This is a genomic window from Coriobacteriia bacterium, assembly GCA_003149935.1.
GTDB lineage: Bacteria > Actinomycetota > Coriobacteriia > Coriobacteriales > QAMH01 > QAMH01.
In genome coordinates this window covers 1-115,343 of the sequence record QAMH01000007.1, presented here as the reverse complement: position 1 = coordinate 115,343, position 115,343 = coordinate 1, and the positions used below count along the sequence as shown (strand labels likewise).

102 protein-coding genes, 4 tRNA genes and 4 pseudogenes (1 of these 110 running past the window's edge) are annotated in these 115,343 nt (G+C 59.7%); 23 read left to right on the top strand and 87 right to left on the bottom strand.

Annotation, left to right across the window (positions count from 1 at the left end; genetic code table 11):
• Window positions 1-568, bottom strand: the 5' portion of a protein-coding gene (locus DBY20_06445) for a hypothetical protein (GenBank protein ID PWL78494.1). 395 nt of this gene lie to the left of the window's left edge; 568 of the gene's 963 nt are visible here — the first part of the coding sequence; it begins with the start codon at window positions 566-568; the stop codon falls past the left edge of the window.
• Between the two features lie 23 nt (window positions 569-591).
• Window positions 592-1,539 (bottom strand): hypothetical protein, encoded by a 948-nt coding sequence (locus DBY20_06440; GenBank protein ID PWL78493.1) that lies wholly within the window; start codon window positions 1,537-1,539, stop codon window positions 592-594.
• Window positions 1,540-1,684: 145 nt separating this feature from the next.
• Between DBY20_06440 and DBY20_06435 the strand changes: the two genes are divergently transcribed.
• Complete coding sequence (locus DBY20_06435; protein ID PWL78492.1) at window positions 1,685-2,347, top strand: TetR/AcrR family transcriptional regulator; 663 nt, start codon at window positions 1,685-1,687, stop codon at window positions 2,345-2,347.
• Window positions 2,348-2,360: 13 nt separating this feature from the next.
• Here DBY20_06435 and DBY20_06430 read toward each other — a convergent pair whose 3' ends face one another.
• A complete protein-coding gene (locus DBY20_06430; GenBank protein PWL78594.1) occupies window positions 2,361-3,185 on the bottom strand; it encodes a hypothetical protein in 825 nt (274 codons plus the stop codon).
• Here DBY20_06430 and DBY20_06425 point away from each other — a divergent pair.
• Entirely contained in the window at window positions 3,059-3,526 is a 468-nt protein-coding gene (locus DBY20_06425; GenBank protein ID PWL78491.1) for a flavin-nucleotide-binding protein, read from the top strand. The genes DBY20_06430 and DBY20_06425 overlap by 127 nt on opposite strands.
• A 20-nt stretch (window positions 3,527-3,546) precedes the next feature.
• On the opposite strand, the gene DBY20_06420 is transcribed toward DBY20_06425, so the two are convergent.
• Window positions 3,547-4,161, bottom strand: a complete 615-nt coding sequence (locus DBY20_06420) for a transcriptional regulator (GenBank protein PWL78490.1) — start codon at window positions 4,159-4,161, stop codon at window positions 3,547-3,549.
• A 263-nt stretch (window positions 4,162-4,424) separates the two neighbouring features.
• Between DBY20_06420 and DBY20_06415 the strand changes: the two genes are divergently transcribed.
• The 5 genes from DBY20_06415 to DBY20_06395 all read left to right on the top strand — a co-directional run bounded on the left by DBY20_06415 (window position 4,425) and on the right by DBY20_06395 (window position 6,982).
• On the top strand, window positions 4,425-4,628 hold the full coding sequence (locus DBY20_06415) for a xylan 1,4-beta-xylosidase (GenBank protein PWL78489.1): 204 nt from the start codon (window positions 4,425-4,427) through the stop codon (window positions 4,626-4,628).
• Window positions 4,629-4,667: 39 nt separating this feature from the next.
• Window positions 4,668-5,126 carry a hypothetical protein gene (locus tag DBY20_06410; protein ID PWL78488.1) on the top strand — a complete coding sequence of 153 codons (459 nt, stop codon included), beginning with the start codon at window positions 4,668-4,670 and terminating at the stop codon, window positions 5,124-5,126.
• A 289-nt stretch (window positions 5,127-5,415) separates the two neighbouring features.
• Window positions 5,416-6,111, top strand: a complete 696-nt coding sequence (locus tag DBY20_06405; protein PWL78487.1) for a pentapeptide repeat-containing protein — start codon at window positions 5,416-5,418, stop codon at window positions 6,109-6,111.
• 50 nt (window positions 6,112-6,161) lie between these two features.
• Window positions 6,162-6,236 (top strand) — tRNA-Gly (locus tag DBY20_06400).
• A gap of 2 nt (window positions 6,237-6,238) precedes the next feature.
• On the top strand, window positions 6,239-6,982 hold the full coding sequence (locus tag DBY20_06395; GenBank protein ID PWL78486.1) for a hypothetical protein: 744 nt from the start codon (window positions 6,239-6,241) through the stop codon (window positions 6,980-6,982).
• Window positions 6,983-7,094: 112 nt separating this feature from the next.
• Here the strand turns inward: DBY20_06395 and DBY20_06390 are convergent, their stop codons facing one another.
• The 6 genes from DBY20_06390 to DBY20_06365 form a co-directional block, all read right to left on the bottom strand.
• Window positions 7,095-7,604, bottom strand: a complete 510-nt coding sequence (locus DBY20_06390; protein PWL78593.1) for a dimethylsulfoxide reductase — start codon at window positions 7,602-7,604, stop codon at window positions 7,095-7,097.
• Between the two features lie 2 nt (window positions 7,605-7,606).
• Window positions 7,607-9,772: a hypothetical protein gene (locus DBY20_06385; protein ID PWL78485.1), complete on the bottom strand. Its 2,166-nt coding sequence runs from the start codon at window positions 9,770-9,772 to the stop codon at window positions 7,607-7,609.
• Window positions 9,773-9,799: 27 nt separating this feature from the next.
• Complete coding sequence (locus DBY20_06380) at window positions 9,800-11,089, bottom strand: hypothetical protein (protein ID PWL78484.1); 1,290 nt, start codon at window positions 11,087-11,089, stop codon at window positions 9,800-9,802.
• A gap of 221 nt (window positions 11,090-11,310) precedes the next feature.
• Complete coding sequence (locus tag DBY20_06375; GenBank protein PWL78483.1) at window positions 11,311-12,090, bottom strand: short-chain dehydrogenase; 780 nt, start codon at window positions 12,088-12,090, stop codon at window positions 11,311-11,313.
• 12 nt (window positions 12,091-12,102) lie between these two features.
• A complete protein-coding gene (locus DBY20_06370) occupies window positions 12,103-13,098 on the bottom strand; it encodes a hypothetical protein (GenBank protein ID PWL78482.1) in 996 nt (331 codons plus the stop codon).
• Window positions 13,099-13,110: 12 nt separating this feature from the next.
• The gene (locus DBY20_06365) at window positions 13,111-14,310 is read right to left on the bottom strand and encodes a hypothetical protein (GenBank protein PWL78481.1); all 1,200 of its coding nucleotides are present in this window, start codon (window positions 14,308-14,310) and stop codon (window positions 13,111-13,113) included.
• A 254-nt stretch (window positions 14,311-14,564) separates the two neighbouring features.
• Between DBY20_06365 and DBY20_06360 the strand changes: the two genes are divergently transcribed.
• Entirely contained in the window at window positions 14,565-16,064 is a 1,500-nt protein-coding gene (locus DBY20_06360; protein PWL78480.1) for a hypothetical protein, read from the top strand.
• A gap of 59 nt (window positions 16,065-16,123) precedes the next feature.
• On the opposite strand, the gene DBY20_06355 is transcribed toward DBY20_06360, so the two are convergent.
• Window positions 16,124-16,339 (bottom strand): hypothetical protein, encoded by a 216-nt coding sequence (locus DBY20_06355; protein ID PWL78479.1) that lies wholly within the window; start codon window positions 16,337-16,339, stop codon window positions 16,124-16,126.
• A gap of 195 nt (window positions 16,340-16,534) precedes the next feature.
• Window positions 16,535-17,299: a MerR family transcriptional regulator gene (locus tag DBY20_06350; GenBank protein ID PWL78478.1), complete on the bottom strand. Its 765-nt coding sequence runs from the start codon at window positions 17,297-17,299 to the stop codon at window positions 16,535-16,537.
• A gap of 206 nt (window positions 17,300-17,505) precedes the next feature.
• Between DBY20_06350 and DBY20_06345 the strand changes: the two genes are divergently transcribed.
• Complete coding sequence (locus tag DBY20_06345; protein ID PWL78592.1) at window positions 17,506-20,031, top strand: excinuclease ABC subunit A; 2,526 nt, start codon at window positions 17,506-17,508, stop codon at window positions 20,029-20,031.
• A 17-nt stretch (window positions 20,032-20,048) separates the two neighbouring features.
• On the opposite strand, the gene DBY20_06340 is transcribed toward DBY20_06345, so the two are convergent.
• From DBY20_06340 to DBY20_06330, 3 genes are all read right to left on the bottom strand, one after another.
• Window positions 20,049-21,104 (bottom strand): C-terminal binding protein, encoded by a 1,056-nt coding sequence (locus tag DBY20_06340; protein PWL78477.1) that lies wholly within the window; start codon window positions 21,102-21,104, stop codon window positions 20,049-20,051.
• 119 nt (window positions 21,105-21,223) lie between these two features.
• Window positions 21,224-21,559, bottom strand: coding sequence for a hypothetical protein (locus DBY20_06335; GenBank protein PWL78476.1), 336 nt, complete (start codon window positions 21,557-21,559; stop codon window positions 21,224-21,226).
• Window positions 21,559-23,739 carry a dehydrogenase gene (locus DBY20_06330; GenBank protein PWL78475.1) on the bottom strand — a complete coding sequence of 727 codons (2,181 nt, stop codon included), beginning with the start codon at window positions 23,737-23,739 and terminating at the stop codon, window positions 21,559-21,561. The genes DBY20_06335 and DBY20_06330 overlap by 1 nt, the downstream gene beginning before the upstream one ends.
• Window positions 23,740-23,949: 210 nt before the next feature.
• Between DBY20_06330 and DBY20_06325 the strand changes: the two genes are divergently transcribed.
• The gene (locus DBY20_06325) at window positions 23,950-24,909 is read left to right on the top strand and encodes a hypothetical protein (protein ID PWL78474.1); all 960 of its coding nucleotides are present in this window, start codon (window positions 23,950-23,952) and stop codon (window positions 24,907-24,909) included.
• Window positions 24,910-25,076: 167 nt separating this feature from the next.
• Window positions 25,077-25,475 carry a hypothetical protein gene (locus DBY20_06320; GenBank protein ID PWL78473.1) on the top strand — a complete coding sequence of 133 codons (399 nt, stop codon included), beginning with the start codon at window positions 25,077-25,079 and terminating at the stop codon, window positions 25,473-25,475.
• A 23-nt stretch (window positions 25,476-25,498) separates the two neighbouring features.
• Here the strand turns inward: DBY20_06320 and DBY20_06315 are convergent, their stop codons facing one another.
• Both DBY20_06315 and DBY20_06310 read right to left on the bottom strand, forming a co-directional pair.
• Window positions 25,499-26,611 carry a Fe-S oxidoreductase gene (locus DBY20_06315; GenBank protein PWL78472.1) on the bottom strand — a complete coding sequence of 371 codons (1,113 nt, stop codon included), beginning with the start codon at window positions 26,609-26,611 and terminating at the stop codon, window positions 25,499-25,501.
• Window positions 26,598-27,497: an NAD(P)H-hydrate epimerase gene (locus DBY20_06310; protein ID PWL78471.1), complete on the bottom strand. Its 900-nt coding sequence runs from the start codon at window positions 27,495-27,497 to the stop codon at window positions 26,598-26,600. Before DBY20_06310 ends, DBY20_06315 begins: the two co-directional genes overlap by 14 nt.
• On the opposite strand from DBY20_06310, the gene DBY20_06305 reads away from it, so the two are divergent.
• Genes DBY20_06305 through DBY20_06285 form a run of 5 tightly spaced genes read left to right on the top strand, consistent with a single transcriptional unit; the run spans window position 27,460 to window position 30,088 of the window.
• Window positions 27,460-27,729 (top strand): type II toxin-antitoxin system antitoxin, RelB/DinJ family, encoded by a 270-nt coding sequence (locus tag DBY20_06305; GenBank protein ID PWL78470.1) that lies wholly within the window; start codon window positions 27,460-27,462, stop codon window positions 27,727-27,729. The two genes, DBY20_06310 and DBY20_06305, sit on opposite strands and share 38 nt — an antisense overlap.
• A 3-nt stretch (window positions 27,730-27,732) precedes the next feature.
• Window positions 27,733-28,023: a type II toxin-antitoxin system YafQ family toxin gene (locus DBY20_06300; GenBank protein ID PWL78469.1), complete on the top strand. Its 291-nt coding sequence runs from the start codon at window positions 27,733-27,735 to the stop codon at window positions 28,021-28,023.
• 9 nt (window positions 28,024-28,032) lie between these two features.
• The gene (gene msrA / locus DBY20_06295; GenBank protein PWL78468.1) at window positions 28,033-28,557 is read left to right on the top strand and encodes a peptide-methionine (S)-S-oxide reductase; all 525 of its coding nucleotides are present in this window, start codon (window positions 28,033-28,035) and stop codon (window positions 28,555-28,557) included.
• A 13-nt stretch (window positions 28,558-28,570) separates the two neighbouring features.
• Window positions 28,571-28,918: a hypothetical protein gene (locus tag DBY20_06290; GenBank protein PWL78467.1), complete on the top strand. Its 348-nt coding sequence runs from the start codon at window positions 28,571-28,573 to the stop codon at window positions 28,916-28,918.
• A 12-nt stretch (window positions 28,919-28,930) separates the two neighbouring features.
• Entirely contained in the window at window positions 28,931-30,088 is a 1,158-nt protein-coding gene (locus DBY20_06285) for a Fe-S oxidoreductase (GenBank protein ID PWL78466.1), read from the top strand.
• 109 nt (window positions 30,089-30,197) lie between these two features.
• Here the strand turns inward: DBY20_06285 and DBY20_06280 are convergent, their stop codons facing one another.
• From DBY20_06280 to DBY20_06270, 3 genes are all read right to left on the bottom strand, one after another.
• Entirely contained in the window at window positions 30,198-31,691 is a 1,494-nt protein-coding gene (locus DBY20_06280) for an ABC transporter ATP-binding protein (GenBank protein PWL78591.1), read from the bottom strand.
• 235 nt (window positions 31,692-31,926) lie between these two features.
• Window positions 31,927-32,424, bottom strand: a complete 498-nt coding sequence (locus DBY20_06275; GenBank protein ID PWL78465.1) for a hypothetical protein — start codon at window positions 32,422-32,424, stop codon at window positions 31,927-31,929.
• On the bottom strand, window positions 32,330-32,905 hold the full coding sequence (locus DBY20_06270; GenBank protein PWL78464.1) for an N-acetyltransferase: 576 nt from the start codon (window positions 32,903-32,905) through the stop codon (window positions 32,330-32,332). Before DBY20_06270 ends, DBY20_06275 begins: the two co-directional genes overlap by 95 nt.
• A 95-nt stretch (window positions 32,906-33,000) precedes the next feature.
• On the opposite strand from DBY20_06270, the gene DBY20_06265 reads away from it, so the two are divergent.
• On the top strand, window positions 33,001-34,050 hold the full coding sequence (locus tag DBY20_06265) for a hypothetical protein (GenBank protein ID PWL78463.1): 1,050 nt from the start codon (window positions 33,001-33,003) through the stop codon (window positions 34,048-34,050).
• Window positions 34,051-34,271: 221 nt separating this feature from the next.
• Window positions 34,272-35,492: an acetate kinase gene (locus DBY20_06260; GenBank protein ID PWL78462.1), complete on the top strand. Its 1,221-nt coding sequence runs from the start codon at window positions 34,272-34,274 to the stop codon at window positions 35,490-35,492.
• 107 nt (window positions 35,493-35,599) lie between these two features.
• Here DBY20_06260 and DBY20_06255 read toward each other — a convergent pair whose 3' ends face one another.
• Entirely contained in the window at window positions 35,600-36,190 is a 591-nt protein-coding gene (locus tag DBY20_06255) for a pyruvate ferredoxin oxidoreductase (protein PWL78461.1), read from the bottom strand.
• Window positions 36,187-38,136, bottom strand: coding sequence for an indolepyruvate ferredoxin oxidoreductase subunit alpha (iorA, locus tag DBY20_06250; protein PWL78460.1), 1,950 nt, complete (start codon window positions 38,134-38,136; stop codon window positions 36,187-36,189). The genes DBY20_06255 and iorA overlap by 4 nt, the downstream gene beginning before the upstream one ends.
• Before the next feature lie 127 nt (window positions 38,137-38,263).
• Between iorA and DBY20_06245 the strand changes: the two genes are divergently transcribed.
• Entirely contained in the window at window positions 38,264-39,802 is a 1,539-nt protein-coding gene (locus DBY20_06245) for a threonine synthase (GenBank protein PWL78459.1), read from the top strand.
• A 166-nt stretch (window positions 39,803-39,968) separates the two neighbouring features.
• Complete coding sequence (locus tag DBY20_06240; GenBank protein PWL78458.1) at window positions 39,969-40,319, top strand: ModE family transcriptional regulator; 351 nt, start codon at window positions 39,969-39,971, stop codon at window positions 40,317-40,319.
• 295 nt (window positions 40,320-40,614) lie between these two features.
• Here DBY20_06240 and DBY20_06235 read toward each other — a convergent pair.
• The 9 genes and pseudogenes from DBY20_06235 to DBY20_06195 all read right to left on the bottom strand — a co-directional run bounded on the left by DBY20_06235 (window position 40,615) and on the right by DBY20_06195 (window position 51,627).
• A pseudogene (locus tag DBY20_06235) lies at window positions 40,615-41,595 on the bottom strand (hypothetical protein).
• A 16-nt stretch (window positions 41,596-41,611) separates the two neighbouring features.
• Window positions 41,612-42,214, bottom strand: coding sequence for a TetR/AcrR family transcriptional regulator (locus tag DBY20_06230; protein ID PWL78457.1), 603 nt, complete (start codon window positions 42,212-42,214; stop codon window positions 41,612-41,614).
• A 169-nt stretch (window positions 42,215-42,383) separates the two neighbouring features.
• The gene (gene pknB, locus DBY20_06225) at window positions 42,384-44,192 is read right to left on the bottom strand and encodes a Stk1 family PASTA domain-containing Ser/Thr kinase (GenBank protein ID PWL78456.1); all 1,809 of its coding nucleotides are present in this window, start codon (window positions 44,190-44,192) and stop codon (window positions 42,384-42,386) included.
• Between the two features lie 118 nt (window positions 44,193-44,310).
• Window positions 44,311-47,010: a peptidoglycan glycosyltransferase gene (locus tag DBY20_06220; GenBank protein ID PWL78590.1), complete on the bottom strand. Its 2,700-nt coding sequence runs from the start codon at window positions 47,008-47,010 to the stop codon at window positions 44,311-44,313.
• A gap of 74 nt (window positions 47,011-47,084) precedes the next feature.
• On the bottom strand, window positions 47,085-48,338 hold the full coding sequence (locus DBY20_06215) for a Stp1/IreP family PP2C-type Ser/Thr phosphatase (GenBank protein PWL78455.1): 1,254 nt from the start codon (window positions 48,336-48,338) through the stop codon (window positions 47,085-47,087).
• The gene (locus DBY20_06210) at window positions 48,335-48,748 is read right to left on the bottom strand and encodes an FHA domain-containing protein (GenBank protein PWL78454.1); all 414 of its coding nucleotides are present in this window, start codon (window positions 48,746-48,748) and stop codon (window positions 48,335-48,337) included. The genes DBY20_06215 and DBY20_06210 overlap by 4 nt, the downstream gene beginning before the upstream one ends.
• A 7-nt stretch (window positions 48,749-48,755) precedes the next feature.
• Entirely contained in the window at window positions 48,756-49,751 is a 996-nt protein-coding gene (locus DBY20_06205) for a hypothetical protein (GenBank protein ID PWL78453.1), read from the bottom strand.
• Window positions 49,752-49,753: 2 nt separating this feature from the next.
• Complete coding sequence (locus tag DBY20_06200; protein PWL78452.1) at window positions 49,754-51,415, bottom strand: hypothetical protein; 1,662 nt, start codon at window positions 51,413-51,415, stop codon at window positions 49,754-49,756.
• 126 nt (window positions 51,416-51,541) lie between these two features.
• Window positions 51,542-51,627 (bottom strand) — tRNA-Leu (locus DBY20_06195).
• A gap of 424 nt (window positions 51,628-52,051) precedes the next feature.
• On the opposite strand from DBY20_06195, the gene DBY20_06190 reads away from it, so the two are divergent.
• Complete coding sequence (locus tag DBY20_06190) at window positions 52,052-52,249, top strand: hypothetical protein (GenBank protein PWL78451.1); 198 nt, start codon at window positions 52,052-52,054, stop codon at window positions 52,247-52,249.
• A 138-nt stretch (window positions 52,250-52,387) separates the two neighbouring features.
• Here the strand turns inward: DBY20_06190 and DBY20_06185 are convergent, their stop codons facing one another.
• Together DBY20_06185 and DBY20_06180 are read right to left on the bottom strand one after the other, a co-directional pair.
• On the bottom strand, window positions 52,388-53,812 hold the full coding sequence (locus DBY20_06185) for an aldehyde dehydrogenase (GenBank protein ID PWL78450.1): 1,425 nt from the start codon (window positions 53,810-53,812) through the stop codon (window positions 52,388-52,390).
• 22 nt (window positions 53,813-53,834) lie between these two features.
• Window positions 53,835-54,632, bottom strand: coding sequence for a short-chain dehydrogenase (locus tag DBY20_06180; GenBank protein ID PWL78449.1), 798 nt, complete (start codon window positions 54,630-54,632; stop codon window positions 53,835-53,837).
• Between the two features lie 118 nt (window positions 54,633-54,750).
• Between DBY20_06180 and DBY20_06175 the strand changes: the two genes are divergently transcribed.
• Window positions 54,751-55,149 (top strand): hypothetical protein, encoded by a 399-nt coding sequence (locus tag DBY20_06175; protein ID PWL78448.1) that lies wholly within the window; start codon window positions 54,751-54,753, stop codon window positions 55,147-55,149.
• 135 nt (window positions 55,150-55,284) lie between these two features.
• Here the strand turns inward: DBY20_06175 and DBY20_06170 are convergent, their stop codons facing one another.
• From DBY20_06170 to DBY20_06065, 22 genes are all read right to left on the bottom strand, one after another.
• Complete coding sequence (locus DBY20_06170; GenBank protein PWL78447.1) at window positions 55,285-55,830, bottom strand: hypothetical protein; 546 nt, start codon at window positions 55,828-55,830, stop codon at window positions 55,285-55,287.
• 96 nt (window positions 55,831-55,926) lie between these two features.
• Window positions 55,927-56,289, bottom strand: coding sequence for an oxidoreductase (locus tag DBY20_06165; protein PWL78446.1), 363 nt, complete (start codon window positions 56,287-56,289; stop codon window positions 55,927-55,929).
• Window positions 56,289-58,757: a dehydrogenase gene (locus tag DBY20_06160; GenBank protein ID PWL78445.1), complete on the bottom strand. Its 2,469-nt coding sequence runs from the start codon at window positions 58,755-58,757 to the stop codon at window positions 56,289-56,291. Before DBY20_06160 ends, DBY20_06165 begins: the two co-directional genes overlap by 1 nt.
• 264 nt (window positions 58,758-59,021) lie before the next feature.
• Window positions 59,022-60,557 carry a hypothetical protein gene (locus DBY20_06155; protein ID PWL78444.1) on the bottom strand — a complete coding sequence of 512 codons (1,536 nt, stop codon included), beginning with the start codon at window positions 60,555-60,557 and terminating at the stop codon, window positions 59,022-59,024.
• A gap of 122 nt (window positions 60,558-60,679) precedes the next feature.
• The gene (locus tag DBY20_06150; GenBank protein ID PWL78443.1) at window positions 60,680-62,272 is read right to left on the bottom strand and encodes a hypothetical protein; all 1,593 of its coding nucleotides are present in this window, start codon (window positions 62,270-62,272) and stop codon (window positions 60,680-60,682) included.
• A 218-nt stretch (window positions 62,273-62,490) separates the two neighbouring features.
• The gene (locus tag DBY20_06145; GenBank protein ID PWL78442.1) at window positions 62,491-62,790 is read right to left on the bottom strand and encodes a hypothetical protein; all 300 of its coding nucleotides are present in this window, start codon (window positions 62,788-62,790) and stop codon (window positions 62,491-62,493) included.
• A 254-nt stretch (window positions 62,791-63,044) separates the two neighbouring features.
• Window positions 63,045-63,899: a hypothetical protein gene (locus tag DBY20_06140; GenBank protein ID PWL78441.1), complete on the bottom strand. Its 855-nt coding sequence runs from the start codon at window positions 63,897-63,899 to the stop codon at window positions 63,045-63,047.
• Between the two features lie 96 nt (window positions 63,900-63,995).
• A complete protein-coding gene (locus DBY20_06135) occupies window positions 63,996-64,589 on the bottom strand; it encodes a hypothetical protein (GenBank protein PWL78440.1) in 594 nt (197 codons plus the stop codon).
• 111 nt (window positions 64,590-64,700) lie between these two features.
• Window positions 64,701-65,132: a hypothetical protein gene (locus tag DBY20_06130; GenBank protein PWL78439.1), complete on the bottom strand. Its 432-nt coding sequence runs from the start codon at window positions 65,130-65,132 to the stop codon at window positions 64,701-64,703.
• A gap of 107 nt (window positions 65,133-65,239) precedes the next feature.
• Window positions 65,240-66,577 (bottom strand): hypothetical protein, encoded by a 1,338-nt coding sequence (locus DBY20_06125; GenBank protein ID PWL78438.1) that lies wholly within the window; start codon window positions 66,575-66,577, stop codon window positions 65,240-65,242.
• A 34-nt stretch (window positions 66,578-66,611) separates the two neighbouring features.
• Complete coding sequence (locus DBY20_06120) at window positions 66,612-67,670, bottom strand: hydrolase (GenBank protein PWL78437.1); 1,059 nt, start codon at window positions 67,668-67,670, stop codon at window positions 66,612-66,614.
• A 52-nt stretch (window positions 67,671-67,722) separates the two neighbouring features.
• A complete protein-coding gene (locus DBY20_06115; protein PWL78436.1) occupies window positions 67,723-67,902 on the bottom strand; it encodes a hypothetical protein in 180 nt (59 codons plus the stop codon).
• Window positions 67,903-68,038: 136 nt separating this feature from the next.
• Window positions 68,039-68,377, bottom strand: coding sequence for an oxidoreductase (locus tag DBY20_06110; protein PWL78435.1), 339 nt, complete (start codon window positions 68,375-68,377; stop codon window positions 68,039-68,041).
• A gap of 16 nt (window positions 68,378-68,393) precedes the next feature.
• The gene (locus DBY20_06105; GenBank protein PWL78434.1) at window positions 68,394-70,895 is read right to left on the bottom strand and encodes a dehydrogenase; all 2,502 of its coding nucleotides are present in this window, start codon (window positions 70,893-70,895) and stop codon (window positions 68,394-68,396) included.
• A 489-nt stretch (window positions 70,896-71,384) separates the two neighbouring features.
• Window positions 71,385-71,684 (bottom strand): hypothetical protein, encoded by a 300-nt coding sequence (locus tag DBY20_06100; GenBank protein PWL78433.1) that lies wholly within the window; start codon window positions 71,682-71,684, stop codon window positions 71,385-71,387.
• Between the two features lie 90 nt (window positions 71,685-71,774).
• Window positions 71,775-73,073, bottom strand: coding sequence for a hypothetical protein (locus tag DBY20_06095; protein ID PWL78432.1), 1,299 nt, complete (start codon window positions 73,071-73,073; stop codon window positions 71,775-71,777).
• Between the two features lie 256 nt (window positions 73,074-73,329).
• Window positions 73,330-73,527, bottom strand: a complete 198-nt coding sequence (locus DBY20_06090) for a hypothetical protein (protein ID PWL78431.1) — start codon at window positions 73,525-73,527, stop codon at window positions 73,330-73,332.
• Between the two features lie 44 nt (window positions 73,528-73,571).
• Window positions 73,572-74,738, bottom strand: a complete 1,167-nt coding sequence (locus DBY20_06085; protein PWL78589.1) for an Mn transporter — start codon at window positions 74,736-74,738, stop codon at window positions 73,572-73,574.
• Window positions 74,739-74,866: 128 nt separating this feature from the next.
• Window positions 74,867-76,204 (bottom strand): magnesium transporter MgtE, encoded by a 1,338-nt coding sequence (locus DBY20_06080; GenBank protein PWL78430.1) that lies wholly within the window; start codon window positions 76,202-76,204, stop codon window positions 74,867-74,869.
• 188 nt (window positions 76,205-76,392) lie between these two features.
• Window positions 76,393-76,487 (bottom strand) — tRNA-Ser (locus tag DBY20_06075).
• A gap of 66 nt (window positions 76,488-76,553) precedes the next feature.
• Window positions 76,554-76,946: a hypothetical protein gene (locus DBY20_06070; protein PWL78429.1), complete on the bottom strand. Its 393-nt coding sequence runs from the start codon at window positions 76,944-76,946 to the stop codon at window positions 76,554-76,556.
• Between the two features lie 7 nt (window positions 76,947-76,953).
• Entirely contained in the window at window positions 76,954-77,205 is a 252-nt protein-coding gene (locus tag DBY20_06065) for a dynein gamma chain protein (protein PWL78428.1), read from the bottom strand.
• A gap of 344 nt (window positions 77,206-77,549) precedes the next feature.
• On the opposite strand from DBY20_06065, the gene DBY20_06060 reads away from it, so the two are divergent.
• Window positions 77,550-77,626 (top strand) — tRNA-Arg (locus tag DBY20_06060).
• A gap of 96 nt (window positions 77,627-77,722) precedes the next feature.
• On the opposite strand, the gene DBY20_06055 is transcribed toward DBY20_06060, so the two are convergent.
• From DBY20_06055 to DBY20_05900, 32 genes and pseudogenes are all read right to left on the bottom strand, one after another.
• Complete coding sequence (locus DBY20_06055; protein ID PWL78588.1) at window positions 77,723-78,439, bottom strand: peptidylprolyl isomerase; 717 nt, start codon at window positions 78,437-78,439, stop codon at window positions 77,723-77,725.
• Between the two features lie 370 nt (window positions 78,440-78,809).
• Window positions 78,810-80,408, bottom strand: coding sequence for a hypothetical protein (locus DBY20_06050; protein PWL78427.1), 1,599 nt, complete (start codon window positions 80,406-80,408; stop codon window positions 78,810-78,812).
• A gap of 24 nt (window positions 80,409-80,432) precedes the next feature.
• Window positions 80,433-82,175, bottom strand: a complete 1,743-nt coding sequence (locus DBY20_06045; GenBank protein PWL78426.1) for a hypothetical protein — start codon at window positions 82,173-82,175, stop codon at window positions 80,433-80,435.
• 270 nt (window positions 82,176-82,445) lie between these two features.
• Window positions 82,446-82,859 (bottom strand): hypothetical protein, encoded by a 414-nt coding sequence (locus tag DBY20_06040; protein PWL78587.1) that lies wholly within the window; start codon window positions 82,857-82,859, stop codon window positions 82,446-82,448.
• A gap of 837 nt (window positions 82,860-83,696) precedes the next feature.
• A pseudogene (locus DBY20_06035) lies at window positions 83,697-83,837 on the bottom strand (hypothetical protein).
• Window positions 83,838-83,903: 66 nt separating this feature from the next.
• Window positions 83,904-84,083 (bottom strand): annotated as a pseudogene (locus tag DBY20_06030) (hypothetical protein).
• A 171-nt stretch (window positions 84,084-84,254) separates the two neighbouring features.
• Window positions 84,255-84,644 (bottom strand): annotated as a pseudogene (locus tag DBY20_06025) (hypothetical protein).
• Between the two features lie 164 nt (window positions 84,645-84,808).
• Window positions 84,809-86,863, bottom strand: coding sequence for a hypothetical protein (locus tag DBY20_06020; GenBank protein PWL78425.1), 2,055 nt, complete (start codon window positions 86,861-86,863; stop codon window positions 84,809-84,811).
• A 337-nt stretch (window positions 86,864-87,200) separates the two neighbouring features.
• On the bottom strand, window positions 87,201-88,673 hold the full coding sequence (locus DBY20_06015) for a hypothetical protein (protein PWL78424.1): 1,473 nt from the start codon (window positions 88,671-88,673) through the stop codon (window positions 87,201-87,203).
• Between the two features lie 69 nt (window positions 88,674-88,742).
• Window positions 88,743-90,122, bottom strand: a complete 1,380-nt coding sequence (locus DBY20_06010; protein PWL78423.1) for a hypothetical protein — start codon at window positions 90,120-90,122, stop codon at window positions 88,743-88,745.
• Window positions 90,013-91,983 (bottom strand): hypothetical protein, encoded by a 1,971-nt coding sequence (locus DBY20_06005; protein PWL78422.1) that lies wholly within the window; start codon window positions 91,981-91,983, stop codon window positions 90,013-90,015. Before DBY20_06005 ends, DBY20_06010 begins: the two co-directional genes overlap by 110 nt.
• Before the next feature lie 226 nt (window positions 91,984-92,209).
• The gene (locus DBY20_06000) at window positions 92,210-93,280 is read right to left on the bottom strand and encodes a hypothetical protein (protein PWL78421.1); all 1,071 of its coding nucleotides are present in this window, start codon (window positions 93,278-93,280) and stop codon (window positions 92,210-92,212) included.
• Window positions 93,281-93,431: 151 nt separating this feature from the next.
• Window positions 93,432-93,647, bottom strand: a complete 216-nt coding sequence (locus tag DBY20_05995; GenBank protein ID PWL78420.1) for a hypothetical protein — start codon at window positions 93,645-93,647, stop codon at window positions 93,432-93,434.
• Window positions 93,634-95,193, bottom strand: a complete 1,560-nt coding sequence (locus DBY20_05990; GenBank protein PWL78419.1) for a hypothetical protein — start codon at window positions 95,191-95,193, stop codon at window positions 93,634-93,636. Before DBY20_05990 ends, DBY20_05995 begins: the two co-directional genes overlap by 14 nt.
• 207 nt (window positions 95,194-95,400) lie before the next feature.
• Complete coding sequence (locus DBY20_05985; GenBank protein PWL78418.1) at window positions 95,401-97,146, bottom strand: hypothetical protein; 1,746 nt, start codon at window positions 97,144-97,146, stop codon at window positions 95,401-95,403.
• 272 nt (window positions 97,147-97,418) lie between these two features.
• Window positions 97,419-100,118, bottom strand: a complete 2,700-nt coding sequence (locus tag DBY20_05980) for a hypothetical protein (GenBank protein PWL78417.1) — start codon at window positions 100,116-100,118, stop codon at window positions 97,419-97,421.
• A 687-nt stretch (window positions 100,119-100,805) separates the two neighbouring features.
• On the bottom strand, window positions 100,806-101,321 hold the full coding sequence (locus DBY20_05975; GenBank protein PWL78416.1) for a ferritin: 516 nt from the start codon (window positions 101,319-101,321) through the stop codon (window positions 100,806-100,808).
• Window positions 101,322-101,379: 58 nt separating this feature from the next.
• A complete protein-coding gene (locus DBY20_05970; protein ID PWL78415.1) occupies window positions 101,380-102,588 on the bottom strand; it encodes a glycosyl hydrolase in 1,209 nt (402 codons plus the stop codon).
• Window positions 102,589-102,608: 20 nt separating this feature from the next.
• Window positions 102,609-102,914, bottom strand: a complete 306-nt coding sequence (locus DBY20_05965) for a transcriptional regulator (protein ID PWL78414.1) — start codon at window positions 102,912-102,914, stop codon at window positions 102,609-102,611.
• Between the two features lie 221 nt (window positions 102,915-103,135).
• Window positions 103,136-105,166, bottom strand: coding sequence for a heavy metal translocating P-type ATPase (locus tag DBY20_05960; protein ID PWL78413.1), 2,031 nt, complete (start codon window positions 105,164-105,166; stop codon window positions 103,136-103,138).
• Window positions 105,167-105,289: 123 nt separating this feature from the next.
• Window positions 105,290-106,006, bottom strand: a complete 717-nt coding sequence (locus DBY20_05955) for a hypothetical protein (protein ID PWL78412.1) — start codon at window positions 106,004-106,006, stop codon at window positions 105,290-105,292.
• Window positions 106,007-106,027: 21 nt separating this feature from the next.
• The gene (locus DBY20_05950; protein ID PWL78411.1) at window positions 106,028-106,720 is read right to left on the bottom strand and encodes an HAD family phosphatase; all 693 of its coding nucleotides are present in this window, start codon (window positions 106,718-106,720) and stop codon (window positions 106,028-106,030) included.
• An 87-nt stretch (window positions 106,721-106,807) separates the two neighbouring features.
• On the bottom strand, window positions 106,808-107,380 hold the full coding sequence (locus DBY20_05945) for a 50S ribosomal protein L9 (GenBank protein ID PWL78410.1): 573 nt from the start codon (window positions 107,378-107,380) through the stop codon (window positions 106,808-106,810).
• A gap of 128 nt (window positions 107,381-107,508) precedes the next feature.
• Window positions 107,509-107,769, bottom strand: coding sequence for a 30S ribosomal protein S18 (gene rpsR, locus DBY20_05940; GenBank protein PWL78409.1), 261 nt, complete (start codon window positions 107,767-107,769; stop codon window positions 107,509-107,511).
• 35 nt (window positions 107,770-107,804) lie between these two features.
• Window positions 107,805-108,311 carry a single-stranded DNA-binding protein gene (locus DBY20_05935; protein PWL78408.1) on the bottom strand — a complete coding sequence of 169 codons (507 nt, stop codon included), beginning with the start codon at window positions 108,309-108,311 and terminating at the stop codon, window positions 107,805-107,807.
• A 39-nt stretch (window positions 108,312-108,350) separates the two neighbouring features.
• The gene (rpsF, locus tag DBY20_05930; protein ID PWL78407.1) at window positions 108,351-108,662 is read right to left on the bottom strand and encodes a 30S ribosomal protein S6; all 312 of its coding nucleotides are present in this window, start codon (window positions 108,660-108,662) and stop codon (window positions 108,351-108,353) included.
• A 4-nt stretch (window positions 108,663-108,666) separates the two neighbouring features.
• Window positions 108,667-109,827, bottom strand: coding sequence for a hypothetical protein (locus tag DBY20_05925; GenBank protein PWL78406.1), 1,161 nt, complete (start codon window positions 109,825-109,827; stop codon window positions 108,667-108,669).
• Window positions 109,828-109,968: 141 nt separating this feature from the next.
• Complete coding sequence (purN, locus tag DBY20_05920; GenBank protein PWL78405.1) at window positions 109,969-110,577, bottom strand: phosphoribosylglycinamide formyltransferase; 609 nt, start codon at window positions 110,575-110,577, stop codon at window positions 109,969-109,971.
• Window positions 110,552-111,601, bottom strand: a complete 1,050-nt coding sequence (locus tag DBY20_05915; GenBank protein PWL78404.1) for a phosphoribosylformylglycinamidine cyclo-ligase — start codon at window positions 111,599-111,601, stop codon at window positions 110,552-110,554. Before DBY20_05915 ends, purN begins: the two co-directional genes overlap by 26 nt.
• A 107-nt stretch (window positions 111,602-111,708) precedes the next feature.
• Window positions 111,709-112,422 (bottom strand): DNA-binding response regulator, encoded by a 714-nt coding sequence (locus DBY20_05910; GenBank protein PWL78403.1) that lies wholly within the window; start codon window positions 112,420-112,422, stop codon window positions 111,709-111,711.
• A 72-nt stretch (window positions 112,423-112,494) separates the two neighbouring features.
• Window positions 112,495-113,886 carry a sensor histidine kinase gene (locus DBY20_05905; protein PWL78402.1) on the bottom strand — a complete coding sequence of 464 codons (1,392 nt, stop codon included), beginning with the start codon at window positions 113,884-113,886 and terminating at the stop codon, window positions 112,495-112,497.
• A gap of 27 nt (window positions 113,887-113,913) precedes the next feature.
• Complete coding sequence (locus tag DBY20_05900) at window positions 113,914-115,167, bottom strand: hypothetical protein (GenBank protein ID PWL78401.1); 1,254 nt, start codon at window positions 115,165-115,167, stop codon at window positions 113,914-113,916.
• Between the last annotated feature and the right edge of the window lie 176 nt (window positions 115,168-115,343).

Genomic DNA, 115,343 nt, shown 5'->3' with positions numbered 1-115,343 from the left:
GCCAGATCATATCGGGCCAGATCATGTCCTTGGAGGAATCCTTCGAGATGAAGATTCCGAACCAGCCGCAAATCGTGACGATGTTCAAGATGCCCGCAATGCCGTTCATGATGTTCCACGGGCCGGATATGGTCCAGAGGTTCTCCACGACGCCGCCGCTCCACAGGGCAAAGCCAAACACCTGGAAGTCGCGAATGACGGCCTCGGCGATGTTGATGGCGAGGATGAGCGGCGGGAAGCACAGCGCCCACTTCTTCTCGTAGAGATAGTGGACCTTGCCGTCCTTGCCGTTCCACTTGACGAAGCGCAAGGCGATGAAGCCAAGGCAGCCCGCAAGTGCCGAATAGGTCTTCACCCAATTGAACCAGGTGCCGGTTCCGTACTCGTTACCGGGCGCTGCGGTCTCGGGCCAGACGAAGATGGTCAGCGCGATGGGAACGATGGCGAAAAGCGCCAGGCCGGCCCACAGCTTCACGCGTCCCAGTTCGTTGAAAGCCATGAGCGCGAACAGGACGAACAGCCAGATGGCCCAGTAGATGGGATCGGCGGCTTGATACAGAATCCCCATGGTGGTTCCCCTTCCCTCGATGCCTACTTGGAGACTTCGGGCTTGTCGCCCACCTGCTCGTCGACGACGATGGCAGCCTCGGTGCTCACCGGGTCTCCGTACTCATCTATCAGGCCTTCTTCTCGGCCAATGAGGTATTCCTCCCGGGCCTTGCGCCGGCGGAAGGTGACATCGGCCTTTCCGCTGCTCAGCTGGTAGCAGTACCAGAAGACGAACGGGATGCCGATGATGCCGTTGATCATGCCCCACCAGTACATCACGTCGGGATTGAACCAGGCCGCGCTGTTCATGATGGTGGGGAACAGCAACGGGAAACAGCTGCGCAACAGCAGGTGTATGCCCAGGGTGTAGATTCGGCCGGTGATATAGAGCTCCGGCTGCCGCTTGATGATGGGATAGAGCTCGGCCGCCGCCAGGATGCAGCACGTGCTGGCAAAGAACGCGTGGCCCTCGGCATAGACGAAGCACGCGTTCCACGTGGTGTAGAGGAAGTTCCACATGGGCACCGTGTAGGCGATGATCTCGCCGTAATGCGCGGTGTCGTACTTCCAGTACTTGTCGCCGAAGGGCATCGTGACACACAGGATGAATCCGGCCAGGGCGTTCATGTAGTTACCCATCTCGACGTCGCGCAAGGTCGCCTCGGCGATGTTGCAGAACACGATGCCGTAGAGCACCCAGCGCACCCAGCGCTGGCGCATGAGACGCCAAAACGGGGTGTCCTTTTGCTGCACGGCGGCGATGCGCCCGATTCCGGCATAGATGAGCGGCAGTATGACCGACAGGTTCTTGGCCCAGCGGAACCAGTCATCGGCCGGTATGTTCATGATCCAGAACGGGATAGTGGCAAGAGAGACCACCCAGAACCACATGGAGGTGCGGTAGTGACGACGCATGAACTCCGTGAACAACATCAGGAGTATGGTGTATATCACCATCGAAATCGGAGTGACCCAAACAGGAACCGTCATGGCGTGTCTCCTCACCTCGGTGTTTTCCCAGCTAGATGTGGGAAACCAGCCGCAGTGTATCATCTCGGAGTATAATAAGATTTCACATATTTGCCTAATATGTGAAAGACATGACGAAGTCTGCCAACTTAGGTCAGGTGAGAACATGACGACAATCCTCGAATATGGGGAGCGCTCACCGCGCGAAGCTGCCTCGCATGTTCGCCCCCATAGACAGGACCTGAATGAGACACGCCGGCTCACGGGAACGCGCGGCAACATCGCCACGGCCGCCCGCAAGCTCTTCGAGCGTGACGGAGTACGAGCTACCACGGTCAGGGCCATCGCGCAGGAGGCCAACGTGACCCGCGAGCTCGTCTACTATCATTTTGGAAACAAGAACGGCATCATCGAGGCGGTCATCGACGATTATGTCGAGGACCTGGTGGAAAGCGTCATCGCATGGAACGAAGAGCGAGTCTTCGGAGACACCCGGGGCTCGCTCAGGAAGTGCGTGCGCATCTTCCGCTACGCGCTCTACGATGCCGAGGGCACCCCGCGTCCGATGATTCGCGTGCTCGAGGAACTCGGCGTGCGTGACGCGTTTGACGTAAGGGCAACTCGGGAAACGGCGGAACTTCTCTACGATCACATCGCCACCGAATACGCCGCATACCATCAGATAGAGATCGAGCTCGTCTACGAAATGTTCTGCGTCGCAATCTTTGGCCTGGTGGGACTCGTGAAGGTCAAGCCCGACATCAGCGACGATGACCTGATGAAGGTCGTCGAGCAGACCCTGCGCCTCGACATGATCCCCCTCTCGTGAGGGGAAAGAGTCGCTATAGGCTTACGATAGAGCTCGACCAGGCGAGAAGCGCGTGGGCAAGTTCCTCGGTTCCGAAGGCATCGGGGTTGTCGTAGGCATCAAGGAACATCGCCTCTTGCTCCGTTGCGAGCTCTCTCATGGCAGTGCGGCTCGGCGGATACTCGCCGGTCTTGGCATAGTGCAATGCACGCATGACGAAGAAGGCCGATTTTACGCAGACGGCAACGATGGCGTCGAGCGAGCCTTCGGCGAAGACGAGCTCATGGCTCATCGCATGGTAGATTTCCGAAGCCCCTACCTTGGCAGATAGCATCGCATCATCGGCGGTGAATTCCGTATCCATGAAGTCGAAGGAGCCGAACGCGACGCGCGTATCCTGGATCAAGTTGAATACGTCGTGGCGCGGCCATGCGGCGAGCAGCTCCGGCGACCCCGTGAACCCGCAGGCAAGATCGCCGTGGGGCATGGTAGCCAGCAAGGCGCGATAGGCCGCGAGGTCATCGTCATCCAACCCCTCCACGATCAGCACGACGTCGATGTCGCTGTCAGGCCGGGCCTCGCCTCGGGCACGGCTGCCCTGGATACCGACGAGCTTCAGACGAGGACCAAAGGTGCCGAGCACCTTGCCGACGAGGCTATCAGTCCAGCTTTCGATATCGATTTCCTCGTTCATGGGAATCCCCTCTGCCGCGCTACGAAACAAGGAGGGACATGATAGCCGAGGGCGTATACTATTCGCAACGAAAGCTTGCGAGAAAGGAAGCCACCATGGCAGCCATGGCCCAAGACGTGAGGGAACTATTCGAAACGGCCGAGAACATGGTCCTGTGCACGGCATCTGCCGACGGGACGCCCAACGGAGCCGCCATCGGCATGAAGACCGTCATCGACGAGGAAACGGTCTACATCTCCGACCAGTTCTTCAAGAAGACGTTGGCCAACCTGAAGGAGAACCAGAAGGTCGCCGTCGCGTTCTGGACGGGACACGACGCCTATCAGATTCATGGCACGGCACGCTACGTCAACGAAGGTGACGAGTTCGCCGTCCAGAAGGAGATGGTGGACGCCAAGTTCGCCTCCATGGGGCTTCCCATCAAGGCGAAGGGCGGCTGCTTCATCCATGTGGACGCGGTGTACCAGATGGCTGCGGGTCCCACGGCCGGCGAGCAACTGGCATAGGGAGTAAATCGACAGCGGGATTAGCACCCCTCAAGCACGAGGAGCAACCCCGCTAGCATCAATCCAATAACGGCGCCGCCGAGGAGCTTCACCATCACGCCGAGGGCCGGGTGCCTGCGCGCGAAGCCCTGCGAGTCGGGCTCGCCGTCAAACTCCCCCTTGAGGAACCGGTCAATTTCGCGGTAGGTAACGATGTCGTGCTTCTTCTTCAAGCGATCGATGGCGATGGCCATCCCGAATCCGATGGCATAGAGCACGACGAACGTGGCCGCTCCCGCGATGTTGCCCTTGCTCATGCGGGCAAAGCCCGACGGTTCTTGCCAGACTAGCGAGAACACGAGGAGGAAGAGGAAGGCCAGTCCCGAAAAGGCGAGCATGCCAATCGACAGCAGCCTCATCTTGCGCGAGTCCTCCTCGATGGCCTGCTGCATTGCAGCAGCATCCCCTTTGATGAGCTCGTCTATGGAAACGCCGAACAGCTGGCTCAGCAAGAGCAGGCTCTGCACATCCGGATAGGTCTTGTCGGTCTCCCAGTTCGAGACGGTCTGACGCGACACGAATATCGCCTTCGCGACCTCATCTTGGGAAAGGCCATGCTCCTCCCGCTTTGCTTTCAGTTGCCGAGCAAGTTCCATTGCCCTCTTCCTTCCGCTTGCCCATCGGCGTATCCCGATGCCATGTAGACCGAAATGATAGGTCACGCGCCTGACAAAGGGATGCGGATGCCACGAATGCTCTTGTCAAAATCCTTTGACAACTCATCTGAACAGGCATTTTGCGGTAATTATTCGCTTGCAGGCATAGGGACGAATGAGAAGAATGATGTTTGCAAAGGCCGCTTTTCATCAACTCCAAGCGGCACATACACCCTGCGGGTTCACACGAAAGGAATTCCCCGATGAAAGAAAATGGCGATCGTTTCGTCCAGGCATACATGCAACGACATGGCCTGGCGAATCGCACATACGTTCTCGTCGACCGCCAGACTGGAGTGAATTATCTCCTGGCAGGCTTTCTAGCATCTTCTGGTGTCAGCTGCACCGGCATGACCGCGCTTGTTGGTGCAGACGGCAAGCCCATCGTCACTCCCATCGAAGAATAGAACAGGTAAATCATCGATAGCGAAAGGGGCAGAATAACCATGGCTCGCGAGGAAAAGGTATGGGAATACGCAATCGAGGCAGGATATACGCCTCTGGAAGGTAGATGCATCATCGTCAAAGGCGCGGCGGGAGATCTGAGCGAGAAGATCGTCCGATTCTTCAGTGCGTGCGATGTCGCTGTCCTCCAGATGTGCGAAAACGAGATGATCCTGCTTCCCTTCGACCCTTGTTGGTCGACTCTCGAACGGGACGTCTCCCTCGTCGTCCCCTATTCGGAGATCGAATCGGTGAAGCTCGTCGATGACTTGCTCAACGTGATCATCGATATTGAGACGAACAGTGGCGGCGTACGTCTCACCACTCAGCAGAAGGAGCTGAGCGACGTCCGACTCTCGGGCATATACGCCTCGCAATACACCGGTGGATACAAGAACTGGCACGCCGAGAACGTGGATGCGACTCTCACGGCGCTCAGCGAGCTCGGGTGCGCTGCATAAGTATGCCGCGCTTGAATCGCCGCGTTAACGACTCATTATTCTTGCTCCGAACTTGACCAGAGCCGGAAGGCCGGGAACCTGGAGGCGTCGCTTTCCAAAGCGCTGCCTGTGAGGAGGCGGGCTATCTGATCCCGTCCTACGAGAGTCGTTGCATGACTTCCTGACCGTCCAACTCGTGGCTATGGAACGCTAAAGGGAAAGCAGAGGTTGCGTGCGATATCATAGCTAGATAGTAGCAAACATATAAGACGCCCTCTACATTGCATTGGCGCTGAAGAGAAGGAGGGGCATGCACGTTTTTCCTAGTTCAGCACAAGCTGCCTACGACAAGGCGTCATCGTCTTACAAGCTGGCTGCGCCTCGCATAGTCACTTCCCTCGACGAACTGCCTTTGAACGTTCTTTGCGATCCCGACCGTGGAACGCTCGAAGCCGTTGAATTGCGTGGGCTCCATGCTGCGGAAGCGGAATTCGTCGAACTTGAGGTTTCCGGTGGCCGCATCTCCAACTGCCAGTTCCTTGATTGCGACTTCACCGGTGCGCTTTTCACCGATATCGCCTTCGATGGTTGTGACTTCTCCAACAGCGTATTCGACAACGCCGCGTTCACGCGCTGCACGTTCAGCGACAGCAAGTTCGCCGGCGCGTCCTTTGCCGAGGCACTCTGGAAGCATGTCGCCGCAGACGGGTGCACATTTGCCTACGGCGCATTCAACCGATGCCTCTGGAAGACTGTCCATATTCGCACCTGCGATTTCTTGTCAGCGGACATGTCTGAAATGGAACTGCGCGGCATCTCGCTCGATGACGACCGCTTCGTTGGAACGAGTTTCTTTCGCACGAAGCTCGTCGGCCTCGATTTCACGTCATGTCAGCTCGAGGGCATTGCCATATCGGACGCCATGGACGAGGTGTACGGCGCGAAGCTCGGGCTCTATCAGGCCGCTGCGCTGGCCCGGCGCCTTGGTGTCATTATTGAGGAGTAGCCAAAATGACCAGAGTAAAGGATGAGGTAGCGGTATAATGCTCACTCAATGCGGGCGTCGCCAAGTGGTAAGGCCCCAGCTTCCCAAGCTGGTATCCGCGGGTTCGAGTCCCGTCGCCCGCTCCATCATGACCCCACGGCCCCGTTCCTTCGAGCGGGGTCGTATGATATTGGTCGTCATATCTGCGACCCGCGAGATCCAATCGGGAGGGACCATGGAATCAAAGCTCAATTGCATGAGCTGCGGAACCACCGCATGCGAATACACCGATCGCGAAGGACCGGGGTTTTGCGCGCAGGGCGCGGTCTCGTCTGCGCTACATGACGAGGCGCAACGTCTATACGCGCTTCCCGAAAACCACGTCATCATGCAAGCCGCCGCGATGGTCAGCGAGGAGACGGTGAATTCCACACGCGTGCAGGACACCATCAAGTTTGCGAACCTCATCGGCGCCATCCACATCGGCATCGCGTCGTGCACCATCATGCTACGCGAGACGCGCATTCTGGCCAAGCTGCTTGAACAAGCGGGCTTTTGTGTCGAGACGGTTGGCTGCAAGCTCGAGAGCAACCGGAGGGCCGACCTCGACCTCGAGCCCCCGACAAGGGGCGGCGAAGGAGGCGTCGTCTGCAATCCCATCATGCAGGCGCTTCTCCTCAACGAAGCGAAGACGGACCTGAACATCCTCATGGGCATATGCGTGGGACACGACGCCCTCTTCTGCAAGTACTCCGATGCACCCGTCACGACCTTTGCCACGAAGGACTTCCTCGCCGGTAACAACCCGTGCGCGGTGCTGTACACGGCACACTCCTGCTACGAGAAGAAGCTCGCGCGGACCGTGGAGAAATACGGCATCGCCAATGAATGAGGTTTCCATCTGAGCAGAAATCCCGCAGGATTTGCCCCGTCATTTTCCATTGCATCGGAAAAGCCCCGTCGCTCACTCCACCTAACATGACGCGGCGTTCCGGCGTCCGCAACTACACGAGCTTTCGGGCTGCGCTGGCCGCCTTCTCGTCCATCGAGGCATTAACCGGTTCGTAGACGAGCGCGTGGGTCGGGCAGTTCCTGACGCACGCTGGTTCCAGCCCGAACTGCGTTCTGGCATAGCACCCGTCGCATTTCTGCATCTTCCCGCTACTCCCAAAACGAGGGGCCCCAAACGGGCAGGCCATCGCGCAGGCATGACAGCCGATGCACAGGCCATCGTCCACCAGCACGGATCCCGTTGCGGCATCTCGCGTTATCGCCCCTGCAGGGCACGCGGCTATGCACACCGCATCTTCGCAATGCATGCAGGCGATCGAGACGCTGGCGTTGCCACGCTGCCTGCCCGCCAGCTTCCCGGGAACGTGTTCGACGATTCGCCAAGACAAGCCATCCTTCGCGACATCGAGGTCGTTCTGATCCATGCATGACACGACGCACGAATAGCATCCTATGCAGCGGTCGGACTTGAAGACGATGCTCTTGGTATCTTTGGAAGTCATGCCTAAGCCTCCTTCGCATTGACGCTCGTGCGGGCGGGGACCACCTTGCAGAGCAGGGACCTGTATCCCGGGAAGCCCGAAATGGGATCGAGGTAATCGCCCGACATGAGGTCGTTTCCATTGGCCTCGGGCCAGTCATGATAGAGGTGCACGTCACCTTCGCGAATCATCTCGTCCAGATGCGCCTTCACAAAAACGCTTCCCTCCGGCGTCATGAGCTCGACTTCCTCGCCCTCGGCGATGCCGACACGCTTGGCGTCGGCCGGATTCATGTCGCAGACAGGATCTGGCGCGAACTGGCGAATCCAGGGAATGCGGAAGGTGCGACTGTGCTGGAACATGGGCTTGCGAGCACCGACGGACAGGACGAACGGGTACTCCTTGGCAATCTCCGGCTGCGAGACGGGGCTTATAGCCGGCTCCCGGAAAGAGGGAAGCGCCTCGAATCCCTCGCCGTCCATTTCGGAGAGCACGCTGGAGGCAAATTCGAACTTGCCCGACGGGGTCTTGAATCCCTGATCGACGTACTTCCTCTCGGCGGGCTTCTTGAAATCGGGGACGAACATCCCGGCCGGATGCTTCTTGAGCTCTGCAACGGACAGGGCGCTGGGCTCGAGCATCCAATCCAGGCACGCATCGAATCCCGACTCGAGCAGGTCATCGCCCAGACCCAGCTCACGGCTCAGCTGCGCGATGATATCGACATCGGAGCGGGACTGCCCCACCGGATCTATCGCGGGCTGCGAGAGCATCACGTAGCCCATGGGCCAGCACCGCGCTTCGCTGCGCTCCACCGAGGTGCATACCGGCAAGACGATGTCGGCATACTTGGCGCTGTCGGTCAGGAAGGGATCTGCCACCGCTATGAAGTCGAGTTTGCTGAAGGCGTCGATGAAGCCTTGCGAATCGGGGAACATCCTATGGTTGAAGCCCATGCAAAACGCGGCCTTGAGCGGGTAGGGATCCTCGGTCAGAATCTGCCTTGGGATATCGCACGCCTGCGCTTGCGTAGTCAACCGATCCCATACCGGGAAACGGCGGGAGCCAATCCTTTCCGGCAAATCCTTCAGACGGGACGCCAAGGTGAACTCGCCCTCGCGCGTGGGGAAACCTCCCGGTATGTGCACCAGCGAGGGCCTGTTCATGAGGTTCCCACCATGGATGTCGAAGTTGCCGGTCAATCCGATGAGGCAGAACACCGCACGGTAGTTCTGCACGCCATTCGTGTGATGGACCACAGGTGCCGCGCTGGTCATGATACTCGCGGGCTTCGTGGTCGCGTACATCCGGGCCGCCTCGCGAATCAAGCTCGCGTCAACGCCCGTGATGTCCTGCGCCCTTTCCGGAGTCATCTCGGCGGCAAGCTTGGCGTATTCCTCGAAACCGACCGTCCAATTGGCGACGAAGTTGGCATCGTAGAGGTTCTCTTCGATGATGACATTGGCCATCGCAAGCGCCAGCGCGCCGTCGGTGCCGGGGCGCAGCTGCAAGTGAATGTCTGCACGAGCCGCGAAAGGGGTGACGCGAGGGTCGACCACTATCAGCTTCGTCCCCTTGTCCAAACGATTGAACAATCCTTCACATATGAGCGTCCTTGACGCTGCCGGGTTGTTGGACCACATCATTATGCAAGCCGACTCACCGTTGTCCGGGGCTGCAGGCGCACCATAGGTGAGCTGCTGGGCCATGATGGTTGCCGTCGAGCACGTGCTCGATTCGGTGCAGTAATTCGGCGAACCAAAGCTCATGGCAAGACGCTGCAAGAACGGCCTGTGGTGCTTGGGGTAGCCCGCGAAGAAGATGACCGATTCCGGGCCATACTCCGCCTTTGCGGCATTGAGGTTTTTGGCGATTTCGTCCAGGGCCTCATCCCAGCTGATTGGCTCGAACTTGCCCTCGCCACGCTCGCCCACACGCCGCAGCGGGGTCTTCAGCCGGTCGGGACTATAGACATATTGCCGCGTGGCCGCACCCTTCGAGCACAGGCTGCCGTGAGAATGCGGGGCCTCCTTCGAACCCTCGACTCGAATGATCTTGCCATCCTTCACGAACAGGTCAAGCCCGCATTGCGTGGTCGGGTCGCAAATCGTGCAGATGGACTTCTTGATTTCGATGCCCGTCTCCGGACCGGGGACCTTGCCCTTTTCCCTCAGCTCGCGCTCGTTCATCTCTCCTCCGTCTCGCTCATGAAACCGTCAAACATTGGTGAATGCGCCTTGAAGCGCATTGCGGGCTATTTCCGCCTGCATACGCCCGATCGAATCCGTCAGCTTGCCAAAGAGTCCGGCCATGTCGGCTTTTGCCACGAGATTGAAACCGCATAGCAAGGCCCGGCCGTCCTGCAGGATGAGATAGGACTTCATCAGATACTCGTTCTCGGTCTCGATCTCCTCGATCGCGAATGGATCTTCGGCCGACGGAATCATTCCCGCAGCGGCGAACAGCGCGTCTCCGACCTTGATGATGTTCGCGGGAAGAAATCCGTGATATTCCATGCTGCCGGCAAAAGCGGAGGCATCGGATGCGTATGCCCTTCCCTCGTCGCGAAGCTCCCTTGCCATGTTCGCCCCCGCTACCTTACCCTGCTGACGTGCCGCGAGCCAGAGCCCGGCCACCTTGCTTCCTCCAAACAAGCAGGGCGCTTTTGCCACATCTCCCGCCGCATAGACATGAGGGACGCTCGTGCGCATGAAGGCATCGACGACGATTCCCCTATCGGCATGTATGTTGGCATTTTCGATGAAGTCGATGTTGGGGCTCATGCCATGGGCTACGAGAACCGCATCGAAAATTTTCGGTTCTTCCTGGTGGGAAAAGGAAACGCTTGTGGAGCCATCTTCGAGAACGTGGGCTTTTTCGGCAGTCTCGCCGAGCAGGAGCTCTATTCCCTGGTCTTCGAGCAGGGCCTCCATCCTGGAAGCCGCACGGGGATGCGCCGACCCTTTGAGGATATGAGGGCTGCGACCCAGAACGGTCGGCTGCCCGCCCCTGCGGATGCACGCCTCCGCCGCCTTGAGGGCGACCATGGAGGTCCCGGAGATGAGGATGCTGACATGGGGACGTGCGGCAAGCACCGTGCTCAGGCGTTCGGCGTCTTCGAAGGTCCTGAGCGTAAGCGGATCGCATTCGAAAAGCGGGCTTTCGCCCGAAAGCACGGGCGATGCACCTGTGGCTATCAGGCAAACGGAATAGAGCCACTCGCGACCGCTTGCGGCTTTGACGGTCTGGCCTTCCGTATCTAAGGACGTGATCTCCTCGTTCGGGAAGATGTGCGTATTGGCATCGTCGAGCACCGAAGTGAAGATGCTTCCCTGCTCGCGGGCTACGATTCCGGCTGCGTTATACGAAGTCAGGACCGGGCTTTCGCAAAAAGCGGGACCTGCGGTGACGATGTCCACGTTCGCGTCGCATCCTTGCGAGCGCAACGCCTCCACGGCGCTGGCGGCGGCAGGGCCGAACCCAAGAATGACGACATCGTTTGCCATGAATCCCTCTCTGGAAATCTCTGGCCAATAGTAATGCTTGCCGCCAGGGGATTGCAATCGAGGAGCCGCGAGTGCCGAGGAAATTGGCCACCTGGAATGAGGCGGTTGCGCAGAGATGTTGTCTCATTGATGAAAGACCGGCACCCCGGCCGAGCGAGGGACCAGGGCACCGATTGGCTGGATGCGCCGCTGCTCTCCCAGATTGCAGCGGCGCGCGGTTTTTAGAACGTCGTCCAGGCTCCATCAACGGTGATGACGGCTCCGTTCACGAAGTGCGATTCGTCCTGGGCGAGAAAGAGCGCGGCGTTCGCGATGTCCTCGGGCATGCCGAGCAGCGACGAATGGACAAGCAGCTCGCTTGTGCGGCCAAAACCGAAGGGATCCGACGGTGGCATGGTGATGGGAATCTCGGTGACGATGCCGCCCGGCGCGATTGCGTTGCAGCGGATGCCCTTGTGGATGTACATGAAGGCGGTGTTCTTCGTTGCCGAGAGCAGCGCGCCCTTCGATGCGCAGTATGCCGCACCGGCCGTTTGATGCACGGCGCCCACCGAAGTCAGGTTGATGATGCTGCCGATGGTGTCTTCGTCTTCCTCGGCATCCGGGTTGAGCTCGATGAAGGTCTGCACGGCCTTGCGCATAGCACGCATGGGCCCCATCGCGTTCACCGCGAAGCACTCGTCCATCATCGCATCGCTCATATCGCCGATGGCGGTATTGTCGTCCATGACACCGGCGTTGTTCACGAGGACGTCGAAGCACCCGAACTCGCGTACCGCCGCATCGATCATGCCATCCGTCGTCTCCTGGAATGACACGTCTCCCGGAAACGGCACGACCTTGCCCGGCGCGTCCACGGATGCGCAATAGTCGAGCAATCGCTTCTCCTGCTTGTCGACGGCGATGATGTTCGCGCCCTCGTTGGCGAACAGCTCGGTGATGGCATTGCCGATGCCGGCGACCGCGCCGGTGACGACTATGGATTTACCCTCGAGTTTCATTGCGTCCTCCCCCTACACGAATACCTTGTCGCAGATGATGGCGGGTGACTCGTTCTCGCCAACTGTGACTTCCTCGCCGTTAATCGCCTTGGCAGCCTCGATGACCGCAAAGCCGATGTTCTTGTCCACGGTGTAGCCGTAGATTGCCGCACGCACGAACCCGCAGGGCACGCCTTTGCGATACACGATCTCGCGTTGGGCGATGTCCTCATAGGAGTCATTGAGAAACTCGAGGCCCACGAGCCTATAGTCGTTGCCCGCCTCGACCGCGACTTGCAGCGCATCCTTGCCGACGAAGTCCGTATCCATGGCAACCGACCAACCCAGGTCGCATTCATAGGGCGTGAGGCCATACATGTCCTGTCGCAGGGCAAAACCCTTCTCGACCGGAATGCTGCGCACGTACACCTCGAGAATCTGGAGCTCGGGAACGCCCATCTTCTCGCCGGTCTCGGCAAGTGCCGCCTCGATGGCCGGCGATTGCTCCATCGGCACGTAAATCTCGTAGCCGAGCTCGCCCGTGAAACCCGCGCGATGGATCTTCACGTCCACGCCCGCGATGATGTCGTCCATGATCGCGAAGCGCTTGAGGTCGTCAACCGGCTCGCTGGCCAGAGCGTTGATCATGGCAAGTGAGTTGGGCCCCTGCACGGCGTACATGTCCACGCTCTTGGTAATGTCCGTGCACGTCACGTCGAAGCCCTCGTCATGCGCACTGGCCCACTCGAGGAACTGGGGCGCATACAACGTCGAGATCCAGTAGACGTCATCGTCTACGTGCATGACGATGGTGTCGTCGATGATCTTGCCGTCCTCATTGAGCATGGTCGTGTACTTGGAGCGCCCGACCGGCGCCTTTGTCATATCGCTCACGAACAGGTGCTGGACGAACCGATCCGCATCCGGACCCTTCACCTCCACGAGGTCGTGGGTCCAGCGATACCATGCGGCGTTCTCGCGTACGGCGCGTGCCTCGGCGCGCGCAGCCTCGTCTTCCTTGAATAGCATCTCCGCAACCTCCTAAATCATGTGCTTGTCGATCTTGCGGGCGACGACGATGGTCATGTCCTCGTCGTCCATGCCCTCGAACCAGCACGACCACTCGGCGCTCACCAGCGTCTTTACGGCGTTGTGCCACAAGGCCTCGTAACCGATTGCGAGCTCGTCCATCGGCGCCATCTCGAAACGCCCGTTGAAGTCGTCGGTCTTGACCTTGATGCGGACCTCGTCCTTGGTGAAGGCATCGAACTCGCTGGGCACGAGCTGGCAATCCATGAGCGTCTTGATGTAGGCGCCCATGATGCGCGGGTCGTTCTCGCCGATGGAATCCGGGACACCGAGCCAGTCGCGCACGGCGCGCTTGGTGAACGGCTCCATGAACAGGTTCTTGCCCGCCGTCGAGAAGACGATGCGGAAGATGCGGAGGAACTCCTCCTCGTCATCGGGAAGGTCGCGGATGACGGCGAGCGGGAAGGCGACGCACCACGCCCAGCCAAACTCGCACAACCATCGGTAGTCGTATTCCAGGCTGTGTTCCTCGCCAAAGGCGTTGGAGTACTGTCCATTGCGCAGGATCTGGCCATCCTTGACCGTGCGCTCCTCGGGCGTGTCATGAACCGGCATGACCGGCGTGCCCATGTGATCGAGGAATCCCTGCTTGGGCAGTCCGAAGGCGGAGCGACGCTCGGCGACGACGCGGCAATGGCGGTCACCGCAGCCGCGGGCCTCGCACATGTTGAGCGACACGTCGTTCTCGCCCCCGTTGGCGAGGTCGAAGTTCGCGGTGAACATCGCCGTCGTCATGTTGCACAGCTCGGCACCGACGATATCCCACGGGCAGGTATCGAGCTCCTTCTCGACCCTGTCCTTCGTGAACTGGATGACGCGACCGGCCATGTTCTCGGCCTCGTCGCCGTAGTCACCGAAGATGGCCCCGAGCCAGGCGCTCTTCTCGCAAAACTCGGGGATGTTCCAGTCGTCGTAGAACGTGTTGAGGTACTCCTCGCCGGACACGCCCATGTTCAGGTTGTAGGACATCTCGCAGATCGCCTCGGTGCACGTATCGAAGTCTGGTTCGAGAATGCGCATGACCTGGAAGATGTTCGAGCAGAATGCCGCGATTTCGCGGACGGCGTACCGATACGCGTCCTTCTCGGGGATGAGCTTGCCCCATACCGTCTCGACTGCCTTGTGGGAGTCGAGCTTGTCGTGCAATGCCATAGTATCCTCCTTCTCTCGGGATGGAAAACCGCGCTTGGAACAGATACTACGGAGCAAAGTGGCCGCGCTGTATTCTACAAAGCGGAGGTTTGGCACCCATCAGGCAAGGCGTTTCAATGGCACGGAGCATCACATAGAGCACCTACAATCTGTAGGTGTTATCACCTATTTTATGAACGGCTTTTAGGGTTGAATCGCGCATCCACGCGGGGCAAGATACGTATGGTACGGGGCGCCTTTCTAGGGACGGCAGCATGAAGCTCAACGCCGATATCGTTTTCGACAACCTGAATGATCACATCTCCGTCGAGATGCTCGGTCGCAAGGAGAGCGGGCTGCATCTCAGTCGCCCACGCTTCTACACCGGCAACGGCCAGATCTTCGAGAAGGACACGCTCTACATCATCCGCGCCGACAAGCTACCGATGCGCTCGTCGGTGCGCCCCGGTGCGGTGCTGGTCGTCGTGGGCGACACCATGCAGCTCTCGTTCTACAAGAACCGATGCTGCATCATCCACGTCACCGACGACACGGACATCTTCAACGTGTTCAACCTCGTGCAAGACATCTACAATCGCTACGAGACGCTCGATGCCGAGATAGCAAACATCATCAACACCACGGCCGGCATCCAGCGAATCGTAGATGTCGCGGCGCCCGTGCTCGGAACCGACATCCTCGTCCTCGACGAGTACTTCGGGGTCCTGGCGGCGACCGAAAACCAGGCGGGCACCTACCTCGACCTCGCGAACCTCAGCACCTTCTTGGCAAGCGAAGACCTTGCAATGCAGAGGCACGACCCGATCTCCATGACCATTCTCGATGGCAGCTACCTGTGCCAGAACATCTTCGTCGGCGAGGAATACGCCGGAAGCGTGACCTTTGACTACGCGGGGCGCCGGCGCCTGCCAAGCGATGGCGTCATGATCTCCTACATCGCTGACGCGATAAGCCTCGCGATGCGCCAGCTGCCTCCGTCGGAAAGCGGAGACTTCGGAGCCTTCCGCAACGTCATAGCCGACCTCGTGGATTGCGTGACGATTGACCAGGCCCAACGCTCGCGGCTCGAAAAGCTTGGCGGGAAGCGCCGCTACGTCTGCGTGAAGATGGTTCTGTCGAAGGATCTCGCCTCGCTTCCGTACGGCTACATCTGCTCCGAGATGGAAAGCGTCTTTCCCCACAGCATTGCCTTTGCGCACGGCGCGTCCATCGTCGGCCTCATCTGCGTCGATGACCTGTGCGATGAGGATGGGGGCTATCTCGAGCGCCTGAAGGCCGACCTGGAGGAGTTCGTCGAGGCAGTGGGCGTAACCGTCGGCATCAGCGACGCGTTCACGGACCTGCTCAAGGTACGCCTGTACTACGACCAGGCATTTGCCGCGCTCGTGGGGTCGGAGTTCAAGACGCAGGACTCGCGCTGCTACGTCTTCCAGGACTACGCGTTCATGAAGCTCGTGCTCAACGCCATCGGCGACCTCCCGCTCGAGATGTACTTCACCGATGGCATGAAGCGCCTCGTCGAGCACGACCGCGAGGCGAACGTGAGCTACATCGAGACGCTTCGCTGCTACCTGGCAAATAGCATGAGCATAGCCAAGACCGCAAAGGCCCTGTTCATCCACCGCAGCACGCTGCTCGACCGCATCGGGCGCATCGAGCGCGAGCTGGGATGCGACCTCAAGAATCCCGACGAGCGCCTGCGCATCGAGATCCTGCTCAAGGCCCAGCAGATTTACGATGCCATGGGCAGCTAGCCAAAACGAAGGGGACCGCCTCGTGGCAGCCCCCTCGCACCGGCTTGTTCTTGCCTGCTCTATTCCTCGATAGCCTTCAGCTTCTCGTCAATCTCGGCAACCTGCTCCTCGGTCAGACCGGCCTGCGGGAACGAGGCGAGCTTGCGGAAGGTCAGACCGCCGACGAGCTTCATCTGCGGATCCGTCTCGAATCCGGGCGAATACTCGGTGATGACCGCGCAAGCAGCCGGAGACTTCTTCAGCACCTTGACCTTATCGTCAATCGAATAACCCATGGGAACCTCCCTCGAATCGGATGATGAGAAGATTCTAGGGTGCGCCCGAAGCATGCTGATAGCCGTCACACCACAGGGATTCTGCGGGTACGACCCCGCATTTTTGAGGGGCGAATGAGACAAATGCCCAGAGGCGCTGTCTCATCCCACGACGGAAGCCGACCAGGCGAGCAATGCGTTGGCCCTCGTCCACCTCTATCTCCTCGAGGCGCGTACCGCCTTCACCAGAAACTCGGTAGCACCCTCGCCCGCGGCGGAATCGTAGTACTTCACGAAGCGCGGATCGGCCAGGTAGCCCTCTGCGAGCGCGAAGTATTGCTCCGGGTCATAGCCCTCGCCCCAGTGCAGGTCGATCCAGCGCTTGTGCATGCGCACGAGCTCCTGGGCCGCGTCGCTCGCGGGATCGTCGGTTGCCATGGCGATGCGCAACTGCACCTTGATGCTCTCTTCCAGCAGCTCCTTCGCATCCCACTCGTCCTTGGTGAGTGCCATCATGCGCACGTTGCTCGCATCGATGGCCTCATCACCGTACAGGCTACGCGCTTCCTCGCCAAACTCTTGCTCGAAATCACGCAGACCCTGCTCCTTCATCATCTCGAAGGCGTCTTTCGTCGACATGTCTTCCATCCTCTCTACGGTTGCCAACGCGGCTCTCGTCCTCGCGATTGCCGCATCCAATGAGGTTCCCTGCTCCTCGAGGGAACGAAGATGCGCGCGGAGGGCGCTGGCGAGGTCCTCATCTGGGGCATTGATGAGGCGGCGGATGGTGGGAAGCGGCACATTGCATGCGCGCAAGGCGAGCACCCACGCGAGCTGCCGGGCATCCGCATCGCCATAGACGCGATAACCCGCATCGGTACGCTGCGGAGCGAGCAGCCCTTGCTCCTCGTAATGCCGCAGCGTTCGCGTGCTCACCCCGGCTTCCCGTGCCATCTGGCCGATGGTCATGTGCATGGACATTTCCTTCCTCTATCGCGGTCCAAACGCATCTTCGAGAGGCATCCTGCGCTTTGACGTTGCGTGAAGGTCAAGAGGAAATGTAGCGTTGGCGGTAAAATAAAACAAATACCCCGTGTATTTGACTTATCCGAGGGACCACTATGACGAACACAAACGAAGAGGCGAGGTGCAAGGTTGGCGGGCTCGTCTTTCGCGAGCCGGCGGATATCGAGGTGCGCGGCGCACGCGTCCACAACCTGAAGGACATCAACGTCGACATCCCACTGCATCAGATGGTCGGCATCGCCGGCGTTTCCGGGTCCGGCAAGAGCTCGCTTGCGTTGGGCGTGCTGTATGCGGAGGGAAGCCGCCGCTACCTGGAAGCGCTCTCCACCTACACACGCCGCCGCATCGGCCAGACGACACGCGCCCAAGTTGACGAGGTGCTGCACGTACCGGCTGCCATCGCGCTGCGCCAGCGCCCGGCCGTGCCTGGCGTGCATTCCACCTTCGGCACCTCCACCGAGCTGCTGAACTACCTACGTCTCATGTTCTCACGCCTGGGTAGCCATGAGTGCCCGAACGGCCATCACGTGCCGCCCAGCCTCAACGTCGCCGCCGAGAAGCCCATCGAGTGTCCCGTCTGCCATGTGAAGTTCTACGGTCCCAGCGCCGAGGACCTCGCCTTCAACAGCGCGGGCGCCTGCCCCACCTGCGGCGGCACGGGCGTCGTGCGCGAAATCGACGAGTCCACGCTCATCTCGGATGACTCGCTCACGCTCGAGGAGGGGGCGGTCGCACCGTGGCGTCAGCTCATGTGGTCGCTCATGCCGCAAGTCGCCAAGGAGATGGGCGTGCGCATCGACGTGCCATACCGTGACCTCACCGATCACGAGAAGGACATCGTGCTGCATGGCCCCATGGAAAAGCGCCACATCCTCTACGTGCCCAAGAACAAGGACCACGCCACCGAGCTCGACTTCACGTACTACAGTGCCGTCAACACCGTGAAAAACGCGCTTGCCAAGGTGAAGGACGAGAAGGGGCTTGCCCGCGTGTCGCGCTTCCTCAAGCAGGGCACCTGCCCCGATTGCCACGGCACGCGTCTGTCAGCCAAGGCACGCTCGAGCCTTCTGGACGGCATGAACCTGGCGCAGGCGACCGCGCAGACGCTCGACGAGCTCGCGGATTGGGTGCCGGCCCTGCCAGGCAAGCTGCCCGAGGAGATGCGTCCCATGGCCACGTCCATCATCTCCGAGCTGCGCGAGCCCATGCAGCGCCTGCGGCAACTGGGGCTTGGCTACCTGAGTCTCGACCGCGCCGGCTCCACGCTCTCCAACGGCGAGCTGCAGCGCGTCCAGCTCGCGCGTGCCGTGCGCACGCGTACCACCGGCGTGCTCTACGTGCTCGATGAGCCCTCCATCGGCCTGCACCCATCGAATGTCGAGGGCTTGCTCGGCGTCATCGACGACCTCATGGGTGATGGCAACTCGGTCGTGGTCGTCGACCATGACCTGCGCGTGCTCAGAAATGCCGATTACCTCGTGGAGATCGGCCCCGGCTCCGGCTCTGATGGCGGCCGCGTCATCGCCCAGGGCACGGTCAAGCACGTCGAGAATGATCCCGCATCACGCATCGGCCCGTATCTTTCAGGCGCGAAAAGCGTACATGTGCGCAAGCGTGCAAATGACGAGGACATGTTCGATAACGGGGCCATCGAGCTGGAGACCGGCCCGCTGCATACCGTGAAGTCACTCAGCGTGCGCATTCCCGTTGGGCGCATGACGGCCATCACCGGCGTCTCGGGATCGGGCAAGACTACGCTCATCCTCGAGAGCCTGATTCCGGCTTTGCGGGCCATGCTTGACGGCAACAAGTTACCCGCTCACGTGCACGAGGTCGATGCAGGCGACATCAAGCGCGTGCATCTTATCGACGCAACGCCCATCGGCGCAAACGTTCGCTCGACGGTGGCGACCTACTCCGGCATCATGGACGACCTGCGCCGCGCCTTCGCATCCGCGCCTGCGGCCAAGGAGCGCAAGCTCAAAGCCGGCGCCTTCTCGTACAACACGGGCAGCTTGCGTTGCCCCACCTGCGATGGCACGGGACAGATATCGCTTGACGTGCAGTTCCTCCCCGACGTGGACATCCCCTGCCCCGATTGCCATGGCTCGCGCTATGGCGAGGAAGCATACGCGGTACGCCTGCCACTGGAAAACGTCGACGCATGCATCGATGGCACGGATGAGAAAACGTCGTCGGATACCAAGGAGCTCGCGCTTCCCGATGTGCTCGCGCTCACGGTAGACGAGCTGCTGTGCATGGCGACGGGCAGCATCGCCAAAGCCAAGACCAAGCTCCAGACGCTCTCCGACCTGGGGCTGGGATACCTCACGCTGGGCGAGGCCACGCCCGCGCTCTCGGGTGGCGAGGCGCAGCGCCTCAAGCTCGCCGGCGAGATGCACAAGAAGCAGGCAGACGCGCTCTTCGTCTTCGACGAGCCCACCATCGGATTGCATCCGGCAGACGTCGAGGTGCTGCTACGCGTCTTGCAGAGACTCGTCGAGAAGGGCGCGACGGTCATCGTCATCGAGCATGACCTCGACCTCATCGCGAACTCCGATTGCGTGATCGACATGGGACCAGGCGGCGGTGAGGCGGGTGGCGAAATCGTCTGCGCCGGCACGCCCGAACATGTCGTCACATGTGCGGACAGCGTGACGGGAAAGTACCTCAAGCCGCTACTGTGACGCGACAAACCACTCCGTTAGCCCGCGAGCACCTCGGCATTCACGCAGCTTTCGGGCTTCTTGCCGAGCACCACGTCGATGGCGTTTTGCGTGCAGCGTGTGCGTAGCTGGACGGCCGATTCCTCCGACCAATAGGCGGCATGCGGCGTGAGCACCGTGTGCGGTGCCTTGCAGATGGGCGCATCGGGCGAGACGGGCTCCTCCTCGAACACGTCGATACCCGCCCCCCAGAGATTGCCGGCAACAAGTGCGTCGGCCAGCGCGTCGGTATCCACCACCGCGCCGCGCGAGGTGTTTATCACGATGGCGTCGGGCTTCATGGTGGCGATGCGCTTCGCATCGAGCAGATGATGCGTCTCGGGCGTAAGCGCCGTGTGAAAGCTCACGATATCGGCCCGTGCAAAAAGGTCATCCAGACTCACGTACGGGAAGTCCTCCGGCGTGAAACGCCCCGGCACGCCCTTGCGGTCCCAGACCATGACATCAAAGCCAAGTCCGCGGGCCTTGCGCGCCGTCGCCCGTCCGATATGCCCGTAACCGACAATGCCGAAGCTGCGCCCCTGCACCTGCCCGAGCGGGCGGCGTTTGTGAAAGTCCCACACGCCCTGTCGCATATCGACATCCATCTCGTTAATGCGACGCAACACGCACATCGCGAGCGCAATGGCGTGATCGGAGACGACCTCCGTACCGTAGCCGGGAACATTGCAAACCGCAGTACCGTTCTTGGTGGCCGCAGCCACGTCGATGTTGTCGACACCCGTGCCCGTCTTGCTCACGACCTTGAGCTTGGGCAGCGCCTGGAACACCGCGGCGGTATAGTCACCATATGAAGTGATGGCGCCATCGGCATCCTGCAGGTGCTCGATGAGCGCCTCGGGAGCACGGTCATCCTCGTTTCCAAATGCGGCGAACTCGATGCCAGCAGCCTCGACCATTTGCCTCTCGAGCGCAGTATCCCCGAGATCGAAATCTGACACGACGATTTTCGACATGGCATGTTCCTTCGAACGATGAGCGACATAACGAGTATAACCCGTCTGCTTCCATCTTAGAGCTTTCGCGTGCCGCATGCAGGCTTTTATTCGCGTCACACGATAGACACGCGTGCGAAGGCGGGATCACCGGGCCTATGGCAAACCCGATGGTCCCGCCTCCTCATCTGCCCCAGCGGGCATACGCGAAGTTCCCCCTAGGCAGTGTAGATGGCACAATGGCGCCCCGCTGCCTCCTTCACAATCTCGACGAACGGACCAATCTTGAGGCACTGCGCGGCACATCCCGTCACGCACAGCGGATTCGGATCGGCTTCATAACACACCTTGCACTTGTCCAGCACAGGCGCGACCTCGTGATACTGTCGCAGCTCCCCGCCCACCAGGAACGGCTCGCGACGAATGACCTTCAGCCAGTCCTCATGATAGGGATAGCGATGGGTCTCCCTGCACGCCGCCTCGCAGCCGTAGCAGCCGATGCAATCGTCCAGGTCCAAAAGCATGGCGATTCCGCCACCATCAACACGACTCATTACAGCTCACCCCTTCCGGGCTCGATCTTGCAGAGGAAAGAACGCATGGCCGTAGCACCGTAGCCAGGCTCGGCAGGCTCAGACGGAACGAGCACGTTACCGTTGGCCTTGTCCCAACCGTAGCCGGGCAGCCCCAGCGCCTCGCATTCGTCACGCCAGGCGGGACGCGGAATGAACACGACACCCTTTTTGGCCTCGCGCGACACGAGCGCCTTGGAGATGATCGAGCCGCGCGGCGAGGAGATGGTCACCCACTCGCCATCGGTCACCTTGTAGGTGGCGGCATCGTCCGGATGGATGACGACGAACGGCTCGGGGTAGAAGTAGCGCTGGGCGGGCACGTTTGTCCACGCGGAATGGAAGAAGCTGTAGACGCGATGCCCCGTCGAGCCGATGAGCGGGTATTCCTCGGCCAGCTCGGGCGTGGAATAGGGGCTCTCGGCCGGCTCGGTGTAATCTGGCAGCGGGTCGTATCCGAACAGCTGCATGGTCGGCGAGGAAAACTCGATCTTGCCCGTGACAGTCGGGAATCCCGGCTGACCGTCGGGGCGCAGCATACCCTTCTCGTACTTCTTGTACACCGGCTCGGCGGTGAGGTCGGCGTTACCGACGACGCGCACCGGCACCCCCTGGAATTCCTCCCAGGTGAGGTCGAAGTCGTAGAACTCCTTGAGGCGCCAGAGGACCATTTCCTTCTCGTCCTTCCAGGGCCATTGCTCGGGATTCATGCGCTTGCCCCATTGCAACCAGAACCACCAGTCATCCTTGCACTCACCGGGCGCGGGCACGGCCTGGTCAAAAGCGAGGATGAAGGGGCCGTCCAGTTCTTCATCGTACGTGCAGCGTTCCGACCAATCGGCCGTGGGTAGCACGATGTCAGCCAGCTGGGCCGTGGGCGAAAGGTAGAAGTCCTTCACCACGACGAGGTCGAGATTGGGACTGGTCATGGCCTGATAGGTCAGGTTGGCGTCCTCATAGCACAGCAGCGGGTCATCGGCGACGGCGACGAACATCTTCACGGGGCGCGGCTCGCCGGTGATCATGGCCTTGAAGACGGAGTTGGGATCGTTGGAGCGACCGAAGGACTTGTACAGCGGATGCTTTTCTCCGCCGAAGGTGAAAAGGTCCGGGCGGCCCGGGTCCTTCGTCGAATCCCACAGCGTGATCTTGTCATCCAGCATAACCGAGAAGGCCACGGGCACGTTCACGCCGCCGGGCACGTCGATGTGGCCCAGAAGGCCCTGGAGGCATGCGATGGCGCGACCGTTCTGGATGGCGTTCGTATGCATGCAGCCCGGCCCGAGACCGACCATCATGCCTACGGGACCATCCTGGCCCATCATGCGGGCGGCGGTCACGACCTGCTCGGGCTCGATCCAGCAGACATCGGCCACCTTCTCGGGTGTCCACTCCTCGACGCGCTGCTTGAGCTCGTCGAAGCCGAAGGTCCAATCGGCGATCCACTGCTCGTCGTGCCAGCCGTTCGCGATGATCTCGCGCATGATGCCGAGCGCAAGTGCTCCGTCCGTGCCGGGACGCGGCTGAATGGCCAGGTCGGCATGCTTGGACATGTCCTGGAAGCGCGAGTCGATGACGATGAGGTTGGCACCGGACTTCTGGTTGTCCAGGATGCGCTTCATGATGCCGCGCTCCATGGCGGGGTTCTGGCCCCATAGCACCATGGTGCCGGAATTCGCCAAGTCACCATCAGCCGGAGAGAAAATGCCGAGCGAGATGGCGTTGGGCAGGATGTGCGGCATGAGGCACACGTGCGTGGGCACGAGACTCCAGCCTTCCAGGCCCAAAGTGGAGTTGAGACGGCAGTGCCAGTGGTTCGTGGTGCGGCCAGTGCCCTGGCCAGTCACGATGGCTTCCGGCCCGTACTCCTCGATGATGCGGCGGGACTCGCTCGCAATGGTATCGAGCGCCTCGTCCCAGGTGATGCGCTCCCACTCCCCGCTTCCGCGCGGTCCGACGCGCTTCATCGGATAGAGCAGGCGGCCTTCGGTGTTGTTGTGGATCTCGCGCTCGGACATGCCGGCACCGCAGATAACACCAAAGGACTTGGGATTGTCAGAATCGCCCTCAATCTTGACGATCTCATCGCCATCGGAGTAGACGATCACTCCGCATCTGGCGTGACAGGTGGTGCAAACGGTTCGGGTCTTCTTGATGGGCATGGTACCACTCCCTTCGACGCCGCATGGCGGCAGACGTTTGCCTTGCGCTCATTATCCGCGGGCAAGATAGGAGAACGCAAACAGAAAGAAGTTACGAGCCCACAACCACAGGTTGTAACGCCCCGTTGCTGGCATAGCCCATGCGGAAGCGGTATCATCGTATGCGCGTGCTGTCGCGTCATCATTGGCGAGCTTCAGCAAGGGAGTCCCATGCGGTCGGAGTCCTTGGCATACTTTCTCGAGATTGCCGAGAGCGGCTCGTTTACCCATGCGGCAAAGAAGCTCTACGTCTCCCAGCAAGGTCTGAGCAAATCCATCAAGGCGCTTGAGCGCGATCTTGGCTGCCGGCTGTTTCGCCGCACGGGATCGCGGCTCGAGCTCACGAACGCCGGTCTCGCGCTCATTCCCCATGCACGGCAATGCATCCACGACATCGAGCTGCTGCGTGCGGCGATGGATCCCTTCGGACGCATGGCATCCCCGCGTCGCAAGCAGACCAGGGGCGATGAAGCCACCTTGCACGCCACGGCGTTCGTGTCCGATTCGCTCCTCTCGCTTCTCCAAGACGAACTTAGACAGGCGGAGCTTGACGACGTGCAGGTCATCGAGCATTCGTATGCGGAGATCATCAGCGAGCTCAAAGCCGGAACGACACAAGAGCTCTTCGCGCTGTGCCTTCCCGAAAACGACGTTCCCGAGCTGACGGCCATTCCGCACGTGGCGTTTCGTCCGATGTTCGTGACGGAGATTATGCTGATCGGATCATCACAGTTCATCCACCCCGACAAGGGAGCCTTCAGCCTCAGGCGCGTGGCGAAGCTACCCGTCGTCTACTACAACGACCCGCTGCTCAACAAGATCATCCGCGATATGTTTCGCGACCAGCCACTCGAGGACATCCGCATGCACTCGTCGTCGCTGGGCCGCATAGCGCAGGCAATTCAGCGGGGCAAAGCCGTCACGTTCAGCGATTCGCTGAGCGTCTATCTGCGCGATCCCGATGAGGACCTTGCCACGGCGCATATCGAGGACGCGGCGCGTTTCGTCATGGGGTTCGCGTATCTCGACAACACGGACGTCTCGCCAAGGGCACTCGAATATCTTGAGGACTTCGCAGCGTGCTTCCGCACCCGCTGCGCACCCTATCTGGAACGCTATCCGCTCGGTTGAGACCGGGCAAGGCGATGGAGAAGCAGCTGCGGGCGTGATCGTTATTATCTTTTGGCAAAATATATCTGGAGAAGTCGTATTGACGACATCATCGGTGCTGGCTGGTGCTACCATGGAAGTTAGCAGGCGCAGACAAGCGCCGCATCATCGGAAAGAGGCGATTCGCCATGCAAGATGTATTCGATAGCGATGTAATCATGGAGATAAAAGACGAGGAGACCTGGGAGCAAAAGGTCAACAATGCTCCCGGCCGCGTTATGGTCGAGTTCTTCGTAACCTGGTGCCCCCACTGCCAGCGCGAAGCTCCGCTGCTTGACGAGATGGCACCTGCCATCAGGGAGCACGGCGTCGAGGTCTATCACGCAAATGCCGAGGTCATGTGGACAAAGGGCGATGTCTACGGCATCTCCGAGACCCCCTCGTTCGTTCTCGTCGATAACGGAGAGCTCATTGCCAAGCACGAGGGCTTCCTCACAAAGGACGAAATCCTGGCATTTGCTGAGGGCAAGGTTGACGAGCTCACGCCAAGCGTGGAGCAATCACTCAGCAGCATCGCGTTCCAGTAAGGCGGGCGAAAGCGCCTCGTCATCTACAAACCAAGTAGCTCGACTGCGCGTTTGAGATCGGCCACGATGGGGATTTGCTGCGGGCACACCTTCTCGCAGGCACCACATTGCAGGCATTCGCTCGGCTTGCGCTTGTTCTTGCGCTCGCCACCGACGATCCATTCGTTCTTGTAGCTGCCGAACATCGTGTACGCGTTGAGCGCGAGCAACGCGCCCGAGATGCCGATGTTGGCCGGGCATGTCTTCGCACAGTAATCGCATCCGGTGCAGGGTATGAGGTCGAACTTCGCGAACTCGTCCTGCGCACGTGCAATTACCGCTGCCTCATCGGCGCCCATGCACTCGAAATCCCGCATGGTGCGGATGTTGGCTTCCATCTGCGCAAGGTCGCTCATGCCCGAAAGCACGACAGCCACATCGGGCTGACTGGCGGCAAAGCGCAGAGCCCACGACGCGCACGAACTCGATGGATCGGTCTGCTCGAAGACGCGACGTACGGATTCGGGCGGATTGGCCAGCAACCCACCGCGCAGCGGTTCCATGACCACGACGGGCTTACCGTACTTGCGCGCGACCTCGAGGCATGCGCGGCTCTGGTGCACCGGGTTGTCCCAGTCGAGGTAATTCACCTGAAGCTGCACGAACTCGACTTCGGGATGCTCGCTCAACACGGTGTCGAGCGCATCGGCGCTGTCGTGAATGGAAAGCCCGAGATGGCGAATGACGCCCTCCTCGCGCTTGCGCCGCGCGAACTCCCACATGTCAAAGCGGTCGAACGCTTCCGTGCGCACGCTTCCCAGGTTGTGCATGAGATAGTAGTCGATGTAGCCAGCGCCCGTGCGCTCGAGCGAGGTCTCGAGCTGGACGTACGCTTCCTGGGCGTTCTTGCATTTGAACCAGGGGGCGGCTTTGGTGGCGAGCAGGAACGCATCGCGCGGATAGCGCTCGACCAGAGCCTTGCGCGTGGCCTCCTCGCTTCCCGGATAGGCCCAGGCCGTGTCGAAGTAGTTGAAGCCGGCACCGAGGAAGGCATCGACCATGTCGCCGAATTGCGGGATGTCGATCTCGCCATCGATTTTCGGCAGGCGCATGAGGCCAAAGCCCAGTTTGCCGTGGACGTCATCAAAGCAGGTCATCGAAATACTCCTCAATCGAGATGAGCGGGGCGAGCAGGAGCGTGCCCACGTATGGACGCGCTTGCGACTCCAGAAGCCCGGTCTTGGGCACAATCATCGTAACGGTCTCGTCGGCCATGACGCAGTCGCTGGCGGTTGCGCCGGTCTGCGCATTCAGACCACTGGGACAATCGGCTGCGACGATGCGCGTACCGTGCTTGCGATGCGCCTCGTTTGCCAGGCGAATCCACGTGGCATAGGGCTCACGCACCTGGTCGTGGGCAAAACCCGTGCCGAGAATAGCGTCGACGATGACGTCGGCGTTGTCGAGCAGCCATGCCAGCTCCGCGTCCGACGGGGCAATGGCAAGGTCAAAGCTGCCGGTAGATGCAGACTCGAGCGCAGCCGTACGGGCCGGCTCCGCCGTTAGCTCTTCGGGAACGGTCTTGCTAACGAGCGTCACGTTGCGGCCTGCCGCGGCAAGCGCACGGGCGGCCACCCACCCATCGCCGCCGTTGTTGCCCGAACCCACAAGGACGACAACCGCAGCGTCGGGCACAGCGTGCGCTTCGACCGCGCGAGCAAGAGAGGTTCCCGCGCATGTCATGAGCTCCAAAAGCGAGGTGCCATCTTGCGCGATACGCTGCTCAAGCGCGACGACATCCGCCACATCGAGCACCGGGGCCTGCGCCGTGCCACCGTCCACACACTGCAAGTCGATGAGTTGTGTCATGAAATGCCCTTCAGCGACGGGTTGATCCTTGCAGCGCATTATCTCACGACCCGCCTTTGGACGTTCGCGTGATTGTTTCGGATGTTTGCAAATGTTATTATATGTATAACAAATGTAAACATGAAGTGAGGACATCATGAGTACGACATATGCGATACGCGTAGACGAAAACATCAAGAACGAGGCGGCGGAGGTTGCCAAGTTCTACGGCCTCGATCTGGCAAGTGTCACTCGTGCCCTTTGGGCGCAGATTGCGCGCACGAGGCGCATTCCGCTTGACCTTTGCGAGGAAGAGCCTAACGAGGAGAGCCTCGAGGCCATCCGCGAGACGAACGAGATGATTGCAAGCGGCAAGGGCGGTCGCTTCAAGACAGCTGAAGAGCTATTCGAGGCATTGGGGATATAGCCTATGCTGGATTCTGATTTTGCGCCTGCCATGCTGCGAGATATCAAGAGGCTGCAAAAGAAGCACGTCGATACGAGCGTCCTGCGGCCGGTTATCAAGCTCATCCTCGAAAACACGGTCGAGTCACGCGAAGAGCTCATTCGTCGACATGACATGCACACGCTCGGCGGTGCATGGGATGGTTCCAACGAATGCCATGTCTGCAATGCAGGCGATTGGCTGCTCGTGTGGGCGGTTCGCGATGATGTCGCGTATTTTCAACGTACGGGGAATCACGACGAGATATTTCGCTAGTGAGGCATCATGGACACACGTGAAATATACCTTGCCGGCGGGTGCTTCTGGGGCACCGAGGCGTATCTGAAGAAGCTCCCCGGAATCATCGATACCGAGGTCGGCTACGTAAACGCGAACATCAAGAATCCGAGCTACGAGGACGTGTGCACGGGCGCGACAAACGCGGCCGAAGCCGTGAAGGTCACCTATGACCCTGATGTAATCTCGCCGCCGCTGCTCTTGCAGGCCTACTTGCGCACCATCAATCCATTTTCACTCAACCGCCAGGGCAATGACGTGGGCACGCAATACCGCACCGGCATCTATTGGACGGATCCGGATGACGGGCGTGCAGCGGAATCATTGCTCACAGAGCTTGCGCGCAACACCGGCAAGCAACCACGCGTGGAGGCAGCACCGCTCCTGAACTTCTATCCAGCCGAGGGATATCACCAGGATTACCTCGGCAAGAACCCTTTTGGCTACTGCCATGTGAACCTTGCGGATGCCAACGCATTCATCGCCGAGCACGCGGCGGATTTCGGAACCTGAAAGAGGAGCAGCGATGTCATTTGCAGAAGTGTGCATATATCAGGTGAAGCCACAGAAAGTCGAGGAATTCGAAACACTCATGTTGGAAGCAAAGGAGCTTCTCGAACAACAGCCGGGCCTTTTGTCGTTGCGCCTCATCAAACGTGGATATCGTGTCGACATGGAGCAGATTCGCGATGGCCTGCCACCCATCGAACTCACGCGTGTCGTGAAGAGCGTGAAGTATATGCTCGTCTGGGAGTTTGACTCGAAGGAAAACTACGGGCTAGCTCAGAAAGCCCTGTACGAAAGCTTCTGGAAGCCCATTGAGCGCTGTCTCATAATGCCCCATGACAAGTACATTGGCGAGAGCCTGTTTTAGTAAGGAGACATCATGGCCTTTGATACCAGCAAGATCAGCAAGCTCGGCTTTGGATGCATGCGCTTCGAGGGACGCGAAACCGATACTATCGACATCGAGCTGACCTCACAACTTGTTGACGTGTACATGGAGCATGGTGGCAACTACTTTGACACCGCCTGGGCCTATCCCAATAGCGAAGCGGCATTGCGCAAGGCGCTCGTGGAGCGTCATCCGCGGGACTCGTTTTTCATCGCTGACAAATGTGTTGCATGGACGCATTGCAACAGCGCTGATGATCTCGAAAAGCAACTGCAGGAATCACTCGCGAATCTCGGTGTCGATTATTTCGATGTCTATCTCATGCACAATCTTGGTGGCAACAGGACGGCGGCTTTTGAGAAATATGATGCGTGGGAGTTCGTGAAGAGCGTCAAAGAGCGCGGTCTCGCCAAGCACATCGGCTTCTCTGCCCACTGCACCCCGGAGGAGCTCGAGCAGTTCATTCAGGCGTATCCCGAGGCAGAGCTCGTGCAGCTTCAGATTAATTATCTCGATTGGAATAATCCATCCTTCCGCGAGCAGGAGTGCGTCGAGGTGGCAAACAAGCACGGGCTTCCTATAGTCGCTATGGAGCCGGTGAAGGGCGGACTGTTGGCAGATCCTCCCGTGCCTGTGCGCGAAATTCTAGACGAGGCGATGCCCGGGAGCTCCTATGCCGTCGATGCGCTGCGATTTGCAGCAAATCAGGAGGGCGTCTTCACCGTTCTTTCGGGAATGAACACGATCGCGCAGGTTGAAGACAACGCCCGTGCATTCGCTGATTTTAAGCCGCTCTCACCCGTGGAATGCGCAGCTATCGAACGGGCGCAAACAGCGATGGCAGAAAGCGGTATCGTCCCATGCACGGGATGCGATTACTGTGCGAAAGTCTGCCCGATGGATATCGGCATATCCGGCGCCATGACCGCCCTCAACTATTTCATTAACTTCAGCGACGCCTGCGAAGCCAACTATCAGCTAGGGTTCATCGTGCGATTCAACGGCGGGAAGAAGATGCCGAGTGAGTGTATCGAATGTCGTGCCTGCATGGAGGCCTGCCCGCAAAACATCGACATCATGAATTGCTTCAAGCGCATCGAGGAGGAGATTGTCCCGCATGGACGCCCTCGGGTGCTCATGCGACCGTAGGTGCATACGTGAGCATATGGCGGAATCGTCATGAAGGAGCCTCTTGGGGCTCCTTTCCTTTTAGATTCGCCTCGCGCACCTCTCCGTCTACGACGCGTAAGATCAAACCTTACGTCGTGCGCAGCACAAAAAAGTTCCCATCGCCCTTCTCCAAACGCCAGCGAATGCCCGTCGTCCTTTCGAGCAGGCGCTCGTCATGGCTCACGAGCACAAGCGCTCCCGAATAGGCAACGAGCACGCGCTCCAGGGCCTCGATTGAGCCGATATCCAGATGGTTGGTTGGCTCGTCCATTGCGATCAGCGCGGGGCGACGCAAAATGCCCTGCGCGAGCATGAGTTTGCGCAACTCGCCAGGGCTAAGCTCGTCGCCATCCAGAATGCGGTCGGGATCGGAGTTGAGTTGCGCGACGATGGAAAGAATGCGTCCGCGCTCACTGGGCGATGCGTCGCGCAGCCCCGCCATGACATCAGCCGCCTGTTCGCTCTCGATTTCCTGCGGAATGAATAGCGTGCTCAGATCGTCCGGCACCATTCGCATGAGCGCCGTGAGCAGCGTGGTCTTGCCGCTGCCATTGACTCCCGCGATGCCGATGTGCTCGATGTTGCCGACCGCAAGATCCGGTATGCGCAGATGGTGCTCCCCCTGTATCAGCTCGCCTGCCTCCATGCGCACGAGCACCTTGCGTGGGTTTGCCTCAGCATCCATCCATATATCGCCCGCGTACTGCTTGTCCACATGCACGTCTTCAAGCGTTTGCCGCACCTTCTCCAGACGTGCATCCATGCGCGAGGAGAGCTTGCCGGCAACGCCGTCTTTGCTGGTGTAGACCGCCAGCTTGATGCGCCCCTTGCCATCATGGTCTTTCGCGTCAAGGTGACGCGCGCTTCGCTTCGTGGCCGGCTTGCTCGCCTCGTTGCGGCGCCGCGCGGCTTCGGCCTGGATGCGCGCCGCCTCGCGCTTGGCGTCCCGCCGCTGCCGCTGCGCGCTCTTCGTATCGCATGCGGTCTGCTCCCTTGCCTGCGTATAGCCGCCCGGTCGCATCACGACACGTGCGCCCTCGAAGCACAGACACTGTCCCACGAGAGCGTCAAGAAGCTCGCGATCGTGGGAAATGAGCAGTCCGACACCCCGGTAGTCTGCAAGCGCCTTGAGGACGGCGTGGCGCGTCAAGGCATCCACATGGTTGGTCGGCTCGTCCATGACAAGCACGTCGGGCTCTTCCCAAAGCGCCACGGCGACCTGCAAACGCTTTTGCTGGCCGCTCGAAAGCGTGTCGTAGCGCCAGGGCCAGTCATCGTCGATGCCCAAATCGGCACGCAGGCGCACAGCCGCCTGTTCCCACGAGCATGCGAAGTCCTCGAGCCGATCGGGAGGAATGGTCGCATCCTGCTTGCAATATGCAACGACCAGGCCACGCGGAGACACCGTGCCGCTATCAGGTGCTAGCATGCTCGTTGCAATGCGCGCGAGCGTGCTCTTGCCACAACCGTTGTTGCCGATGATGCCCGTCCACCCCACCGGGAAAACGGTGCACACGCCGTCGAGGACGGTCTGGGTCGATCCGGGATACGAATAGGAGACGTTGTTCAGGGTTATCTGCATGGGAACCTCGCTTGATGACAGCGCGGCACGATCGCCTCCAAAGGCGACGAGCCACGAAACGTAATGGGTCATCAACTAGAAACGCAAGGTTCGATTCTCCTTTGGTCAGAGCCCGGCATCTTGGCGCGCCACCGCCACCGAGCTAGGCAGCAGGGATATCGTAGCAGGGCCCTCACACCAACTCAAGCGCGTGCAGGCAACGGAGAGCCCTGTTCCCCGTTCTGCATCCACGAGGCTAACTGCGCGACTTCTTGCGCAGATACTCGATCGTCATGATGGGATGGCGAAGCGCCATGCGAGGAGCCGCGTACTTCATGATGGCCTTGATGCGAGCCTGCGCCTCACCGCGTTGGCAATGCGTCTCGCAGTCTTGGCAATTGCCCTCATGTCCATGAGGACACGAGGAAGCCCGGGCGAGCGTCTGCTCGATTGCCTCGCGACACTCAGGACACATCCCACCCGCATCCCGTTTCACATCGGCATGATTGCCCCGGCAGTAGATGCGCCCGATGGCCTCGAGCGTTCGTCTGTCTTTGTCAGTCTTTTTCATGCCACTAGTCTTCATGCCGCCAGTATAGATGAACGAATGACGTCCCTGGAAACCCGAAGGCGCCAGGATGAGACAAAGCAATGTCGCGTCACAGTACGTACTCGAACATGTCGAGGTCGACGGTTCCCAGATCGTCATAGTAGACCGGCCATGCACCGTGGTTGATAAAGCCGAGCTTGTCATAGAGCCCGTGGGAGCGTACGTTATCAACGAAGGTATCAAGCTGCAGGGCGCGCAGCCCCTCCTCACGCGACACGTCGATGGCAAACTCCATGAGTAGCGACGCATATCCATGCCCGTGATACGCGGGGCGCGTTGCAACCGAATGCACGATGCCCAGCTCTTCAAGCGGCACATTTACCTCCCAGGGAACACACTCATAACCAGGAGCCCTGTCATGGTTGATGATGAGCGCGGTGGCAATGTTGCCATCATCGGTGATGCCGATGAACATCTGCCCTTGCTCCACGGACCCGCGCAAGAGCGCATCGCTCGGGTGCTTGTCATGCTGCCAGAGGATATCGAAATCCGTCCCGCGCATTTCCTCGATCATGTTGTAGTAGAAGTCCATGACAGCATCCATGTCCGCCATCGATGCCTTGCGTGTCAGAAGAAATCCCATCATCTTCTCCCCATCATTTCGGGAAACAAGCCTGCACTGCATCTAGGATACGACCAAGAACAGTTCGTGCGCCACTTTCTTGTCCCGTATATGATACACTCCTATTATTGTTATCTATCTAATACAGGAGCGCATCAATGAATAAGCCAGCCGCTGCCGTTCTCGATATCATCAATCGCGCGTGGGAGGGCATCGCCCCCACCCAGGACGAATGTGCCAAACTTCTCGCCTTGTCACCTTATTCTGCCGAGGCATGCGCAGTACGCGGAGCCGCAGACGGCATCATGCGCCAACGCACCAACAACGCCGCCGTTCTCTTTGCGCAGATTGGCTACTCGTGCCACCCTTGCCCCGCAAACTGCAGCTTTTGCTCCTTTGCCGAAGACTACACGCAAATGCAAGCCTTCACGATGAGCGACGAGGAAATTGTCGCCGCCACCAAAAGCTTCACCCAAGACGGGGACCTCTACGGCCTGTGGATCATGGCGATGGCCGATTACGACATCGAGGATTACCTGCGCGTCATCAAGCTCGTGCGCGAGACCGCGCCCGCCTGCACCAACATCTACAGCAACGTCGGCGACACGTCGCGTGCGGACTTCGAGCGCATGAAGGAGGCCGGCATTTCGGGTGTCTACCACATCAGCCGCCTTGGCGAGGGAGAGGTCACGAAACTCAGCCCCGAAGCGAGGATGGCAACCATCCATAACGCAATCGACGCTGGTCTCGAGGTCCTCAACGCTGTTGAGCCCATCGGCCCGGAGCACTCGCCCGAGGTGCTTGCCGACCAAATCGAGCTCATGAAATCCACGAGTCCCATCCAGACGGGCGTCATGAAGCGAATCAACGTTCCCGGCACACCCTTCGAGGGAACGGGCGAGATCACGAGTTACGAACTTTCGCTCATCTGCGCCGTCCAGTGCCTGGCCCATGTGGATGTGAGTCCGCTTCCGTGGATTGGACATCACGAGCCGGCACCCATCTGCTACGCAGCCGGATCAAACCTCATAACCGCCGAAACGGGCGTCAACCCCCGCGACACGGCCGCCGATACGAGCGCAAATCGTGGCATGGACCTCACGGACTGCAGGACCATGCTCTACGAAGCTGGCTTCACGCATCTGTGCAAGGGCGACGGCACGCTCGTCGAGCTCACACCCGAATACATCGAGGCGCACACTCACTAAACCAGACGTGAAAAAGGCGCCCCCGGTAATCCGGAGGCGCCGTACGCTCCGTTGTCATCCCGACCGTCAGAGATTTCTCGACTCCGCTCACTTCGTTCGCTTCGCTCGAAATGACAGGTGGGGAAACAGGGTGCCTGGCACGCTGTCTCATATCCTGGTCAAATTCCGCTACACTACAGTGATTATGCTGCAATGAACGCCTGCCTCTCAAGGAGGACACAATGCTCGTACTGGTCGTAAACGCCGGAAGTTCTAGTTTGAAAAGCCAGCTCATCGACACAAATAACAAGTTGTCGCTCATGAGGTGCCTTGCGGAAAAGGTCGGCTCGCCCGAAGCGTTCATGAACGTCTCGTTCGCACCCAACTTTGCCAAGACCTCCTACGACGTGGCAGGCCTTACGGTACCGGAATGCCTCAAAGAGCTACTAGACATATTGGTGCAGGACCCCAAAAGCCCCATCAACAGCCTCGACCAGATCGATGCAATCGGAAATCGCGTCGTCGCGGGTGGCGAGTACTTCAGCAAGGCAACGCTCATCGATGATGACGCTCGGGCGAAGCTCGAGGCATGTGAGGAGTTGGCACCGCTCCATAATCCGCCAGCAGACGCTTGCATCGACATGATGCGCAAGATGATGCCGGACACGCCGGAGGTCGCCGTGTTCGACACCGCATTTCACACCACGATGCCTCCGAAGGCCTACATGTATCCATTGCCTATGCGCTACTACGAGGATTATCGCATCCGTCGCTACGGCGCCCACGGCACGAGCCATCGCTATGCGGCGAAGCAGGCTGCCGCCCTTCTTGGACGTCCGCTCAAGGACCTCGGCCTCATCACCTGCCACCTGGGAAATGGCGGCTCCATCACGGCCGTGAACCATGGCAAGTCCATCGACACCACCATGGGTTTCACGCCGCTCGAAGGCCTCATGATGGGCACGCGCACTGGCTCCATCGACCCGGCCATCATCACCTACATCATGCGCCGCGAGGGCATCAGCTTTGACGAGATGGATGCCATCCTCAACCGCGAAAGCGGCATCCTGGGCGTGTCGGGCCTGTCTAGCGACATGCGCGACGTGCTGGAGGCGGCGCAGGATGGCAACGAGCAGGCAGAGCTCGCAATCGACATGTACGTGTACCGGGTGCAGAAGGCCATTGGCGGCTTCTACGCTGCGATGACGCGAACAGACGCTGTTGTTATGACCGCAGGCATTGGCGAGAACTCGGCCGAGCTGCGCGAGCGCATTTTCGACGGGCTGGCGCACATGGGCATGATTCTCGATAAGGACCGCAATCACGTGACGGGCCAGATAGGCGTCAATCGCATCATCTCGATTGATGACAGCCCCATCAAGATCTGCGTCGTGACCACCGACGAAGAGGTGCGCATCGCCCGCGAGACGAGCAGTCTCGTGAAGAAGCTCAACAAGAAGTGATGGCGGATGAGACACATTGGACAGGTACATCTGTCTCATTGTGAAGCAATGAGACAGATGTACCTGTCCAATGTGTCTCATCCGCTCGAAATGACAGAGGGGGCCACTCAATCCCCAAAGACGAGGGCGACGGCCCGCAGGTTCATGTCGTGAAAGCGTGGCTTCACGCGAGCGCGTATGGCATCCTCGAGCTCATCACGCGTGATGCCGAGCGCACCGCTTTTGACAGCCGCGGCGAGTAGCGCGATGTTGAGCACCTTTGACGATCCGACCTGCTCGCAGATGGAGGCTCCATCGACTTCGATGAGCGTGACATCGGACAGCGCGCGTAGGTATGCGAGCGCCTCGGACCCGTCGTAGTCGATGCCTTGCAGGGCCGCGACCGGAGGTTGGGTTGCCTGCGTGTTCACGACGATGGTACCGTCGGGCGCAAGATAGTCGATGCAACGCACGGCCTCGCCAGGCTCGAAGGCGATGAGGCAGTCGCCGCAGCCCTTGGGTACGAGCGGGGATTGCGGACGACCACCACGCACGTGACTTGCCACAGAGCCGCCACGTTGCGCCATGCCGATGGTCTCTGCGGTCTTCACGTGCTCGTCACGAGCAAGCAGCACCTGCGCGATGAGACGCGAGGCAAGCACGTTGCCCTGTCCGCCCACGCCGCAGATGACGCAGTTGAGTCCGGAGCGTCTACTCATCGCGTCCCCCCTTCCCGCAACGCATCGGTGGGGCATATCTTGCAGCAAAGCTCGCAACCGTAGCATAGCGATGCATCCACGGCCACGTGGCCATCCTCGACCACGAGAGCAGGGCAACCAAGCTGCTTGATGCAGACGCGACAGTCAATGCAGGCGTCGAGGTCAAGCTCAACGGCTGGATGCCGTGGCGGCTCGAGATAGATGCAGGGCGACTTGAAGATGATGACACGCACGCCCGTCTTGTCGATGGCATCGCGTACCGTCTGCACGGCAGCCTCGAAGTCAAGCGGATCGACGATGGCGCACTCGACATCGAGTGCTTCGAGAATGCGCGGAATGCTGAGCGCAGGCACGTCGTTGCCCATCATCGTGCGACCGGTACCCGGATGCGGCTGCTGGCCGGTCATGGCCGTCGTCGAGTTGTCGAGTATGCACACGATCATATCGTGTTGGTTGTAGACGGCATTGACGACACCCGTGATACCGCTGGCAAAGAAGGTCGAGTCGCCCACGAAACCGAACGCGAGCGTGCCAGGGTCAACCGTCTCGATGCCCTGCGCGACGGTGATGCCACCGCCCATGCACAGGCAGGTGTCGACCATGTCGAGCGGTGCGGCATTGCCGAGCGTGTAGCACCCGATGTCACCGCAGAAGACGGCCTTGCGTTTGCCCACGGCGCGTTTGACGGCATAGAAGCTCGCGCGATGCGGGCAACCCGCACATAACACGGGAGGTCGCGGAGGGAGATCGGGGGGTGCCAGTGGGGACGGGGGTTCTGTCACATCCATGGATGTGACAGAACCCCCGTCCCCACTGGCACCCCCGACGACAAACTCCGCGAGCACATCGCAGATGGCCTCGACGCTCTGCTCGCCCGCATAGCCAAAGTAGCCATCGAGCTTGCCATGGATGGTGCTGGGCAAGAACTCGAACCCGCAGAGGAAGTTGAGCTCGCGCTCGATGACAGGGTCGAGCTCCTCGACACAGATGACCTCGTCAACCGTCTCGAGAAATTCGGTCGCAAGCTTTGCGGGGAAGGGATAGGGCGTTCCGATTTTGAGGATAGGCAGCTCGAGTCCGCACATCTCGAGGGCTTCCATGACGTAATGATACGAGATGCCACCGCAGGCAATGCCAAGCGCGAAGCGCGACTCGCCACGCTCCTCGAACGTGCGCGCGGCCTCCTCACGTGACATGCCGGAGATCTCGATACGGTTGGGGCGATAGCCGGACGAGAGTTCGTCGGCAATAGCTGCCGCACGCTTCTCGACCTTGCCATGGTTCAGAAAGCTCGTGCGCGGGAAGACGACCCAACGCTGCGTGTCCTTCACAAAGCCGCTCGGGACGTGGCGCTCCCAAGCGGCATCGTCGTCATCACGCGTGGGGTTTGCGAACTCTGCCCCGCAATCGGCCACGCCGCCACGCGTCTTGACGGTGCCGCAGGCGTGGCTCACGCGCGTGGTGGGGCGCACGATGACGGGCGTATGATGGCGCTCGGAGAGCTCGAAGGCATCCTGGATCATGCCGTATGCCTCGCCGGGGCTCGCCGGGTCGAAGATCGGCACCTTGGCGAATTGCGCGAAGTTACGCGTGTCCTGCTCGGTCTGACTCGAGATGGGGCCGGGATCATCGGCCACGACGATGACGAGGCCACCCTCGACGCCGATGTACGAGAGCGTCATGAGCGGATCGCTCGCGACATTGAGGCCGACCTGCTTCATCGTGACGAGGGCACGTGCGCCGGCATAGGCCGCACCCGCGGCAGCTTCGAGAGCGGCCTTCTCGTTGGTAGACCACTCGACATGAATGGAACCATCGTTGTGCTTGGCAATGGTCTCGAGCACCTCGGTCGAGGGCGTGCCAGGATACCCGCTCACGAAGTTGACGCCCGCGTGCATAGCGCCGAGCCCGAGGGCTTCGTTTCCCATGAGCAGCTTAACTGGCATGTCGTATCTCCTCATCTGTGCCTTCTCGGCAGGCTTTCCGATAGCGTTTGCGTGCCGAGTCGTGTGCTCGGCGCAGTTCGATACATGGTACCATCTATCGCACGTTCACCTTACCTTGGAGTTTCGCATGGGAATTCGTTATATCGACACGCGTGGTAACACACAGGAACCCTTGACCTTCAGCGAGGCGCTTCTGAAGGGGATTGCCTCGGGAGGAGGCCTTTTCGTTCCCGAAGAGCTGCCTTCGATGACGCTCGACGAGATTGTCTCGCTCGCCAGCATGCCCTATGCCGAGCGGGCGGCGTTCGTGTACGGGCGCTTCGGCGTTGACTTCGGCGATACGGAGCTCAATGAGCTCATGCAGCGTGCATATAACGAGAACTTTGACACGCCAGACATTTGCCCGGTCGTCAATGTTGCCGATGGCATGCATGTGCTTGAGTTATGGCATGGCCCCACCTGCGCCTTCAAGGACATGGCGCTGCAGTGCCTGCCGGTGTTCTTCTCGGCATGCGTCGACAAGCATCGTGCTGCAGGCGGCGCCGATAACGACTACCTCATCGCCGTGGCAACGAGCGGCGATACCGGCAAGGCGGCCTTGCAGGGTTTTGCAGATCGTGACCATATCTCCATTGTCGTCTTCTATCCAGACGGTGGCGTGAGCGATATCCAGTTCAAGCAGATGGCCACGCAGGAGGGCGACAACGTCTGCGTCTATGGCGTGCGCGGCAATTTCGATGATTGCCAGACGAGCGTCAAGCGCATGTTCGACGACGCGACCTTCAACGCGCGCCTGCTCGATACGCGCAATATCGCATTGTCCTCGGCCAATTCGATCAATTGGGGTCGCCTGCTGCCGCAGGTCGTGTACTACGTCAGCGCATATTCCATGATGGTCAAGGACGGTGTTGTGGCCGCCGGTGATCCCATTGACGTAACGGTTCCCACGGGCAACTTCGGCAATATCCTCGCCTGCTGGTATGCCAAGCAGCTCGGCGTGCCCATCGATCGCGTCGTCTGCGCGAGCAACGCCAATCGCGTGCTCGCCGACTTCATCGAGACGGGCGTCTACGACATCAGCGATCGACCCTTCATGCTCACGCCCTCGCCTTCGATGGACATTCTCGTCTCGAGTAACCTTGAGCGCCAGCTCTTCGAACTCACGGGGCGTAATGCCGCAGCCATTCAGGGATGGATGGATGACCTGCGCGAGAAGCGCCACTTCGAGCTCGACGAGAAGACCTTTGCCGCGCTCCAGCAGAATTACCGCGCAGGTTCAGTCGATAGCGACACGTGCCTGCAGACCATTCATGACGTCTTCGAGCAACATGACTACCTGCTCGATCCGCACACGGCTGTCGCATGGAAGGTCGCCGAACAGCACAAGGGTGACAACCCGATGCTCATTGCCTCGACGGCCAACTGGGCGAAGTTCGGCAGCAACGTGTATCGAGGACTGGCCGGCATCCCGGCAAACGAACCGCTTCCTGCCAAGGTCGAGAAGCTCACCGACGTGCAGATCAACCGCAAGGTGTATGAGATGACGCGCGTCTGCCCCATTCCGCCGCAGCTCGATGAGCTTGACGACAAGGCAATCCGTTTCACAACAGTGATCGACGGAGACGTGACGGCAATCGAAGATGCGGTTACCGATTTCATAGGATAAACACGAGCGTGTGAGGGGCTGACCGTTCGCCACCGCAAATAGCCTTTGCTCAGCTTAATCTTGATATCCGATAAAAATCTTGTTATCCATGTAGATAGCGTTAAAGGTATTTATCGGGCAATTCATCAGTGCGAATCTACAGGACAGCTTACCGAGAGGATTCATCATGGCCGATAAGAAAAATCTGCACGCACAAGTCAAACTCATGGTTAGTGCTACTGAGGATCGCAAAGGTCCGACATTTGGCAAAGGCGCGGCGACCCTTCTCCACGGAATCGAAGAGAACGGCTCGTTGAACAAGACGGCCAAGAACCTCCACATGGCCTATAGCAAGGCGTGGAGCATGATCAAGAAGGTCGAAGAGGGCCTCGGCTTCCAGCTCATTGAGCGCTATGGTGCCCGTGGCTCCAAGCTCACCGAGGACGGCGAAGAGTTCCTCAAACTTTACGACGTCTACGACAAGAAGGTCGAAGCCTACGCTGACAAGGTCTTCCGCGAGACCTTCAAGGACTTCTAGAGCAACGTGCCTGGCACCTTGTCTCAAAAGGTAGCCAAAAGGCATCGATTGTCGATGATTTGAGACAGCGTGCCAGGCACAGAGAAGCCGCCCGATGGGGCGGCTTCTCTTGCGTCACGCAAGTCACGAGCCCGAGTTACTCGCGCTTGATGGTATCGACCTCGACATCGATTTCGCCGGCACTCTTGGCAACGTACACAAAACCGACCTCGCCATTTACAGGCAGCTCGTTGTAGGCAACCATCTCGGCGATTTCCGCAGGAGTCGCGCTCTTGGGCTCGGTCTCGAGCAGGTAGGCGGTGTCGGCACGACGCGCCATAGCTTGCTTGAAGTCCTTCGTTCCTACGAAGACCTCCTGCTTGTACGGGTTGACGCCAAGCTTCTTGGAGCGGTAGATGATGTAACCGAGCGCCAGGATGTTGGCGATGAGCGCGATGGAGGCGACCACGGTGTTGATCGCCGGGTCGTTCACCGACTGCACCGCGAAGATGGAGTCGTTGGCGAACATCGGCACCATCTGGCAGAACATGCACCACATCGAGAGCGTGAACGCGCGGTTCTGGATCCAACCACCCTTGTTCCATATCAGGCCCGCAATCGTCGGAGCCAGCAGCAGCGCGATACCGCAGTACCAGGAGTGGGTGGGCAGGCAGTTGTAGGTGTAGCAGAAGTTCCAGAGGTCATACGCGATGATGAACACCCACGTCATGTCCGGCCACAGCATGTCCTGGCGCTTCTTGGAAATGTAGATGCCGAACCAGCCGGTCATGCACAGGATGTTGAGCAAGCCGGCGCAGCCGTTGAGCACGTTATGCCAGCCGCCGTTGAGCAGGACACCCTCGTCGGTGACGAAGCTCGAATCCCAGGCGACGATGGCGCTTTCGAAGTCACTGGCCACGGCAATCAGGATGTTGATGGCCACGATCACGAACGGGAACGCCTTGAACCAGTGCGAGCGACCGATCTTTCCCCAGCTGTACTTGAGCATCATGAAGCCGATGCAGCCGGCCGTTGCGGCGTACACCTTCGCGTAGTGGAACCAGCCGCCCATGGTGGTGTACGTGGGGTTATTGAGCGCCCATTCGGCGCCCATGGCGGCACCGACCTCGACGGCGATGCAATAGACGGTCATCGCGCCGCACACGCCGAAGAACATAAAGCAACCGCCGAACTTGGAACGTCTGGCAAACTCGTTGAGCAGGATGAGGGCTACCAGCACCATGATGAGCCCCATCCATTGAAATGGGGCGTTTGCCCCGTATACGTCAAACAGCATTTCTCATCCTCCTTGTCTATGGCCTATCCATGTGGAGCGTCTGCGCAATTACGTCGGCGATGACGGCATCGTCGGCATCCGGATGCTTGCGTAGATATCCGATGACACCCAATATGAGCACGTAAAACGTCTCGTACAGGTGGTCAATCCGCACGTCGTGGAGGTCCGCATAGTCACGGACGGTGGTGTCTATGATGTAGCGCGTCGTCTCGTCCGCGACACGATTCACGAACTCGAGGTAAAGCGCGGCGTTTTCGCGCGAGGACAGGGCGATATGGAAGGTGTCGTCCTCGAACAGGCCGATGCGTAGCAGCTTGACGATGGTGCTGAGCGCATGGTCGATGTCGCCTTCGATTCGACCGTCGTTCCAGTGCGCGAGCGCCTCAATGTAGTCCTGGGTGTAGTCGTCTATGACGGCGGACGTGACGGCGTCCTTGTCGGGAAAGTAGTGATAGAAGAGCGTCCGCGTGACACCCACACGCTCGGTGATGTCCTTCACGGTCGTGTGGGAGAGGCCGCGCTCCTCGTAGAGGTCGCGGGCTGCGGCGATAATCTGCGCCCTGCGCGCGTCACTGCGATTGACCGTTGCGTCGTCTGGATTCATGGCGCGTCTCCCCATCTCCCGATTCGCGTATTAGGCTATCGCTCTGGTCGACACGGGGTCAATGAACAGAATTGACGAAACGTCAATGAGAGACAACGTGCCTGGCACCCTGTCTCAAAAGGTGGCCAAAGGATATCGATTGTCGATGATTTGAGACAGCGTGCCAGGCACGCCTAACGCAACGCTATTGCGTGGTGGACGCCTCGCCCTCGCCGCCACCAGTTGCATCTCCTCCGCCGGTGTTATCACCGCCGGTCGTGTCTCCACCGCTTGGAGTATCGGGCGTTGTGGGCTCGGAGGGATAGGGCGAAACAGCAACCGTAATCGTGATGCTTGAACCCTTGGCCACCTCGGTACCACCAGAAATGCTCTGGCTGATGACCTCGCCCTGAGCAGCGCTGGTAGATGACTCGTACGTGACCGACACGCTCAACCCGCGGCCTTCGAGGGCCGACACGGCATCAACCTCGCCGATACCCAAAACGCTCGGCACAAGGACGTTTTCCTTCTTCTTGCCCGTCGAAACGGTGTAGGTGACCTTGGAACCAGCCTCAACCTGCGAGTTGACGAGCGGGTCCTGGGCACAGACCTTGCCAGCCTCAACAGTGTCACTGCTGTCCTGCTTGGATTCACCTACGAGCCCCAACGCAGCGAGTTGCTGCTCTGCCTCCGAGGCCGTAAGCCCCGTGAGGTTGGGCACGGTAACAAGATTGCCGCTCGTCTTGCCCGACGAAATCACAAGGTCAACGGTCGAGCCGGGCTCCACGTGGGAGTTTGCCGTCGGGGTCTGGCTAATGACCTTGCCCTTCTCGACCGTCTCGCTGATGTCGAGCTTAATCTTGCCGACCTTAAGCCCGACAGCATTCAATGACTTGCGGGCTTCTTGCTCGGTCTGCCCTTGGAGGTTGGGCACGGTGACGGAGCCGCCCCCGAAGAGACCCGCGCCATTGGCGACAAAGAAGCCGATTCCAGCGATGAGGATAATGGCGATGATCGCGATGATGACGTTGCGCTTCGTGTTGCTATTGCGTGGTGGCTGCTGCATGCCGCCACGCCCGCCACCGGGCATGATGGTGGTCTGCCCCGGCGTGGGCATGACGGTCGTCTGGTCGACGCCATAAGCGCCAACGCCGGCAGCGGCATAGCCAGGGTTAAGGACCTGGGTCTCGGCCGAAGCGCGACCCGACAGATAGTCGTCGATGGCGCGCTGCATCTCCTTGGCAGTGGCAAAGCGATCGTCGGGATTCTTCTCGAGCGCCGTCATGATGATGGCCTCGAACTGCGGGTCGATGTTGGGGTTGATCTGACGCGGCGGTACGGGCAGGTCACTTACCTGCTTCATGGCGACCGAAACCACGTCCGCACCGTCAAAGGGCAGTTGGCCCGTCGCGGCCTCATAGAGCACGATACCGAGCGAGTAGAGATCGCTTGCCGGCGTGAGCTTCTTGCCCTGGGCTTGCTCGGGGCTCACGTAATGCGCGGTGCCCAGAACAGACGAATCCTGCGTCATGCCGGGATGGCCGGCCTGCGCAATGCCAAAGTCCATGACCTTCACATTGCCATCGCCCTGCACCATGATGTTGGCGGACTTGATGTCACGGTGGATAATGTCGTAGCCATGGGCGACGGAGAGCGCGGAGCACACCTGCGAACCGATCTCTGCAACCTTGCGCGGATGGATGTTGCCGCGTTGCTGGATGGCGGTCTTGAGATCCGTGCCGCGCACGTACTCCATGACGATGTAGTACGAATCGCCGTCACGGCCCCAATCGTAGATGTTGACGATGTAGGGGCTGCTCAGGTTGGCGGCAGCCTGTGCCTCCTGCCTGAAGCGTGCGGCAAAGTTGGGATCTGACGCATATTGCGGAAGCATCACCTTGACGGCGACAGTTCTGCCAAGCGTTGAATCGGTGGCTTTGTAAACCTCTGCCATGCCGCCCATACCGATTTTCTCGGTAACTTGATAGCGGTTCCCCAATGTCCGATTAACCACGTTTATACTCCCTGTCGCTTGTGATGCGAATGCGCGCGTTCGCATACCATCAGGCATTCTACCAATCTAGTAGCTGCCGTATCTGCATAATGTCGAAAAAAGCGCTTTGCCTGCATATCTAGAGCGCCCCCAATTCCCTTAGGGCAGCCAAAAACACCGTTGAGGCCTTGGGCGCCGCAACGTCTCCGCCGCTGTCGCCTTCCTCGATGACGATGGCGACGGTCACGCTGCGACCGTTTGCCTGCGCCGTACCAACGAACCAGGCATCGGATTTCTCCTTGCCCGTCTCGGCCGTACCCGTTTTGCCGATGACGTTCGCGCCGTCAACGCGGGCCTGCGTGCCCGTGCCGCTATCCACGACGCCCGCAAGAATCTCCTGCTCGGTCTTGGCGGTCTTTTCCGAAATCGTCTGGCCCATGATCTGGGGGCGCGTCTCGAAGGTCGTCGACCCGGAGGCAGACACCACCTTGGATACGACATAGGGATGCAGGGCCACGCCGTTGTTCGAAATCGCCGCCATGCAAACGGCCATCTCCATCACCGTGGCCTGGGGTCCTGCGGGGCTTTCGTGCTCGCCGACGGGCTGGCCGTCGCCGGCCCAGGCGGTTTCCCAGCGGGTCATCTCGTTGGGATCGGGCATGAGCGAGGTGGCGAGGTTGAAGTCAAGCGCCACGGTATCGCTGTTGAAGCCGAACTTCTCGGCATAGGTGACGAGGTTCTTGGCGCCGAGTTCGTCGGCAATCTGCGCAAAGGCCGTGTTAGCCGACAGCGCGGTAGCCTCAGCGACGGTAACACGACCGTACGCATGGTTCTTGTAGTTGGTGATGGGAGCGTTTCCAATGTCGATGGAACTCGGGGCGCTATAGACGGTATCAGGGGTGACCGTATTCGTGTCGAGCGCGGCGCCGAGCGTGACGATCTTGAAGGTCGAGCCCGGTGCGTAGAGCGTCTGCGTCGCGCGGTTGACGAGCGTTCCCTCCGAGCTAAGCGATGATCCGGTGAGGATGCTCTCGACATTGTTGTTGTCATAGGTCGGCGTGGATGCCTCAGCGAGCACTGCGCCCGTGGCGGTGTCGAGTACGACGCATGCACCCTTCTGGCCGTAGAGAACGCCTTCGGCGGTACGCTGGATCTTCGAGTTGATGGTGAGCACGACATCGTTACCCTGCGGCTTCTCGCCTGCGTAGGCGCGGATAGCATCGCCGATCGTCTCGAAGTGTTCCTCGCCCACAAGGGTGGAACCCATCGTGTTCTCGACGCCCGTGCTGCCGAAGCGCTGCGAGGTGTAGCCGACGGCATGAGCCGCAAGCGAACCTTGCGGATAGACGCGCTCGTAAGTGCCATCCGCCTGCGGGATGGATTCGGCGAGCACGACGTTGTCGGAGGTGACGATGGCGCCGCGCTGCTGCTCGGCGATGCGCTGCAGCGTATGGTTATTGCCGCTACGATTTTGCAGGTCATCGGCTTGCACGACCTGCACGTAGGTGAGGTTGGCGATAAGCGCGGCAAAGAGCAGCGCAAAGACGGTAATGAGCCTGGTAAGGCGCTTGCCCAGGGCCGAACGGCCCAGAACGCCCGTCTCGCCCGGAGTCTTGATCGTGGTAGTGCTCGTCATCTCGGTTTGCAGACCGGTTCCCTCATTGCCAGCGCAGAGCAGCAGGCCGACGATGATGAAGCTCGAGAGCAGCGACGAGCCGCCTTGGCTCATGAAGGGAAGCGTCAGGCCCGTGAGCGGGATGAAGCCCGTGACGCCGCCGATGATGATGAAGGCCTGCAGGCAGATGGACGTGGTGAGACCGACGGCCGTGAAGGCCGCCATGTCGGATTTGGCGCGCGCCGCGGTGAGAAAGCCGCGCACGGCAAAGAGCATGTACAGGAAGATGACGCCCGATGCGCCGAGCAGGCCCATCTCCTCGGCGATGGCCGAGAAAATGAAGTCACTCTCCACCTCGGGGATGAAGGTGGGCATGCCACGGCCGATGCCGCAACCAAACAGGCCACCATCGGCAAGCGAGTACAGCGATTGCACGAGCTGATAGCCCGAGCCACCTGGGTCGGCAAAGGGGTTGAGCCAGATTGCGATGCGCGTCTGCACGTGCGGGAAAAGCGTGTAGAGGCCCACGCCGCCAATGGCGACGAGCACAATGCCGATGAGCACGTAGGAGAGCCTGCCGGTGCAGACGTAGACCATCACGAGGAAGATGCCGAAGAACAGCAGGGCGCTTCCCAGGTCGCGCTCGAGGATGACGATGAGCATGGCGATGATCCACATCGCAAGCAACGGTATGAGCGCCCGGAAGTCAGGGTACTTGAGGCCGGAGCGGCTACGACGCATGACGCTCAGCAGCTCGCGATTATCGGCGAGGTAGGCGGCGAGAAACAGGACGACGAAAATCTTGGCGATTTCGCCGGGCTGGAACGAAAGCCCGAAAATCGACAGCCAGATGCGCGAGCCGTTGTATTCCGCTCCGATAAACGGAACGACCGGCAACAGCAGCAATATGAGGCCGAAGAGCAGGCAGGTGTACTTGTAGCGCCCCAGGCGCTCGACGCTGGGCACGAGAATGATGGTCGCGACCATGAGCGCGATGCCGGCGAAGAGCCAGATGATTTGACGTCCGGCGCTATCGGGTGCAAGGCGGAGCACAAAGCATATGCCTATGCCGCACAGCAAGAACGCTATGGGCAAGATCGCCGGGTCTGCGTTGGGCGCAAATCGGCGCAGCGCCAGATGCGCGACGAAGAAACTCACGACCAACGCGATGGGCACGGCAAAGGAGTTGAACGTCAACGGCGTGTTCGCGTTGACGAGCAGCATGAGGAACAGCAACAACAATACGGGTGTTGCCGCTATGAGAAGCCATAGCTCTGTCGTCCGGCGTGAACGCACGATTAGCCCTTCGTGGTCTGCAGACGGAACTCGGAAATCTTCTCGTTTGCCTCGTCAAGCGAGTTGACGGAAATGCCGTTCTTCAGATTGCTCTGCACCATGGGCGTGAGCTTGGACACGTCGATATCAGGAGCCTGAGACTCGAGCCAGGACACCGAGATGCCGGCAAACTCGCCGGGAAGGCCGCGGTAGACGTTCACGACGCCGTTTTCAGCGATGATGAAGTAGGAGTTCTGCGCGAAGGCGTAGAATCCGAAGCCTGCGGCAGCGAGAATGAGGATGAAGGCAAGCGCCCAGATGAACGGTGCCATCCTGCCCCTGTGCTTGGGTTTATGGTGCTTGCCACCCTTGCCGTTTTTCTTGGGCTTGCTCTTGGATGCGTGTGCCGCCTGCGTGGGCGCAGCTTCAACGAGTGCGGCTGCAGCGGCAGGAGCGGCGGGCTCCTCCTCATCGGCCCTTGCGTCTTCGGGAAGGCCAACGACGCGCTCCTCGACGATATCCTCCTCGTCCTTCTCGCTCGGAGGATCACCGAGGGGGTCGATGAGGATGACGGTGACGTTGTCGAGGCCACCGGCGATAATCGCCTCCTCGACCAGCGCATCGCAGGCATGGGCGGGAGCTGGATTATCGAGCAGAATCTCCTCGATATCCTCATCGGAGATCATTGAGCATAGGCCATCGGAGCACAGGAGCAGTCGATCGCCCTCCTCGACGTGCAGGGTGTAGAGGTCGGGCTGCATGTGCGGATCGCTGCCGAGAGCACGCGTGATGACCGAGCGCTGCGGATGGAAACGCGCCTCGGCCTCCGTCAGACGACCCTGCTCGATAAGGTCTGCCACGAGCGAGTGGTCGCGCGTAATGCGCTGGAGCTGGCCATCGTGCAGCAGGTACGCGCGCGAGTCGCCCACCTGCGCGATGGTTGCCTCGTCCTCGAAGACGAAGGCGGCGGTGAGCGTCGTGCCCATGCCCGGTTTACCCGTGCCGTCCTGGGCGCCGCGCAAGACGGCCTCGTTTGCCTTGATGACGGCCGCGGCAAGCGCTTCGGGGCTCGTGCTCTTGGGCGCATGGGCTTCCATGGTGGTGACGGCAATATTGCTCGCGACCTCGCCGGCCTCATGGCCGCCCATACCGTCAGCGACGACGAAGAGCGGGGTCTTGACCAGATAGCTGTCCTCGTTGTGTTCGCGCACGCTGCCAACATCCGAGCGAGCAGCATACGAACGCGGCATGGTGGGCTTGGTGAAGTTGAAACTCATTGACGGCCAATCTTTATATCGACGTTTCCGATGGTGACGATATCGCCCTCAGAGCAGGCGACGGGCTTGGTGACGGGGTGTCCGTTGAGCAGGGTGCCGTTGGTGGAGTTGAGGTCCTCGACCGAAAGGCTCTTGCCCGAAAGCGAGAAGCGCGCATGACGTGCCGAGACGTAATCGGTGGGGATGACGATATCGGCGCCCGGAGCGCGGCCGATGACGATAGGGCCGGCGATGGTCAGACGCACGCCCTTGAGCGTGCGCGGACCTTTCTCGACGTTGAGCGTCCAGGACTTTTCCTTCTTGTTCTGACCGCGCACGAGGCCGACGCCCGTCTTCACGACGAAGAACAGGAAGAGGTAGAGCAGGGCGACGAGCAGCAGGCGGCCAGCCAGAAGAAGAAGATCGACCATGCTGAGCTTAGCCCTCCTGGAACTCGAGCTGGGTGGTACCGAGATCGATGATGTCACCGTCGTAGATGCGCGACTGCGTCGTGGCAATGCCGTTGACGATCATGCCGTTGGTTGACCCGGTATCACGGATGAGCCAGCCAGAATCGTTGTGCAGGACCTCGGCATGGTGACGCGAAACGCTCGGGTCACCGATGATGACGTCGCAGTTGGTATCGCGACCGACGACGGTGCGATCATCGCGCAGCTGGTACACGCGCTGAGTCTTGAGGTTGTAGAGGACGGCCTGAGGCTGCTGCGGCATGGGCTCGTTGAGGATGACGGTGCGCTGATCGGCAGGCGCAGCGTCGCTGACGGCATCATCCGCCGCATTGTCGACGACGTCGTTCGCGAATGCGTCAGGGCCAGGGGCCGGGGTACCCGAAGGCATGGGTGCGGGCGCGTCGAAAAGCGGCTCGTCAAAGTCGTTCGCAAAGGGCTCTCCTGCAAAGCCATCGTCAGCCGGGAAATCGGCCCCCTGTGGCTGCTGGTTTCTCGAGTGCGACTGGGAGCGGTCGAAGTCGAAGTTGTCGAGGTTGTCGTAATCTGGCTCGATGCCGTAACGCACCATCTCCTCGTGACGGAGCTCGGCGATGATTGCCGGGCTGACGCTCTCGGCGATGATGTCGAACTTGCCGCGGCGCAGGCCGTCGTCGACGATGAAGCGCGCAAGAGGAGGGCAGTCGAAGACGAGGCCGCGCTGAGCGCCCTGACCGGTAAGGTAGGTCTCGATCTCTCCTGCAAGCGAGGGATAGTAGCCGCTCATTGCAGCATCGTCCTCAGGCGACACGAGGATGTTGTAGAGTGTGGGCGCATACTCGTGCCCGACGCCAATCATCTTCTCGTGCTCCATCTCTTTGCAGGCACGCTTGGCGAGCTTGACGGGTTCGATGCCACCGCGACCACGACCGCCCGATCCTTCGATGACGTCTTCGGCCTTGTTCTCGAACCTCGAAAAAATGCCCATTGCTATTCTCCTTTATGACGTACCGACGACCCAAGGACGCCGACGACACACATTGCAACGCACGCAAGAACCGTAGTAATGGCCCACGTGCCGCTCGGACCGGCGGGGAAACCGGTCAAGATAGTCAATCCAATACCCTGCGCGATAAGCAGAATAAGCGCCGCGCAGATTGCACCAAGTATCGACAGTATACGTGTCTCGCGCACGCATAGCACCGACATAAGTACAGTCGCGATAATCCAACCACATATCATAATCCAGGTCGGTATGCTCGTGATGCTGCCAAACAATAATTCTGGCCCCGTGTTCTTGCCTACGGTGAGCATGAGAACGACCTGAATGACGGCGGCACCAAGCGCGCGTTTTGGCGGCAGACAGTAGCCGGCGATCATGGGCGCGAGCGGCGCAAAACCGACGAGGCCGAGGGGCGAGATGACAAGCGCGCAATTGGTGTCGGCAACGCCCTCCCTGCCGAAAAGCACGACCCAGGCGATGGCCGCCGCAATGGCAACCACGCCGAGCACCGGCATGGGCACGGGGCAGAGAAAGAGCGAAACACCATTAATGAGCATCGCAAGCAGGGCGCCGAAGGGGGGCTTGACCGCTGCGGCAACTGCCGGCAGCAGTGCGATGAGCATGGCGATGTTGGTGTCTATCATCGTGATGTTGAAAAACGCCGAGGTGCTGATCCACCAGCAAAGCGCTGCGGCGATGACGCGTCCGAGGATGACGCTCAGGTTGGGCGAGACGCGATCGAGGATGCCGCGTTTCTTGGGCGCGTAACTCTGCTCCTCGACAACTTCATCGTCTACTTGAACGATCTCACGCAGACGGCGGCTACCCTGCGCGGCGTTGCCCAGATAGGGCATGAGCGCGGTGAGGAAATCCGCGATGCTATCGTAACGATCTTCTGGGTCGGGCGAGAGCGCCGTGAACAACACGCTGTCGATGCCCGGATCGAGATCAAGGCGCACCGAAGACGGTGGGGCGACATCGAACTTCTGGATGAGCTTGGCGCTCGCATCGAGGCTATTTGCCGCAAAGGGACGCTTGCCTGTGAGAATCTCGTACACGACGGCTGCCAGGGCAAACTCGTCGGTGCGCTCGTCGAGCATGTGGCCGTTCATCTGCTCGGGCGGCATGTAGCCGATGGTGCCGCCGCTTGCCTTGCGGAAGCCTTGCGCGTCGGCGAGCTCGGACACGCCAAAGTCGCTGACCTTGCAGGCGCCGTTGCGGTTCACGAGGATGTTATCGGGCTTGATGTCGAGATGCAGGACCTGATTCTCGTGCGCGAACTCGACTGCATCGCCGACGGCGAGGATGATGGCCGCCGCGATGTCGAGGTCGAAGCTACCCGCCGGGGTATCGTGAATGATCTGTGCCAGGGAGGGGCCATCGATGGCTTCCATGATGAGGAATGCCTCATCATCGACCCTGTCGAAGTCGTACACGCTTACGATGGAGGGGCGGCTGAGCATCGCGCCCGTGCGGGCCTCGGAAAGACCGGTGACGACACCGTTTGCCTGCGCGTTTGAGATGGGCATGCGCTTGATGGCGACGCGACGCTGTATGCGCGTGTCCCAGCAGATTTCGACCCTGCCGCTGCCACCTTCGCCTTTAACTTCTATGGGTCGATAGCGATCCAGAATCAACGGACCTTGCATCTTGCCTCTCTCCTCGTTTTCTGTTCATTTTGACAGATGCAGTAGCACATTATAGGTAATCGGCGGATAAAACCGCCGAAGTCCACGAAAAAGGCCGACCACTTGGGTCGGCCTTTCATGCTTGTATGGTGCGGGCGAAAGGAGTTGAACCTTCACGGGCCGAAGCCCACTGGCACCTGAAGCCAGCGCGTCTGCCATTCCGCCACGCCCGCATGCAGCGCTTTTGCGCGGATACGTATACTAGCACAAATCCACACATTGCAATACAAAAGACAGGCGAAGAACCAGACAATCGTCGCCAAAGACCATGGGCCGCTAATCGCAATTTGCATGTCGATGCCAAGGATTGCGGGTGCTTGACCGGCAAGAGCCAAGAAATGCCCCTCCGTGACCGCTTTATACTGTCACTCGCCCGCAATCCTTGGCACTTTGCGGTCACGCACTCGCAATCTTTGGCAACGCGGTTCGAGAAATGGTCAGCGAGAGCTCTTTGATCGGCTCGCGTGGGAAGCAATCAGCAAAGTCCCATCTTAGGCGATGACGACACGACATACGAAGAGGCATATCAAAGAGGGGAAAGAAGCGACTGCTCCTTTCCCCTCGATGTAGTCTGTCCGGTTATCTCAGACGGACTAATTGTTCTGCGCAGCCTCTTCGAAGGTCGCGGCGGTCTCGGCAGCATCGACTGCGGCCTCTTCCTCGCCCATCGCGTCAAAATCCTCGACTGCGGCCGCAGCCTCGGCGGCTGCCTCCTCCTCGATGCGCTCGAGATCCTTGCGAGCGTCCTCGTCTAATGTATCGACCATTGTGACCACCATCCTTTTGTTTATCTAACCTAAATATATTCTAGGACGCAAAGAGTGCACATACAAGACTTCAGGTGGAGTTTGACTTGTCAATCAACCTCAATTAACCATTCTCTGTTAGAGCAAAGAACGTTAGCCTGGAGAGCCTCGTTCACCCTCGTGTGCCCTAGCGCGGAGGTGGGACCAGGAGCTTCAGGATGCGCATCGACATCTCGTCAAATGGCGGATTGCGCACGGGGATATCAAATAACGTCGTCTTCTTCGAGGTCGACTTGTAGTGCGTGAAGCAGTCGAATCCAACCTTGCCGTGATAGGCACCGATGCCGGAGTTCTGCAGGCCACCGAATCCCATATGACTGTTGGCCACGTGGATGATCACATCGTTTATGACGGCGCCACCACTGGGAACTCTATCGAGAATCATGCGCTGGAATCCTCTGCTCTCCGAGAAGATGTAGCAGGCAAGAGGATGCCCGAAGTGGCGGGTCACACCAATGGCGTCCTCAACATCGTCCCATGCGATGATGGGGAGCACGGGGCCGAATATCTCCTGGGCCATCACTGGGTCGTCTATCGTGACGTTCGTAAGCAGGGTCGGTTCGATCTTGAGCGTCGTGGCGTCTCTTCCACCACCAAGCGCGACGGCGCAGTCCGCGGGACGATTGTCGATGTAGGCGCACACCTCGTCGAAGTGCTTTTCGTTGATCATGTGAGGATAGTCAGGGCTTGCCAAGATGTCCGCACCGTAGAACTCATGCAGGTAATGGTCCATCCAGTGCACGAACTCATCGATCACGCTCGCATGAACGAGAGCGTAGTCAGGCGCCACGCAAGTCTGCCCGGAATTGAGGCACTTGCCCCAGGCCACGCGTTGCGCTGCACGCTTCACGTTGGCATCCGCGGCGATGAACAGCGGGCTCTTGCCACCAAGCTCCAAGGTGACGCTCGTGAGCGAATCGGCCGCGTGTTTCATGATGAGCTTGCCCACGTGCGGGCTGCCCGTGAACATGATCTTGTCGAAGGTGACCTCGAGCAGCCATTTGTTCATGTCATCGCTGCCGTGCAGGCAAAAGACGTAGCGCGAGTCGAAGACCTCCTCGCACATCTTTCGGATGAAGGCGCTCGAGTGCACGGAGGTCTTGGACGGCTTCATGACAACGCAATTGCCAGCCGCGATGGCATCCACCAGGGGCACGAGCGCCAGCTGGATGGGATAGTTCCATGGGGATAGCACCGCGGCCACGCCAAAGGGATAGGGATAGACCTTGGACGTTGCCGGAAAGTTCATCAACGGCGTGCGCACGTGCCTGGGTCGAGCCCACGCGCGTACGTGCCTGACGCAGGTGCGAATCTCGTCATAGACGAGACCGAGCTCGGTGGCGTAGGACTCGAAGGCACTCTTGCCCAGGTCGGCATGGAGCGCCTCGAGCGCCTCTTGCTCATGCTCTCGCAAGTACGCCCCCAGGCGATTGAGTTGTCGAATCCTGAAATCGACGGATAAGGTGACACCGGTGCGAAAATACGTCCCGATCTCGTCGATGACGTCCTGCACATCTGCCGCGGAATTGACGGGCGTTTCGTAGAGATTCATGACGTCTCCTTCTCCTCGCCGCCTAAATGCGGCGCACAAGCTCCCAGCCCGCCATACTGATGCAGTTGGGAACGACCTTCCCGATAATGCGCAAGGCACAGGACTGTGGGCTTGCCGTGGCAACCGCCATATGCAGACGATTTGCTCGCAGCGCGCGAGACACGACGGTCGAAGCCTTCTGGGCACCGAGCAGATGATGTACGTCACTGCCTCCGCCAGACTCGCGGGCAACTTTCTCGAAGCCTGTCTTTACCCAGGTGGGACACAGCGCAGTTGCCGTGATTCCCGTGCCGTGCAGCTCCCAACGCAGCGCACGCGTGTAGCGCAGCACGAATGCCTTGGTAGCTGCATATACGTTCATATGAGGAAGCGGGACAAAAGCCGCGGCAGATGCAACCTGCACGATATGCGCGCCGCGGCCCATATAGGGCAGTGTCGCATGCGTCATGTCGACAAGACCACGGCAGTTGAGGTCAATCATGGAATCGACGGCCTCGTCCGAGATGCTCCGCCAGTCCCCGAACTTGCCAAAGCCGGCGGCGTTTACCAGATATCGCACGTCGGGATCGAAGTCCGCCAGACGCTGCCTGATAGCCGCGATATCTGCCTTGCTCGTGAGGTCTGCCACAATGGGAACCGCCGGAGAACTGAGCGTGTCGGCGATCTCTTGCAGTGCGTCATGGTTGCGGGCGATGAGCCACAGTTCGTCTACTTGCTGGAGAAGATCTATCTGCCGGGCGAATTCCCGCCCGAGCCCCGATGAGGCACCTGTGATCATTGCCACGCGTTTGCGTGATTGCCGGGTTTCGTTCTCTGCCATGGGAACCTCCGATCACGTTCATCTTGCTGGCGTATAATGTCATTATATACGCGATTTAAGAAGGTCAGGCGCAATTCGCCTGCACACCTCACCATAGTCGCTCGTGAAAGGAGTAGCCATGTCGTTTCTTATTCGCTGGATAGTAACTGCCATTGCCGTTGCCGCAGCCGTATGGCTCATTCCCGGCATCGAAATCATCGGCGGTGACTCCGCTTGGGTCGGCATCGTCATTTTCGCGTTGTTCCTCTCGCTGATAGACATCTCCATCAAACCGATCCTGCAGATACTCTCGCTCCCCATATCGGTGCTGACATTGGGAATCTTCTATCTGATTGTCAACACGGCGCTGTTGTATCTGGCAGCTTGGCTTGCCAACGGATTATTCGGCGTCGGGTTCTGGATTTCGGGCTTTGGCAGCGCGTTTCTCGCGTCCATCGTGATCTCGATTGTGAGTGCCATCGTCAATGCAATCGTCGCGGGGGACAACAACAGAGCAAACGGGTCATACACAAACTAGCATGCACGTTTTTTTCGATAGTGAGAGGGTGCATGAGAGAGTGCGCTGACCAGGCAAATGAGACAGTTGCTCAGAGACACTGTCTCATTCGCGGCGCGCAATCTTCGGGCCCCTCACAAGAAGAGCCAGCGTGCGTTATTTCTCACTGGGTGCGTGACGGGGAGGTTCCTCGACTTCCCAGGCTTCCAGGATGACGTTGCCCCGATACTTATAGAGTCCATAGATGCCGAAGAATTCCCAATCGGCAAGGACAAACTTGCCTGCAATCGAAGTTACGAACTCGGCTGCCTGGCGATTGAAGGCACCGTTTTCGAACACGTAGAGGTTCGCGATGTTGTCACGGCTGCCCGTCGGAGCCAATATCACGCCCGTGCCCATCTGAATGGGCAGACCATCGGTCTTCATGCGCAGGTTCTGGATGACCATCTCGGCATCGAAGAACGGAAGCCAGTTGCGACGCTTGATCTTGGCGATCTCGGCCCATTCGAGCGTGTTCTTCTTCGATTCGTCGGCAAAGATGGCGCCCATGAACTCCTGGATGGTATCGGCCGCGGTGAGGGCATCGGCATATTCCGCCCGCACCGTATCTCCGATGGTCATGAAGTGATAGAGCTTGTCCAAGGCAGCCCTATCCGCCAGAGGCGCTGCATCGATCTGTGATTTGAGTTGCTGCACATCCATGGGGAACCTCGCTTGAAATGACAGAGGGGCGGTCGCGACAAAGCAAGTGGAGTAGAGAGGGGACGCGGTGGTCACGTCCCCTCCCCTGGCTGACTGCTACTTGGAGCAGGGAGGAACCCAGAGATACTGCTCGGGTTTCTCGTCGAGCTTCTTCGCGAGCTCGTCCACGGGTCCGAACTCCATGCACTTTGCCTGGCAGTGGAACACGCAGCTCGGGAGCTTGCCGTGGGCGCGGCGGTCTGCGCACAGGTCGCAAATCCTCGTGAACGACGGGATGAAGTCGTACACGTATTGGTCGGTCGGCGTGCCGTCTGCCTCGCGGATGGGCCACGGGCCGTTCTGCATGACCTTGACACCCCATTGCTCGAGCGGCAGCTCATGCTCGGACTGGCAGGCGACCTCGCAGGAATAGCAACCGGTGCAGTACTGGTAGTCGACAAGTATTCCGTTCCTAGACATTACAGGTCCTCCTCACTGCAACGATAGATCTTGCACAGCGTGCACTTCAGGTCGGCACCAAAGCCCGTGCGTCCCGGTTTGTTGGCAAGAAGCTGGTTGATGTTGGACTGGCGGAAACCGTAGAGGTTAGGCTCGGCACCGTCTTGCTCGGGGAACCACCAGCCGTGCTGGGCCGCGATCTCCTTCTCGGAAACCTCGTAGGTGACGCGGGCGCGCTGACGGCAGCGACCACGATGGTTCTCGATCCAGACCCAGTCGCCTTCCGAGATGTTGTGCTCGGCAGCGGTCTTGGGGTTGATTTGCACCCACGGGTCGGGCGTGAGCTGGCGCAGATACGGGATCTGGCGATGCTCGGAATGGAAGAACGAGGTGGTACGGGCGCCCGTGATCATGATGAGCGGATACTCCTCGTAGAGATCCGGCGTGGATACGGGACCGATACCGGGCTCCTCGATATAGGGCAGCGGATCGTAGCCGTAGGCCTGGAACAGCGTCGAGTAGAACTCGATACGGCCGGTCGGCGTGTTGAAACCAGGCTGTCCATCGGGGCGCATGAGGCCCTTCTCGTACTTCTTGTAGACGTACTTCTGGTAGACGGGTCCCTGCTCCATGAGCTCGTGGAAGGTGAAGCCGGAAGGCTTGACGATTTCGTCGTAGACCTCGTCCTCGGTCTTCCAGGGCCAAGTGTGCTGCTTGCCCTCGGGACGGTTGATCGCCTTGTTGAACTCGTCGTCGTTGTCGAAGTACTGTGCCAGGCGACGATTGATCTCGCAGTCGGAGAGCGCCTCGCCCTCGGCGGCGCAACCACCGGTGATAGCGGATAGGAAGTAGTAGTGCGCGCGGACGGAATGCTTCTCGGCCCAGGTCTGGACGGGAAGGACGATGTCGGCGCAGCTCTGGATCATCGGCGTCATGAACACGTCGCATGCGGCGATGAACTCGGGCTTCTTCATGGCCTTGTACCAGCGCTCGGTCTCGCAGCTCATGCAGGCGATGCCGTTGGAGGTCTGGATCCAGACGCCCTTCACGCCGCCTTCCTCGCACACCTCGAGGCACATGTCGGGCATGGCCTGGGTGAGGCCGTAGCGATACATCGGGTACTCTTTCCAACCGACGCGCTTCTTCTGCGTCTCCTCGTCGATGAGGTCGTAGATGCCCCACGCACCAGCGGAGGGCTGGTCGACGCCCATGGGAGCGGCGGTGTAGCACATGCCACCAGGCACATCGAGGTTGCCGGTGATGGTCCAGAGCGCGGCGATGGCGGCGGCGCAGGGCGTGCCCTGAGACTGCATGTCAACAGCAAGGCCCCAGACAACGTTGGCGGGATGCGCATTCGCGAACATGCGGGCGGCGTCGATGATCTTCTGCTTGGGAACCCACGTCATTTTCTCGACCTCGTCGAGGGAGAGCTCCTGGGCGCGAGCGGCAAGCTCGTCAAAGCCGTAGGTCCAACGATCGACAAAGTCGTGATCGTAGAGGTCCTCGTCAACGATGACCTTGATCATACCCAGAGCCAGGGCGGTGTCGGTGCCGGGACGCAGCTGCAGATGGATGTCGGCGTGAGCCGCAAGCCAGGTTACGCGAGGTTCGACGGAGATGAGCTTGCAACCGAGCTTCATGGCATCCGTCACCCAGTGACCCATGAAGAAGTCGGGGTTCGAGATGGTGGGGTTGCAGCCCCAGACGATGGTGCACTCGGGGCACACCCACTCGGGGTCGTCATAGCGAAGGGCGGAGAACTGCGCAAAGTCGGCGATGAGCATGCCACCATAGGTCATGATCATGAGCGACAGGCGCGGCAGATAGCATGCGGTGCCGGACAGGAAACCATACTCGTTGGGGCTGCCCATGGTGTTGGCCATGCGGCCGACCTGCCACTGATTGTCACGGGCGGTACCGCGCAGGCAGTGGATGGAATCGCCACCGTAGGTCATGGCGATGCGACGGAACTCCTTGTAGCACGTCTCGAGGGCCTCGTCCCAGGAGATGCGCTCCCACTTGTTCTCGCCGCGCTCTCCGGCGCGCTTCATGGGATACAGGATACGGTCGGGATGGAACTCGACCTGCTTGAAGGCCAGGCAGCGCGGGCACAGTGCGCCGCGGTTGTACGGATCGTCCGGGTCGCCCTCGCACTTGATGAAGCGACCGGTCTCCGGGTCGGAGTACACGAGCACGCCACAGCCCTCGTGGCAGCCGGGGGCCGACCATACCGAGGTACGCGTGACGAGCATACCGTCTTCCATGTACTGCCATTCGCCGGGATGCTTCCAGTCCTGCATCTCGGGACGCTCGCCAGCACCGAAGTTGAACTGGTTCTCCTCCTTGGTGGTGCCGATGTCGTCGCGATCCTTCTCGAGGACTACTTCCTCTTTGCGATCCACTGCATTGGGATCATTCTTGCCGCTGAAGTGCCATTCCGAATCCTCGTGCTGGGCAGCCTTCTTGCCGTCCATCTCGAATTCTTCCATAGCTCCTCCTCTCCATCTCTGGCATCACGCCCGCGCGCGATGCCGATTCCATCAGGGAGACGATGGGTGCCCAGGGGCGTGTCGGTTCATCCGGGCATCGGAGTATCTTCCTCGACGATGCCCACCTCCCTTATGGTGTTGGAGCCATGAAAGCATCCAGGGGGGATTCGCCATAGCCAAACGAGTATGCAATTGCCGGTTTCAGTATGTTGGTATGAGGCTCTGACCAGGGGGATGAGACAGTTGCTCAGAGACGTTGTCTCATCAGAGGTCGAGGGGAAACTCCTCGACGAAGCTCATGAGCTTTTGCTGGGAATGGATGTCGAGCTTGCGATAGATGTTGTAGATGTGACTCTTGACCGTATGGGGAGAGATCGTCAGCTCCTCCTGGATCCATGCGGCGTTACGTCCCTTGGCAAGGTACGCGAGGATGTCCGCCTCACGCGGAGAGAGCTGGTAAAGCTTCACGATAGCTTGGCAACGCTCCTCGAATAGCTCGCTCTCGTCCATCTGGACAACGACCTTGTCACCGTTCAGGGCACTCTCGTCTCGCGAGGTGCCGTCAGCGAGGTGATGCCGTCCGATGGGGAAGAACGCCATGACGACCACGACAAGCACGAACACCATGGCGAGTCGCACGATCGTGAAAGGCTCGGAATGCGCGCCCGAGACACTCGTGATCACCGCGGCAATGCCCCAGCCAAGCGCAAATCCAAACGACGAGACGAATAGGCGCATGGGTGCCTGTCTGAACAGCGGCGTGCTGCGCGTAAGCGTGCTTTTGCGCACGACAAACGCGTAGTTGGTCGTCTTGAAGGCGGCCCATGCGGCCACCACCAGGCATGCGCACCCCAATTGCAGGACCCCGTCCGAGAAGGGCATGAGAAGACAACTGAGCACGGTAATCACCAAAAGCCAGCGCTGCACGACCGTGATATCGACCTGCTTTCCGCATATGGCCATAAGCGCCACGAGTAAGGCGCCGGGAATAACGGCAAGCAAGCCCGGTAGTAGAGCTTCGGTACCGTTGTTGAACAGGAACACGAAGTTAAGCGCAAACACGATACCGAACACGAAGAACGACGGCTCGATCTCCTTGGTGAAACGCCATGTCGTATCCTCCGTCGACTCAAGCGGCGCGCGTTCGTCATTGCCGTCGGCGTTTTGGGTCGCGAAGATGAGCAAGCAGATGCTGAACAGCAAATAGGCAAACGAGAAAATCGGCTGCATGGCGTCGGGTGCGAGCGTCGCCAAGGCAAACAACAGGGAGCCGCCCACGAAGGCGAGGCCTGTGAAGCGGCCATACAAGGTAGTACGCAGGCGACTTAGCACATCGAGCCACGACACCGTGAGCAAGGCCGAGGTGGCGCCTCCCAGGAAGTTGGTGATACACACCACCAGCAAAGGCACATGAACGTTCTGGTAGATGGCAAAGGCAACGATGGGAAGCGACAGGCCACATACCAGCTCAACGCCCGTGGTGATGATCGAGAACAGGTTGAAGCGCGGCATGCGCCCGAGCAGGTGCATGAGCACGTAGCCCACAGGCATGCCAGCGAAGATGGCCAGCTGGCTCATATCGCGCGCCGCAAGGGGCACATCAGGTGGAAAATCCCGGAACAGCCAGAAAAAGGAAACGAACATCCAGGCCAAAAGGAAGGCAAACCCCATGAGGCCCAGCAACTCGACGGCGGATATCGCATCCGCTCTCTTGACGCTCTTCATTTTTTTATCCCCCGCGCGCTTGATTTGCGTGGTGCCCATTGCAATGCTTCTGCCAACAGGTGGGTAAACCCACATAGGGCAATAGCCAAGCGTAGCCCCTCTAATCAGGATTATAGCCCCATCGGATGGGCGCAGGCAAAGGGGCCGTCCAATTTGGACGACCCCTCGAAACGCAAAATCAGACGAAGACGATAACGCTATGACTGCGATGTCGGCGCATCGTCCGTATCGACTTCCTCTTCTGCCACGATGACCTCGTTGACCTGCGTGGGTACTTCGGCGACCTCAGTCCCGTCAACGGGCACGTCGATCTCGCCAGGCTGCCAATCGGGCGTTGGCGTTTTTGCCGCCTCGCGCTCGGCCTTAGACGGCCTCGTGAGCAGAGCAAACGCCGTACCGATGACGATAATGGGCAACATGACAGCCCAGGTGGTCATCTGGAAGGCCTCGGGCGGTACGGCGACGTGTCCTATTGCGGAAGCATCCATCGAAGCAAACGCGCCGATAGCATAGGACACGAAGGTCTCGAGGCACTCGCCGCCAAACTGGAAGACGGTGAGGATGGACAGGCCAACCGCAACGGCTGTCTGGCCGCCACGTCCCACGAGGAAGGGCACCATCGGACGTACGGATCCCACAAGCAGAACATTGCCCACGATGTGGAACAGCAGGTAGAAGCCGAAGAAGTAGAAGGCTCCGACCTTCCAGCCGAACACGACGGCAAGAAGCAGGCAGAAGCAGCCTGCGAAGATGATGATCCATTTCTTGGTCCACGGCAGCTTGTCCGAAATCCACCCGCCGATGGGCGCGAGAATGCCGCAGGCGTTTCCGCAGGTCATGAGGAACGCAGGCATCCATTCCATACCCACCCACATCTCGGGGAACTGGGCGGTGAGGAAGGCCTCGTCGTAGGTGGTGAACGCGAAGTTCACGAACTCGAAGAGCATCCAGGCGATGAGCAGGCCCACGAACTGGCGGTTCTTCAGGAATGGCAGCGCGCTCTTGTAGTCGAGGCGCTCGATGGAAATCTCGGACACCTCGCCCTTCTCGATGGAGGGCAGGCGATACAGCACGATGAACACGATGAGCGCGACGACGATGATGGCGGTGATGAGCCACCATACCGTCTGGAACTGGCTCGTGGCGACGGCCATGTTCGCCGGGTTCATCAAAAAGCCGGCGATGTCATCGACGCCCGCCATGGACGAGGTCAGCGCAGGCGAAACGTTGTTGATGAACAGCATGCCAACCGGCACCCACGTGGACCAGATGGCAACCGCCATGAAGCGGTGCTTGTTCGAGAACCACAGCGAAACTGCCGTGGGACCGGTAACCGAGCACATGCCCACGCCAATACCGGTGATGACGCGGAAAGTGAGGAACATCTCGTAGCTCGTGTTGAAGAACAGAGCGACGCCGGCCATACCGAGCGCCGTGATGATCCCGGAGATGATGAGCGTCGGCTTGGGGCCGATGCGACGAATAATCCAGCCCGTGGGAATGGCAACGATAATCGCCGTCCAGGCAATGGCGTTCATGAGGAAGCCGAAGGCCGCACCCGGATCGAGGGTCATCTGTCCGGGGATGACCCAGCTCGCTACCATCCAGGGAATGAGGCGGCTCGCGACGCCCGGCAGGGCGAACCACGCCATGGGGATGGCGATGGAAATGAGCCAGGTGGCGAAGAGGGCCACCCACGCATAACGCGGAGTGGGAAGTTCGGAGGACATGAACTCGGTCTGGTCTTTTACGACCTCACTCACGTCAAGCTTCGAGGTTGACTCTGACATAGTCTCCTCCTAATTCGATGGCTGTGGCACCATCGGCGCAAAATGCGCGCGCCCTTCCCCCTCTCTGTACCGGGCGCCAATGAGCGTGGGCCACGGGACGTGGGCGCATCTCCTTTTCTGCGTCCTCTGCAAATCTAGGAAAGTTTCGTGACGGCCCTTAGGCTCATATGACTGAAAACGCCCCTCAGCCTATTGGTATGAGAGGTCGAAGGTGCAGGTCAGAGACGTTGTTTGGGATTTGTCATGTTGTTATTGTCCTGGAGGTCAGACAAGCGCATAACAGCATATTCGAAAGTGCACGTATCACGAATATGCCGCAGTTCTCTCACACCGCGGCTAATGGAATCCTCTTCCAAAGCGATGCCTCTCGATTCCAGAATGCGTTCGACAGCAACATCAGGGTCGAGACCGTGGTAGATGGGATAGAGCCCAGCGAGCTCGCGTCCTCCCACTATCTTGTAGATGCTTTTGCTTGAAACATCACGAGTAAGAGACCAGAACCGAAGCAAGTAACCCATCCAATACAGCTCCTCTTCCGTGTACCGGATGCTCCCATAGTTGCTTGGACCATAGTCCTCTTCGAGATCACGAAAGACTTCGTCATGAGAAGGAGGAGACCCCCACGGAAGAGTTCGATCGAGATGATCACATACTGCAGAATTCATGAATCGACGTATGAAGACAGCGGAACTACATGTGCAACTCTCAAGAGATTTCACGAAAAGTTGTCCTTGGTAGCGACAGGCAGTAGTGAGCATTTCATTCGGCGCGTTCACGAGAACACCTCGTCGATGTAAAGTCCCTGCCCACGATACTGGCGACGAGCGGCTTTGGCTTTGGCTATGCCATTTGAAGATGATTCCTCTCTTCGCGCCATGTATTGCCGTTTTTCGGAAGGACATAGAAAGCACTTCTCCATTACGAGGACGTGTTCGAGTGCCTGTTTGCTTCGAAGCACATATTGATTTCCCAAATCGGTTGCCGAAAGACAGTGACGACACTGTTCATCGGTTATCTCACCCGCGATGAAGCTATCGATTACCTCGTACATGCGATTATCGGCAATGGGAGCTACGATGATGTCGGCGTTATCCACCCGTTTCATCAATTCAATCAAGCGCGGATGGCCGGCATATTCTGAAAGCCGTCCCCGGAACAGCGCAATGGTGAGCATCCAATCTTGATCGACGACAAAACGTTTCTCCGTCATATCTGATGAGTCGAGGTAAATCATATAGAGGCATGCTCTATCAAAGTCAGAGACAAACATGGCAGCCTGATCCAACGTCTCGCCACAATAGAACCCCTGGCCAAAATCGGTATTACGACGAGACGCATCAAGACGAAGATTGCCTTCTATGCCAGATTTAGAACCATGAAACAGGAGCGTTTGGGGTGTGCGCACGTCTTCCCGATAGAGCTGAGCCTTGATCTGATTCAACCGAACGCCCCGACTGAAAGCATATTCATAAAACGAGCTCAAGGCAGACTCTGACGGCACAACCCGACCCACGTTCCAACGATGCAAGGTCATGCGACTGACACCTATGCCCTCTGATAATTCCTCAAGACTGCACCCAAGAAGATAACGGGTTAGTTCGATATCCTCTTTGATGCGGTAATTCATGCAATGTCCAAACTTCTATGTAACATATGTTACATAGAAGTTTACCAGCCAAACACAGGAACAGCAATGTCTTAAAAGAGTCATATGCTTGAATCGTCAGCGCATCTCATCGAGATGCGTCGCGAGGAAGCGGGCCTGCTCCAACGTGTGCGCGTAGGCAAAGCCCTTGCGGTTTTGAGGGGTGGAGATAAACGGGACGTCTTGCTGCGAACCATCGCTCAAGACGAGCCTGACCACGAGGCTCGAGCAGTGACCCTGGGGCTTGGATGCGATGGGCGCGTCGTCATCAAGGACCTCGAGTGAGGCAATGTCGTCATAGGCGATGACCTGGCCCGCCTCGTAGACCTCCATGCCCGTGACATCGCGTATGGGACAGATAAGAAGCTCGCGCGTGCGGTCGTTGTAGCGCGCGAAGGTACCCACAGCGCCGGTGGCGACGAAAGCATCGTCGACAGCGTCATCGCCAGGCAGCTCGAGAGGCGGCTCCTCACCTGCAACGATGGCCTTGAGCGTGGCGAGCTCGAACGCGCGGGCGGGCGGTGCGAACGTGCGTCTGGTGCTCTCCTTCACGTACCGGCGCACGGTGCGGTCGCATGCGGCGCACAGGAACCGGCCTTCGCCCAGCGGAGCGCAGTTGATTCCGAGGCTCTCGCGTCCGCAGACGGCACATTCCTTCGTGAAGAGTCCCATGGCGCTACCTCCGATCCCTCGTCTGTCGTCTCGGTACCCACAATAGGAATGCCCGCAGAGGAAGGGTACGGATCCTCTGCGGGCGATGGGGTCGATGTTGATCTTTGCGGACTAGCGCACGCAGATGATCTTCTTCACACCTGACTGGCTACCATCGAAGATGAGCTTCGAGCCGCCGGCGATCTCGAGACGGACATCCTGTCCATCAGAGGTCTTGGCAGTACCAGCCGTCGCAGACTGGGCCTCCCACGTTCCGGTGAGGATGGACGCGCCGTTGTCCTGCACGTCAAACGTGCCATCGGCATTCATGATGATCTTGTACTGCTCGGTGGGAACCTCGCCCTGACCGGGAACGATCTCGGACTTGGAAACCCACTCGCCCGCATAGTAGCGAGCATCGCCCTCGGCCTTGGTCGGGTCGGACTTCGAGGCGGACGCGCTACCCGAGCTGCTGGCGGAGTTATCCGAGGAGCAACCCACGATACCGGCAAAGCACAGGCAACCAACGCACGCTGCCAGGAGGATGGTGACGAGCTTCTTCATAGAATTCTTCATGATGGTGGATCCTCTCTACATTCGTATCCGTACGTACCCTTTATTTGTAAGGGCGCCATCGTTTTAGACGACGCCCTCGCAACCAAGCTCAGAGCCTATTTGCCTTCGGGGGCACCTTGCGGCTTGCCGGCGCCCTCGCCAGCCTTCGGCTTGCTCGGCTTCATGCCGAGGCTGAACAGGATGCCGATGACGCCGACGGGCACGAGCGCCCAGAACGCCAGCATCGGATCGGTCATGCCAAACGCCATGGAATCGACGAAGTTGTGCATGACGTAGCTCGTCGGGATTTGGCCGATGTACTGGCCGATGGTCAGGAACGAGAGTCCCAGACCGACGGCCGTCGCGCCGCCCTTGAAGACGTAGCTGGGAACCATGGGTCGGCAGCAGCCGTTCAGGAACATGTTGCCGATGCAGAAGAACAGCACGTAGGCGATGAACATCGGGACGCTGTTATGGAACGCGAGCGCGCAGCAGATGGTCAGCGACGTGATACCCGCGATGACGCAGATGTACTTCAGATGCTTGGGAGTCTTGTCCAGGATGAAGCCACCGAGCGGGGCCAATGCACCGCATGCGCAGATGAGGCCGCCGAGGATACCGGCCATGCCGACGTCCCAACCCATGCCACCGGCATTGGTGGAAAGCTGCAGCCAGGTCTTGAGGTACTGGCTGAAGGCGTAGTTCATGTAGTTGAAGATCGCGAACATGATGATGAGGCACCATAGCTGGCGGCTCTTGAACAGGGGCAGGACCTCGCGGAAGCTCTTGCGCTCGGGGCTGACCTCGGACACCTCGTCACCCTTCGGCTCGCGGAACACGAAGAAGAACAACACGAGGATGACGACCATAACGATGGCCCAAATCCACAGGAACATCGTCATGTCACCGCCAACGGCGCCGAGCACGCTCGAGCTGATGGCGTTGATGGTGAAGATGCCGATGGGGGCCCAGGTGGACCAGATTGCCATGGCGCGGCCACGGGTGCCGTGCGGGAACCAGACCGACACGCAGGTCGGGCCGGCGACGACGGTGGTCGACAGACCCAGGCCGAGGATGAAGCGGCCGGCGAGGAACACCGTGAAGTCGGTGGCGGCGAAAACCGAGCAGATGACCTGGCCGATGATTGCCAGGATCATGCCTGTGCACGTTGCCATCTTGGGGCCCCACTTGCGCACCAGGATGGACGTCGGAAACGCCATGATGAGGGCGCCGATGGGCACGAGGCCCATGACGTTGGCCATCATGGGAGCCTGGAAGGTCGGGTTGATGCCCGCCTCCCAGCCGGAGAACACCGGGAAGGTCACGCCGGGCAGCCATTGCCAGGCGAACACGATGCTCACGGCGCACAGCAGGGACACGATGAGGCACGGCCAGGCATAGCCAGGGGTCTTCATCGGGGCATCTGCTGCGGCGACTGCGTTGGGATTGCTCATTTTCTTTCCCTCCTTGGGATCGATGCGCTATCGCTTACAGGTTGAACAGGCGCGCGGCGTTGCCACCGAGGATGAGCTTGCGATCCTCTTCGTCGATGTCCAGCGCGTTGATAGCACCCACGGAGCGGGCCATCCACTCGTAGAACACGGGGAACGAAGAGCCGAGCAGGATGTGGTCGGCACCGCAGACCTGCACTGCGCACTCCAGCTCCTCCTTCGACCAGCTCATGGGATGGGTCGAGTCGAAGTAGATGTTGTTCTTGAGGTAGCGGAAGTAATCCTCGCGGCTGATGTTGGTGGCCAGGCGGTTCATGGCCTCCTTCTTCTTCACCGAGACGTGCGGGGCGAGCAGGTTCTGCAGGGCAAACCAGTTGCCACCGAACATGGTGTGAACGAACTTGAGGTCGGGGAACTCGTCGAACATGCCGGAGTAGAGCTCGCGACCGACGGCGACGGCCTGGACGGTGATGCGGCCGAGCTCGCGGCGCAGCGGCGTGTAGTCCTGGAACATCTGGAAGACGTTCTGGCCGGGCGTGTGATGGATGACGGCCGGAATCTTGTGGTCGTTGATGTACTTCATGTATGGCTTGAACAGGTCGTCGTCGAGGAACTTGTTGCCATAGGCGCAGGCAAGCTGGACGCCCACCATGCCCAAGTCGTTCATGCAGCGCTTGAGCTCGTCGACGTCCTCGGGACGACCCCAGGGCGGTACGACGGCGTTGGCGACAAGGCGTCCCTCGGACTTCTTGCACATGTCGGCTGCCTGGTCGTTCACGATCTTGCAGATCTCGAGCGGCAACCACTCCTGCCACACGGGCATGCGCAGCATGGCAATGTCGACGCCGACCTCGTCCATGGCCTGGATCTTGGCCTCGAGAGTGTAGTCGCCCTCGACGTAGTTCAGGATCTCCTGGCCGTCCTCGGTGGCCACGACGACCTGGTCATGCTTGCCATCGGGGGTCTTGGTCACGTAGGTCTTGATGCCGAAGGTGATGGGTGCCGAATACAGGAACCCGTTCAGGACCTTCTCGTTGGTGAACAAGTTCGTCGGCAGAAAGTGCATGTTGTCGTCGATTACCTTGAAATCTTCCATTCTTTCTCCTCCTTTTCGATACGCGTACGCGACGATGCGCGTCCGCCTTGCCTTACTTCTGGTAGATGTCGTTGACGATGTGCTTCTTCATCTTCTCCATGTTCTCGGAGCAGCGTACGCGCCAGTCAATGCGGCCCTGCTCACGCTCGGCAGCCGTCACCGTGTGGCTGAACTCGCGAGGAGCCCTCACGTCAACGTGATCGAGACGTTCTACGATGTCTTCCATGCTCATGGGTCTTACCTTCCTTTCGTTTTTCCCCTTGCCCGCCAGGAAATCAGGCTGGCGGGCTTGGGGTTTGCTATGGAAAGCCGGTTCGCAGCTTGGAGGGATTGGGGGTGTGCTTCCGGCTTATTCCCGTATGTGATGCCTACTTGATGGCGACGATCATCTGCTTGGGCGAATCGATCTTGGCGGCCAGCTCCTCCACCGTGCCCCAGTCAAGGCACTGCGCCTGGCAATGCTGTACGCAGCTCGGTTTCTTGCCCTTTGCCGTGCGGCTCTCGCACAGATCGCACCACTCGGTGAACTGGGGGATGAAGTCGAAGTCGTAATGCTTCTTCGACGCGTCGATCGCCAGGGGGCCGAGCTGGGTGATGGTGATGCCAAACTCCTTCTCGGAGTACCCCTTCTCCTGCTGGCAGGCGAGCACGCATGCCTCGCAGCCGGTGCAGTAGTTGTAGTCGACGAAAATTCCTTCGTGTGCCATGGTCGCTTTCCTCTCCTTACGCGATGGGACGGTCGTCGGTGTCGATGTCCACGCTGTCGGCCGTGGGGTCATCCTTCGCGCCGGGATCGGGAATACCGACCGTCAGCGGGGCCGGGGTCTCCCCGTCCTTGTAGATGCGGCACATCATGGACTTGTAGTTGGACCCGAAGCCGGACACACCCGCATCAAAGGGAACAAGATTGTTAATCTGGCTCTCAAAGACGCCGAACAGGCCAGCCTTCTCGTCCTCGACGTTCTCCTCGGCCTGGTCCTTGCGCTCGGGGAACCACCAGCCGTGGTCGCACTGCATGACGCGCGGGTCGTAGTTCTCGTCGAACTTCGCCTTGTACTTGCACTTGCCGTGCTGGTTCTCGAGCCACATCCAGTCGCCTTCCTCGATGCCGTGCTTGGCAGCGGTCTCCGGGTGGATGTAGCAGAGCGGGTCGGGATGCAGCGCGCGCAGCTTCTTGACCTGGCGCTGCTCGGAGTGGAAGAAGTGGGGCACGCGGGCGCCGGAGGTGACGATGTAGGGCAGCTCCTTGAGCGCATCCGGGTTGGAGTACGGGCTCTCGACGGGCTCGACGTAGCTCGGCAGCGGGTCGAGGCCGGACCAGGACGTGTGGTGGAAGACCATGGAGTAGATCTCGGCGCGGCCCGTCTCGGTGGAGAAACCAGGCTGGCCGTCCGGGCGCAGAAGACCCTTCTCGTACTTGCGGTACTCGAACTCGGGGTACTTCCAGGTGGCCTCGCGCAGCTCCTCCCAGGTGAAGCCGCCGTCCTCGAGCGCGTAATCCCACATCTCCTCGACGCTGTCCCAAGGCCAGGCAATGTCTTCGTTCTGCGGACGAAGAGCCTTTACGAGGCGCTTGCCGAGCTCGAGGAAGATGGTGTTGTCGGCCTTGGTCTCGCCAACCGGCTCGATGGCCTTGTTGATGCAGCTGATGCGGTACGGGTTCAGACCGCCGAAGCCGTTGCGCTCCTCGTAGGTGGCAGCAGGCAGGACCACGTCTGCCAGGGCCATCATCGTCGGGGTCATGAACAGGTCCTGGAACACGCAGAAGTCGATCTGCTTGTACCACTCGAGCTGCCGCTCGGCCTGCGCGCCCATGGTGGCGAGGAAGTTATTGGTGGCGAAGTACGCCGCGTGGATGGGCACCTCGCCGCGTTGCCAGGCCTCGATCGTCGCATTGGACGAGAGGTTCTTGAAGCCGACGGCGAACATCGGGTAACGCTCGACACCGATGCGCTTGGCAGCTTCCTCCTCGGTCAGAAGCTCGTCATAGCCCCAGGTGCCCGTCCAGTTGGGCTGCTCGATGCCCCAGCATGCCTGGCCGATGACGTTGCCACCGGGGATGTCCAGATTGCCGGTGATGCACCACAGCGCCGTCACGGCGTGCGCGGCCTGCTGGCCACCGGTCTGCTGGTCGAGGGCGACGCCCCACTGGATGGCGGCAGGCTTGGCGGCGGCGTAGCGGCGCGCGACACGCTGCACGTCCTCCTTGGAGACCCAGGCCCTCTCGCACAGCTCGTCGAGGTCCATCTCGGCGACGCGCTCGCACACGGCCTCGAGGCCGTAGACCCACTTGTCGCAGAAGTCCTGGTCGTAGAGCTTCTCGTCGCAGATGACCTTGAGCATGGCCATGGCCAGCGCACCGTCGCCACCGGGACGCACGCGCAGCCAGTCCTCGCCGGCCTTCGCGGCGATCCAGGTGAGCTTGGGATCGACGACCGCGACCTTCATGCCGCGCTTCATCAGGTCGGTGATCCAGTGGCCGTAGAAGCCGTCGGCGTTTGCGTAGAAGGGCTGATGGCCCCAGATGATGCAGTACTCGGGCACCACGTAGCGCGGGTCGTCGTAGCGCTTGGGTAGGAACTGCGAGCAGTCCATGACGCAGGGATCGCCCAGCATGCAAGCCATGGATGCGATGCGCGGCAGGTAGCAGGAGTTACCAGCAAAATAGGGCACGCCCTCGTTGGGCGAGCCGCAGGTTGCGTTTACGCGGGTGATTTGATGGATGTCACGGCCGGTGCCCTGGCAGCAGGCGATCTTGTCAGCACCATATTCGTCGGCAACCTTCTTGAAGTTCTCGACGATGATGTCGTAGGCCTCGTCCCAGGTGATGCGCTCGAACTTGTCCTTGCCACGATCCTCGCGCTTGCGCTTCATCGGGTAGAGCAGCCTGTCCTCGTGATAGACGTAGTCCGGGATGCACAGGCAGCGGCTGCATAGGCGGCCCTGGTTGTACGGGTCTTCCGGATCGCCCTCGACCTTGACGAGCTTGCCATCCTTGATGTAGCTCAGGATGCCGCAGACGTTGTGGCAACCAGGTGCCGAACGTGCGGTACCGCGGATGACGGTCATGCCATCCTCTTCCCATTTCCATGGGACTTTTGGAGTCTCTGCTGCAGGCGTCGGCTCGATGCCGACATCAACTTTCTTGAATTGCCTGCTGCCACGGCGATACTTCTTGCCGTTGGTCTCGCTCCAGTGATACTCGACCACATCTGCTTCAGACATGATTCCTCCTTCTCTTCTCTCGCTCGATCCATGTCCAAACTGCGATCCTCGAGGCTTCCTCTCTAGGCCCGCCGTGCAGACGCCAGGGCTTGCATCCTGCGCTGCGGCGATTTCGCATCGACGAAACGGACTCGAGTGCCTGACAAGTTAGGTCACGTGCGCGAGGGGCCTTCGCGTCATGAGCGTTAGTAGCTGAGAATCAGCTAACTGACGTGACGGGATGACGGGCACTCAGTACGTTGGTATGAGGCTCTGAGCGGGAGTGTCGAATGTTTGCGGACATCTCGAACAGACTCGTGATAAGCGTGATGCGATCTTGCGAGGACTGTCTGAGCGCACGATCTTTGTGCGCGAGTTTCCCTAAAGGGACTAGCTTTGCGTCGCCGCAGCGGCATCACGCTTTTCGCGAGTCGGGTGTGAGAGCAAGTCCGCAAACATTCGACACCCCCTATTTCGAGAAGGCAAGCGAGCGGTCTGGAAGACCCCCCGTCAGGCTTGCCCGGGCGGCTTGATGCCAAGCTTGCCGGCAAGGTTCGCCATATCGTCGAGACCCAGCTCTTTGCATGCAGTGGCGACTCCGGGCGTGGCACCTGTCACGGCATCGCATTCGCCAGGAGCACCTGGAATGGGAGGTGGCGCACCGGCACTGCCGTCATCCATCTCCTTGAAGGCGTCAGCCCAATTGGTCGCATGGCTGACGGCGTCTACCTGCTCCGCCTCTCCATCCACGAAGCAGCGCCCGCAGAAGACGCAGACGCTGCAACGCGTTCCGCGACGATGCTCGCTCATCGCATGCTCTCCTCTCCCCGCGCCTCAACGTGCCCCCGAGCCACTCGCAGGCGTCGGGAGCACGGAGTTGGCGTGCGGTTTGCGCGAGTCCTATCGAACGGGCTTGTCCTCATCAGGTTCGCCTGGCGCGGTCTTACCGCCGGGCTTGATGAAGAACGCGAGGATGAGCGCGACGACGGAAAGCGGGATGACCGTCACCCAGGCCGTGCCTACCCAGCCAAGGCCGGCATCGAGGCAGGCGCCATAGACGGGAGCAAGCATCTGACCAAAGCACTGCGTGAACTGCATGACCGCCATGCCGAGCGTCGCTGCCATGGCCGAGCTCGACAGGATCGTCGGTGCGAGGGGACGGCTTCCGCCGCCGCCAAAGGCCGCGGAAAAGCCCATGAGCACGATGAAGAACCAGATGCCCACCATGCTAAACGGCCCCATGGTCTCCGGAAAGCCCACGATGAAGCCGACGAAGCTCGTCGCGGCAAACAGGGCTACGAGGATGAACTTCTTGTTGATCGGCAAGCGATCAGACCACGCGCCCGACAGCGGGTTCATGATGAAGCCGATGAGCGTGATGATCGAGGTCATGAATCCTGCCGTGCCCGCATCAAACCCCATCGAGGAAAGATACGTAGGGTAGTAGGTGTTCACGACACCGCCCTGGATGAAGTTAAACACCAAGAAGGTCAAGCCGAGTATCCAGATGTACTTGTTCTTGAGGTACTTGAAGCAATCGCTCATGCTCCCCTCGACGCCATAGTTGGCGATATTGCTCTTTCCCACTGGCTGACGATAGAACGCGATGAACAGCACAAGCGCGATGGCCGTGATGATCACGACGCCATAGAAGACCGACTGCCAGCCCATTGCCTGGGCCATGGCCGGCGCGACGTTGAAGTCGATCGTGATGGCCATGGGTACCCACGTGCACCACACGCCCAGGGCAAGGCCACGAGTCTTCTCCGGAAACCACAACGATATGATTGTCGGCGAGGCCACACCGATGAGGCCCAGCCCAACACCCTCGATAAAACGGCCAAGGTAGAGAAGGATCATTGATCCAGTGGCCACCTCGACCAATCCTCCGACGATGATGCAGCTCATCGCGAGGATGCAGGTTGCCTTGAGGCCAATCTTGCGGCAGATAAACGCGGCTGGAAACGCGAGGATCGCACCAATGATCGCAAGGCAAGTCATCAGCATGCCAAACGACGCGTAATTCAGGCCGTAAGCGCCGATGATCTCCCCGGCAATCGCCGTGACCTTGAATTGCCCCAGGGGTGCGGTGATGCTTGCAAAGTACGTGATCGCGAGAATCACCCACGCGTACCGTGGCGTTTTGATTATCTCTTCGGGGGATGTGCCGTGTTCGGCCACTTCGACTCTTTGGCTCATGACAAGCCCTCCTCTCCTTTGCCGACGATGCCCCGTCGGCTACGGCTCCTGGGTAGAGCCTATGAAAGAAGAGGGCGCAAGCCTCATGCCGTCTGCCCCAAATCGGACGCATTTGGTACGCAAACGCACGAGATTGCTCATGCAATTGGTATGAGAGGGCACGCTGACCAGGCAAATGAGACAGCTGCTCAGAGACACTGTCTCATTAAGCGTTAATTTCCGTCAAGACAAACCCGCCCCGGCGGCCTCGCTCTCGCTATGCAATCTTGGGAGCCCGTGAGAGGAAGAAGCGGCAGTTGTGGCAGTTCTCCTTGCGAGCCACGCTGAAGTCGACGTCATAGGCATCGAGCATTTCCATGGCGCTGGCACGCTCGTACCAGGAGCAATCGCATATGGTGTTGATGCAGTCGCGCGGGCAGATGCCCGTGGCATCATGCGGACAGTCTTTCGACATCGCCCCGTGGCAACCCCTGTCTTCCCAGCAGCGCATCTCTCACCTCAAAAGCCGAGCACGGTCATGGCCAAACAGCCTATCGTCAACACGAAGACTACCACGATGAGCACCCAGATGAGCACGGTGAGCAGTCGGCGGTTGGTGTACGCGCGCATGACATGACGGTCGGAGAGGATGAGCACCATGAAGATGAGCAGGACCGGCAACAGCACGCCGCTGACGAACTGCGCAATCAACATGATGCTGATGAGGCTGACATCGGGAATGAGCGTCACCACGACGCCGATGACGATCATGGCAGTGTAGATGCCGCGGAATGCGGGGGCATCGTTCCAGCCGCGGTCCACGCCGCGCTCCCAGCCAAATGCCTCGCAAATGGCACTCGAGGCCACAAGCGGAACGACGCAGGCAGCCAAGAAGCTTGCCGCGACGAGCCCGACGCCGAAGAGCACCGTGGCGTATTGCCCGGCGATGGGCGTGAGCGCCGTTGCGGCCGCGGCGGCGCTGTCCACGGTGATTCCCTGCGGATACAGGACGGTGCCCGTCGTGATGATGATGAAGCCGGCAACCGCACACGCGACAATCGCACCGCCAATGGCATCGATACGCTCGAGCGGAAGCTCGTCGGGCGTGACGCCCTTATCCACGACGTTGTTCTGCGTCAGGAAAATCATCCAGGGAGCGATGGTGGTGCCCACGGTGGCAATCACCAAGCTGATGAAACTCGGGTTATTCTCGAAATGGGGAATCACGAGAGACAAACCGACCTCGCCCCAATTTGGCTGCGCGAGAAACGCCGCGACGATATACGTCACGAACACGCAGCTGATGGCAAGGAACACCTTCTCGACACGCTTGTAGCTGCCGCCCATGACAAGCAGCCACACAACGACGCCGGCAATGGGAACCGCAATGTACTTGCTCACGCCAAAGAGCTCCATGCCAGCGGCGATACCGGCAAACTCCGAAAGCGTGGCAGCGCCGCTCTCGATGAGCACGGCAATCATGGCGAGCGCGGTCAGGCGCACGCCAAACTGCTCGCGAATGAGCGACGCGAAGCCCTTGCCCGTCACCGCGCCCATGCGCGAGGCTCCCTCCTGCACGATGGCGAGCATCACCATCATGATGGGGATAATCCACAAGGTCCCGTAGCCGAACTTGGCACCGATGGTCGAATATGTCGAGATGCCGCCAGCATCGTTGCCCGCCATTGCGGCGACAACGCCAGGACCAAGCGCCGCGAGCACGATGAGGACGCGGCTCCTCTTGCGTGGAGCCGGCTGGCCTTGCTGCAATCCCTCGCGTTCTGTCAGCTTCTCGTTCGTCACGTCATCGCCCTCTAGCTATTGAGCATGAAGATAAGCACGCCGATAACGATGAGCAGCGCGACGATGATGCCGATGACCCAGGGGCTCGAGATGGAGCGCTGCTGCAGATCCTCCTCGTGCTCCTCCTCCAAAACGTCCATGGCATCATCGACGGTGACGACGCCGAGCATGACACCTTGCTCGTCGACGACGGGAATGGCGAGCAAGTCGTACTTGGCAATGGTCTGTGCGCACTCCTCCTGGTCGAGGTCGGGATGCACGGTAATGAGCTCCTTTGTGCTGAGCTCGTCAAGCGACATCTCGGGTTTGGCGATGACGAGCGTTCGCAGGCTCAGCACGCCGGTGAGCACGTCGTTGTCGGACACGAGGTAGAGGTAGTGGATGCTCTCCTGGTTCTCGTCCATCTCGCGTATGGCCTCGATGGCATCCGAGACGGTCAGGTCATCGTTCACGGTGAGGAAGTCGGTGGTCATGATGCCGCCGGCCGTCTCCTCCTTGTAGCCGAGCAACGAGCGCACCGAGGCCGACTCCTCGACGCCCATGAGTCGCAGGAGCTTCTCGGCCTTGTCATACGGCAGGTCGCCGATGATGTCGGCCGCGTCATCAGGATCCATCTCGTTGAGAACGGCGGCACCGCGACTCGTGGTCATGTCCTCGATGACATCGGCCTGGAACTCGTCCTCGAGCTCGGCGACCGCATCGGCTGCCTGACCGGCGTCGAGCTTGTCGAAGACCGCCTGGCGATGCTGCGGCTCGAGCTGCTCGATGATGTCGGCGACATCGGCCGGATGCATGTCATGCAGGCGCTTGTGACTCACGGAGAGCTTGATCTGCGACATGTCGCGCTCGATGAGCTCCATGTAGTTCCACGCGATGAGACGCTCCTTGAGCGGATGCCCAAAAGCCGTCGCGATGGCGTTGACGGCCTTCTCGAGATGCGGCGAGATGCCGAAGAGCAGGCCGCGGATGCCCGTCTCGGCACCGAGCAGGCGCAGACCCGCCGGGCTATCGGAAAGCTTGAGGTCGTTAACGCGCACGACCTTCATGCCCTGCGTGTCGACGATCTGCTTGTCGAGCAAATCACGCGCGAGCAACACCTCATCGGGCTGCAGGTACGAGAAGCGAATGTCCGACGACGGCACGTTGAGGCGTACGCAGCTGCCATCATAGGACTCGACGTACTTGCGCCACGAAATCATAAACGGAGTCTTGCGCGGGCCAATGAAGGCCAGCGAGGTGACGCGCGGAAAGACCTCGCCGGTGGCGATGGCCAAGTCACTGATGACGCCGATTTGTTCGCCGTCCTTATCGAAGACGGGTTGCTTGAGAATCTGACGCAGGTAAATCATGCAGGCGGACTCCTCTATTCATACCTATGTGCCGCGCAAAAAGGCTATGCGGGCATGACCCGCGCGATGCTGTTATGCGTGGCGAAACGACGGCCCCACCGGGCCGCCAAGAGGAGGTCCGGAAAGGCTAACTACTGTGAGGTCGGGGTTTCACAGAGTTCCTTTCTTCTGGACAACAAAAAAGCGTCTGGCGGAGAGCTGGGGATTCGAACCCCAGATAGGGCTATCTAACCCTATACTCGCTTAGCAGGCGAGCGCCTTCAGCCAACTCGGCCAGCTCTCCGTGCCAATTCGACGCAAATCGGAATGATAGCACAAACGTTACGAGGTGATACACGCCGCATTCGGACTAGTCGAGCGGATTGCCTGGATGAGCGGCTGCCTGCATGCGAACCCACGCAACGCGCTTGGCATCGGGGTCATCGAGGCAATCCGCGAATCCTGGCACGGCAACCAGTCGATAGCCTGTGACATGCACGGGGACATCTGCGGCAAAGGCCTGCTCATCTAGATCGAAAGCCCCGCGCAAGGCGTCAATCGAAGCGTCATCGATTGCGATGAGCGACCAGGGATCGGCCTCGAAGACGAAACGCTTGAGATCGCCGGTCTCCGAGAGCTGCACGATGGCACAGCCGTCCGCATAGCCGAGCGCCTGCGCAGCGGATTGCAGGGCAGAAGCCACCCGCACGTCGAGAGGCGCATGCGCGAGCACGACGAGCGTGGTGTCTTGAGCCTGCGTCATGGAAAGCTTAGACAGCGGTGACCGTTACGCCCGTGTCGGCGTCATCGCGCTCGATGGCATCTTGGGCCTCGGTGAGCATCTCGCGCACGTTGTCGAGCTCCATCTGGATCTTCTGGAGCTGCATGGCGGTGCGCTCCATCTGCCCATCGGATGCGAGATGGTACATGCGATGCGTCCAGCGCCTCGTGAGAGCGACCGTCTCGTCAATCTGATTGACCGTATCCTTGAGCTGCTGGGTGTTTACGCCATTTGCGCACATGATTAACCTCCAGTTGAAATTCACACGTATTGCGAAATCATAGCACGTGTTCGTTTGTCATTTTGGAGGAAGCAATCATGGTTCCCTCTCTGTCATTTCGAGCGAGGCGAACGAAGTGAGCGGAGTCGAGAAATCTCCCGACGATTCATGCGCGCAGCGCCCGCCTATTGTCCAGGACAGCGACTTGCTGCGAGATTTCTCCACTCCGGCGCTTCGCGCCTCCGGTCGAAATGACAGGGGAGGCGTGCCGCTCCTCCGGTCGAAATGACAGGGAGAAAGTGCATTGCAAATTGAAACAGCATTTGACATGCTCGGCTGCGGTGGTATTATGTTCAGGCTTCATCGGGGCATTACCTCAGCTGGATAGAGGGACTGACTACGAATCAGTACGTCAGGGGTTCGAATCCCTTATGCCCCACCATAAAGAATCGGGCCGGCATCATGCCGGCCCGTTTTTGTTTTGCCTGACGAAACGGGGTGGTCACTCAGAGAGCGGCCACCCCGTTCTCGCTCCTGCTTAGAGCAGGCCCGTCGTGATCTTGCTGATGACAGGGCGCTTATCCCTGTCAATCATTCCGTTGTTGGGATCATCAGCAGGCTTGCCAATCTCGTCGCAGATCTTGTCCACGATCTCGATACCATCGATGACATTGCCGAACGTGGCATAGTGGCCATCCAGGTCAGTCACATCCTTGTGGCAGATGAAGAACTGCGAGCTGGCGGAGTTGGGGTCGCTGGAGCGAGCCATCGAAATCGCACCCCTCGTGTGGGAGATGGGATTATCGAAGCCGTTGTCGGCAAACTCGCCGATGATGTTCTCACCGCTACCGCCACCACCGGTGCCAAGCGGGTCGCCGCCCTGCATCATGAAGTCCTTGATGATGCGATGGAAAGTCAGTCCGTCGTAGAAGCCCTTGTTGGCGAGCTTCACGAAGTTGTCGACCGTCTTGGGAGCAGCGGTGGCATCGAGGGAGACCGTGATGGTGCCCAGGTCCTTCATCTCGATATCAGCGTAATACTCCGTGCCATACCAGCTCTCGCCTTCGTACTTCCATCCCTTGCTTACCAGAATGTCTCGCTCGCCAGCATCCTTGGTGTAATGGTGGTTATTGGCGAACTCGTTGGGATTGTAGAGGCGGTACAACACGACGTGCTTCGTGGCGTTGGAGCGCCAGCGCTCGCCCTCGTCAATCCAGCCCAAAGAAACCAGGCTATCGCGCTCGACGGTGCTCATCGTGTAGTGATGCTCGCCGGCGTTGGGATTGTAGACGCGGTATACCGGCTCGCCCTCGGTGGGGGCAACCCAGCCCCTGCCCTCGTCATCCCAGCCGTTGACCACGCAATTGTCGCGCTCGACCTCGCTTGACGTGTAGAAGTGCTCGCCGGAGTTGGGGTTATAGAGACGGAACATGACCTCGGCGCCCGTCTTTCCGTTAGCCGCATAGGCCTGCTGGGCAGGCTGTGCAGCCAGCGTGACCGCCAGAGCGATCGCGCATGCGCAGAGCACGGCGAGCAGCGCCCTTGCGACTCTCCAGTGTGTTGACTTCGAAATCTCCATGGATTCCTCCTTCATGCGCTAGGCGCTTTTTCTTCCAGGACGCGCTTTAGCGTCCCTCGATTCCATACCAACCTATGCCCTCGTCGTTCCAACCAATGCTAACAAGATGGTTATGCTCGACTTCGCTGGACGTGTAGTTATGATTGTTCGCGTACTCGTTGGGGTTGTACTCGCGCATGAGCGGCGTATATCCGCCCGAATACCACCTCACGCCTTCGTCAATCCAACCCAGGCTCGTGAGGTTGCTCTTCTCGACGGTGCTCATCGTGTAGTGATGCTCACCAGGCAGGTTGGGATTGTAGAGACGGTAGACCGGCTGACCCTCGGACGGGGCAATCCAGCCGATGCCCTCGTCATTCCAGCCGTTGACCACGCAATTGTCGCGCTCGACCTCGCTTGACGTGTAGAAGTGCTCGCCCGAGTTGGGGTTGTAGAGGCGGAACATCGTGATGCGCTCACCTTGAGGCTCCGTCGGCCTGGGCTTCTCGGGGTCATCGGGAATGTACCTGCTGTAGCTATCAGCCGCGTTATTGCGATCGGCGGCGATCTGCGCGGCCGTGAAGGTCTTATCCAGGGCCTCCGAGTGCCACTCGCCCTCGGGCAGCGTCGTGAGCACCTCGTTTCTCGCGCCCTTGAAGCTGAAGCCGGTGCCAAGCTTCACCTCGGCAAGGTCATCGCAGCCGCCGAACATCTTGTAGGGTCCGAGCTCCATCCTCGTCACCTTGGAGGTATCGAAGCTCGAGAGATCCAGCGAGCGAAGCGCCTTGCAGCCGTAGAACATGCCCTCCATGCTGATGACGTCGGAGGTGTCGAACTTGGAGACATCGAGCGAGCCGATGGAGGAGCAGCCGGAGAACATGTTGCCCATGACCGCGACGCGCGAGGTATCGAAGTTCGAAACGTTTAGGGATCCGAGCGAGGCGCACCCGGAGAACATGCTGTCCATGTGCGTCACGCGCGAGGTATCGAACCTGGAGACGTCGAGAGACGACAGACGCGGACAACTCGCGAACATGCCTGTCATGACCTCGACTTTTGAGGTGTCGAAGCCCGATACGTTCAGCGTGCTCAGCTCCGTGCATGACTCGAACATGGCCTGCATCTTGACAACCTTCGATGTGTTGAACCCGGAAACGTCAAGCGAGGTGAGGGCCGAGCAGCCCTTGAACATCATGGTCATGTCCTCGACGTTGGCCGTGGAAAGCCTTGTCGCATCAATGGTCGCGAGACGAGTGCACCCGAGGAACATGCTCTCCATGTTGGTGGTACGGGCGGTATCCAGACCAGCCAGATCGATGGACGTGATGAACGCACAGTCGGCGAACATGCCGCTCAGGTTCTCGTTTGCCTTGACGCCGGGCTTGATGACCACGGCCTTGATGGCGCTGCGATGGGCAAGCCACGGAGCGCTGTTGTCTGTATGGTACTCGAGATTGGCGAGCGTTCCGCTTGAGCCGTTGGCAGGGGCGATGGTGAGGGTGCCTGCGCCATCGATCGTCCACGTGCACTCGCCACTCGTGCTGCTTGCCGGGTTATCCGCATGGGCGGAGAGCGCCGTGACGGGCACGAGAGCCAGCGCCAACGCCAGCGCACAAAGAGCTGCGATAACGCCTTTCAGCGGCATGACTTGCGTCTTGGTATTCATGCTCTATCCTCCTTGGATCTCGGGCTACTCGATGCCGTACCAGCCGATGCCCTCGTCGTTCCAGCCAGCGGCGAGCACGTTGTCTCGCTCGTATTCGCTGGTCGTGTAGTTATGGTTGTTGGCGTAGGCATTAGGGTTGTACTGACGGTATAACGGCGTGCGTCCGCCGGAATACCAGCCGATACCCTCATCGTTCCAGCCGACGCTGATGAGATGGTCGCGCTCGTAGGCCGACAGCGTGTAGTGATGCTCGCCGGCATAGGAGTTGTAGAGGCGATAGACGGGGTCACCATCGGAAGGCGCAATCCAGCCAACATCCTCGTTGTTCCAACCGATGTTGATGAGATAAGCGCGCTCGTACTCGCTCGCGGTGTAGAAATGCTCGCCGCTGTTGGGATTGTAAAGGCGATACATGACGACGGGCGTGCCGATGGGGTCCGAAGGTTGCGGGTCGCTCGGTTTAGTGGCCGAAGGCGGCACGATCTTGAACGTGGTCGTCAGCGTACCCGTGTAGGTCCCGATACCGGTAACCTTGACCGTGGCTGTTCCCTCGTTGACGTTGTTGCTGTAGGCGACCTCGTAATCCCTGTCCTGGGTGAGTAGGCGGTCATAGTATTTGACGCTCGGCTTGGGCGTGATCTCGGAGCCGGTGTACTCGTATTCGGTCTGGGGCAGTGTGACCGAGGTAATCTCGTCGCTCAGGCCGAAGAAGCTCACCTTGTAGCTCACGGGATTGGGAATACCCGTGACGGAAACCTGGTAGAAGTCGTTTTCGCCGCTTCCCACGCCAACGGAGAGGTCCTTGGGGCGGAAGATAACGCAACCCTTCTGTCCGTAGTTATCGTTGTTGACGTAAAAGTCACCATCGGCGCTGCCCTGAGAGAGATTCCAGGTCTTCATGTCGGAATTGCGCGTGACCGTGACCTTCACCTGGGAGGCGTCAAGATCGGCGCCCGTGGAAAGCGACCAGGCGCTATCGGAAGCGAAGAGCTCCATGGGGGTGTTCTCCGCAGGCCAGGCGACGTTCTTCTGCGAGGCACGCGTATTGCTGTTGTCAATCGAGTACATGGCGCCCCAGCCTCTGAAGCCACCCTTGCCACCAGAATCTGCCACGGCACCAAAGCCGGTCTTGCCCATGTAGGGATTCAGCACCCAGCGACGATGACCAAGAACCGAGATGTTGTGCTCGTCAGAGTCGTCGAGCCAGGAAAGGATGGCCGCATTGATGCTGCCGGTTCCGGACGAGGCATACAGATTGCTTGCCTGAGCGCCCGCGAGGCCCTTCTCGTACATGTCGCTCGTCATTCCCTCGGGGCGAGTGGGAGTGTGAGTGAGCTGGCCGTTTGCGGCATCGACGAGCGCGGCCGCCTGGGCGAGCTGCGTGTACTCGTCATCAAGGGTGACGTTGGCATCGAGGCCCGCGACAAAGCGAACGAAATTGAGCGTGGCGAGCGACTGCTCGAGGGATGTCTTGCTCATGGCACCCACGGCATAGGGGCTCGTCGCGTTGGGGACCGCCGAAAAGCTCACGCCCTGGTTCAGGTTGATGTTGTGCTCGCGGTAGTAGTTCTTGATCTCCCGCTCGCTATGGTAGGTAACGTCAAGCTTGCCATCTGCCTGGGCAACGAGAGCGGAGTCCTCCGCGGCCGCTTCCTGTTGCGTCGGTGCTGCAAAAGCGGCAACGGGCATGAGGCTTGCGGCAAAGGCAAGCGCGCAGAGGCAGGCTATGATCTTTTTCGAGAACGAAGTCTTTGGTTGTGCGAACATCTCAGGTTCCTTTCAAGCCGGCACGGGAGCCTGTTGCGATTCTTTGGAGCATTGTACGGACTGCCGCGGTCCTCTCCAAGATAACTCGCCGAAATGACAAGTAAATCGGGGTGCGGTACGCAATCGTTTCCGGCACTTCACAAGCCCTCGACAATTGAGAATGCCAGCGGCACCATTGTCATTCCGACCGGAGGGGCCGCACGCCTCCCCTGTCATTTCGACCGGAGGCGCGAAGCGCCGGAGTGGAGAAATCTCGCCCTTCGTTCGAACTTACCTCACCCCGTACCAGCCGAAGTCCTCGTAGCGCCAGCCGATGGAGACCAGGTGGTCACGCTCGACCTCGCTCGTGGTGTAGTGGTGGCTTCCGGAGTTGTTGGTCGGCGCGTTGGGATCGACGTTGGGGTTGAACAGGCGGTGAAGCCCGACGGCCTCGTTGTCGTCGGAGTACCAGCCGATGCCCTCGTCGCTCCAGCCCACGGACACGAGGTGGTCGCGCTCGACGACGCTCGTGGTGTAGTGGTGGTCGGTGCCCGAGTACAGGCGGTAGACCGGCGTGGCGCTCGTCACCGGCGCGGTCCACGCCTCGCCCTCGTACTGCCATCCCGCGGCCACGATGGATTCCACCTCGGCGTAGTGCGCCGTGTAGAAGTGCTCGCCGGAGTTGGGGTTGTAGGCGCGGTACATCACCTGGGTGGCCACGGGGTTCGAAGGATCGCTTGATGCTTCGGGGACGATCTCGAACTCTGCCTCCAGCGTACCGGTAAAGTTCTTGCATCCGGTTATGACCAGGTGTTTCGTGCCGACACTGGTGCAGTCATTAGGATACGAAACGGTGTAGTCGGTCCACTCCTCGAGCACCTTGCCAGCACCCATCACGGTTAGCTTGGGCTCCTGCCAAAAGCCGGTATAGGTAAGGCGCGTCTCGCTGAGGCTCACGGAGCTGAGCTGGGCGGGAGTGATGGTATAGGCGACGGGTTTGGTGCCCGAATAGTTGCCCTCTCCGTATACGTGCAGGACCTTGGTCCCGACATTGACATTATCTGTCACGGGATAGACATAGTAGTCTGGGCCGTCCTGGAGCGTCTTGCCGCCAAGATTCACGGTCACAGCCGGCGTTTTCTCCGCGCCGTCATAGATGTACTGCGCTGGGTTCGCCGTCACGCTTGCATCGGTGATCGAGGCACGCTCGATCGTGAAGTAGGCGTACTTGCGTCCCGTATAGCTTCCCATGCCCTCGATGATCACGGTCGCCCTCTCGGTAGCGTCGATGTTGCTTGCGTAGCTGAGCGAATAATCAACGCCCCTGACAAGGCGCTTGCCATCGATCGTCACGGCAGGATCCGGTTTTATCTCGGCTCCCGTATAGGTGACGCTTGGAATGGGGGCGACGACCGCATCGCTCAACGATGTCGTATCCTGATTTGCCGTTGCTTGCGGAGTTGCAGCGAAAGCGGCTGCTGCAGCGGTCGTATTCGCCTTCCAACGGGCGTAAAGGATGATGGTGCTTCCGCCGAGTCCGAGGTTGCTCACCTGCTCGCCGTCAGAGAAGCGCTTGGCGCCACCCTGCTCCGTCGCCCAACCGTCGAACGTGTACCCGCTGCGACTGTAGAGATTGCGGGGTAGGCTATAGGTGGTGTCGCGGTAGTAGGAAATCGGCGACATGGTACCCGACCCGCCGGTGGCATTGAACTGCACACGATACGTGGGCTTCTCGTCAGGATCGGTGACCTTGAGCTTCCAGCCGGCAAAGAGCTTCACGTCACTGTTGACCGGCGTCGAAGACGTGTATTGGTTGCCTCCATGGGGCGAGGTGAACCAGCCGGTGAAGTCGTAGCCATCACGAGTCACCATCGGCCCATCGCCAAGGGCGCTTCCCTTCTTCACGGAGCGCTGCACCGCACCGGTCATGGTCCCGCCGTTGCCATCAAAGGTGACGACATATATTGTCGCGGAATCGTCAGAGTCGGTGCCCGAGTCTCCCGAGCCTCCGGGGTTGTTGGAGTCACCGGAATCGTTTGAGCCGTTGGAGCCGTTGCCAGAGTTACCGGAATCGTTCCCAGCATCCCCGGAGTTGGGGTTCACGCCGTACCAACCGACGCCCTCGTCCTGCCAGCCGAGGGAGAGGAGCGTCTGGAACTCGCCCCAATCGGTGGTGTAGTGGTGGTTGTTGGCATAGGCGTTAGGATTGTAGGCGCGGTACAGGGGCACGGCCTTATCGGGATCGGAAAGCCAGCCTCCCTCCTCCCAGGTCCAACCGGCACCCACGAGCATGTCGCGCTCGTCGGGCGAGGTGGTGTAATGATGCTCGCCAGCGAAGGGGTTGTAGAGGCGATAGACCTGGATGCCCCGGATGGGGGCCGTCCAGCCGATGCCCTCGTCATCCCAGCCCGCGGCGATGACGTTGTCGCGCTCGACAGTCGAGGACGTGTAGAAGTGCTCGCCGCTATTGGGGTTATAGAGGCGGTACATGACCTCGGTTTGATCATCCGATACCTGGGCAGTCAGCGACGCGTCGGCGTCAGACTGGACCACGGGCGCGGCAAACGCCACCGCGGGCAACATGGCGAGCGCCAGCGCTGCGCTAAAGAAGACGGATAGTGCCTTTCTCATGTAACGTTTCCTTTCACTTCCTGCTACCCCACACCATACCAGCCGACGCCTTCGTCAACCCAACCCAGATAAATCAGCCGTTGAAACTCGCCTAGATCGGCGGTGTAGTGATGGTTGTTCGAGTAGGCGTTGGGATTATAGGCACGATATAGCGGGACGGCCTGATCAGGGTCGGAAAACCAGCCGCCTTCCTCCCAGACCCAGCCCACGGAAACCAGCATGTCGCGCTCCTCGACGGAGATGGTGTAATGATGCTCGCCCGCATAGGGATTGTAGAGACGATAGACCTGGATACCATCATCAGGCGCGGTCCAGCCAACACCCTCGTCAATCCAACCGGCTGCGACTACGGCGGAGCGCTCCACGTCGCTCGAAGTGTAGAAATGCTCGCCGGAGTTGGGGTTATAGAGACGGTGCATGGTCTGAGGCTGCGCGGTGGGCGCATCGGGCTCCTCAGGTACATCAGGGTCTTGCACTTCCGGCTGGTCAGGAGCATCTGGATCCGATGGGGAATCTGGCGCTGGCGGCTCTTGCGGTGCGGCGGCAGCTACAATTTCGTAGGTGGCCCTCACCGTGCCGCCATAATTGCCAAGCCCGCTTACCTCGATGACCTTGGTGCCCACACTCGTCATATCGTCATTGAGCCAGGATATCTGATAGTCACCTTCGCCTAGAACCTTGTTTCCAGACCTCACGGTCACGGCAGGCTTCTTTTCCGTGCCATCGTAGGTGAACTGGGTGTAGTTCAGCGTTGCCGAAGTAATCGGCGCAGGACCAATCTCGAAATAGACGGTCTTCGAACCAGCGTAGTCACCAATGCCCGTCAAGATAATCCTCGCATCGCTTCCCGCATTGACGTTATTCGCATAACCGAGCGTGTAGTCGATGCCCGCGACAAGGCGCTTGCCACCAAGAGTGACCGTGGGGTCTGGCTTTATCTTGTATCCCGTATAGGTCACGCTCGGAATGCCCGACACGACTGCATCGCCCAACGAAGACTTCACGCTCCATTCGTGCGAGACGCTTCTGCCAGACGGAAGCGTGGCGGTGATGGTGGCGTTGCCTATGGCCTTGGCGGTAACGATGCCGTCTTGGTCGACAGTGCAGACGCCGGGGTTCGAGCTCGCCCAGACGGCGTTGCCGGCATCGATGGCGCAATGGGCGCGATCAAAGCCATCATTCTTTATGCAGTAACTCATGGCAAAGGTCTCGCCTGGGGCCAACGACGGCTTTGTAGCAAAATCGAAGCCTGCGTTGAAAACATGGTTGGCACCGCAGAAGACATAGTCGACGAGCATGCGACGAGTCACGGGCGCGCTACCGGTCTTGACGCTGCCTTGCGCATCCTCGGTGCTGAACGACTGCTGCCAATAGTACATGCCGTCATGGAAGAAACAGCCAATGCCGGTTGACTTGTAATCGGGATTGATGATGTTCTCGTAATAGAGCGAAACCCAACGGTCGCTCGTACCTTCCGTGATCAGGACACCGCTGGGCAAACGATAGTTACCGGCAACGATGGCATCTTCCAAGGTTATGCCCTGGTCTTCCCACCGGCAAACCTGACGCGCATCGTAGAGCCACGTTTGCATGACCGCGGCCGCGCTCTTCTGCCCCGCCGCTATGCTTCCTCCCTGGAAGCCATCGCCATCAGCTTCTCCTCCGGGAAAGGCAGTGAACCATTCGGATCCATCCGGACGAACATGGTCGTAATTTACCGCTATCTCGGCAGAGCGCAGCAGGGCGGTCTCCATAAGCTCCGCATCGAATTGGAGGGGCGCATAACCTAGAGCCGCTCGTTCTTTGTTGACGATGGCAAGGGCCTCGTGGGCCATATCGTAATGCTCCGTGCCGCTAATGGTCAGAGTGTCCTGGTTTACCGTCGCCCGCGGAGTTGCAGCGAAAGCGGCTGCCATGGGAACAAGCGCCGCCACCAGTGCAATTGCCAGCGCCGTGCTCGCGAATCTCTTCATCATCGTGCTCGTCCTCTCCGTGGGCGGGTACGCGTCAGCTAGATGCGTCCATGATACGACCCCGTTGCCCGGTTTGAGCTGCGCAGACCCATGCGAGGGTTGCATGCGGCCGATTTGGTGCCGCGTAGACCCACAGCGCGGGGCTGTGCGGGAGCGTCTTGGCAGAATCCGCCGAAACGAGACGGCCCGGACTCATTTCTGGGTCTGCGCCGTTGCTTTCGGGCAGAGGAGGAGAGATTTCTCGACTCCGCTCCGCTCCGCTCGAAATGACAGGGGGCGTCCCTTCGCTCCGGTCGAAATGACAATGGGGGTACGGTCGCTTCGGTCGAATGCATTATTGTCATTCCGACTGAAGCCGCCGATAGGCGGCGTAATGGAGGAATCTCAGTGGCGAGATTTCTCCACTGCGGCGCTACGCGCCTCCGGTCGAAATGACAGGAGGTTACCCCACGCCGTACCAGCCGACGTCCTCGCCGCGCCAGCCAATCGAAATCAGCTGCTCATGCTCCTCAAGGCTGGTCGTATAGTTGTGCGAGCCGGAGTTATTGAGAGGCGCACTCGGATCAACGTTGGGATTGAACTGGCGATACAGCGGCACGCGCTTCTGATCATCGGAGTACCACGCGATGCCTTCGGCGTTGTCACCCTCGAGCGTCCAACCGACATCGATGAGATGGTCACGCTCGACGATGCTCATCGTGTAATGGTGGTCTGTCCCCGAGTACAGGCGGTAGACCGGTGTGTTCGACTCGCTGGGAGCAGTCCAGCCGATGCCCTCGTCATTCCAGCCGGCGGCTATCGTGGCGTCGCGCTCGACGGTGCTGGCCGTGTAGAAGTGCTCGCCGCTATTGGGATTGTAGAGGCGGTACATCACCTGAGTGGACTCGGGCTTCGCCTCGACAACCGTCCACTCATGCGAGAGGGAGCGACCCGAGGGCAGCGTTGCGGTGACCGTCGCCTTGCCCACGGCACGGGCCGTGACAACGCCAGCAGGGTCGACGGTGCAGACGCTCGTGTCCGAGCTCGTCCAGGTCACACAGCTCGGGTCAAGCGTGACGTAGTTGTAGCGCCAACGATCGTTGGTCACGTCATAGTGCATCTCGAAGGTTTCGCCCACCGCAAGCGTCTTGCCCGTGAGATCATCGTTCTTGTTGAAGCCCTGGTCCGTACCGCAGACATCGTAGTCGATGTTGATCCTGTGCGACTTCTCGACGGTGCCTCCCGTCGTGATTCGAGCCGGCTCCTCACCGCTTAGCGCCTGCTCCCAATAGTAGGTGCCCTGCATGAAGCAGCCGATACCGATGGACTTGAAATCGGGATTGATGATGTTGAGGTAATGGCCGACCTTGTCGCGGTCGCGCTCGCCCTCTTCGTAGAGCTTGCGCTCGCTATAGAACCAGCCCTCCATGACGTCTGCCGCGCTGCCATAGCCGATGGCGATGTTCTCTCCCCAAGTCGTGAAGCCCATCGTCGGAAAGGCGGTTAAGCAGTTCGTTCCGTCCGGGCGATTGTGGCTGTAGAGCACGGAGAGCTCGGCGGCACGCTGCATGGCGGTCTCGGTCAGCTCGACGTCAAGCTGTAGGGGGTCGAGGCCCAGCGCCGTACGCTCCTTGTTAACGATGTCGAGGACCGCGTGCGCTTCATCGTAGTCCTCCGTGCCGGTCACGGTCACGATCTCGTGAGAAGCGGCAGCGTTATCGGCAGCCTGGGCCTGCGGCACCGCGCCCGTCCACGCCACGGCTGGCATGAAGGCGACGACCAGCGCGAGGGCCAGGGCCGTGGTCGCAAATCGTTTGGTCAGTGCTTTCGCGTTCATGGGCTTCCTTTCCGTCGTTGCTAGAGCGTTTGAGATTTCTCGACTCCGCTCACTTCGTTCGCTTCGCTCGAAATGACAAAGGGTGGGTATTATTGTCATTCCGACTGGAGCCGCCGATAGGCGGCGTAATGGAGGAATCTCGCCATTTCGCTCGAAATGACAGTCCCGCTATCCGATGCCGTACCAGGCGGTTCCCTCGTCTTGCCAACCTTTGCTGAGCAAGATATCGCGTTCGCCGGCCTCCTTGGTGTAGTGATGGTTGTTCGCATACTCGTTGGGATTATAGACGCGATATAAGGCAACGCGCTGGGCCGGATCAGAGCGCCAGCCGATGCCCTCGTCGTTCCAGCCGGCGGCGATGAGGCTATCGCGCTCGACGGTGGAAAGCGTGTAATGATGCTCGCCGGCATAGGGGTTGTAGAGGCGGTAGACCGCATCGCCCGCCTTGGGCGCCGTCCAACCCGTACCCTCGTCGTTCCAGCCCACGCTAATCAGGTGGTCGCGCTCGACGGTGCTCGACGTGTAGAAGTGCTCGCCGCTATTGGGGTTGTAGAGGCGGAACATCGCCTCGTAGGTATCCGGGTCGGCAATGGGGGTCGTCACCTTGGTGTAGCTGTCGGTCGTGTCATTGCGCTGTGCGGCAAGGTCAGCCGCCGTAAAGGTATAACCGAGTGCAGCAGACAGCCAGTTGCCGCCGGGAAGCTCGGTCAGCACCTCTTCCTTGGCGCCCTTGAAGCTAAAGCTCGAGCCGAGCCTCACCTCCTTGAGCATCGTGCAGTACTCGAACATGCCGCTCATGTTCATCGCGCGCCAGGTGTTGAAGCTCGAAAGGTCGAGCTTGGTAAGCGAGGAGCAGCCAGCGAACATACCGCTCATGCTCGAGACGTTGGCGGTGTTGAAGCCCGCGAGGTTGAGCGATTCGAGTGCGCGGCAGCTGTTGAACATGGAGTTCATGGTCTCCACGCGAACGGTGTTGAGGCCCGTCAGGTCCAGCTGCTTGAGCGCCGTGCAGGAATAGAACATGTTGGCCATGTTCGTGGCATTGGTGCTATCGAGACCGGAAAGGTCCACGGAGGCGAGGTTGGGGCAACGCGAGAAGATGCCAACGAGGCCGCCATTCGCCTTGACGCCGGACTTGATGACGACCGATTTGATCGCATCGCGATGGGCGAGCCAGGGGGCATCATCGCGCGTATAGTCATCGAGTGTGCCGCTGGCACCATCTGAGGGCGCGATGACGAGCGCACCGGCAGCGTCAATCGTCCAGGAACAGGTGTTGCTCGTGCCGCTTGCGATATCCGCTGCCCGTGCCGGACTGGCCAGGGCAACAGCCGGTACGAGGGCAAGGGCCAACACGAGGGCCAGAGCCGTGGTCGCGAATCGTCTCATCATGGAAGCCACAAGCATCGTTTCCTTTCGCACGCTCTTCTCGTCCCCCTTACTTCCCGAGGCCGTACCAGCCGACTTGCTCGTCTCGCCAGCCGATGCCCAGCAAGATATCGCGCTCGCCAGCCTCTGTCGTGTAATGGTGGTTGTTGGCGTAGGCATTGGGGTTGTAGAGACGATACAGCGGGGTCTTGCCGCCGGTCTGCCAACCGATGCCCTCGTCGTTCCAACCTGCGGCCACGAGCGCATCACGCTCGCCAGCACTTGGCGTGTAATGATGCTCGCCTGCATAGGGGTTGTAGAGGCGATAAACCGGCTCGCCTATGGTTGGAGCCGTCCAGCCCGTGCCCTCGTCGTTCCAGCCGACGTCGATGAGGTGCCATCGCTCCTCGTCGCTCGCGGTGTAGAAGTGCTCGCCGCTATTGGGATTGTAGAGGCGATACATCACCTGACCGGGATCATTGGGGTCAGGCTCGCTCGAACCAGGAGCAAGCTCCTCGGTAATCTCGAAAGTCGCGCCCATCGAGCCAGTATGATTGCCCATGCCGGTGACGGTGATGGTGTGATTGCCGATGCTTCGCATGTCGCCAGGGTAGGTCACGTAGTAATCCGCATTCTCGGTAAGGACGCGATCGCCGCTCTTGACGGTGATGTCCGGCCATTTGTCCTGGCCATTGTAAGCATAGCGGGTCTGGCTCAGCTCGACGGCCGTGATAGACGCCGGCACGATCGTGAACCTAAGCTCCTTCACGCCCGAGTACTTGCCGATGCCCGTAATCGTCATGCTCGCCATGCCGACATTCACGTTGTAGCTGTAGCTCACGGTGTAGTCGGTGCCCCGGACGAGTGTCTTGCCGTTGGAGGTCACGGTCGGATTCGGCTCGATGGGACTACCCGTGTAGGTCTGGTTGGGAATGTCGGGGACGGGGATGGTGGCCACCGATTCGCTCACCGTCCACTGATGGGTGAGCTGCCTGCCCGAACCAAGGCGCGCGGTGATCGTAGCCGTCCCGGCACCAACGCCTTTGACGGTGCCATCCTTGCTGACCGTGCAGACGCCCGTGTTCGAGCTCGTCCACGTGGCGCTGCTGGGGTCGACAATGCCGTAGACACGAGAAAAGCCCGCGTTGTATATGCAGTAGCTCATCTCTTTGGTGGAACCGACGTTCAGCACCTTCATATTGTCAAGATTCGTGTCCAAGTTAAAGCCCTGGTTAGTGCCACAGGTCTGGTAATTGATATTGATGCTGCGCGTGTTGTTCACGTCGTTTGTCTTGACGTTGCCTTCGGGAGTCGCGCTACTAAACTCCTGGGTCCAGGAAAACAGTCCTCCCTGGGTGAAGCAACCGATGCCAATGGACTTGAAATCGGGATTTATGATGTTGAGATACTGGCCAACCGCATTGAAGAATTCCGGCGCCCTTTGATAAAGCTCGTAGGCCGACATGTTTTGCCAGCCGGAAGGCAGGGCCTTTCCGTTATACGAATTGGTATTGAGAGAGGCCTTCCAGATGTCCCGTTCGCTATTGAACCAACCCTTCATAACCTCCGTGGCGCTTTCCTGGCCCATGGCAATATTCTCGCCACAGTAGCGCTGTCTATCGGCGGGAATGGCGGTGGAGCTGCTTGACCCATCCGGTCGCGTATGGCTGTAGAAAACCGCAAGCTCGGTCGCACGCTGCATGGCGGCATCCATCATCTTCTCGTCGAACTTGAGCTCGGAGCGACCCAGGGCCGCGCGCTCCTTGTTCACGATGGCAAGCACCTCGCGGGCTTTTGAGTAGTACTCCACGCCAGCAACCTTCACCGTCTCGTCAGCAGCGGCCTGTGCCGTCAGCCCCGCATCGGCATCATCGCCAAGCTCGGCGACAACGGCCGCAACGAGCGGCGCGACTTCGGTCGGCTCATCTGCTGATGCCTGCGAAGCGGGTGCCAGCCATGCCGCGGCCGGCATGAGTCCTACCGCCAAGGCAAGCGCCAGGGCAACATATGCGAATCGCTTCATCGTAGCGCTCATTGCCATCGTTTCCCTTCATTCTCTCTTCGTCATTTCGACCGGAGGAGCCGTAGCCCCTGCTGTCATTTCGACCGGAGGAGTGTGACGCCTCCCGTTGTCATTTCGACCGGAGGCGCGTAGCGCCGGAGTGGAGAAATCTATAGCGAGCGAGGTTTCTCGACTACGCTCACTTCGTTCGCTCCGCTCGAAATGACATGGTCACCCGCTTCACTCGCTCCGCTCGAAATGACGGCTACTCCAGTCCGTACCAACTAATGCCTTCGTTGTCCCAACCCTCATTCAATAGGAAGTCGCGCTCGACCTCGCTCGTCGTGTAGTGATGATTGTTGGCGTACTCGTTGGGATTGTAGAGGCGGTAGAGGGGCACACTGTAGGCGGTGTCGGAATACCAGCCGATGCCCTCGTCACTCCAACCCGCCGCGACGAGGCTATCACGCTCCACGGTCGAGAGCGTGTAGTGGTGCTCACCAGCATAGGAGTTGTAGAGACGATAGACCGCATCGCCCGATGACGGGGCCTTCCAGCCCGTGCCCTCATCGTTCCAACCCACGCTAATGAGATTGTCGCGCTCGACGGTCGAGAGCGTGTAGAAGTGCTCGCCACTGTTGGGGTTGTAGAGGCGATACATGAGCTGGCCCTCGTCCTCGGGGTCCGTCGGCTTGGAATCATCATTCGCGGGGCTCTTGATGCCCGAATCCTCGTCCTCGAGGGGAGCGAGAATCTCGAAATCAGCGGTCAAGACGCCGGCGTAGTTTGCCGTGCCCTTGACCGTCAGCGTGTGGACGCCGACGCTGCTCAGGTCCTGGTTTTGCATGCCCACGACAATGTAGTCCTGGCCATTTTCGAGCACCTTGTCACCGCACTTGACGGTCACGACAGGCGTCTTGCGCTTGCCATCGTAGAAATAGCGCGTCTCGCTCAGTGAGATCGAGGTGATTTGCGCCTGGATGATGTCGAACGTGACGATCTTTCTGCCCGTATAGGCACCGATGCCATTTACGTAGATATGGGCGGTACCCTCACCCAGGTTACGGCCATACTCAAGCGTGTAGTCCGTGCCCTCGACGAGCGTCTTGCCGCCGTACATGACCTTGGGTTTGGGTGTGATCTGCTCACCCGTATACGTCTGGGGAGCAATGGGCTCGATATAGGCTTCTGTAATCGGAGTGGCCTCCATAGCCTGCATCGCATAGGCCTGCGAAGGGATGCTCGCGAACATCGCGACCGGCATGAGGCCGATTGCCAACACAAGGGCCAGCGCAGCCCGCGCGAACGTCCGCGTTATTGTCTTTACGTTTGCCATCGTCGTCCTTTCCTACTTCTTGCGGCGGTCGAGATTTCTCGACTCCGCTTCGCTCCGCTCGAAATGACAAGGGCTATCATTGTCATCTCGACCGAAGCGGTCGTCAGACCGCGGAGTGGAGAGATCTCTTCTCCGCTCGAAATGACAGTAGCTACTCGCCGATGCCGTACCAACCGATGCCTTCGTCTTGCCAGCCAAGGCCAAGCAGGTGATCGCGCTCGACCTCGCTCGTCGTGTAGTTGTGGTTGTTGGCGTAGGCATTGGGGTTGTACTGGCGATACAGCGGAATCGTACCGGCCGTGCGCCAGCCAATGCCCTCGTCGTTCCAACCAAGCGACACGAGCACGTCACGCTCACCGGCATCCATGGTGTAGTGATGCTCGCCCGCATTCGGATTGTAGAGACGGTAGACCGGGGAGCCCCCCCTTGGGGGCGATCCATCCGATCCGCTCGTAAGTCCACCCCACCGAGACAAGGTGATCACGCTCGTACTCGCTTGCGGTGTAGAAATGCTCGCCGCTATTGGGATTGTAGAGGCGATACATGTTGACGGGCTCCAGCAACGACGGGTCGTTGGAAATCGTGAACTTGGTGCTTGCCGTGCCCGTCGCGGACAGGATGTCGATGGAATGCTCGCCGAGGGAAAGACCCTCGAGAAACTCCGGCTTGAGCGTGACATTGGTCTGGTTGCCACTCAGATCGTAGTTCTCCGAGTTCACGACGCTGTTGTCGACCTTCACGCAGACGAAGTCCTCGACCGCGGCGCTCGAGCGGAACAGCGCACCCACCTTCGAGCCCTTGGCCCAGACGGTTTCGGCGCCGCTCACGATGCTGGGACCGGGGTAGTCGGCCTTGCTTCTGGTGTAGGTGTCGGCAACGTTGTTGCGCTCGGTGGCAATTTGCTGCGAGGTGTAGGACCTACCCGCGGTCGACGAGAGCCAGGTTGCCTGGGGCAGTTCGCAGGATTCGTCGATGAATGCGAAGTTCGCCCCCAACCTCACGCGGTCAAGCGCGCCACAGTCTTCGAAGAGATAGCCCATGCTCGTCACATCGGACGTGTCGAAGCTCGAAAGGTCGAGGGTCTTGAGCGAGGTGCAGCCAAAGAACATGCCCCACATATCCGTGAGGTTCGAGATGTCAAAATGCGAAAGGTCAAGACTCTCGACCATCGTGCCCGAAAACATGCGCTGCATGTTCTTCACGCTTGACGTATCGAAGTTCGACGTGTCGAGCGACGAAATCTTCGAGCAGTTCACGAACATGTCGGACATGTCAGTGACATTGAAGGTGTCGAAGTTCTTCACGTTGATGGCGCTAAGCGATGAACAACCCCTGAACATACCCTTCATGCTCGTCACACGCATGGTGTTGAACCGCGAGACATCGAGCGCGGTAAGCGCGGAGCAGCCATCGAACATGTCGATCATGGCAGTGGCCGAGGACGTGTCGAGTCCGGCAAGATCGATGCTCGTGAGAGCGGAGCATTCGGCGAACATGCTGTTCATCCCCTGCACGCCCGAGGTGCTCAAGCCCGACAGGTCAACCGTGCGCAGCTTCTTGCAGCCAGCAAACAGACCATCGAGGCTCTTATCGCCCGAGACACCGGGCATGATGCGCGCGGCGACGATGCTATCGGCATGTTCGCGCCACGGCGAGGTGCCCTCGAGATCGGCAAGCGTGCCGCTCTTGCCCGACGTGGGACGCACGGTGAGCGTGCCATCGCCGTCGATGACCCACGTGCAGCCGCCGCTTGTGCCGTGCGCGATCTCAGCAGCTTGCGCGGTCGAGGCAAAGATGGGGGTAAAAGCAATGGCCAGGACAAGCGCCATGATGGCGCTCGCGATGCGTTTAGTTAGCGTTATCGTGTTCGTCATCAGCTGTTTCCCTTCATATGTCTGCGCCTGCCCCGCCATCTCGACCGAAGGCGCCGCAAGGGCGTCTGCCTGTCATCTCGACCGAAGCGGCCGTGGGGCGTCTGCCCTGTCATCTCGACCGAAGGCGCGTAGCGCCGTAGTGGAGAGATCTCGATCTTGCGGCCGAGATTTCTCGACTCCGCTCACTTCGTTCGCTCCGCTCGAAATGACAAGGGGTCGTTCACTCCATTCCTCCCGCTCGTCATCCTACTTGCTGACGCCGTGCCAGCCGACGCCCTCGTCGCGCCAACCGACGCTGATGAGGTGATCGCGCTCAACCTCGCTTGTCGTGTAGTGATGGTTGTTCGCGTACTCGTACGGGTTGTAAAGGCGGTACAGGGGGATCTTCTGATCCGCATCTGAATACCAGCCCACACCTTCGTAATTCCAGCCAGCATCCACGAGCATGTCGCGCTCGGCAGATGCAAGCGTGTAGTGGTGCTCACCGGCAATGGGATTGTAGAGACGGTAGACAGGGCTACCCGTTGTGGGCGCAACCCAGCCAATGCCCTCGTCACGCCAGCCCTCCCAGACGAGATTATCGCGCTCGACGGGGCTCACGGTGAAGAAGTGCTCACCAGAGTTGGGATTGTAGAGGCGCAGCATCAGGTGACCGTAGGTGGTACCGCCATTGTTGCCGTTGCTCGGATTGTTCGGATCATCCGAATTGCCCGGATCGTCAGGATTCGCGGGTTTGGAATCGCCCGTGACCTTGAACTCGGTGGATGCCGTGCCGTTTGATGTCACGAAATCGATGGAGTGATCGCCGCCACCGAGCTTCTCGAGATATTCGGGCTTGAGGACGATGGCGCCGGTCTCCTCGTCCACCGTATAGTTTTCCTTGTCGACGACCTTGCCGTCCACCTTCACGCACACAAGGTCATCGGGGTCGATGTCGGTCTTGATCTCCATGCCGTCGGAGGAGCCGGGGTCCCACGGCTCGGGCTTGTCCTCTTCCTTGATGACGGGAGGGGTCACGCCCGGGTTGTCGCCCTTGTCCTTGACGAAGGTGATGGGACCATCGCCAGCGGTCATACCGTCAGAGGAAACAGAGTCGCCGGTCTCGGACGAGAGCCAGTCGGCGTTGGGAAGCTTGCTATCACCAACAAACTCGAACTTGGGACCGAGAGTGATGCGGTCAATCTCGGTGCAATCGTTGAAGAAATTGTCCATGGAATCGACCTTGGACGTGTCGAAGTTCGAGAGGTCGAGGGACTTAAGCGAACTGCAGCCATCGAACATGGACTGCGCGTTCTTGAGCTTGCCCGTCTTGAAGTTGGAGAGATCGAGGCCCGTAAGAGACTCGCAACCCTGGAACATCACGCTCATGTTCGTGACATTGGAGGTATCGAAACTGGAGAGGTTAAGCGTCTTGAGCGAGGAGCAGCCATAGAACATGCCGCTCATGTTTGTCACCTTGGCGGTGTTGACGCCAGTGAGGTTGACCTCCTCGAGATTTTCGCATCCGTAGAACAGGGAGCCCATATCAGTCGCATTCTCGGTATGACGGCCAAGCAGGCTCACCGATTTGAGCGACTTGCAATAGTAGAACATGCCGCGGATGGAAGTAGCGCTGGCGGTATCAAGGCCCGTAAGGTCAACCGAGACCATGTTCTCGCACCAATTGAACATGTCATTGACGTTGGTGCCGGCTTTCACGCCCGGCTCAATGACAGCAGAGGTGACCCTATAGGCATACTGGGGAGCCCTCCAGCTTTCGTCGCCAAAGCTATTGCCAAGCTTGCCACCTGCAGCACCGGGGCGGATGGTGAGCTTGCCCTCATCATCGATCTCCCATTCACAGTCACCACTCATGCCACTGGCAACGACGGCAGCCTGCGGACTCATCGTGGTTGCCAAGGCAGCCGCTGGAACGAGCGCGGCGACAAGCGCAAGCGAGAACGCGAGTGCAGCTACCTTTTGCAGGAGCGAAATGCTTCGTTTCATGGTCATGTCTGATCCTCCGAAAAATGCTCGAGGGCGTACGAAAGCTAAGGCGCATGCCTATTCCGGCACTATTGTACGGACGAAGACGCTTGCTTCCAGGGGATATTTGCCCGAACGGATAAAGGCGCAAGGTAGAGCGCCTGCGAAGGCGGCCCTGTCACAAAACCGTCATCTGCCCTTCACTGCTCCTCGACAAAACGGGGCCACCCGAAGGCGGCCCCGAAGCGACCGGCGCGTGTCAAGGGGTCAGGCCCCCTGACCTATGTTCATGCAATCAGCTAGCCGATGCCGTACCAAGCGATACCCTCGCCAAACCAGCCAAGGGCAACCAGATAGCCACGCTCGAAGTCGTTTGTGGTGTAGTGGTGGTTGTTCGCGAACTCATTGGGATTGTAGACGCGATACAGCGGCACCGCGTGATTGGGATCGGAATACCAGCCGATTCCCTCGTCGTTCCAACCGGCAGCGATGAGGCTATCGCGCTCGACGGTCGAGAGCGTGTAGTGGTGCTCGCCCGCGTTTGGGTTGTAGAGACGATAGACCGCGTCGCCGGTCTTGGGCGCTGTCCAGCCCTGGCCCTCATCGTTCCAACCCACGTTGATCAGATGCTGGCGCTCGACCGTGCTGGCCGTGAAGAAGTGCTCGCCAGAATTGGGATTGTAGAGACGATACATGGCAGTGGACTCTACCTGCGCGGGCTTATCGGGATTATCCGGTGTGTCGGGCGTATCGGGGGTGTCGGGGTTATCCGGATTATCGGGATTGTCCGGGGTATCCGGCGTGTCGGGCTTGGGAGCCTCGACGATCTCATAGTTGGCCTCGAGCGTGCCCGCGTAATTGCCCTTACCGGTGACTTTGACGGTCTTCTTGCCGACCTTCACGCGGTCGCTCGGCAGCGTCACGTCATAGTCGGTACCGGCCGTGAGCGTCTTGTCGCCGCACTTCACAGTCACGGTTGGGGTCTTATCCTTGCCATCGTAGGTGAATTTGGTGGCAGAGAGCTCCACCTTGTTGATGGTGGCGGGAGCAATCTCGTAGCTGGCCGCAACCTCACCCGTGTAGTTGCCCTTGGCGGTGGCTTTGATGGTCTTGGTACCGACAATGACGCGATCGGTGGGAAGCGTCAGCTCGTAGTCGGTGCCGGCAACGAGCGTCTTGTCGCCCGCCTTGACCGTGATGGCAGGCGTCTTGTCGGCGCCATCGTAGGTGAACTTGTCGGCAGAAAGCTCGATGGCGGTGATAGCCGCGGGAAGGACCTTGTAGGTGGCCTCGAGCGTACCCTCGAAGTTGCCCTTTGCGGTGATTGTCACGGTCTTCGTGCCGATGTTGGTGATGTCGTCCGGCGTGGCAACGTCGAAGTCGGTCTCCGAGTCGAGCACGAGCTCGCCCGCCTTGACGGTCATACCGGGAACCTTCTCAGCACCATCGTACGTGAGCTCGTCAGTGTCGAGAGTGAGTTCGGTGACGGTAGCAGGGGTGATGGTGTACTTGGGAACGTTATCGCCAGTCCATCCGCCACTATATGCACCCTTGCTTACGATGGCTACTGCTTTCTCGCCCGCATTGGTGCAATCCTCTGGAGGGATAACCTCATAGTCGGTTCCTTCAATCAGGGTTCTATCGCCGCTCATTACAACAACATCCGGCACCTGCTTGATACCGTTGTATACAAAGGAGGTTTCACTAAGCTCGGCACTTGTGAGCATCATCTCGCGCGTGTAGGTGTCAGCAACATTATTGCGATCCATCGCAATTTGCCGTGCCGTAAACGACGAATCAGCATTCTCGTCGGCGTCTGCAATGGACTTCGCACTCCAGCTTCCCGCAGGCAACCAGCACGTCTCGTCTGCCTCATCAAAGGCAAATCCAGCGCCAAGTGTAATCTTGGCAAGAGCCTCGTCATTGGCGAACAGGGAACTCATGCTTGTAACTTTGGAGGTGCTGACTCCTGATATATCAAGCGTCTCGAGCGCAGCGCAGCCGGCAAACATGTTGCCCATGTCCGTCACGTTTGCCGTGTTGAAGCTCGAAAGGTCGAGAGTGGTGAGCGCGGCACAATCTTCGAACATGCGAACCATGGTTGTTGCGCCCGTGGTGGTGGCACCCGTGAAATCAAGATTCTTGAGAGATGCGCATCCCGAGAAGATACCACTCATATCCGTGACGCCCTCAACATCAAGCGTCGGCAGGTCGAGTGTCGCGAGGGAGGTGCAACCAGCGAACATATCCTTCATCGCCGTGACATTGGTCATCGTGAGCCCGGAAAGGTCGAGGGAGGTGAGCGCGGCGCAGCCAGCAAACATGGACTGCATGTTCGTGGCACTTTGGGTATTGATGCCCGTAAGGTCAAGCGTCTTGAGTGCCGAGCAGCCGGCAAACATACTCTGCATGTCTTTGACACTGGCAGTGTTGATGCCGGCGATGGTGAGGCTTCTCAAAGCCGTGCAGTCTTTGAACATATTCTGCATGTTCGTGGCGCTTTGCGTATTGAGACCGGCGATGTTCACGGCCGGCAGCGCCGTGCAACCCTCGAACATCGAGCTCATGTCGGTTGCCTGTGACGTGTCGAAATCAGAGAAGTTCACGAACACGAGTGAGGTGCAGTTCGCGAACAACCTGTGCAGCCCTTGGCCGCTTGTGATGCCAGGGCCAAAGAAGACGTACTTGATATCGGCTGCATACTCTTGCCAGGGGGCCGCGTAGACATTCCCGAGCGTGCCCGTGCCGGATTCCGGCGCCTCGATGGAAAGCTCACCATTAGCGCCAATCGACCATGTGCAATTTCCCCCTTCAAACGTACCCTCGGCAATGGGACCGGGCGTCGGGTCGACCGGGTCGGTCACCTCCTCCGCAGGCTGTACCTGCGGCTCTGCCGGATTGGCAAACGCTGCCGCTGGCATAAGGCTCGTGACAAGCGCAAACGCAAAGGCACACGCAGCGAGCTTGCGTAGGATTTCCATGGACTGTCTCTTGATCATGGCTGACCTCCCAGAACTAGGAACTCATCTCTTCACGATGTATTTGCCTGACCGGATGGTGCCTGCGACCGCCCCCCCCCCGCAAGGTTTTTCGGGGTTGAAGGCTGCAAGTGGAGTGCCCACTTCGATATGTGGGGCGCATACAGCACGGCCATGATGCAGATGCTTGGTTGATGGCATGGAGAAGCGGCAGAGAGTTTCGTTTGTGGCGCATGCGGGAGAGCAGCTGACGAAGATCTGCATTTGTGGCACATGCAGAAGGAGCGGGTGACAGGAATTTGCGTTTGTGGCACATGCACTGAGCCATAACGCGTCAATTCAGGCCATATGCGACAAAAACTCACGGTTGTGGCACATTCTACGTGCCGCAACCGGCGTTTCTTGCCAGCGTAACGCAGGAAATGTGCCCCAAGCGTCCATGCTCGTCAGGCCCGCGCAACGCACGTGCCTAGGCGTCCATCTTCGCCAGGCCATCGTGACACACGCACCCCAACCGCACATCCTCGTCAGGACATCGAAGCGACGTGTACAAGCGCTAGGCAACGCACATCCTGCTGACGAAAAACGACGCCGCAGACCCAAAAAATGAGTCTGCGGCGAACCATTTCGGCGAAAGATGTCGCTTTTATCTTGTATAGACCCATTTAGGGGTCTACGCGGACTTTTCTTGGCAGCCAGCCTGCCCGTCTACTCCGCGGCAAGCGGGGAGGGCGTGCTGTACGTGCGCGCCAGATACTCCTGGTCGAGCTCGTAGAGCGACTTGGCGTCCGAACCGAAGAGCTTCATCTTCGTGACCATGTCGGTCGCGTTGACCTCCTCCTCGAGTTGCTCGTCGATGAACCAATCGAGGAACTTCATCGTACGGAAGTCGTTGACCTCCTTGGCGGCGGCGTAGATGTCGTTGATGAGGCTCGTGACGTAGCGCTCATGCTCGAGGCCGGCCTCAAGCGGCTCGAGATGGTTCTTGAAGGTCTTGTCCGGCTGGTCAATGGCCTTGAGCTCGACCTTGCAGTCGTTATCGAGGAGGTACTTGCGGAAGATGAGGGCATGATCGCGCTCCTCGGCCGCCTGGATGAGGTACCAGTTCTCGTAGCCATCGAGGCCCTCGTCCGCATAGTAGTCTGCGAAGGAGAGGTACAGGTACGCCGAGTACAGCTCCTTGTTGATCTGATCGTTGATGAGTTCGTATACCTTGGAATCCATGATTCGTCCTTTCTTGATAAGAATGTCGAGGACTTCATGATAGCGCGAATAATCGCGCTTAGCGGGTTTTCGCAAGTTCTTCTTGAATCGTCTCGTCAAAAAGCTCCGGGAAGCTCTTGAGCTTGAGCGTGAGAATGCGCATGAGCGACTGGTCGATGCGCTCCACGGGAATGCGCCCGCTCTTGATGGCATCCACCAGCCCTACATAGGCGGCATCGAATTCGGATGGCATGAGCGCGATGTCGCAGCCGGCCTCGATGGCTGCGACACCCACGTCGCCCGGCGAGCAGAACTCGAGCAGCGCGCCCATTCCGAGCGAGTCCGTCGTCACGACACCATCGTAACCAATCTCGTCACGAAGTATCCCCTGCACGATGTCCGGCGAAATCGAGGCCGGAATGGCACTGCCCGTGATTTGCGGAAGCGATAGATGCCCCACCATCACCATGGGGACGCCCGCCACGATGGCCGCCACGAAAGGCGCAAGCTGCACCGCGAGCTCCTCACGCGTCTTGTTGGAGTAAATCGAGCTCGCATGGCTATCGTTCTCCGGATCTCCGATGCCGGGAAAGTGCTTGGCGCAACACAGGATCCCCTCGTCTTCGAAGGCCTCGATCTGCGCTGCGGCCATGCGACCCACGAGAGATGCCTCGGCACCAAACGAGCGGCGCCGCATGTTGCTGGACTCGCTCGTGGCGACATCGCATGAGGGAGCGAAGTCGACGTTAAAGCCAAGGTCGCGCAGGGCGATGGCGATGGTGCGCGCGGTCTCGCGGGCCACGGCCACGTCGCCGGTCGCGCCGATATCACGAGCATCGCCGATGAATGGCGAGTCGAACCCCGGTTTGCCGCCGATGCGCTGGACTGTTCCGCCTTCCTCGTCAACGCAAAGGAACGGCGGCATCATGCCAAGCTCGCTTGCTATGGCTTGCGTGTCGGAAAGCATCGTGCTGGTCTGCGCAGGATCGACGATGTTGCCGTCGAAGTAGGTGAGGCCGCAGACGGGGTGCGCCTGCAAACCCTCGCGAAAGGCGTCGTCAACTCCCAGAGAGAGCTCCGTCCCGCTGATCTGCTCAGGCGTCACGATGAAGAGCTGCGCGGCTTTTTCCTCCGCAGTCATCTCGTCGATGAGAAGCCGTGCGAGGTCACGCTCGGGAAATGTGGGAGGCGCTGGCCTTGGGGACGAACAGCCCGTAGCCGCAACACCGCAGATGCTGGCTGCCACAAGGCCGCATGCTTCGAGAAATCGACGTCGGGTGAGGTTCATGGTTCCTGCCGAGGTGCGGCCTACTCGGTCACGTGCTCCATGCCGAGCGAGAGAATCGACACGACATGGTCGTCAGCCAGCGAGTAGAAGACTTCCTTGCCCTGGCGATGGTCGATGACGAGATTGCCCTGGCGCAACATGCGCAGATGATGGCTCACGGCGGCGGCGCTCATGTTCATCTGGGCAGCAACATCGCCCACGCATTTTTCTCCATCGAGCAGAATGTTGAGAATCTTCACGCGCGTGGGGTCGGAGAACATCTTGAAGAGACCGGCCAGGTCGGTCATGAGTTCGTCATTTTGCTTGTCAGCCGCTTGGGCAGCCATCGGATGCCTCCCGCATTATCGGATGCGAGTATTGTACCCGATACGATGTGTCAGGGGGTCAGACCCCATGACACACACTACGGCGCTACGCGCCTCCGGTCGAAATGACAAGAGAGACCCGCCGCTTCGCTCGAAATGACCGTGATTGTCATCTCGACTGGAGCGGCCGCAAGGCCGCGGAATGGAGAGATCTCGCGCCTTCGGTCGAAATGACAGCTGCCTCATTTTGTGCGCAGGAGGCGCATGGCGTTGAGGACGCAGAGCATAGCGACACCGGTATCGGCGAAAACGGCCATCCACATGTTGGCGATGCCGAGGGCACCGAGCACGAAGACCGCGAACTTCACGGCAATGGCGAACACCACGTTCTCCCGCGCGTTGACAACCGTCTTGCGCGAGAGCTTCACCGCATCGGCAATGCGTGCGGGATTATCGTCCATGAGCACGATGTCGGCTGCCTCGATAGCCGCGTCTGAGCCCATGGCCCCCATGGCAATGCCGACATCGGCACGGGCAAGCGCCGGAGCATCGTTGATGCCGTCTCCCACAAACGCGAGCGTCTCCTTAGAGCCGGCAACATTCTGTACCAGAAGCTCCTCGACCTTGGCGACCTTGTCACCCGGCAACAATTGCGCGAAGAAGCGGTCAATTCCGAGCTTCGAGGCGATGCGCTGGGCGACGGGTTCCTTGTCGCCCGTGAGCATGACCGTATCGCGCACGCCGAGGGCCTTGAGCCCCTCGATGGCCTCGCGAGCCTGGGGTTTGATCTCGTCGGAAACCACCAGGTATCCCAGGTAGGTCCCGTCGAGCGCGACGTGAATGACGGTTCCGGGCTGATCAGAGCTCGTCCAGACGATGCCCTCGCGGTCCATGAGCTTGTCGTTGCCGACGCAGATGCGACCCTCCACGCACTCGGCGCACAGGCCATGGCCCGGCGTCTCGACAACCTCGTCACTGTGCTCGGGCAGGTTCAAGGTCGGAGGTATGCCGAGGCGCTCGGCATACGCGTCGCAGATGGACTGCGCGATCGGATGCGTCGAGCGCTGCTCCACATGGGCGGCAAGCCCCAGCAGACGCTCGGGCGTGACGCCTTCGACCGGAGTGATCGCCTCGACGTGAAACTTTCCCTGCGTGAGCGTGCCGGTCTTGTCGAAGACGACGGTCTCGACCCGGGCGAGCTGCTCGAGATAGTTGCCGCCTTTTGCGAGCACGCCTCGACGGGAAAGGCTGCCTATGCCGCAATAGAAGCTCAAAGGCACCGAGATAACCAGCGCACAGGGGCACGAGATGACAAGGAAGACGCAGGCGCGCTCGATGAAGTCAGCCCATACGGCTGGATTGGCGGGCCCGAGCACAAGCGGCGGAACGACGGCGAGCAAAAGCGCCGCGCCCACGACGATGGGCGTGTAGACACGGGCGAAACGGCGGACGAAGGCCTCGGTCTTCGCCTTCTTGGAGGCTGCATTGGTCACCATGTCGAGCACGCGCGAAACGGCGGAATCCTCGAAGGGCCGTGTCACGCGCACGTGTAGCGTGTTCGTCCCGTTGACAAAGCCGGAGAGCACTTCCTGGCCTGGTTCGAGGAAGCTTGGCATCGACTCGCCCGTGAGCGCCGAGGTGTCGAGCTCGCTCGCCCCCTTCACGATGATTCCATCGAGCGGCACGCGCTCACCGGCGGTGACGACGATGATATCGCCCACCTCGACATCCTCCGGATCGACGCGCTTGATGACGCCGGCCTCCTCGACGTTTGCATACGTTGCCTTGATCTCGACGAGAGATGAGATCGACTTGCGCGAGTTATCGACCGCCCGGTCTTGGAACCACTCGCCCACCTGGTAGAACAGCATGACGGCGACGGCTTCCGCCGCCTCGCCAATCGTAAATGCCGCGATGGTGGCCACCGCCATGAGAAACTGCTCGTCGAGCAGCTCGCGGCGAGCGATGCCCTTGGCGGCACCGATGAGGACGGGCAATCCAACCATCAGATAGGGGACGAGGAAGACCACATACTTGACCCAGGTAATGTCCATGATGCCGAGAGGGTTGACGAAGTTGGCCACGAGACCCGCCACGTAAATGCAGGCGGTCACCACGATGAGCCTGAGGGTGACCTCCCATCCGCCACCCTCGTCATGGCAGTGGCAGTGACCGTCATCATGCACGTGGTCATGACCATGGCTCTGCCCATGATCATGATCGTGTCCATGACAATGACAGTGATCGTCCTTGCATACCGCCGCGTCGCTCATGACTCCCCTTTTCGACAAAACATTCAAACGCTCAAACATTCAAACGAACTTTTGATGATTGTGAAGTAAACAGCAAATGAAAAGGAGTGTCAAGGAAAGATTTGTATTTGTTCGCGCGGACGACTAGTGTGCGATGTTGAGATCGCCAGGGATAAAACCCTGCATGAGCGACTGCGCTGCATCGAGCTCGTCGCGATTGTCGTCCTGCAAGGGATATCTAATCTCCATCTGGTTGATGGACCCAGGGCCGATATTGACCCAATAGAAGTATTCGTACTCGTCGTCGTACTGATAGATGATGACGCGATTGCCCTCGGCGCGTGCGATGCTATCCTCGCTGCCATTCCACAGGGAGTTCATGATTGCATCGGCGTCGAGATTGTCAACGTTATTGTAGCCGGTCACATTCGCCGTCATGCGCAGTTTGCTGTTGGTGAGAATCACGCCGGCACCGTTATCGACCTCGGAGCCGAGCACGAAGCCCTCGGGCACATCGAGCTGATAGCCGAAGACCGCATTGGTATAGACCTGCGATGCGGGTACCGTAGCCGCAGACGACGAACCGCTCTCGGTAGCCTCGGCAGAGCCAGATGCATCGGACCCTTGCGATGATTCGGACGATGGCGAAGATGCATTGCTACTCGAGGAGGATGCCGGGCTCGATGCCTGCTGCGATGCAAAACCTGGCAGTTCGACCTTGCCCGTAGCGAAGAGAAAGATGACGCCACCCGCAAGTGCAAGCACGAGAATGACGCAGATGACGATGGCGACGACCTTGCCGCGCCCCTTGCGAGCCGCCCTGGGCCTGTCTGTCCGCTTGACGCTATGCGCACCCTTCATGACCCGTCCTCGTCTCTCGTCTTACTCGCCCTGGTGATGCGAGGGCTGTGATTCCTCGCCAAGAAGCTCCGCATAGTCCGTGATGAAGAAATCGACCGTCTTCCTGAGCTCGTCGGTAGCCTGCTGCTTGTGCTCATCGTAGACACCGACGACGTAGGCACCCGTCTCTTTGGCGGACTTGGCAGCCGTGACAACATCCTCGAAGATGGCGCAACGCTCGGCAGGAACGCCCAACTGGCGTGCCGCCTCGAGGTAAACGACCGGATTGGACTTGCCTCCGCATTTCAGCTCATCGCATACGCAGATGGTGTCGAACAAATCGAGCACGCCATTGTTCGCAAGCGCTGGCTCGAGCAGATGACGTTGCAGGGAGGTCGCAATAGCCAGGGGTATGCCGGCCTCCTTGCAGCGCTGCAGATACTCGAATGCACCGGGCTTGAGCATGACCTGCGTCGCATAGCCTTCCTCGGCCGCGGACTTCCACTCCTCGATGATGTCCTCGGGCTGCTCGTCGAGCCCGAAATGCTCGATGGCGAAGTCTGCCCCAAGCTCGAACCCAAGTACGGCGATCATCTCGCCGAACTCATCGGTAAAGGGGATGCCGCGCTTGGCGAGAAACATGCGGTCGACCTCATCCCAGACCCACATGGAGTCTGCAAGCGTGCCATCGAAGTCGAAGATGATGGCATCGACGTCTTGTGTCCCGACCCGCATGATATGCCTTTCCACTCGCTACATCTCTCGAAAAACAAAGGGCGAGCCTACGACCCGCCCCTCGTGCAAAACCTATGCCGCGTGAGATTACTCGGCGTCTTCGGCAACCTCGGCAACAGCCTCGGTCTCCTCGACGACCTCTTCGTCGCCAGCGGGAAGCTCGGGCTCGTCTTCCAGGCGCTCCTCAATCGTCTCGACGATCTCGATCGAGTCGTCATCGCTCACGACGTTGACCTCGAGCGTAGCCTTGATGTCGCGGTACACCGAAACGGTGAACTCGTGCTTGCCAGCCGTCTTGATGGCCTTGCCCAGATCGATCTTCTTGCGATCGACCGTAACGCCGAGCTGCTCGAGAATGGCCTCGGCAAGCATGGCGGTCGTGATGGAGCCGAAGAGCTGGCCCTCCTCACCGACGCGGGCGTAAACCTTGACGGTCTTGCCGTCGAGGGCGTTCTTGAGCACGTTTGCGTCGGTGGTACGAGCAAGCTCGCGCTTCTCGATGTTGTGGCGACGCTGCTCGAGCTGCTTGAGCTCGCCCTTGGTGGCCTCAATTGCGATGCCCTGCGGAAGCAGGTAGTTCACCGCGTAACCCTGAGCGACATCCACGACGTCGCCCTCGCCACCACGGCCCTTGAGTTCCTTCAGCAGAATAACTTTCATGTTTCTAACCTTCTCTATGTCCCGCTATGGCGCAGGACTGCTTACATATATGTACGCGCCTCATTGCCCGAATGCGGGCCTGACCAAGCGTCGCTATGACGCCCGACCAGTTCGTGCATGAAGATGCACTAGCGATTCCTGCGGCCACCGCTACCGGAAACGATCTTCACGGTGTAGGGCAGCAGAGCCATCTCACGAGCACGCTTGATAGCGGTCGCGAGCTCATGCTGATGCTGGGTGCACACACCCGTCACGCGGCGGGACTTGATCTTGCCACGATCGGTGATGTAGCGGCGCAGCGTCTGAGCGTCCTTGTAGTCGATGAACTCGACCTTGTCCTTGCAGAAGGGGCAATACTTGCGACGCGGTGCGCGAGCGTAATCAGCCATGGTTCCTCCTCACTGATTCTTGAATGCGATAGTGTCTAGAAGGGAATGTCGCTGTCGTCATAGGCACTCGGAGTCGGAGGCTCCGGGACGACGTTCCCCTGCGGTTGCTGATAGGACTGGTTGCCATAGTTGCCGCCGGCATTCTGGCCACCGTAGTTGTTGCCGCCGCCGTAATTGCCGCCTGCATCATAGCCACCCTGGCCGCCACCGTTGCGCGATGACATGAACTCGAGCTCGTCGACGGTCACGTCGACCTTGCTCCTTCGCTGGCCAGAATTGCGATCCTCCCAGGAGCTGTAGTGCAGCCTACCTTCAATGGCCACCTTGACGCCCTTGGTGAGGTACTGTGCAAGCGCCTCGGCACGACGACCGAACATCGTACAATCGATGAAATTCGCGTAGTCTTCCCACTCACCGTTCGCGTTGCGACGACGATCGTTGACCGCAACGCCGAAGCTCAGGATGGACGTCCCCGAAGGAGTGGTCCTCAGCTCGGCATCACGCGTGAGATTGCCAGAAATCATTACCCTGTTGATGCTCATGTTAAATCGTTCCTTTCAGCCGAGCGCAAAAGCCGTGCTTTACGCGCTCTCAACCGAAGCTGCCTCACCGTTGCGACGCGTGATCATGTAACGCTGGACAGCGTCCATGATGTGGAGCACGCGGTCGAGCTCTGCAATTGCAGTGGGATCAGCCTCGAAATCGATGAGAGTGTAATCGCCTTCGGCAAGACCGTTGATCTCGTACGCAAGCTTGCGCTTACCCCAATCCTCAACGTTGCTCACCTTGCCGCCTTGCTCGGTAATCGCGGTATCGATACGCTTGCTCGTTGCAAGGCGCGTCTCCTCGTCGATAGACGGGTCGACAAAAAACAGCAGTTCGTAAGCCTTCATGTGGTCACCTCCTCTGGGCTATGCGGCTTCGGGACATGAAGGCTGCGCCCGAAGCAGGAAATAACTTTTGCATGCTACCACCTCCATCGGGCAATGACAAGGAATCTTTCCAGGTATGCAAACGATTCTGCAGCTGTGACCGGTGGCGCCTGACACAGGCAACACATGCGAGGAGGAGCGCGCCCATTGCCGCAAACAGAACAGCGAGGGCCATTTCCTTGCTGCACGAGACGCCGAAGAGCGCCTCTACCATCCCCACGAACTGACCCGTGCATGCATCGCCGAGCCAGCCGAGCGCATCCACGAGAAAGCCTGCTGGTGCAGGAGCGTCCTGCGGCGTGAGCTCGTAATCGCCCGTCTCGATCGCCCCAAAGGACTCGCTGCTCGTGATGGTCGATTCTTCGGGTACGCTGATGATGCCAGGCTGCTCGAGATGTGCAGAGGGGCTTGCGGACTCGCCAACAGAGGGCGCTGCCTCGGCGCTCGCCAGGGGCATGGACGCACTCGCGTCGAGCACCTCTGCAGCTGACTGCGCTGCCGCAGCGCCGCCTGGTGCATCGCCTGCCATACCGAAGAGCAACATCGGGTCAAGATAGCGTGAGCCCTGCTTGTAGCCCATGTGCAGGTGCGTTGCAGACGTCGAGACGTCACCCGATGCGGCCAGGGTACCGAGAGGAGCTCCTTCCGCAACTGTCTGGCCTTCCCGTACATCTATGGATGCAAAGGGCATGAGGGTAACGGTGCGGCCGTCGCTGAGCTCTATGGAAACGGCGTTCATCGTCTTGTCTGATGACGTGCCGCCCGTTCGTGAGTCGCCGGACGGTACGGCGCCGGTAAAACGTACCGTCCCAGCAAGCGGTGAGATTATCTGCAAACCGGCAGACGCGGGTATGTCGATGCCGCTATGTACATAGCTATTACTCCCGGCCGAATAGGACTGATGAAACGCGAGCGTTGCGGAAAGCGCCGAGGTGGATATGGGCCAAGTCGCTGCGAGGGCCGGCTGCGCCATGAACACGATGCATAGGGAGACAAGGGATAGGGCGCAGACGATACGAGCCACGCGTGCGTGAGCGAGTGAGGAGGAACTCGAGCCTCGCGTAATGCGGACGCCGTGACGCGCTCGTCTAAGCTTGCTTGTGAGTGGGCCGTTGGTTCGGTTCATGGTGAGCACCTCCTTCCACCTCGGCTTTCCGGGAAAGATGATGCACCGCGAATCTGTCAAAATCGCCGAACGTTTATGGTCGAATCACCGGATTTTTTCCGAGTGAAATCCGACATGTCTCCGAGTGAATTCGGACTGAAATCAGACCTGGACTTCGCCCTGGGCTATCCGCTGCAAGACCTGGGGATAGTATTCATGCTCGGCCGCATGAATGCGCGTCTCGAGGTCATCGAGCGTGTCGTCAGGCAGCACGGGGACCTCCTGTTGGAAGATAATTGGGCCCTTGTCGTACTCCTCGTTCGCAAAATGAATGGTGATTCCCGTCACCTCATCACCCGCTTCGAAGGCATCCTGAATAGCGTGGGCGCCTCGATGCGCCGGCAGCAATGCCGGATGGAGGTTGACGACGCGATTGGGGTACGCATCGAGCAGCACGGGCGTGACCTTGCGCATGTAGCCGGCCATCGCGACGTAATCAATGTCGCGCTCATTAAGGGCCTCGACGATCCTCGCATCGACCGCCTCGGGGTCATCATAGTCGGCAGGCGTGAAAACCAGCAGGTCAAGCCCCTCGTTTTGAGCGTACTGAATACCCTTGGCGTGATCGTTCGAAGAGACGATGAGCTCGATGGTGGCGTCCAGCTCGCCGGCCTTGATGGCGTTGTGGATGGCGACCATGTTCGTGCCCGTACCCGAGATGAATACGGCGAGCTTCATGGGTTCCTTAGCCACGATACACGACCTTCCCATCGCCGGGGATTATCGTCCCGATCTTGAAGACCTTCTCGCCGGTGGACTTAAGCTGCTTAATTGCGGCCTCCTCCACCTCGGGCGGACAAATCACGCACATGCCGATACCGCAGTTGAAGGTCTTGAGCGCCTCGGTGCGAGACAGACCCGCCTTCTCGACCACGAAGTCGATGATGGGCGGCTGCGTCCACGTGCCCTCGTCAACCTGCGCGTCCACATGGTCGTTGAGAGCACGGTTGAGGTTTTCGGTGATGCCGCCGCCGGTAATGTGCGCAACGGCGTGAATCTGGGGCACCGCACGGCGCAGCTCCAGGATGGACTTGACGTAGATGCGCGTCGGAGCGAGCAGAGCGTCGAGCACGGATACGCCATCGAGCTTGTCACGCTCGACCGTAAGCTCGTCGATGCCCATGACCTCGGTGACGGCGCGACGTACGAGCGAAAAGCCGTTGGAGTGAATGCCCGTCGAGGCAAGGCCCAGAATGACGTCACCCTCGGTGACGTCAGCGGGGTTGAGCATCTTGGGACGATCGACCACGCCTACGCAGAAGCCCGAGAGATCGTAATCGTCAGGATCCATGACGCCGGGATGCTCCGCCATCTCGCCGCCGATGAGCGCACAGCCCGCCTGACGGCAGCCCTCTGCGATGCCGCCCACCACCTGCGCGATGTGCTCGCTCCTCAGCTTGCCGATAGCGACGTAGTCGAGGAAAAACAGCGGCTCCGCGCCACAAGCCAGAACGTCGTTGACGCACATGGCGACCAAGTCTATGCCGACGGTATCGTGCTTGCCGGCCATCTGCGCTAGGGCGAGCTTGGTGCCAACACCATCCGTGCCGCTCACGAGAATGGGATCATCCATCTCTTTGAGCGCAGCGGCAGAGAACAGACCGCCGAATCCGCCGATATCGCCGATGACCTCGGGACGATACGTCGACTTCACGCTCGCGCGAATCGCATCGACGGCGCGGGCGCCCTCGTCAATGTCGACGCCGGCATCCTTATACGTAATCTGCTCAGCCATGTAGTCGCTCCTCTTGTGGAATGAGACAGATGTACCTGTCCAATGTGTCTCACTGTCAGTGCAAAAAAGTGGGACAAATGACCTGTCCATTTGTCCCACTTGAAGAATTACAGACCGAGCGCCTTCTTGAGAGAGGAGACGCGTCGGCGCGATACGGGAATCTGCTCGTCCTCGCCGCTGAGCGTGAGCAACAAGGTGCCACCGCTGACAGGATCGACCTCGTTCACGCATGCGAGGTTCACAAGGTAACGACGGTGTACGCGGAAGAAACCGAGCGGCTCGAGCTTGGCCTCGAGCTGGGCAAGCGAGACCGTCGAGAGATAGCGGTCGTTCTCGGTGTGCAGGTAGGAGTAGTCGTCCTTCGCCATGATGAAGTGAATCTTGCTGGCGGGAATGAGCAGCTTCTTGCCGCCCTTCTCGACGGGGATGCGCTCGTTGGTGGTAGAGCGGCCCTGCGCGGTGATGAGCTGCTTGACCTTGCTGATTGCCTGTATGAGGCGATCGGTCTCAACCGGCTTTACCAGGTAATCGGTCGCGTTTACCTCGAACGCCTTGACGGCAAACTCGCTGTACGCGGTCACGAAAATGATGTAGGGCGGATACTTGAGCTCGTTTAAGGCTTCTGCAAGCTGCAGGCCGTCAACGCCTGGCATGTTCACGTCGAGGAATATGATGTCGGCGCCGACCTCCTTAAGCTGCTCGATGGCCTCGCGCACGTTGGTCGCCTCGGCGGCAACTTCGACTTCGCCGGTTTCATCAAGAAGAAAGCGCAGATCAGAGCGCGCGGATGCTTCGTCATCAACAATTATGGCTTTGAGCATAGAGTGTCTCCTTTGTGCATCGTTCCCTTGATTCTAACATCAAACGATGTACGCGTGCGAATAATACATGGGCTAGATAATATCCTGCAAATCATGGGCCTCGGCTGAAGCTTTGAGAGCAGACGATTCGAGCGCGGGGGCAGAGTTGCCGCCGACCTCATCGTCGCTGATGTCGATACTCTGGTCAACGAGGGCATCGTATAGGTTGAGGTACACAGTCGTGCCCTTCCCGTACTCCGAATCGATGTAGAGGCCGGATATCGCGCCAAAGAAAGCCTTGAGGCGCGCGTTGACGTTCTTGAGCGCGATGCCCATGCCCGTCTCCGACTCGCGGTCGAGAAGGTTCTCGAGACGCTCGGGCTCTATGCCCACGCCGTCATCGGATACCGAGATCGTGACGCTATCTGACGTGCGGTATGCCTTGATGGTGATGTTGAGAGGCGTTCCGTCATCGCGCCGACCATGGCCGACGGCGTTCTCGACAAGAGGTTGCAACATGAACGACGGCATCTTGAGCATTTCGAGACCAGGCTCGATGTCGACATGCAGCGTGATAGCGTCGTCGCCAAAACGCGCGTTCTGAAACATAAGGTAACGCTCGGTCTGCTCGACCTCCTTGGCCAGGGGAATGAAGTCCTCGGAGTTCTCGAGCATGCGGCGATAGTAGGTCGCGAATTCGCGCAACATGACGCGCGCCTTGACGGGGTCGGTTCGCGTAACCGAGGCGATGGTGTTGAGGGTGTTGAAGAGGAAATGCGGGTTGATCTGCGCCTGCATGGCCTTGAGTTCCATGCGCGCAGCAAGCTCGGTCTGCTGCTGCAGATAGGAAAGCGAGAGCTGCGTGGAGAGCAGCTGGGCAAAGCCCTCTGCGATGGCCTTCTGGTTCTCGCCCAGGCTATGAGGATAGCGATAGTAGAACTTGAGCGCACCGACGATGCGCTTGTTGACGATAAGCGCGACGACGATACCCGCCTTGAGCTTGCCCGATTCGCGGCTGAAGCCCACGGCCCCCGAGGTCTCGAGGACGCGCGTGATGCCATCCTCGAGCGTCATGTACGTGCTCATCGTCTGGATGGGCGAGTTGGGCAGGTGATTCTCGCGGTCGAGGCCCGAAAAGCCCAAGACACGCTCGCGGTTGGTGATGGCGACGGCATCGGCCGTGGCTGCCGGTAGCAGCAACTCACATACCGCCTGGGCGGAATCGGCATCGAGACCCTGACGCATGAAGGTGACCGTCTTGCTCGCGAGGTCGAGCGTCTGGTTGGACTGCCGAGCGCGGGCGTGGTCGGAAGAGCCCGCCGAGCGCAGCCCGATAATCGTGAGCACGAACATGGCGATGCTGGCGACAAGCGCCACCCACGGCGAAACATCGTCGTAGAAGACGATGCCCATGATCGCAAAGAGGCTGAAAACGATATAGCACACGATGAGCATGGTGTAGCCTGCTACTTTTTGCACGTCCATCGCTTTGCCTCTTCCGTGCGCAGGTACTTACTCTTGCTCGGCCGTAACTGCTGAGAAGCGGCTCGTATAACTTGCGGACGAACTCTGCAGGCCGCTCGTGCCAAGCTGCGTGGCAAGCGCCGAATTGGACCACATGGCGCGTACGATGTTGGGCCACTGATGCTGCAGCTCGAAATAGTTGGCGCAGTTCTCGCGCGCAAACTCGCCGGCATTCTTGATGGTCTTGTTGCCAATGCGGAAGTACTCGGCATGCTCCTTATGGCCGATGGCGCGCAGATACGCGGTAAAGCGCGCACGGCGATGAATGGACGGGTCGAGCCACGGGCCAGGGTAGGGGTCGAGCGTCGAAGGTGTGATTTGCATGAGGTCGATCTGCGTCTTGGCAAACTCGATCTTACGCACCTCGTAGAACCAGCGATAGACATCCTGCTCGAAGCGGCTTGAGTGTTGCGAGCCCTCGGGCGGGAGGTGCAGCAAGCTGAACTGGTTGTCGAACCAGACGTCATTGCCGTACATGCGTGCGTTGATGAGGTAGTCGAGATCCTCGCCGCGGGCAATCCACGGGTCGAAGGCGATGCTGCCATACGAATCTGCGTGCAGCACCATGCAGCCGCCGCAGCATACGTTGGACCGGCTCAGGCGCGGGCCCCTCAACGCACCGTCGATGTAATCGTTGAAATCGGCTGCCTTGTTCCAGAAGCGATCGTACCAGGGCACGTCCTCGGGAGCCTTGGGGCTATCGTAGCTATCGTAGAAGAAGCCCGTCTTGGCCGTGATAATCGATCCCGTCGGAGTCTTGCAGGCAATGCCATGCATCGCGCGCTCGAGGAAATCCGCATTGGGAATGACCTCGTCGTCATCGATGAACACGACCGTATCGTGGCCGAAAATCGAGGCAACGATGAGACCGAGGTTGCGGATGGCGCCGTAGCCCGTGAGACAGGCCGCGCCCTTGTACTCGCCCACGCCGACCTGCTCGAAACGGCGGTGGATGAGGCGCATCTCGGCATCACCGATGACCACGATGTTGAGATCCATGAAATGATCGGTGATGGCACGCACGCGCTCGGACGCCTGGTTCTCGACGCCCGGCTCGGCTGCGACAAGCAAGATGATGCGATCGACGCCGACGACGTGACGCAGCGACTCAAGGCAACGGGGCAGCTCACCCGGCTGATCGATTGGAGTCATGTGGTCGTACACGACACCGCGATTAATCGAATGCGTTGACCTGCGCCCACACCAGTACGTGGGAATAACGATTGCCGGATTCAGGTTCATGCGAGACGTCTCTCCTCGGACTACGTTTTGCAAGGCATCAGGGCCATTTGGCACAACTAGTATAGGGTATCACCCGAACACGCGCGCGTGTTTGTATTTCACGCGAAGAATTAATGGGGCGGGGGTGACAGCGGGGACGGGGGTTCTGTCACGTCCATGGACGTGACAGAACCCCC

Excerpts from the sequence above, each read along its gene's own strand:
- DBY20_06405 (PWL78487.1), top strand. The coding sequence starts at position 5,416 with ATGCACGTTTTTCCTAGTTCAGCACAAGCTGCCTACGACAAGGCGTCA.
- DBY20_05990 (PWL78419.1), bottom strand. The coding sequence starts at position 95,193 with ATGGCGGGGCAGGCGCAGACATATGAAGGGAAACAGCTGATGACGAAC.
- DBY20_06010 (PWL78423.1), bottom strand. The coding sequence starts at position 90,122 with ATGCCTACGCCAACAACCACCATTACACGACAGAGGCTGGCGAGCGCG.
- DBY20_06015 (PWL78424.1), bottom strand. The coding sequence starts at position 88,673 with ATGACAATAATACCCACCCTTTGTCATTTCGAGCGAAGCGAACGAAGT.
- DBY20_06330 (PWL78475.1), bottom strand. The coding sequence starts at position 23,739 with ATGCCCATCAAGAAGACCCGAACCGTTTGCACCACCTGTCACGCCAGA.
- DBY20_06210 (PWL78454.1), bottom strand. The coding sequence starts at position 48,748 with ATGGTCGATCTTCTTCTTCTGGCTGGCCGCCTGCTGCTCGTCGCCCTG.
- DBY20_06180 (PWL78449.1), bottom strand. The coding sequence starts at position 54,632 with ATGGCAGAGAACGAAACCCGGCAATCACGCAAACGCGTGGCAATGATC.
- DBY20_06175 (PWL78448.1), top strand. The coding sequence starts at position 54,751 with ATGTCGTTTCTTATTCGCTGGATAGTAACTGCCATTGCCGTTGCCGCA.
- DBY20_06230 (PWL78457.1), bottom strand. The coding sequence starts at position 42,214 with ATGGGGAGACGCGCCATGAATCCAGACGACGCAACGGTCAATCGCAGT.
- DBY20_06300 (PWL78469.1), top strand. The coding sequence starts at position 27,733 with ATGCTGGATTCTGATTTTGCGCCTGCCATGCTGCGAGATATCAAGAGG.
- DBY20_06285 (PWL78466.1), top strand. The coding sequence starts at position 28,931 with ATGGCCTTTGATACCAGCAAGATCAGCAAGCTCGGCTTTGGATGCATG.
- DBY20_06215 (PWL78455.1), bottom strand. The coding sequence starts at position 48,338 with ATGAGTTTCAACTTCACCAAGCCCACCATGCCGCGTTCGTATGCTGCT.
- DBY20_06320 (PWL78473.1), top strand. The coding sequence starts at position 25,077 with ATGCAAGATGTATTCGATAGCGATGTAATCATGGAGATAAAAGACGAG.
- rpsF (PWL78407.1), bottom strand. The coding sequence starts at position 108,662 with ATGAAGGCTTACGAACTGCTGTTTTTTGTCGACCCGTCTATCGACGAG.
- DBY20_06055 (PWL78588.1), bottom strand. The coding sequence starts at position 78,439 with ATGAGCACCGTCGAGCGCGATAGCCTGGTTTCTTTGGGCTGGATTGAC.
- DBY20_06370 (PWL78482.1), bottom strand. The coding sequence starts at position 13,098 with ATGCTATTCAAGGAAGACGAGGCTGCGCGCGCCGAGGCACGCGCCGTA.
- DBY20_06335 (PWL78476.1), bottom strand. The coding sequence starts at position 21,559 with ATGAGTCGTGTTGATGGTGGCGGAATCGCCATGCTTTTGGACCTGGAC.
- DBY20_05960 (PWL78413.1), bottom strand. The coding sequence starts at position 105,166 with ATGAGCGACGCGGCGGTATGCAAGGACGATCACTGTCATTGTCATGGA.
- DBY20_05965 (PWL78414.1), bottom strand. The coding sequence starts at position 102,914 with ATGGCTGCCCAAGCGGCTGACAAGCAAAATGACGAACTCATGACCGAC.
- DBY20_06070 (PWL78429.1), bottom strand. The coding sequence starts at position 76,946 with ATGACGCAGGCTCAAGACACCACGCTCGTCGTGCTCGCGCATGCGCCT.
- DBY20_06350 (PWL78478.1), bottom strand. The coding sequence starts at position 17,299 with ATGTCCATGCACATGACCATCGGCCAGATGGCACGGGAAGCCGGGGTG.
- DBY20_05935 (PWL78408.1), bottom strand. The coding sequence starts at position 108,311 with ATGAGCATCAACAGGGTAATGATTTCTGGCAATCTCACGCGTGATGCC.
- DBY20_06240 (PWL78458.1), top strand. The coding sequence starts at position 39,969 with ATGGCCGATAAGAAAAATCTGCACGCACAAGTCAAACTCATGGTTAGT.
- DBY20_06325 (PWL78474.1), top strand. The coding sequence starts at position 23,950 with ATGCGGTCGGAGTCCTTGGCATACTTTCTCGAGATTGCCGAGAGCGGC.
- DBY20_05945 (PWL78410.1), bottom strand. The coding sequence starts at position 107,380 with ATGAAAGTTATTCTGCTGAAGGAACTCAAGGGCCGTGGTGGCGAGGGC.
- DBY20_06360 (PWL78480.1), top strand. The coding sequence starts at position 14,565 with ATGAAGCTCAACGCCGATATCGTTTTCGACAACCTGAATGATCACATC.
- DBY20_05955 (PWL78412.1), bottom strand. The coding sequence starts at position 106,006 with ATGAAGGGTGCGCATAGCGTCAAGCGGACAGACAGGCCCAGGGCGGCT.
- DBY20_06420 (PWL78490.1), bottom strand. The coding sequence starts at position 4,161 with ATGGAACTTGCTCGGCAACTGAAAGCAAAGCGGGAGGAGCATGGCCTT.
- DBY20_06375 (PWL78483.1), bottom strand. The coding sequence starts at position 12,090 with ATGAAACTCGAGGGTAAATCCATAGTCGTCACCGGCGCGGTCGCCGGC.
- DBY20_06385 (PWL78485.1), bottom strand. The coding sequence starts at position 9,772 with ATGAACGAGCGCGAGCTGAGGGAAAAGGGCAAGGTCCCCGGTCCGGAG.
- DBY20_05910 (PWL78403.1), bottom strand. The coding sequence starts at position 112,422 with ATGCTCAAAGCCATAATTGTTGATGACGAAGCATCCGCGCGCTCTGAT.
- DBY20_06050 (PWL78427.1), bottom strand. The coding sequence starts at position 80,408 with ATGAATACCAAGACGCAAGTCATGCCGCTGAAAGGCGTTATCGCAGCT.
- DBY20_06110 (PWL78435.1), bottom strand. The coding sequence starts at position 68,377 with ATGGCACACGAAGGAATTTTCGTCGACTACAACTACTGCACCGGCTGC.
- DBY20_06040 (PWL78587.1), bottom strand. The coding sequence starts at position 82,859 with ATGTACCGCGCCTACAACCCCAACTCCGGCGAGCACTTCTACACGGCG.
- DBY20_06290 (PWL78467.1), top strand. The coding sequence starts at position 28,571 with ATGTCATTTGCAGAAGTGTGCATATATCAGGTGAAGCCACAGAAAGTC.
- DBY20_05925 (PWL78406.1), bottom strand. The coding sequence starts at position 109,827 with ATGAACCGAACCAACGGCCCACTCACAAGCAAGCTTAGACGAGCGCGT.
- DBY20_06355 (PWL78479.1), bottom strand. The coding sequence starts at position 16,339 with ATGGGTTATTCGATTGACGATAAGGTCAAGGTGCTGAAGAAGTCTCCG.
- DBY20_06165 (PWL78446.1), bottom strand. The coding sequence starts at position 56,289 with ATGTCTAGGAACGGAATACTTGTCGACTACCAGTACTGCACCGGTTGC.
- DBY20_06005 (PWL78422.1), bottom strand. The coding sequence starts at position 91,983 with ATGGCAATGAGCGCTACGATGAAGCGATTCGCATATGTTGCCCTGGCG.
- DBY20_06265 (PWL78463.1), top strand. The coding sequence starts at position 33,001 with ATGAATAAGCCAGCCGCTGCCGTTCTCGATATCATCAATCGCGCGTGG.
- DBY20_06090 (PWL78431.1), bottom strand. The coding sequence starts at position 73,527 with ATGTCGAAAGACTGTCCGCATGATGCCACGGGCATCTGCCCGCGCGAC.
- DBY20_06115 (PWL78436.1), bottom strand. The coding sequence starts at position 67,902 with ATGAGCATGGAAGACATCGTAGAACGTCTCGATCACGTTGACGTGAGG.
- DBY20_06135 (PWL78440.1), bottom strand. The coding sequence starts at position 64,589 with ATGGGACTCTTCACGAAGGAATGTGCCGTCTGCGGACGCGAGAGCCTC.
- DBY20_06430 (PWL78594.1), bottom strand. The coding sequence starts at position 3,185 with ATGCCGTGCACAGGACCATGTTCTCGGCCGTTTCGAATAGTTCCCTCA.
- DBY20_06065 (PWL78428.1), bottom strand. The coding sequence starts at position 77,205 with ATGTGCGCAAATGGCGTAAACACCCAGCAGCTCAAGGATACGGTCAAT.
- DBY20_05950 (PWL78411.1), bottom strand. The coding sequence starts at position 106,720 with ATGCGGGTCGGGACACAAGACGTCGATGCCATCATCTTCGACTTCGAT.
- DBY20_06255 (PWL78461.1), bottom strand. The coding sequence starts at position 36,190 with ATGAGTAGACGCTCCGGACTCAACTGCGTCATCTGCGGCGTGGGCGGA.
- DBY20_06160 (PWL78445.1), bottom strand. The coding sequence starts at position 58,757 with ATGGAAGAATTCGAGATGGACGGCAAGAAGGCTGCCCAGCACGAGGAT.
- DBY20_06435 (PWL78492.1), top strand. The coding sequence starts at position 1,685 with ATGACGACAATCCTCGAATATGGGGAGCGCTCACCGCGCGAAGCTGCC.
- DBY20_06130 (PWL78439.1), bottom strand. The coding sequence starts at position 65,132 with ATGAAGAAGCTCGTCACCATCCTCCTGGCAGCGTGCGTTGGTTGCCTG.
- DBY20_06270 (PWL78464.1), bottom strand. The coding sequence starts at position 32,905 with ATGCAGTGCAGGCTTGTTTCCCGAAATGATGGGGAGAAGATGATGGGA.
- DBY20_06045 (PWL78426.1), bottom strand. The coding sequence starts at position 82,175 with ATGTTCGCACAACCAAAGACTTCGTTCTCGAAAAAGATCATAGCCTGC.
- DBY20_06280 (PWL78591.1), bottom strand. The coding sequence starts at position 31,691 with ATGCAGATAACCCTGAACAACGTCTCCTATTCGTATCCCGGATCGACC.
- DBY20_06205 (PWL78453.1), bottom strand. The coding sequence starts at position 49,751 with ATGGGCATTTTTTCGAGGTTCGAGAACAAGGCCGAAGACGTCATCGAA.
- DBY20_06440 (PWL78493.1), bottom strand. The coding sequence starts at position 1,539 with ATGACGGTTCCTGTTTGGGTCACTCCGATTTCGATGGTGATATACACC.
- DBY20_06260 (PWL78462.1), top strand. The coding sequence starts at position 34,272 with ATGCTCGTACTGGTCGTAAACGCCGGAAGTTCTAGTTTGAAAAGCCAG.
- DBY20_06120 (PWL78437.1), bottom strand. The coding sequence starts at position 67,670 with ATGGAAGATTTCAAGGTAATCGACGACAACATGCACTTTCTGCCGACG.
- DBY20_06000 (PWL78421.1), bottom strand. The coding sequence starts at position 93,280 with ATGGCAAACGTAAAGACAATAACGCGGACGTTCGCGCGGGCTGCGCTG.
- DBY20_06085 (PWL78589.1), bottom strand. The coding sequence starts at position 74,738 with ATGGCGGGCAACGATGCTGGCGGCATCTCGACATATTCGACCATCGGT.
- DBY20_06275 (PWL78465.1), bottom strand. The coding sequence starts at position 32,424 with ATGACAAGCTCGGCTTTATCAACCACGGTGCATGGCCGGTCTACTATG.
- DBY20_06155 (PWL78444.1), bottom strand. The coding sequence starts at position 60,557 with ATGTGGGTTTACCCACCTGTTGGCAGAAGCATTGCAATGGGCACCACG.
- DBY20_05900 (PWL78401.1), bottom strand. The coding sequence starts at position 115,167 with ATGAACCTGAATCCGGCAATCGTTATTCCCACGTACTGGTGTGGGCGC.
- DBY20_06380 (PWL78484.1), bottom strand. The coding sequence starts at position 11,089 with ATGGCAAACGATGTCGTCATTCTTGGGTTCGGCCCTGCCGCCGCCAGC.
- DBY20_05905 (PWL78402.1), bottom strand. The coding sequence starts at position 113,886 with ATGGACGTGCAAAAAGTAGCAGGCTACACCATGCTCATCGTGTGCTAT.
- DBY20_05970 (PWL78415.1), bottom strand. The coding sequence starts at position 102,588 with ATGAACCTCACCCGACGTCGATTTCTCGAAGCATGCGGCCTTGTGGCA.
- DBY20_06020 (PWL78425.1), bottom strand. The coding sequence starts at position 86,863 with ATGCAACCCTCGCATGGGTCTGCGCAGCTCAAACCGGGCAACGGGGTC.
- DBY20_06425 (PWL78491.1), top strand. The coding sequence starts at position 3,059 with ATGATAGCCGAGGGCGTATACTATTCGCAACGAAAGCTTGCGAGAAAG.
- DBY20_06365 (PWL78481.1), bottom strand. The coding sequence starts at position 14,310 with ATGGCATTGCACGACAAGCTCGACTCCCACAAGGCAGTCGAGACGGTA.
- DBY20_05980 (PWL78417.1), bottom strand. The coding sequence starts at position 100,118 with ATGATCAAGAGACAGTCCATGGAAATCCTACGCAAGCTCGCTGCGTGT.
- DBY20_06390 (PWL78593.1), bottom strand. The coding sequence starts at position 7,604 with ATGACTTCCAAAGATACCAAGAGCATCGTCTTCAAGTCCGACCGCTGC.
- purN (PWL78405.1), bottom strand. The coding sequence starts at position 110,577 with ATGGGAAGGTCGTGTATCGTGGCTAAGGAACCCATGAAGCTCGCCGTA.
- DBY20_05915 (PWL78404.1), bottom strand. The coding sequence starts at position 111,601 with ATGGCTGAGCAGATTACGTATAAGGATGCCGGCGTCGACATTGACGAG.
- DBY20_06340 (PWL78477.1), bottom strand. The coding sequence starts at position 21,104 with ATGCGGCACGCGAAAGCTCTAAGATGGAAGCAGACGGGTTATACTCGT.
- DBY20_06415 (PWL78489.1), top strand. The coding sequence starts at position 4,425 with ATGAAAGAAAATGGCGATCGTTTCGTCCAGGCATACATGCAACGACAT.
- DBY20_06220 (PWL78590.1), bottom strand. The coding sequence starts at position 47,010 with ATGCTGCTCGTCAACGCGAACACGCCGTTGACGTTCAACTCCTTTGCC.
- DBY20_05985 (PWL78418.1), bottom strand. The coding sequence starts at position 97,146 with ATGACCATGAAACGAAGCATTTCGCTCCTGCAAAAGGTAGCTGCACTC.
- DBY20_06245 (PWL78459.1), top strand. The coding sequence starts at position 38,264 with ATGGGAATTCGTTATATCGACACGCGTGGTAACACACAGGAACCCTTG.
- DBY20_06310 (PWL78471.1), bottom strand. The coding sequence starts at position 27,497 with ATGTTTTCGTCTACGCGTATCGCATATGTCGTACTCATGATGTCCTCA.
- DBY20_06100 (PWL78433.1), bottom strand. The coding sequence starts at position 71,684 with ATGAGCGAGCATCGTCGCGGAACGCGTTGCAGCGTCTGCGTCTTCTGC.
- DBY20_06395 (PWL78486.1), top strand. The coding sequence starts at position 6,239 with ATGACCCCACGGCCCCGTTCCTTCGAGCGGGGTCGTATGATATTGGTC.
- DBY20_06185 (PWL78450.1), bottom strand. The coding sequence starts at position 53,812 with ATGAATCTCTACGAAACGCCCGTCAATTCCGCGGCAGATGTGCAGGAC.
- DBY20_05995 (PWL78420.1), bottom strand. The coding sequence starts at position 93,647 with ATGGATGCCGGTGAGCGTGACGTGCTCGTGTCGCTTGGTTGGAACGAC.
- DBY20_06140 (PWL78441.1), bottom strand. The coding sequence starts at position 63,899 with ATGAATTACCGCATCAAAGAGGATATCGAACTAACCCGTTATCTTCTT.
- DBY20_06080 (PWL78430.1), bottom strand. The coding sequence starts at position 76,204 with ATGATTTACCTGCGTCAGATTCTCAAGCAACCCGTCTTCGATAAGGAC.
- DBY20_06200 (PWL78452.1), bottom strand. The coding sequence starts at position 51,415 with ATGCAAGGTCCGTTGATTCTGGATCGCTATCGACCCATAGAAGTTAAA.
- DBY20_06125 (PWL78438.1), bottom strand. The coding sequence starts at position 66,577 with ATGAGCAATCCCAACGCAGTCGCCGCAGCAGATGCCCCGATGAAGACC.
- DBY20_06410 (PWL78488.1), top strand. The coding sequence starts at position 4,668 with ATGGCTCGCGAGGAAAAGGTATGGGAATACGCAATCGAGGCAGGATAT.
- DBY20_06315 (PWL78472.1), bottom strand. The coding sequence starts at position 26,611 with ATGACCTGCTTTGATGACGTCCACGGCAAACTGGGCTTTGGCCTCATG.
- DBY20_06105 (PWL78434.1), bottom strand. The coding sequence starts at position 70,895 with ATGTCTGAAGCAGATGTGGTCGAGTATCACTGGAGCGAGACCAACGGC.
- msrA (PWL78468.1), top strand. The coding sequence starts at position 28,033 with ATGGACACACGTGAAATATACCTTGCCGGCGGGTGCTTCTGGGGCACC.
- DBY20_05975 (PWL78416.1), bottom strand. The coding sequence starts at position 101,321 with ATGGATTCCAAGGTATACGAACTCATCAACGATCAGATCAACAAGGAG.
- iorA (PWL78460.1), bottom strand. The coding sequence starts at position 38,136 with ATGCCAGTTAAGCTGCTCATGGGAAACGAAGCCCTCGGGCTCGGCGCT.
- DBY20_06145 (PWL78442.1), bottom strand. The coding sequence starts at position 62,790 with ATGGGTTACTTGCTTCGGTTCTGGTCTCTTACTCGTGATGTTTCAAGC.
- DBY20_06095 (PWL78432.1), bottom strand. The coding sequence starts at position 73,073 with ATGAGCCAAAGAGTCGAAGTGGCCGAACACGGCACATCCCCCGAAGAG.
- DBY20_06305 (PWL78470.1), top strand. The coding sequence starts at position 27,460 with ATGAGTACGACATATGCGATACGCGTAGACGAAAACATCAAGAACGAG.
- DBY20_06170 (PWL78447.1), bottom strand. The coding sequence starts at position 55,830 with ATGGATGTGCAGCAACTCAAATCACAGATCGATGCAGCGCCTCTGGCG.
- DBY20_06150 (PWL78443.1), bottom strand. The coding sequence starts at position 62,272 with ATGTCAGAGTCAACCTCGAAGCTTGACGTGAGTGAGGTCGTAAAAGAC.
- rpsR (PWL78409.1), bottom strand. The coding sequence starts at position 107,769 with ATGGCTGATTACGCTCGCGCACCGCGTCGCAAGTATTGCCCCTTCTGC.